The sequence below is a fragment of the Mucilaginibacter sp. P25 genome, assembly GCF_050859465.1.
GTDB lineage: Bacteria > Bacteroidota > Bacteroidia > Sphingobacteriales > Sphingobacteriaceae > Mucilaginibacter > Mucilaginibacter gossypii.
Genome location: NZ_CP193937.1, coordinates 4,540,111 through 4,655,453, shown reverse-complemented (window position 1 = coordinate 4,655,453; position 115,343 = coordinate 4,540,111). Strand labels below are relative to the sequence as shown.

Annotated in this window: 116 protein-coding genes, 7 pseudogenes and 1 riboswitch (2 of these 124 only partly in view); of the genes and pseudogenes, 66 read left to right on the top strand and 57 right to left on the bottom strand. The window is 41.8% G+C overall.

Annotation, left to right across the window (positions count from 1 at the left end; translation table 11 throughout):
- From ACRQ5D_RS23505 to ACRQ5D_RS23460, 10 genes are all read left to right on the top strand, one after another.
- Positions 1 to 492: the 3' portion of a hypothetical protein gene (locus tag ACRQ5D_RS23505; RefSeq protein ID WP_432326791.1), read on the top strand. 27 nt of this gene lie to the left of the window's left edge; 492 of the gene's 519 nt are visible here — the last part of the coding sequence; its start codon lies beyond the left edge, outside the window; the stop codon is at positions 490 to 492.
- 93 nt (positions 493 to 585) lie between these two features.
- Entirely contained in the window at positions 586 to 1,779 is a 1,194-nt protein-coding gene (gene mqnE / locus ACRQ5D_RS23500) for an aminofutalosine synthase MqnE (RefSeq protein WP_091164589.1), read from the top strand.
- A gap of 104 nt (positions 1,780 to 1,883) precedes the next feature.
- Positions 1,884 to 2,510, top strand: coding sequence for a histidine phosphatase family protein (locus ACRQ5D_RS23495; protein WP_091164592.1), 627 nt, complete (start codon positions 1,884 to 1,886; stop codon positions 2,508 to 2,510).
- Between the two features lie 13 nt (positions 2,511 to 2,523).
- Entirely contained in the window at positions 2,524 to 3,267 is a 744-nt protein-coding gene (locus ACRQ5D_RS23490) for a menaquinone biosynthetic enzyme MqnA/MqnD family protein (RefSeq protein ID WP_091164984.1), read from the top strand.
- A gap of 149 nt (positions 3,268 to 3,416) precedes the next feature.
- Entirely contained in the window at positions 3,417 to 4,229 is an 813-nt protein-coding gene (locus ACRQ5D_RS23485; protein WP_091164595.1) for an SDR family oxidoreductase, read from the top strand.
- 225 nt (positions 4,230 to 4,454) lie between these two features.
- On the top strand, positions 4,455 to 4,931 hold the full coding sequence (locus ACRQ5D_RS23480; protein ID WP_091164597.1) for a hypothetical protein: 477 nt from the start codon (positions 4,455 to 4,457) through the stop codon (positions 4,929 to 4,931).
- A gap of 150 nt (positions 4,932 to 5,081) precedes the next feature.
- Positions 5,082 to 5,849: a trehalose-6-phosphate synthase gene (locus ACRQ5D_RS23475; RefSeq protein ID WP_431200572.1), complete on the top strand. Its 768-nt coding sequence runs from the start codon at positions 5,082 to 5,084 to the stop codon at positions 5,847 to 5,849.
- Positions 5,794 to 7,290 carry a trehalose-phosphatase gene (gene otsB / locus ACRQ5D_RS23470; protein WP_431200571.1) on the top strand — a complete coding sequence of 499 codons (1,497 nt, stop codon included), beginning with the start codon at positions 5,794 to 5,796 and terminating at the stop codon, positions 7,288 to 7,290. The genes ACRQ5D_RS23475 and otsB overlap by 56 nt, the downstream gene beginning before the upstream one ends.
- An 87-nt stretch (positions 7,291 to 7,377) precedes the next feature.
- Positions 7,378 to 8,226 carry an N-acyl homoserine lactonase family protein gene (locus tag ACRQ5D_RS23465; RefSeq protein WP_091164603.1) on the top strand — a complete coding sequence of 283 codons (849 nt, stop codon included), beginning with the start codon at positions 7,378 to 7,380 and terminating at the stop codon, positions 8,224 to 8,226.
- Between the two features lie 183 nt (positions 8,227 to 8,409).
- Positions 8,410 to 8,625, top strand: a complete 216-nt coding sequence (locus tag ACRQ5D_RS23460; protein ID WP_091164606.1) for a hypothetical protein — start codon at positions 8,410 to 8,412, stop codon at positions 8,623 to 8,625.
- A gap of 100 nt (positions 8,626 to 8,725) precedes the next feature.
- Here ACRQ5D_RS23460 and ACRQ5D_RS23455 read toward each other — a convergent pair whose 3' ends face one another.
- Entirely contained in the window at positions 8,726 to 10,510 is a 1,785-nt protein-coding gene (locus tag ACRQ5D_RS23455; RefSeq protein ID WP_091164610.1) for a glycoside hydrolase family 15 protein, read from the bottom strand.
- A 145-nt stretch (positions 10,511 to 10,655) separates the two neighbouring features.
- Here ACRQ5D_RS23455 and ACRQ5D_RS23450 point away from each other — a divergent pair, with 145 nt between their 5' ends.
- The 17 genes from ACRQ5D_RS23450 to ACRQ5D_RS23370 all read left to right on the top strand — a co-directional run bounded on the left by ACRQ5D_RS23450 (position 10,656) and on the right by ACRQ5D_RS23370 (position 27,488).
- A complete protein-coding gene (locus ACRQ5D_RS23450; RefSeq protein ID WP_091164988.1) occupies positions 10,656 to 11,291 on the top strand; it encodes a peroxiredoxin in 636 nt (211 codons plus the stop codon).
- Between the two features lie 138 nt (positions 11,292 to 11,429).
- A complete protein-coding gene (locus tag ACRQ5D_RS23445; protein ID WP_090525558.1) occupies positions 11,430 to 11,627 on the top strand; it encodes a cold-shock protein in 198 nt (65 codons plus the stop codon).
- A 126-nt stretch (positions 11,628 to 11,753) separates the two neighbouring features.
- Complete coding sequence (locus ACRQ5D_RS23440) at positions 11,754 to 12,986, top strand: MFS transporter (protein ID WP_091164614.1); 1,233 nt, start codon at positions 11,754 to 11,756, stop codon at positions 12,984 to 12,986.
- Positions 12,987 to 13,268: 282 nt separating this feature from the next.
- Positions 13,269 to 14,183 carry an oxygen-dependent coproporphyrinogen oxidase gene (hemF, locus tag ACRQ5D_RS23435; RefSeq protein WP_091164615.1) on the top strand — a complete coding sequence of 305 codons (915 nt, stop codon included), beginning with the start codon at positions 13,269 to 13,271 and terminating at the stop codon, positions 14,181 to 14,183.
- A 23-nt stretch (positions 14,184 to 14,206) separates the two neighbouring features.
- Complete coding sequence (locus ACRQ5D_RS23430) at positions 14,207 to 14,605, top strand: hypothetical protein (RefSeq protein ID WP_091164618.1); 399 nt, start codon at positions 14,207 to 14,209, stop codon at positions 14,603 to 14,605.
- A gap of 161 nt (positions 14,606 to 14,766) precedes the next feature.
- The gene (gene gyrA / locus ACRQ5D_RS23425) at positions 14,767 to 17,358 is read left to right on the top strand and encodes a DNA gyrase subunit A (protein ID WP_091164620.1); all 2,592 of its coding nucleotides are present in this window, start codon (positions 14,767 to 14,769) and stop codon (positions 17,356 to 17,358) included.
- 5 nt (positions 17,359 to 17,363) lie between these two features.
- Entirely contained in the window at positions 17,364 to 18,482 is a 1,119-nt protein-coding gene (locus ACRQ5D_RS23420; RefSeq protein WP_091164626.1) for a tetratricopeptide repeat protein, read from the top strand.
- Positions 18,483 to 18,487: 5 nt separating this feature from the next.
- Entirely contained in the window at positions 18,488 to 19,750 is a 1,263-nt protein-coding gene (locus ACRQ5D_RS23415; RefSeq protein WP_091164631.1) for a tetratricopeptide repeat protein, read from the top strand.
- Positions 19,751 to 20,175: 425 nt separating this feature from the next.
- Positions 20,176 to 21,036 (top strand): glycosyltransferase family 2 protein, encoded by an 861-nt coding sequence (locus ACRQ5D_RS23410; RefSeq protein ID WP_091164634.1) that lies wholly within the window; start codon positions 20,176 to 20,178, stop codon positions 21,034 to 21,036.
- Positions 21,037 to 21,384: 348 nt separating this feature from the next.
- The gene (locus tag ACRQ5D_RS23405) at positions 21,385 to 22,071 is read left to right on the top strand and encodes a hypothetical protein (RefSeq protein ID WP_432326784.1); all 687 of its coding nucleotides are present in this window, start codon (positions 21,385 to 21,387) and stop codon (positions 22,069 to 22,071) included.
- Between the two features lie 295 nt (positions 22,072 to 22,366).
- Positions 22,367 to 23,116: a phytanoyl-CoA dioxygenase family protein gene (locus ACRQ5D_RS23400; protein ID WP_243770767.1), complete on the top strand. Its 750-nt coding sequence runs from the start codon at positions 22,367 to 22,369 to the stop codon at positions 23,114 to 23,116.
- A gap of 108 nt (positions 23,117 to 23,224) precedes the next feature.
- Positions 23,225 to 24,019, top strand: a complete 795-nt coding sequence (locus tag ACRQ5D_RS23395) for an SDR family NAD(P)-dependent oxidoreductase (protein ID WP_091164639.1) — start codon at positions 23,225 to 23,227, stop codon at positions 24,017 to 24,019.
- Positions 24,020 to 24,464: 445 nt separating this feature from the next.
- Entirely contained in the window at positions 24,465 to 24,941 is a 477-nt protein-coding gene (locus ACRQ5D_RS23390) for a DUF4442 domain-containing protein (RefSeq protein WP_091164644.1), read from the top strand.
- 56 nt (positions 24,942 to 24,997) lie between these two features.
- Entirely contained in the window at positions 24,998 to 25,408 is a 411-nt protein-coding gene (locus ACRQ5D_RS23385) for a GNAT family N-acetyltransferase (RefSeq protein WP_431200851.1), read from the top strand.
- 13 nt (positions 25,409 to 25,421) lie between these two features.
- Positions 25,422 to 25,712, top strand: coding sequence for an AlbA family DNA-binding domain-containing protein (locus ACRQ5D_RS23380; RefSeq protein WP_431200564.1), 291 nt, complete (start codon positions 25,422 to 25,424; stop codon positions 25,710 to 25,712).
- A gap of 104 nt (positions 25,713 to 25,816) precedes the next feature.
- Positions 25,817 to 26,053, top strand: coding sequence for a hypothetical protein (locus ACRQ5D_RS23375; RefSeq protein WP_431200563.1), 237 nt, complete (start codon positions 25,817 to 25,819; stop codon positions 26,051 to 26,053).
- Positions 26,054 to 26,105: 52 nt separating this feature from the next.
- Entirely contained in the window at positions 26,106 to 27,488 is a 1,383-nt protein-coding gene (locus tag ACRQ5D_RS23370) for an MATE family efflux transporter (protein ID WP_091164653.1), read from the top strand.
- On the opposite strand, the gene ACRQ5D_RS23365 is transcribed toward ACRQ5D_RS23370, so the two are convergent.
- The 7 genes from ACRQ5D_RS23365 to ACRQ5D_RS23335 are packed head-to-tail and all read right to left on the bottom strand — an operon-like array spanning position 27,485 to position 32,292.
- Positions 27,485 to 28,387, bottom strand: a complete 903-nt coding sequence (locus ACRQ5D_RS23365) for a histone deacetylase family protein (protein ID WP_091164656.1) — start codon at positions 28,385 to 28,387, stop codon at positions 27,485 to 27,487. The genes ACRQ5D_RS23370 and ACRQ5D_RS23365 overlap by 4 nt on opposite strands.
- 5 nt (positions 28,388 to 28,392) lie before the next feature.
- On the bottom strand, positions 28,393 to 28,854 hold the full coding sequence (locus ACRQ5D_RS23360) for a bestrophin family ion channel (protein ID WP_432326780.1): 462 nt from the start codon (positions 28,852 to 28,854) through the stop codon (positions 28,393 to 28,395).
- Between the two features lie 8 nt (positions 28,855 to 28,862).
- On the bottom strand, positions 28,863 to 29,246 hold the full coding sequence (locus ACRQ5D_RS23355) for a bestrophin family ion channel (RefSeq protein WP_432326778.1): 384 nt from the start codon (positions 29,244 to 29,246) through the stop codon (positions 28,863 to 28,865).
- A gap of 14 nt (positions 29,247 to 29,260) precedes the next feature.
- Positions 29,261 to 30,544, bottom strand: coding sequence for a kynureninase (gene kynU / locus ACRQ5D_RS23350; protein WP_091164662.1), 1,284 nt, complete (start codon positions 30,542 to 30,544; stop codon positions 29,261 to 29,263).
- Positions 30,545 to 30,569: 25 nt separating this feature from the next.
- Entirely contained in the window at positions 30,570 to 31,169 is a 600-nt protein-coding gene (locus ACRQ5D_RS23345; protein ID WP_431200562.1) for a DNA-3-methyladenine glycosylase, read from the bottom strand.
- On the bottom strand, positions 31,166 to 31,816 hold the full coding sequence (locus ACRQ5D_RS23340; protein ID WP_091164673.1) for an alpha/beta hydrolase: 651 nt from the start codon (positions 31,814 to 31,816) through the stop codon (positions 31,166 to 31,168). Before ACRQ5D_RS23340 ends, ACRQ5D_RS23345 begins: the two co-directional genes overlap by 4 nt.
- On the bottom strand, positions 31,816 to 32,292 hold the full coding sequence (locus tag ACRQ5D_RS23335; RefSeq protein ID WP_091164677.1) for a GAF domain-containing protein: 477 nt from the start codon (positions 32,290 to 32,292) through the stop codon (positions 31,816 to 31,818). The genes ACRQ5D_RS23340 and ACRQ5D_RS23335 overlap by 1 nt, the downstream gene beginning before the upstream one ends.
- A 23-nt stretch (positions 32,293 to 32,315) precedes the next feature.
- On the opposite strand from ACRQ5D_RS23335, the gene ACRQ5D_RS23330 reads away from it, so the two are divergent.
- From ACRQ5D_RS23330 to ACRQ5D_RS23320, 3 genes are read left to right on the top strand one after another with little or no spacing between them, the layout of a single operon-like run.
- Positions 32,316 to 32,633, top strand: a complete 318-nt coding sequence (locus ACRQ5D_RS23330) for a hypothetical protein (RefSeq protein ID WP_432326775.1) — start codon at positions 32,316 to 32,318, stop codon at positions 32,631 to 32,633.
- Positions 32,575 to 33,069, top strand: a complete 495-nt coding sequence (locus ACRQ5D_RS23325) for a DUF3291 domain-containing protein (protein ID WP_432326773.1) — start codon at positions 32,575 to 32,577, stop codon at positions 33,067 to 33,069. Before ACRQ5D_RS23330 ends, ACRQ5D_RS23325 begins: the two co-directional genes overlap by 59 nt.
- A 7-nt stretch (positions 33,070 to 33,076) precedes the next feature.
- Positions 33,077 to 33,325: a hypothetical protein gene (locus ACRQ5D_RS23320; protein WP_091164687.1), complete on the top strand. Its 249-nt coding sequence runs from the start codon at positions 33,077 to 33,079 to the stop codon at positions 33,323 to 33,325.
- A 226-nt stretch (positions 33,326 to 33,551) separates the two neighbouring features.
- Here ACRQ5D_RS23320 and ACRQ5D_RS23315 read toward each other — a convergent pair whose 3' ends face one another.
- The 5 genes from ACRQ5D_RS23315 to ACRQ5D_RS23295 form a co-directional block, all read right to left on the bottom strand.
- Entirely contained in the window at positions 33,552 to 34,265 is a 714-nt protein-coding gene (locus ACRQ5D_RS23315) for a diphthine--ammonia ligase (protein ID WP_091164690.1), read from the bottom strand.
- A gap of 55 nt (positions 34,266 to 34,320) precedes the next feature.
- The gene (locus ACRQ5D_RS23310) at positions 34,321 to 35,007 is read right to left on the bottom strand and encodes an SIR2 family NAD-dependent protein deacylase (protein WP_091164694.1); all 687 of its coding nucleotides are present in this window, start codon (positions 35,005 to 35,007) and stop codon (positions 34,321 to 34,323) included.
- 85 nt (positions 35,008 to 35,092) lie between these two features.
- A complete protein-coding gene (locus ACRQ5D_RS23305) occupies positions 35,093 to 35,665 on the bottom strand; it encodes a DUF6580 family putative transport protein (protein WP_091164698.1) in 573 nt (190 codons plus the stop codon).
- A gap of 51 nt (positions 35,666 to 35,716) precedes the next feature.
- On the bottom strand, positions 35,717 to 37,165 hold the full coding sequence (locus ACRQ5D_RS23300; protein ID WP_431200561.1) for a TonB-dependent receptor plug domain-containing protein: 1,449 nt from the start codon (positions 37,163 to 37,165) through the stop codon (positions 35,717 to 35,719).
- Complete coding sequence (locus ACRQ5D_RS23295; RefSeq protein ID WP_432326770.1) at positions 37,162 to 37,641, bottom strand: TonB-dependent receptor; 480 nt, start codon at positions 37,639 to 37,641, stop codon at positions 37,162 to 37,164. The genes ACRQ5D_RS23300 and ACRQ5D_RS23295 overlap by 4 nt, the downstream gene beginning before the upstream one ends.
- 146 nt (positions 37,642 to 37,787) lie before the next feature.
- Positions 37,788 to 37,980, bottom strand: a riboswitch (cobalamin riboswitch).
- Here ACRQ5D_RS23295 and ACRQ5D_RS23290 point away from each other — a divergent pair.
- The 4 genes from ACRQ5D_RS23290 (at position 37,954) to ACRQ5D_RS23275 (ending at position 39,944) form a co-directional block, all read left to right on the top strand.
- Positions 37,954 to 39,144, top strand: coding sequence for a serine hydrolase (locus ACRQ5D_RS23290; RefSeq protein WP_432326768.1), 1,191 nt, complete (start codon positions 37,954 to 37,956; stop codon positions 39,142 to 39,144). Its footprint overlaps the riboswitch before it by 27 nt.
- 65 nt (positions 39,145 to 39,209) lie before the next feature.
- Entirely contained in the window at positions 39,210 to 39,503 is a 294-nt protein-coding gene (locus ACRQ5D_RS23285) for a hypothetical protein (RefSeq protein WP_432326766.1), read from the top strand.
- Positions 39,496 to 39,633 (top strand): SRPBCC family protein, encoded by a 138-nt coding sequence (locus ACRQ5D_RS23280; protein WP_432326764.1) that lies wholly within the window; start codon positions 39,496 to 39,498, stop codon positions 39,631 to 39,633. The genes ACRQ5D_RS23285 and ACRQ5D_RS23280 overlap by 8 nt, the downstream gene beginning before the upstream one ends.
- A gap of 47 nt (positions 39,634 to 39,680) precedes the next feature.
- Complete coding sequence (locus ACRQ5D_RS23275) at positions 39,681 to 39,944, top strand: hypothetical protein (RefSeq protein WP_432326763.1); 264 nt, start codon at positions 39,681 to 39,683, stop codon at positions 39,942 to 39,944.
- Between the two features lie 275 nt (positions 39,945 to 40,219).
- Here the strand turns inward: ACRQ5D_RS23275 and ACRQ5D_RS23270 are convergent, their stop codons facing one another.
- The 6 genes and pseudogenes from ACRQ5D_RS23270 to ACRQ5D_RS23245 form a co-directional block, all read right to left on the bottom strand.
- A complete protein-coding gene (locus ACRQ5D_RS23270) occupies positions 40,220 to 41,107 on the bottom strand; it encodes an acyltransferase family protein (RefSeq protein ID WP_432326761.1) in 888 nt (295 codons plus the stop codon).
- Positions 41,108 to 41,165: 58 nt separating this feature from the next.
- Positions 41,166 to 41,510, bottom strand: a complete 345-nt coding sequence (gene rplT / locus ACRQ5D_RS23265) for a 50S ribosomal protein L20 (protein WP_022829871.1) — start codon at positions 41,508 to 41,510, stop codon at positions 41,166 to 41,168.
- An 81-nt stretch (positions 41,511 to 41,591) separates the two neighbouring features.
- Complete coding sequence (rpmI, locus tag ACRQ5D_RS23260) at positions 41,592 to 41,792, bottom strand: 50S ribosomal protein L35 (protein WP_090525627.1); 201 nt, start codon at positions 41,790 to 41,792, stop codon at positions 41,592 to 41,594.
- An 81-nt stretch (positions 41,793 to 41,873) separates the two neighbouring features.
- Positions 41,874 to 42,439, bottom strand: a pseudogene (infC, locus tag ACRQ5D_RS23255) (translation initiation factor IF-3).
- 1 nt (position 42,440) lies between these two features.
- Positions 42,441 to 44,366 (bottom strand): threonine--tRNA ligase, encoded by a 1,926-nt coding sequence (thrS, locus tag ACRQ5D_RS23250; RefSeq protein WP_091164716.1) that lies wholly within the window; start codon positions 44,364 to 44,366, stop codon positions 42,441 to 42,443.
- 230 nt (positions 44,367 to 44,596) lie between these two features.
- A complete protein-coding gene (locus ACRQ5D_RS23245; RefSeq protein WP_176844411.1) occupies positions 44,597 to 47,200 on the bottom strand; it encodes a M1 family metallopeptidase in 2,604 nt (867 codons plus the stop codon).
- A 217-nt stretch (positions 47,201 to 47,417) separates the two neighbouring features.
- Between ACRQ5D_RS23245 and ACRQ5D_RS23240 the strand changes: the two genes are divergently transcribed.
- The 7 genes and pseudogenes from ACRQ5D_RS23240 (at position 47,418) to rseP (ending at position 54,190) form a co-directional block, all read left to right on the top strand.
- Positions 47,418 to 48,368: a glycosyltransferase family 2 protein gene (locus ACRQ5D_RS23240; protein WP_091164720.1), complete on the top strand. Its 951-nt coding sequence runs from the start codon at positions 47,418 to 47,420 to the stop codon at positions 48,366 to 48,368.
- 97 nt (positions 48,369 to 48,465) lie between these two features.
- A pseudogene (locus ACRQ5D_RS23235) lies at positions 48,466 to 49,433 on the top strand (glycosyltransferase).
- A 5-nt stretch (positions 49,434 to 49,438) separates the two neighbouring features.
- Positions 49,439 to 49,924 carry a hypothetical protein gene (locus ACRQ5D_RS23230; protein WP_432326758.1) on the top strand — a complete coding sequence of 162 codons (486 nt, stop codon included), beginning with the start codon at positions 49,439 to 49,441 and terminating at the stop codon, positions 49,922 to 49,924.
- Positions 49,925 to 50,004: 80 nt separating this feature from the next.
- Positions 50,005 to 50,139, top strand: a complete 135-nt coding sequence (locus tag ACRQ5D_RS23225) for a hypothetical protein (RefSeq protein WP_432326756.1) — start codon at positions 50,005 to 50,007, stop codon at positions 50,137 to 50,139.
- Positions 50,140 to 50,141: 2 nt separating this feature from the next.
- Positions 50,142 to 51,642: pseudogene (locus ACRQ5D_RS23220) on the top strand (GH3 auxin-responsive promoter family protein).
- A 6-nt stretch (positions 51,643 to 51,648) separates the two neighbouring features.
- The gene (locus tag ACRQ5D_RS23215) at positions 51,649 to 52,836 is read left to right on the top strand and encodes a 1-deoxy-D-xylulose-5-phosphate reductoisomerase (protein ID WP_091164735.1); all 1,188 of its coding nucleotides are present in this window, start codon (positions 51,649 to 51,651) and stop codon (positions 52,834 to 52,836) included.
- A 19-nt stretch (positions 52,837 to 52,855) separates the two neighbouring features.
- Positions 52,856 to 54,190, top strand: a complete 1,335-nt coding sequence (gene rseP / locus ACRQ5D_RS23210; protein ID WP_431200557.1) for an RIP metalloprotease RseP — start codon at positions 52,856 to 52,858, stop codon at positions 54,188 to 54,190.
- A 175-nt stretch (positions 54,191 to 54,365) separates the two neighbouring features.
- Here rseP and ACRQ5D_RS23205 read toward each other — a convergent pair whose 3' ends face one another.
- The 7 genes from ACRQ5D_RS23205 to ACRQ5D_RS23175 all read right to left on the bottom strand — a co-directional run bounded on the left by ACRQ5D_RS23205 (position 54,366) and on the right by ACRQ5D_RS23175 (position 59,974).
- A complete protein-coding gene (locus ACRQ5D_RS23205) occupies positions 54,366 to 54,881 on the bottom strand; it encodes a DUF4199 domain-containing protein (protein WP_431200850.1) in 516 nt (171 codons plus the stop codon).
- Positions 54,882 to 55,408: 527 nt separating this feature from the next.
- Complete coding sequence (locus ACRQ5D_RS23200) at positions 55,409 to 55,960, bottom strand: DUF4199 domain-containing protein (protein ID WP_432326754.1); 552 nt, start codon at positions 55,958 to 55,960, stop codon at positions 55,409 to 55,411.
- 9 nt (positions 55,961 to 55,969) lie between these two features.
- Positions 55,970 to 56,638, bottom strand: coding sequence for a hypothetical protein (locus tag ACRQ5D_RS23195; protein WP_091164758.1), 669 nt, complete (start codon positions 56,636 to 56,638; stop codon positions 55,970 to 55,972).
- A 7-nt stretch (positions 56,639 to 56,645) separates the two neighbouring features.
- Positions 56,646 to 57,896 carry a dihydroorotase gene (locus tag ACRQ5D_RS23190; protein WP_091164761.1) on the bottom strand — a complete coding sequence of 417 codons (1,251 nt, stop codon included), beginning with the start codon at positions 57,894 to 57,896 and terminating at the stop codon, positions 56,646 to 56,648.
- A 32-nt stretch (positions 57,897 to 57,928) separates the two neighbouring features.
- Complete coding sequence (locus tag ACRQ5D_RS23185) at positions 57,929 to 58,420, bottom strand: hypothetical protein (protein WP_431200556.1); 492 nt, start codon at positions 58,418 to 58,420, stop codon at positions 57,929 to 57,931.
- Positions 58,421 to 58,475: 55 nt separating this feature from the next.
- On the bottom strand, positions 58,476 to 59,366 hold the full coding sequence (locus tag ACRQ5D_RS23180; protein ID WP_432326751.1) for a hypothetical protein: 891 nt from the start codon (positions 59,364 to 59,366) through the stop codon (positions 58,476 to 58,478).
- Positions 59,363 to 59,974 (bottom strand): BatA domain-containing protein, encoded by a 612-nt coding sequence (locus ACRQ5D_RS23175; RefSeq protein WP_432326750.1) that lies wholly within the window; start codon positions 59,972 to 59,974, stop codon positions 59,363 to 59,365. Before ACRQ5D_RS23175 ends, ACRQ5D_RS23180 begins: the two co-directional genes overlap by 4 nt.
- Positions 59,975 to 60,049: 75 nt before the next feature.
- On the opposite strand from ACRQ5D_RS23175, the gene ACRQ5D_RS23170 reads away from it, so the two are divergent.
- From ACRQ5D_RS23170 to ACRQ5D_RS23145, 6 genes are all read left to right on the top strand, one after another.
- The gene (locus ACRQ5D_RS23170; protein WP_091164767.1) at positions 60,050 to 60,652 is read left to right on the top strand and encodes a CDP-alcohol phosphatidyltransferase family protein; all 603 of its coding nucleotides are present in this window, start codon (positions 60,050 to 60,052) and stop codon (positions 60,650 to 60,652) included.
- A gap of 110 nt (positions 60,653 to 60,762) precedes the next feature.
- The gene (locus ACRQ5D_RS23165) at positions 60,763 to 61,758 is read left to right on the top strand and encodes an aldo/keto reductase (protein ID WP_091164768.1); all 996 of its coding nucleotides are present in this window, start codon (positions 60,763 to 60,765) and stop codon (positions 61,756 to 61,758) included.
- Positions 61,759 to 61,784: 26 nt separating this feature from the next.
- Positions 61,785 to 62,960: a dipeptidase gene (locus tag ACRQ5D_RS23160; protein ID WP_091164769.1), complete on the top strand. Its 1,176-nt coding sequence runs from the start codon at positions 61,785 to 61,787 to the stop codon at positions 62,958 to 62,960.
- A gap of 73 nt (positions 62,961 to 63,033) precedes the next feature.
- Entirely contained in the window at positions 63,034 to 63,990 is a 957-nt protein-coding gene (trxB, locus tag ACRQ5D_RS23155; RefSeq protein WP_090526227.1) for a thioredoxin-disulfide reductase, read from the top strand.
- Between the two features lie 321 nt (positions 63,991 to 64,311).
- A complete protein-coding gene (locus ACRQ5D_RS23150; RefSeq protein ID WP_091164770.1) occupies positions 64,312 to 66,615 on the top strand; it encodes a family 20 glycosylhydrolase in 2,304 nt (767 codons plus the stop codon).
- Between the two features lie 16 nt (positions 66,616 to 66,631).
- Positions 66,632 to 67,375 carry a hypothetical protein gene (locus tag ACRQ5D_RS23145; protein ID WP_091164771.1) on the top strand — a complete coding sequence of 248 codons (744 nt, stop codon included), beginning with the start codon at positions 66,632 to 66,634 and terminating at the stop codon, positions 67,373 to 67,375.
- A gap of 121 nt (positions 67,376 to 67,496) precedes the next feature.
- Here ACRQ5D_RS23145 and ACRQ5D_RS23140 read toward each other — a convergent pair whose 3' ends face one another.
- The gene (locus tag ACRQ5D_RS23140) at positions 67,497 to 69,125 is read right to left on the bottom strand and encodes an acyl-CoA carboxylase subunit beta (protein ID WP_091164775.1); all 1,629 of its coding nucleotides are present in this window, start codon (positions 69,123 to 69,125) and stop codon (positions 67,497 to 67,499) included.
- Positions 69,126 to 69,312: 187 nt separating this feature from the next.
- The gene (locus tag ACRQ5D_RS23135; protein WP_091164777.1) at positions 69,313 to 69,897 is read right to left on the bottom strand and encodes a TIGR00730 family Rossman fold protein; all 585 of its coding nucleotides are present in this window, start codon (positions 69,895 to 69,897) and stop codon (positions 69,313 to 69,315) included.
- A gap of 97 nt (positions 69,898 to 69,994) precedes the next feature.
- Between ACRQ5D_RS23135 and ACRQ5D_RS23130 the strand changes: the two genes are divergently transcribed.
- Positions 69,995 to 70,363: a hypothetical protein gene (locus ACRQ5D_RS23130; protein WP_431200547.1), complete on the top strand. Its 369-nt coding sequence runs from the start codon at positions 69,995 to 69,997 to the stop codon at positions 70,361 to 70,363.
- Positions 70,364 to 70,470: 107 nt separating this feature from the next.
- Positions 70,471 to 70,773 (top strand): hypothetical protein, encoded by a 303-nt coding sequence (locus ACRQ5D_RS23125; RefSeq protein WP_432326746.1) that lies wholly within the window; start codon positions 70,471 to 70,473, stop codon positions 70,771 to 70,773.
- Between the two features lie 77 nt (positions 70,774 to 70,850).
- On the opposite strand, the gene guaB is transcribed toward ACRQ5D_RS23125, so the two are convergent.
- The 3 genes from guaB to ACRQ5D_RS23110 form a co-directional block, all read right to left on the bottom strand.
- A complete protein-coding gene (gene guaB / locus ACRQ5D_RS23120) occupies positions 70,851 to 72,323 on the bottom strand; it encodes an IMP dehydrogenase (protein WP_129570165.1) in 1,473 nt (490 codons plus the stop codon).
- 278 nt (positions 72,324 to 72,601) lie between these two features.
- Entirely contained in the window at positions 72,602 to 73,879 is a 1,278-nt protein-coding gene (locus ACRQ5D_RS23115) for a M16 family metallopeptidase (protein ID WP_091164785.1), read from the bottom strand.
- A 103-nt stretch (positions 73,880 to 73,982) separates the two neighbouring features.
- Positions 73,983 to 75,221 carry a M16 family metallopeptidase gene (locus ACRQ5D_RS23110; protein ID WP_091164789.1) on the bottom strand — a complete coding sequence of 413 codons (1,239 nt, stop codon included), beginning with the start codon at positions 75,219 to 75,221 and terminating at the stop codon, positions 73,983 to 73,985.
- Positions 75,222 to 75,344: 123 nt separating this feature from the next.
- Between ACRQ5D_RS23110 and ACRQ5D_RS23105 the strand changes: the two genes are divergently transcribed.
- Complete coding sequence (locus ACRQ5D_RS23105; protein WP_431200545.1) at positions 75,345 to 75,878, top strand: hypothetical protein; 534 nt, start codon at positions 75,345 to 75,347, stop codon at positions 75,876 to 75,878.
- 147 nt (positions 75,879 to 76,025) lie between these two features.
- On the opposite strand, the gene ACRQ5D_RS23100 is transcribed toward ACRQ5D_RS23105, so the two are convergent.
- From ACRQ5D_RS23100 to gpmA, 5 genes are all read right to left on the bottom strand, one after another.
- Positions 76,026 to 76,388 carry a phosphoribosylpyrophosphate synthetase gene (locus tag ACRQ5D_RS23100; protein WP_218134381.1) on the bottom strand — a complete coding sequence of 121 codons (363 nt, stop codon included), beginning with the start codon at positions 76,386 to 76,388 and terminating at the stop codon, positions 76,026 to 76,028.
- Positions 76,389 to 76,569: 181 nt separating this feature from the next.
- Positions 76,570 to 78,180, bottom strand: a complete 1,611-nt coding sequence (locus ACRQ5D_RS23095) for a hypothetical protein (protein ID WP_218134382.1) — start codon at positions 78,178 to 78,180, stop codon at positions 76,570 to 76,572.
- A gap of 239 nt (positions 78,181 to 78,419) precedes the next feature.
- Positions 78,420 to 78,695, bottom strand: coding sequence for a hypothetical protein (locus tag ACRQ5D_RS23090; protein ID WP_431200543.1), 276 nt, complete (start codon positions 78,693 to 78,695; stop codon positions 78,420 to 78,422).
- Positions 78,652 to 78,903, bottom strand: coding sequence for a hypothetical protein (locus ACRQ5D_RS23085; protein ID WP_431200542.1), 252 nt, complete (start codon positions 78,901 to 78,903; stop codon positions 78,652 to 78,654). Before ACRQ5D_RS23085 ends, ACRQ5D_RS23090 begins: the two co-directional genes overlap by 44 nt.
- Before the next feature lie 89 nt (positions 78,904 to 78,992).
- Positions 78,993 to 79,682: a 2,3-diphosphoglycerate-dependent phosphoglycerate mutase gene (gene gpmA, locus ACRQ5D_RS23080; protein ID WP_091164799.1), complete on the bottom strand. Its 690-nt coding sequence runs from the start codon at positions 79,680 to 79,682 to the stop codon at positions 78,993 to 78,995.
- 104 nt (positions 79,683 to 79,786) lie between these two features.
- Here gpmA and ACRQ5D_RS23075 point away from each other — a divergent pair, with 104 nt between their 5' ends.
- Genes ACRQ5D_RS23075 through ACRQ5D_RS23060 form a run of 4 tightly spaced genes read left to right on the top strand, consistent with a single transcriptional unit; the run spans position 79,787 to position 81,618 of the window.
- Positions 79,787 to 80,377, top strand: coding sequence for an acetate uptake transporter (locus tag ACRQ5D_RS23075; protein ID WP_091164801.1), 591 nt, complete (start codon positions 79,787 to 79,789; stop codon positions 80,375 to 80,377).
- 23 nt (positions 80,378 to 80,400) lie between these two features.
- Complete coding sequence (locus ACRQ5D_RS23070) at positions 80,401 to 80,685, top strand: SRPBCC domain-containing protein (protein WP_431200541.1); 285 nt, start codon at positions 80,401 to 80,403, stop codon at positions 80,683 to 80,685.
- A complete protein-coding gene (locus ACRQ5D_RS23065) occupies positions 80,634 to 80,783 on the top strand; it encodes a hypothetical protein (protein WP_431200849.1) in 150 nt (49 codons plus the stop codon). Before ACRQ5D_RS23070 ends, ACRQ5D_RS23065 begins: the two co-directional genes overlap by 52 nt.
- Positions 80,784 to 80,841: 58 nt before the next feature.
- Positions 80,842 to 81,618 (top strand): HAD-IIA family hydrolase, encoded by a 777-nt coding sequence (locus tag ACRQ5D_RS23060; protein ID WP_091164815.1) that lies wholly within the window; start codon positions 80,842 to 80,844, stop codon positions 81,616 to 81,618.
- A gap of 110 nt (positions 81,619 to 81,728) precedes the next feature.
- Here ACRQ5D_RS23060 and ACRQ5D_RS23055 read toward each other — a convergent pair whose 3' ends face one another.
- Positions 81,729 to 82,085, bottom strand: coding sequence for a response regulator (locus tag ACRQ5D_RS23055; protein ID WP_091164818.1), 357 nt, complete (start codon positions 82,083 to 82,085; stop codon positions 81,729 to 81,731).
- A gap of 126 nt (positions 82,086 to 82,211) precedes the next feature.
- Between ACRQ5D_RS23055 and ACRQ5D_RS23050 the strand changes: the two genes are divergently transcribed.
- Both ACRQ5D_RS23050 and ACRQ5D_RS23045 read left to right on the top strand, forming a co-directional pair.
- On the top strand, positions 82,212 to 83,366 hold the full coding sequence (locus ACRQ5D_RS23050) for a serine hydrolase domain-containing protein (protein ID WP_091164821.1): 1,155 nt from the start codon (positions 82,212 to 82,214) through the stop codon (positions 83,364 to 83,366).
- Positions 83,367 to 83,384: 18 nt separating this feature from the next.
- Positions 83,385 to 83,807: an acyl-CoA thioesterase gene (locus tag ACRQ5D_RS23045; protein ID WP_091164824.1), complete on the top strand. Its 423-nt coding sequence runs from the start codon at positions 83,385 to 83,387 to the stop codon at positions 83,805 to 83,807.
- A 2-nt stretch (positions 83,808 to 83,809) separates the two neighbouring features.
- On the opposite strand, the gene xerD is transcribed toward ACRQ5D_RS23045, so the two are convergent.
- Positions 83,810 to 84,709 carry a site-specific tyrosine recombinase XerD gene (gene xerD / locus ACRQ5D_RS23040; RefSeq protein ID WP_091164825.1) on the bottom strand — a complete coding sequence of 300 codons (900 nt, stop codon included), beginning with the start codon at positions 84,707 to 84,709 and terminating at the stop codon, positions 83,810 to 83,812.
- A gap of 40 nt (positions 84,710 to 84,749) precedes the next feature.
- Here xerD and aroQ point away from each other — a divergent pair, with 40 nt between their 5' ends.
- Entirely contained in the window at positions 84,750 to 85,169 is a 420-nt protein-coding gene (gene aroQ / locus ACRQ5D_RS23035; RefSeq protein WP_091164826.1) for a type II 3-dehydroquinate dehydratase, read from the top strand.
- 79 nt (positions 85,170 to 85,248) lie between these two features.
- Positions 85,249 to 87,792, top strand: coding sequence for a mechanosensitive ion channel family protein (locus tag ACRQ5D_RS23030; RefSeq protein ID WP_091164827.1), 2,544 nt, complete (start codon positions 85,249 to 85,251; stop codon positions 87,790 to 87,792).
- On the opposite strand, the pseudogene ACRQ5D_RS23025 reads toward ACRQ5D_RS23030, so the two are convergent.
- Positions 87,764 to 88,800 (bottom strand): annotated as a pseudogene (locus ACRQ5D_RS23025) (glycosyltransferase family 2 protein). The gene ACRQ5D_RS23030 and the pseudogene ACRQ5D_RS23025 sit on opposite strands and share 29 nt — an antisense overlap.
- The gene (locus tag ACRQ5D_RS23020) at positions 88,797 to 89,681 is read right to left on the bottom strand and encodes a lysophospholipid acyltransferase family protein (protein ID WP_091164833.1); all 885 of its coding nucleotides are present in this window, start codon (positions 89,679 to 89,681) and stop codon (positions 88,797 to 88,799) included. The pseudogene ACRQ5D_RS23025 and the gene ACRQ5D_RS23020 overlap by 4 nt, the downstream one beginning before the upstream one ends.
- A gap of 14 nt (positions 89,682 to 89,695) precedes the next feature.
- On the opposite strand from ACRQ5D_RS23020, the gene ACRQ5D_RS23015 reads away from it, so the two are divergent.
- From ACRQ5D_RS23015 to corA, 3 genes are read left to right on the top strand one after another with little or no spacing between them, the layout of a single operon-like run.
- On the top strand, positions 89,696 to 90,265 hold the full coding sequence (locus ACRQ5D_RS23015) for a WbqC family protein (RefSeq protein WP_431200538.1): 570 nt from the start codon (positions 89,696 to 89,698) through the stop codon (positions 90,263 to 90,265).
- Entirely contained in the window at positions 90,214 to 90,327 is a 114-nt protein-coding gene (locus tag ACRQ5D_RS23010; RefSeq protein WP_431200537.1) for a WbqC family protein, read from the top strand. Before ACRQ5D_RS23015 ends, ACRQ5D_RS23010 begins: the two co-directional genes overlap by 52 nt.
- Complete coding sequence (corA, locus tag ACRQ5D_RS23005; protein ID WP_091164835.1) at positions 90,328 to 91,452, top strand: magnesium/cobalt transporter CorA; 1,125 nt, start codon at positions 90,328 to 90,330, stop codon at positions 91,450 to 91,452.
- 46 nt (positions 91,453 to 91,498) lie between these two features.
- Here corA and ACRQ5D_RS23000 read toward each other — a convergent pair whose 3' ends face one another.
- A complete protein-coding gene (locus tag ACRQ5D_RS23000) occupies positions 91,499 to 91,762 on the bottom strand; it encodes a DUF3820 family protein (protein ID WP_091164837.1) in 264 nt (87 codons plus the stop codon).
- A 37-nt stretch (positions 91,763 to 91,799) separates the two neighbouring features.
- Positions 91,800 to 92,570, bottom strand: coding sequence for an MBL fold metallo-hydrolase (locus ACRQ5D_RS22995; RefSeq protein ID WP_431200536.1), 771 nt, complete (start codon positions 92,568 to 92,570; stop codon positions 91,800 to 91,802).
- Positions 92,571 to 92,897: 327 nt separating this feature from the next.
- Between ACRQ5D_RS22995 and ACRQ5D_RS22990 the strand changes: the two genes are divergently transcribed.
- Entirely contained in the window at positions 92,898 to 93,137 is a 240-nt protein-coding gene (locus ACRQ5D_RS22990; RefSeq protein WP_091164845.1) for a hypothetical protein, read from the top strand.
- A gap of 51 nt (positions 93,138 to 93,188) precedes the next feature.
- On the opposite strand, the gene ACRQ5D_RS22985 is transcribed toward ACRQ5D_RS22990, so the two are convergent.
- From ACRQ5D_RS22985 to ACRQ5D_RS22945, 9 genes and pseudogenes are all read right to left on the bottom strand, one after another.
- Complete coding sequence (locus tag ACRQ5D_RS22985; RefSeq protein ID WP_432326737.1) at positions 93,189 to 93,758, bottom strand: MFS transporter; 570 nt, start codon at positions 93,756 to 93,758, stop codon at positions 93,189 to 93,191.
- Positions 93,704 to 94,497, bottom strand: a pseudogene (locus tag ACRQ5D_RS22980) (MFS transporter). The gene ACRQ5D_RS22985 and the pseudogene ACRQ5D_RS22980 overlap by 55 nt, the downstream one beginning before the upstream one ends.
- Positions 94,498 to 94,516: 19 nt before the next feature.
- Positions 94,517 to 95,179 (bottom strand): bifunctional 4-hydroxy-2-oxoglutarate aldolase/2-dehydro-3-deoxy-phosphogluconate aldolase, encoded by a 663-nt coding sequence (locus ACRQ5D_RS22975; RefSeq protein ID WP_091164848.1) that lies wholly within the window; start codon positions 95,177 to 95,179, stop codon positions 94,517 to 94,519.
- Positions 95,176 to 95,490: a PfkB family carbohydrate kinase gene (locus tag ACRQ5D_RS22970; protein ID WP_432326735.1), complete on the bottom strand. Its 315-nt coding sequence runs from the start codon at positions 95,488 to 95,490 to the stop codon at positions 95,176 to 95,178. Before ACRQ5D_RS22970 ends, ACRQ5D_RS22975 begins: the two co-directional genes overlap by 4 nt.
- 7 nt (positions 95,491 to 95,497) lie before the next feature.
- Positions 95,498 to 96,208, bottom strand: a complete 711-nt coding sequence (locus ACRQ5D_RS22965; RefSeq protein ID WP_432326733.1) for a PfkB family carbohydrate kinase — start codon at positions 96,206 to 96,208, stop codon at positions 95,498 to 95,500.
- Positions 96,209 to 97,609 (bottom strand): glucuronate isomerase, encoded by a 1,401-nt coding sequence (uxaC, locus tag ACRQ5D_RS22960; protein ID WP_091164850.1) that lies wholly within the window; start codon positions 97,607 to 97,609, stop codon positions 96,209 to 96,211.
- A 209-nt stretch (positions 97,610 to 97,818) separates the two neighbouring features.
- The gene (locus tag ACRQ5D_RS22955; protein WP_091164853.1) at positions 97,819 to 99,525 is read right to left on the bottom strand and encodes a sodium/sugar symporter; all 1,707 of its coding nucleotides are present in this window, start codon (positions 99,523 to 99,525) and stop codon (positions 97,819 to 97,821) included.
- A 48-nt stretch (positions 99,526 to 99,573) separates the two neighbouring features.
- The gene (gene xylA / locus ACRQ5D_RS22950; protein ID WP_091164857.1) at positions 99,574 to 100,899 is read right to left on the bottom strand and encodes a xylose isomerase; all 1,326 of its coding nucleotides are present in this window, start codon (positions 100,897 to 100,899) and stop codon (positions 99,574 to 99,576) included.
- A gap of 111 nt (positions 100,900 to 101,010) precedes the next feature.
- Positions 101,011 to 102,486, bottom strand: coding sequence for a xylulokinase (locus ACRQ5D_RS22945; protein WP_091164861.1), 1,476 nt, complete (start codon positions 102,484 to 102,486; stop codon positions 101,011 to 101,013).
- Between the two features lie 130 nt (positions 102,487 to 102,616).
- On the opposite strand from ACRQ5D_RS22945, the gene ACRQ5D_RS22940 reads away from it, so the two are divergent.
- From ACRQ5D_RS22940 to ACRQ5D_RS22925, 4 genes and pseudogenes are all read left to right on the top strand, one after another.
- A complete protein-coding gene (locus tag ACRQ5D_RS22940; RefSeq protein WP_091164875.1) occupies positions 102,617 to 103,654 on the top strand; it encodes a LacI family DNA-binding transcriptional regulator in 1,038 nt (345 codons plus the stop codon).
- Positions 103,655 to 103,938: 284 nt separating this feature from the next.
- A pseudogene (locus tag ACRQ5D_RS22935) lies at positions 103,939 to 105,260 on the top strand (cytochrome ubiquinol oxidase subunit I).
- Positions 105,257 to 106,270: a cytochrome d ubiquinol oxidase subunit II gene (locus ACRQ5D_RS22930; protein WP_369596622.1), complete on the top strand. Its 1,014-nt coding sequence runs from the start codon at positions 105,257 to 105,259 to the stop codon at positions 106,268 to 106,270. Before ACRQ5D_RS22935 ends, ACRQ5D_RS22930 begins: the two are co-directional and overlap by 4 nt.
- A 117-nt stretch (positions 106,271 to 106,387) precedes the next feature.
- Positions 106,388 to 107,416 carry a GntR family transcriptional regulator gene (locus tag ACRQ5D_RS22925; RefSeq protein WP_091164877.1) on the top strand — a complete coding sequence of 343 codons (1,029 nt, stop codon included), beginning with the start codon at positions 106,388 to 106,390 and terminating at the stop codon, positions 107,414 to 107,416.
- Between the two features lie 106 nt (positions 107,417 to 107,522).
- Here ACRQ5D_RS22925 and ACRQ5D_RS22920 read toward each other — a convergent pair whose 3' ends face one another.
- The 6 genes and pseudogenes from ACRQ5D_RS22920 to ACRQ5D_RS22895 form a co-directional block, all read right to left on the bottom strand.
- Positions 107,523 to 108,884 carry a 3-keto-disaccharide hydrolase gene (locus ACRQ5D_RS22920; RefSeq protein WP_091164879.1) on the bottom strand — a complete coding sequence of 454 codons (1,362 nt, stop codon included), beginning with the start codon at positions 108,882 to 108,884 and terminating at the stop codon, positions 107,523 to 107,525.
- 135 nt (positions 108,885 to 109,019) lie between these two features.
- The gene (locus ACRQ5D_RS22915) at positions 109,020 to 110,351 is read right to left on the bottom strand and encodes a Gfo/Idh/MocA family protein (RefSeq protein ID WP_091164881.1); all 1,332 of its coding nucleotides are present in this window, start codon (positions 110,349 to 110,351) and stop codon (positions 109,020 to 109,022) included.
- Between the two features lie 285 nt (positions 110,352 to 110,636).
- Complete coding sequence (locus ACRQ5D_RS22910) at positions 110,637 to 111,455, bottom strand: peptidoglycan-binding domain-containing protein (RefSeq protein ID WP_091164883.1); 819 nt, start codon at positions 111,453 to 111,455, stop codon at positions 110,637 to 110,639.
- 165 nt (positions 111,456 to 111,620) lie between these two features.
- Complete coding sequence (locus ACRQ5D_RS22905; RefSeq protein WP_091164884.1) at positions 111,621 to 112,652, bottom strand: aldo/keto reductase; 1,032 nt, start codon at positions 112,650 to 112,652, stop codon at positions 111,621 to 111,623.
- A 642-nt stretch (positions 112,653 to 113,294) separates the two neighbouring features.
- Complete coding sequence (locus ACRQ5D_RS22900; RefSeq protein WP_176844412.1) at positions 113,295 to 114,215, bottom strand: NAD(P)/FAD-dependent oxidoreductase; 921 nt, start codon at positions 114,213 to 114,215, stop codon at positions 113,295 to 113,297.
- 96 nt (positions 114,216 to 114,311) lie between these two features.
- Positions 114,312 to 115,343: pseudogene (locus ACRQ5D_RS22895) on the bottom strand (efflux RND transporter permease subunit) (it continues 494 nt past the right edge of the window).

Sequence of the window (115,343 nt, the reverse complement as noted above, 5' to 3'; positions counted from 1 at the left end):
GTTATTATTGGGCTATCTGCCTGTAAAAAAGATGCTAATGATACCGCTTATGACAAAAGCTATAAAGCATGGCAAAACTTTAAGGCCGAAAGCAAAAATTCATACACTTATACTGTTAACGCCGGTTCAGTTTTCGGTTATGGTTCTGAAACGGAGATTACTGTTCAAAATGGGGTTGTTACAGCGAGGGATTTTTTATCGTATGTTTTGGAATATAAAACTGCAAATATACCCCCTGTTAAAACTATCAGGGAACAATGGCATGAGGATAAAACTTCGTTAAAACAGCACAGTTCAGGTGCTGCATCAATAACCCTCGACCAAGTTTACCAGAAAGCAAAGAACGAATGGCTATCTGCAGATAAGAAAAAGAATACCATTTATTTTGAAACCAATAATAATGGCATGATATCAAGAGCCAGTTATGTACCTAATGGTTGCCAGGATGATTGCGCGATAGGCATCTCCATAAGCGAGATCAAGGCTCTGTAACTTTAATGTAATTTACCGTGAAATTTGGCCGATATGTGTCATAACGCATATTACTTTTGTGCTTTTTAGTACCTTTGACCAAATTTTTAATTGATGCATAATTCAGATAATTTACAGTTTTTACTTAACGATCCGAATTTATCTGCTGATTTAAAGCATATTGCTCAAAAAGTTCTTGACAAACAACGCATCACTTTTGATGAAGGCGTTTTGCTTTATGAGCAGGGCGAACTTGGCTATCTTGGCACTTTGGCTAATTACATCCGCGAGGAACGCCACGGCGATAAAACTTATTTCAACCGTAATTTTCATATTGAGCCCACCAACCTTTGCGTTTACGACTGCAAATTTTGTTCATACTCGCGACTGCTGAAACAAAAGGCGGAAGGGTGGGAGTACACCATGGATGAAATGTTCAACATGGTTACCAAATATGATGGCGAACCGGTTACCGAGGTTCACATTGTAGGTGGTGTGCTGCCGCAATATGATGTGCCTTTTTACCAGGAACTTTTCGCCCGCATCCGCGCGCATCGCCCGGAATTGCATATTAAGGCATTAACCCCGGTTGAATATCACTACATCTTTAAAAAAGCCAAAATTGATTACGCCACAGGCATGCGCCTGATGCAGGAAGCAGGCCTGGATTCAATCCCCGGCGGTGGCGCTGAAATTTTTGATCCCGAAATAAGGGACCAGATCTCGAAAGATAAATGTACTGCCGATCAGTGGTTGGCTATTCATGAAGAATGGCACAAGCTTGGCGGCCGTTCAAACGCTACCATGCTTTACGGGCATATTGAAGCATATAAACACCGTGTCGACCACATGGAGCGTTTACGCCAGTTGCAGGACAAAACAGGCGGTTTCCAGACATTCATTCCGCTTAAGTTCCGTAATAAGGATAACCAGATGTCGCACGTGCCCGAGGTTTCAGTGATTGAAGACTTGCGAAACTACGCCGTAGCCCGCATCTACCTGGATAACTTTGATCATATTAAAGCTTACTGGGCTATGATCAGCCGTACTACCGCGCAACTTTCGCTTAATTTTGGCGTAGATGATATTGATGGAACATTAGATGATACCACCAAAATCTACTCAATGGCCGGCGCCGAAGAGCAGCATCCCGGCATGAGCACCAAACAAGTAGTAGAATTAATTAAACATGTGGGCCGCCAGCCTATTGAACGTGACACATTATATAACGTAGTAACGGATTATACCAACTTTGTGTTCGGCGACGAACCGAAACCGCAGTATTACAAATTACCGGTAATTAATTAAGCTTTTTAAGCTGAAAGCCGAAAGCTTAAAGCAAAGCAATAAATTTAGCATAGATAAAAGCAAAAAGCTTTAAGCCTTCGGCTTTCAGCTTTGGGCTCAAGAAAATGGTACAAAAAACTTTATATATAGTACGCCACGGCCAAACTGAGTATAACAAACTTGGTATTATACAGGGCCGCGGTGTGGATACCGATTTAAATGACGAAGGTCGTAAACAGGCCTGTCAGTTTTTTGAGGCTTATAAAACCGTTCCGTTTAATAAAATTTACATATCGGCGTTAAAACGTACCCAACAAAGCATTCAGCCTTTTATCGACCTCGGGATACCTTATGAAAAGCTTTCGGGACTGGATGAGCTGGCCTGGGGCATTCACGAAGGCCAGTCGCCAACTATCGATAATAAGGCCGCTTTCCTGCAGATTATGCGTGATTGGCTGGATGGCAAGCTCGACAGTAAATTTGAAGGGGGCGAAAGTCCGCTTGAGGTTGAGGTGCGTCAGCGTGAGGCCATGGAGGTGATTATGAGCCACCCCGAAGAAAAAACGGTGCTTATATGTATGCATGGCCGTGCTTTGCGCCTTTTGCTTTGTATCCTTACCGGTAAACCCTTATCCGAAATGGATAACTTTCCGCACCAAAACCTGGTATTATATAAGGTAACCTACAATGGCGAAAGGTTCGAAATTATCGACTTTAACAATGCCGAACATCTCAAACATTCCGAAGAATAGAAATAGCGAATTTGTGAACAAGATTAGAATATCAGCAGTAAGCTACACTAATACCAAACCCTTTTTATACGGCATTCAACATACCGACATTATTAATAAAATCGACCTGAGCCTTGATATCCCGTCAGATTGTGCCCAAAAGCTTATCGACGACGTGGTTGATATCGGTCTGATCCCGGTTGCTGCAGCACTGAGTTTGCCGCAATGGGAAATTGTTTCTGATTACTGCATTGGTGCCGTAGGCGCGGTAAACTCCGTTTTTATTTTCAGCAATAGTGATATTAAGGACGTAACTACTATTCAACTCGATCCGCAGTCGCGCTCCTCAAATAATCTTGCCCGCGTGCTGCTGAAAAACCACTGGTTGGTAAACCCCAAACAGTTAAGTAATGCGCCGGATTATGCTCAATCTGTAGATGAGAAAACTGCCTTTGTACAAATAGGCGACCGTACCTTCGGTAAAAAGCAGCAATACAAATATGTTTACGACCTGTCCGAAGAATGGCAAAAAATGACCGGCCTGCCATTCACCTTTGCAGCCTGGATAGCTAATAAACCTATCCCTCAGGATTTTATGGACGAGTTTAATGAGTCACTAAAATACGGTCTTGATCATCGCGAAGATCTGTTTAAACAACTACCCATGCGTGATGACTTTGACCTGGTCGACTACCTGATGGTTAAAATAGATTATGATTTAACAGCGGATAAAAAGAAGGCCCTGTACCTGTTTCATGATTATATAAAGGCGTTGTAATCTCTGAACCTGGATTTGGGTGGATTTTTAGGATTACAGGATCAGAATTGTTTGGTTATGTAATCCAATAATCACATAAATCCCGGTTCTGGCAAAAACAATTCCCTTCTCAATTCCATTGCTTATCTTAAACACAAAAACGTTTATCTATGAGCAATACTCCCCAACTATTAAAAGGACAAGCTGCCCTCGTAACCGGCGCCGATAGCGGCATTGGCAAAGGTGTCGCATTAGCTATGGCCGCTGCCGGAGCCAAATTACTGATTAATTATGCCCATAATAAAGCAGCCGCTGATGATGTTATAAGCCAAATCAAGGCCTCAGGCGGCGAGGCATTTGCATTTCAGGCCGATGTAAGCCATGAGGACGAAGTAAAAACCATGTTTGCCGAAATATTTAAGCAATATGGCACTATTGACATTTTGGTAAACAATGCCGGTTTGCAAAAAGATGCCAGATTTGTTGATATGACGCTCGACGATTGGAATAAAGTGATCAGCATTAACTTAACCGGTCAGTTTCTTTGTGCCAGGGAGGCTGCTAAAGAGTTTATAAAACGCGGTGTTGTTGAAGGCGGAAGCAAAGCTGCGGGCAAAATTATCTGTATGAGCAGCGTGCACGAAGTAATTCCCTGGGCGGGCCATGTAAACTATGCGGCCAGCAAAGGAGGTATTATGATGTTTATGAAAAGCATAGCACAGGAACTCGCTCCGCATAAGATCAGGGTGAATGGGATAGGGCCGGGTGCTATACAAACACCTATTAATAAGGAAGCCTGGGAAACCTCGGAAGCGCTGGATAAATTATTGACGCTCATCCCTTACAACCGGATAGGCCAGCCGGCTGACATCGGAAAACTGGCAGTTTGGCTGGCTTCAGATGATTCGGATTACATTACCGGGGTCACAATTTTTGCAGATGGGGGCATGACTTTGTACCCGGGCTTTGCAGATAATGGCTAAATGACATTTTCATGACAACATAAATCGGTTTAGCAAAGAAAAAACGCCATTAATTGGCGTTTTTTCTTTTAGATATTGTAAAATATACACTAAGGTTATTGATAAAATTTAAATTTTATGACTATAAAAGGCTATAATTATTAAATATTCATAAAAGTTCAAGAAAATTTTAAATATTGACAAGTGTAGCGTATTTTTGTTGCAGGATTTAAAATTTAAACGAACATGAAAAAGATATTTTTAACAATAGCAACTGCAGCCTTATTTACCGTTAACGCTTTCGCTGATGGTGGCAAAAAATCAGATGGTGGTACCAACGTTTCTTACGTAGCATTACACGGCTTTACTGCTGACTTCGCTGAAGCTACCAACGTTAACTGGACTGTAACCAAAAACGTTCAAAAAGCTACTTTCACTGTTGATGGCGTTCAAAAAACTGCTTTCTACAACCTGCAAGGTGAATTTTTAGGTACAACTCAACGTGTTGACAACAAAGCTATCCCTGCAAAAGCCCTTCAACAAATCAACAGCGATTACAAAGGTTACGAAGTAGGCGAAGTTATCGTTTACCAGGCTAACACTTCAATCAATGACGCCATCGAGCCAACTTCATATTTTGTTGACTTGAAAAACGACAAACACGAAGTTTTGGTAAGGATTACTCAACAAGCTAACATCGAGTTTTTCCAACAAGTAAAATAACTCCGAAAAATTATAACAATGGAAAGCCGTCCCGAATATCGGGACGGCTTTTTTTATGATTATAAATCACACTTTTATGTCATAAAGCGTCTTTTCATAAAACAAAAAGGGTGTTTTCGTCTTTTAAATATTAATTAATATTTACTTCATATGTCGAAAACAATAATTGTATCAAACCGTTTGCCTGTTAAAATTTCCAAAACTGATGGTGCATACCATTCATCACCAAGCGAGGGAGGATTAGCTACCGGTTTAGGTTCAATATATAAACAGGGCGATAACGTATGGATAGGCTGGCCCGGAATAGAAATTGCGGAGCAGGAAGATAAAGACCAGGTTACAAAAGAACTAAAAGAGTTAAGCCTTATCCCTGTTTTTTTAGATCAGGAAGAGATCAACCAATACTACGAAGGTTTCAGCAACGAGGTTTTATGGCCCGTTTTTCATTACTATGCATCAACGTATGCAGCATACAAACAATCAAACTGGGATTACTATAAAGCGGTAAACAAAAAGTTCAGGGATATGATCCTGAGCATTGCCGGGCCCGGCGACGTGATCTGGATCCACGATTACCAGTTGCTATTGTTACCCGCTTTGGTTAGGCAGGAACTGCCGGATGTTTCCATCGGCTTTTTCCTGCACATTCCTTTCCCTTCAAATGAAATGTTCAGGTTGATCCCGTGGCGTTCGGAACTGCTGGATGGAATGCTTGGCGCCGATCTGATCGGTTTACATACATTTGATGATGTGCGCCACTTTTTAGGTGCGGCTACACGTCTGCTGCCGGTAACATCCAGTGCCAATATCATCAGCAATGGCGAGCGCTCGGTTGTTATCGAGTCGTTCCCAATGGGTATCGATGAAAAAAGGTATCTCGTCGTTACCGCTGCAGGAGGATGTAAAACAGCAGATTGAGCTTATTAGAGAGAATTTCCAGAACAAAAAGCTCATCCTTTCTATAGACAGGCTTGATTACAGCAAGGGGATTCTGCAAAGGCTGGAAGCTTTTCAGCTGCTGCTTGAACAATGCCCGGAGTGTATTGAGCACATTACGCTTTACATGATTGTAGTTCCATCCCGGGATACGGTACCGCAATACGCTCATCTTCGGGATGAAATAGATAAAAAAGTAGGGAAGATCAATGCGTTGTATCGCACTATGGACTGGAGCCCGGTGCACTATTACTATCGCTCATTCCCCATTGAAACCTTGTCGGCACTTTATTATTCGGCCGATGTTTGTTTGGTTACACCCATGCGCGACGGCATGAACCTGGTAAGTAAAGAGTATGTCGCCAGTCGGATAAATAATGATGGTGTGTTGATTATGAGTGAAATGGCAGGATCATCTAAAGAACTTATAGACGCTATAATTGTTAACCCCAATAATACCGGGGAAGTTTGCCGGGCCATTTTACAGGCTATCAATATGCCGCTTGAAGAACAGCGCCGGCGCATGATCCCGATGAGGCAGCTTGTAGCAAAGTTCAATACATCGCATTGGGTTAAAATTTTTATGGACAGGCTGAAAGAAGTAAAACTCATGCAGCGCTCCATGCAGGCCAGACACGTAAGTAACACTACCGAACAAAGCATTATTAACCGTTATGTGAAAACTAAAAAGCGGATTATCTTTTTGGATTATGACGGCACGCTGGTGAATTTTAAATCAAATATCGATCAGGCCTCTCCCGATAAGGAGTTATACAATATTATCAATAAACTCGCAGAAGATCCTGCAAATCAATTGGTTTTGATAAGCGGGCGAAAACATGAAAACCTTGATGGATGGTTTAAGGAAAACGACATCTATCTTATTGCCGAACATGGTTCATGGTTTAAGCAACCCGGCACTTTATGGCATAAAATAAGCGGGCTAACCGATCAATGGAAGCATGATATTTATCCGATATTGGAAACCTATGTTGACCGTACACCAGGCTCGTTCATTGAAGAGAAAACATACTCATTAGTTTGGCATTACCGTAAAGCCCAGGCAGGGCTTGGCGAACTAAGGGCTAATGAGTTGATGAATAATCTTAAATATCTTGCAAGCGATAAAGGGTTACAGTTACTGGCAGGGGACAAGGTGCTGGAAGTGAAGAATATGGATATAAATAAGGGTAAAGCCGCTTTAACACTTACCGAAGGCCGTGATTATGATTTCATTATAGCTTTCGGCGATGATTATACCGACGAAGATATCTTTAAAGCACTGCCCGAAAGTGCTATTACCATTAAAGTTGGCAGTAATCTTTCGGCAGCTAAGTTTTACCTGCGAAACCCATCGGAGGTTAGGAAATTGCTGACCAGTTTTGCTAAGTATACGCCGGTTGAGGAACCGGCAGACAAGTAGGGTTGAATAGTTTAATTTAAAATTTATTATGTCTGCGGTTTAGCTGCGGGCATTTTTTATATTCGGTTCGCGATAATGTGACCTTTTATGAAAAAAATCAGCCTGCTTGTTTTTGCATTAATGCTTAGTTGCCATATTATTTATGCGCAAACCCCGGTTTACAAAATTTATGCGGTAAAGTTCGCCGAATCGGGATATCCATTTAAAGTGAGCGATTGGGCATTGAACGGCCCCAAAAATGAGCCCGTTAAAATTGATTTTATGGTATGGCTTATCAAAGGTAGCAACGGCAAAAACATTTTGGTTGATGCCGGCTTTTTGCGCGATATTGAAGATGCCAAAGAATTTAAACTTAAAACCTATCAACGCCCTGACTCGGCGCTTTTAAAGCTTGGTGTAAAGCCCCAGGATATAACCGATATTATTTTAAGCCACCCTCACTGGGATCATATAGATGGTTTAAGCCTTTTCCCGAAAGCTAAGGTTTGGATGCAAAAGCTGGATTATGAGTTTTTTGCAGGCGCAGCATGGCAAAAAGCAGGAGAGGCAGGTGGTTATGCTAAGCGCGATGTTATCAATACCGTTAATTTAAATTTGGCAGGCAGGCTCAAACTGATAGACGGCGACAATAAAGAGATCATTAAAGGTATAAAAGTTTATACAGGTTCAAAGCATACCTGCAATTCGCAATATGTACTGGTGCAAACCGGGAAAAACAGGGTAGTATTAGCATCTGATAATATCTGGATCTATTATAGCCTTGAGCATTTAGTGCCACCTTCGCAAGGTGGTACGCTTGATCCCCAGGGCTATGTAAAGGCAATGAAACGAATGAAAACGCTCGCCAGTGATGTTAAATTTATAATCCCGGGGCATGATGGCAGGCAGTTAGAGTTCTTTCCAAAAGTTGCGGATGGGGTAGTGGAGATCAGGTAATTATTTAGGTGAATAGCGAATTACTTAATCCAGACTTACGAAGTTTTCGCCGTTGTTGGTGTTGTCACCAACAATTTTATGCTCAAATTTTTTTGCTGTATTGTAAATAGTGGTTATAAAAGCGAGTGGATGAAGAAGTTGTTGGTGACAACACCAACAACGGCATAAGAAGGGAAAAACAGGGTGGTATTAGCATCTGATAATATCTGGATCTATTATAGCCTTGAGCATTTAGTGCCACCTTCGCAAGGTGGTACGCTTGATCCGGTGGGCTATGTCAAGGCAATGAAACGGATGAAAACGCTTGCCAGCGATGTTAAATTTATCATTCCCGGGCATGATGGCAAGCAGCTTGAGATTTTCCCAAAAGTTGTAGATGGGGTGGTGGAGATCAGGTAATTATTTAGGTGAACAGCGAATTGGTTAATCCAGACTTACGAAGTTTCTAAAAACTTCGTAAGTCTTACCTGCTGCCAATTTATGCAAGAGAAGATTAATCCTACAAAAATATCGGCCTGTCCAATTTCATGGCAATCCGGTACGCTGCATTCATCAAACCCACATGGCTATATGCCTGGGGGAAATTACCCCACTGGCTTCCGTCGCGCTCGTCGACATCCTCGCTAAAGAGCAACAGGTGATTGGAGTATTGCAGCAGGTTGCCAAACTCGCGCTGGGCATCATCCAAACGGCCAACAGCAGCCAGCGCTTCTACATACCAAAATGCACAGATCAGGAAAGTAGTTTTAGGCTTACCAAAATCGTCGGTATATAAATACCTGTAAAATAATCCATTAGGAGTCTTTAGCTCTTTTTCTAATGCAACTAAATGATCCTTCGCTTTCTGCGAATTTGGGTCAAGATAGTTCATCATAATCAATTGCAAAGTGCTGGCGTCAAGGTTACTGCTCCCGGCCGAGTTGGTGTAAACCTTGCGCGCAGGATCATAGCAGCTCTCGATATGCGCGGCTGCACGTTCTTTAAGAGAAATGGCCTTATCTATCAATTCCTGGTTTTGGATGGTACGCGCCATTTTTTCGGCAGCAGATGCACCTGCCCATTGAAACAGGTTACTGTAACAATGGATGTTGGCCATATTCCTGAACTCCCAGATCCCTGCATCTTTTTCGTCGATAGTATGTTCTATTTTGCTTAACAAAAACTCCACCCAGTGTACGGAGTCTTTTCGTTCCGAAAAAACAAAGCGGTGATCGGTGTATAATGGGAGCAGGGAGATCAATACCTGGCCGTAGATGTCATTCTGAATGTGCTCAGATGCCTGGTTACCAATGCGTACCGGCTGGTTGCCCATATAGCCTGCTAAATCAGTTAAAATATGCTCTACAAGGTCTTTTTTACCGGTAATGCCATAAAGCGGCTGATAACGTTCCATTTCCGAAAAGGTGATATCAGTAACATAGCCAAAATACTTCTCCATCTCCTCAAAATGGCCAATGTGGTTTAGCGCGGTTATTACGTAATAAGTATCGCGCAGCCAGCAATAACGATAATCCCAGTTACGGCCGCTTCCCGGCGATTCGGGCAGGCTTGTGGTGCTTGCGGCGATAATGGCACCGGTATCCTCATACTGGTGTATTTTAAGGGCCAAAGCAGAGCGGATTACAAAGGGCTGAAAATAAGTAGCAATTGACGAGTGTTTGATCCATGTACGCCAGTATTGCACGGTTTCGGCCAAAAACCGATCAGCTGTGCTGACGAGCGGCGCTTCAAGCGGTTCGCCGTAGGTCATGGCCAGGTACTTGGCTTCATTGAGTACAAAAGCCTGTCCATCAAAAACATAACTTATGGGGATATTGGTGGTAAGGCGGATGTTTTCTTCGCCGCCCAGATATTGGATATGATTGCTACCACGGTTTACACTCAACTTAACAGCACCATATACAGATACTGGGGCGCACTTTACAATGATGCGCGGTGAGCCCTCAATAACCTCAATTTTCCTGATCAGCATTAATGGTTTATAATAACGCTGATGCTGGTAAAACCTTGGTGCAAAATCGGTTATGCGATATTTACCGCCGCTTGCAGGGCATATTTCAGTAATTAAAATATTGGTATTTTCCAGGTAATGTTGATTGGTAGTGTATTCCCCTTCCGGACGGATCGAGAATTCGCCGCCCTTATCTTTATCAAGCAGGCCGCCAAAAATAAAGGTACTGTCGAACCGGGGCCAGCACAGCCAGTCGACATTGGTGTTTTTATTAATATGGGCTAAAAAGGCGCAATTGCCAATTATACCGGTATCATAGGTGTGTTTACTCATAGATAGCTGTTATTAATTTCAAACTTCAACAACACAGCCTTTGTAATGTTGGCGTAAATAATGCGATTATTTAAAGTTTGTTTGCATTTGTTTATGAATGTATAGTAACTTAGTCGTATTAAATTACCATCAAAAATCTATCATCATGAGTTTAAGACTGGGCGATAAAGCGCCAAACTTCAAAGCAAAAACATCAGAAGGCGAAATTGACTTTTACGAATATTTAGGGGATAGCTGGGGCGTGCTATTCTCGCACCCTGGCGATTATACACCTGTATGTACCACTGAACTTGGCAAAACTGCCGCGTTAAAAGATGAGTTCACTAAACGCAATGTTAAAGTATTGGCGCTTAGTGTTGACTCGGTTGAATCGCACCACGGCTGGATCCAGGACATTAACGAAACACAGGGTGTTGAAGTTAACTTTCCGATCATTGCCGATGAAGACCGCAAAATTTCTGAAGCTTATGACATGATCCACCCCAATGCCTCAGTAAATGCCACAGTGCGTTCATTGTTTATTATTGGCCCTGATAAAACTGTTAAGCTTATTATCACTTACCCCGCATCAACCGGCCGTAATTTCCAGGAAATTTTAAGGGTTATTGACTCATTGCAGTTAACCGCCAATTATAGTGTGGCAACGCCTGCCGACTGGAAAGAAGGGGAGGACGTGGTGGTAGTGCCGGCAATTAAAACTGAAGATATCTCTGCCAAATTTCCAAAGGGTTTTACCCTGGTTAAGCCCTATTTGCGCCTGACACCACAACCAAATAAATAATTTTATTTGGTTTATTTAATAATTTTATATATTTGAGGGAAGCAGGGTATCTATTCCTTCTGAACCAATAAGCCTATTTGTTTTCAGTTTGGTTTTAGTTGATCTTAACACGAATTTTTTATTACGATTATTATAATTATGAAAACTGGAAAAGTAAAATGGTTTAACACACAAAAAGGCTACGGCTTTATTATTACCGAAGAAGGTAAGGATCTTTTTGTACACTTTAAAGACGTGCAAGGCGGTGTAAATGCAATTAAGGATAATGACAGCGTCACGTACGATGTGGAAGAAGGAAGAAAAGGATTACAGGCAGTAAACGTTAAAAAAGCATAAAATATATAAAATTATTGAGCAAAACTTACTTACAAAACCTCTGTTATGACAGGGGTTTTTTTGTGCCGATTTTTTTGTTTTTATCTTCATAAATCACCTACATTAGCCAACCAATTTTTACACGCTATGACCGATGTTACCAACGCCAAAGCCACAAGGAACGCTGTTTTCTTAGTACTTGTTGCTTCCCTGGGCTATTTTGTTGATATATATGATCTTTTGGTTTTTTCTATAGTACGCATCCCCAGCCTTAAAGATATCGGCTTAAATGCACAGGAAATAACTGATAAAGGTCAGTTCATTATTAGCATCCAGATGTTTGGGCTGTTGCTTGGCGGTATCATATGGGGCATTGTCGGTGATAAAATGGGCCGTATTAAGGTGCTTTTTGGTTCGATATTACTTTACTCGATAGCCAATTTTGCCAATGGCCTTGTTCATGATGTAAATACTTATGCCATAGTAAGGTTTATCGCAGGTTTGGGGCTTGCAGGAGAACTTGGTGCCGGTATTACCCTGGTTAGCGAAACATTAAGCAAGGAAAACCGGGGTTACGGAACTATGATGGTAGCTGTTATTGGCTTGTTTGGCGCTACCGCTGCTTATGCCGTAGCTAAATTTGGCTGGCGTAATGCTTACTTTGTAGGCGGCGGCTTAGGGATTTTATTATTGCTTCTTCGTGTTGGTACTTTTGAATCGGGCATGTTTAAGAATGTTGAGAACAGCGATGTATCCAAAGGCAACATGCTCATGTTGTTTACCAACTGGGAACGTTTAAAAAAATACCTGTTTTGCATCCTGATAGGCGCGCCGCTCTGGTACGTAGTGGGTGTATTGATCAGTTTTTCGGATAAGTTTGGTGCTGCTTTAGGGGCTAAAACCCTGATCAAACCGGGCGACGGCATTTTTTACAGCTACATTGGCATCGCCATTGGTGATATTGTGGCCGGCTTATTGGCTCAGGTTACCAAATCGCGCAAACTAACGATGGCTGTATTTCTGGTTATATCATTAATTAGTGTACACTTTTATTTAAGCAGCTACGACATTACTCCAGAAAAATTTGCTGTATTAAGCTTTTTTATGGGTTGTACAGTAGGTTATTGGGCAACGTTTGTTACCATTGCGTCCGAGCAATTCGGCACCAACATCCGTTCAACAGTTACCACTACTGTACCCAACTTTGTGCGCGGCTCACTGATCCCGATAACTATAGCATTTAATGCTTTCAATGCAAAGTATGGGTATATCAAATCGGGATATATCATGATGGGGATACTTACTGCTGTAGCCCTGTTATCCTTAAGCCAGTTAAAGGAAACCTTCGGCAAGGATTTGAATTACGTAGAGATAAGCTAAAATCGGCCAGGTGTTCAATTTTTAAAAAACGGGTGTTCAAAAATGTTCCGTTTAGCCTGAAGCTAAAAACACAAGTATTGACTATCAGTTATTTATGTTTTCAGCAGTAAAATAATGAACATATAAACTGTTGATTATAAGTTGTTTACTTTTTACCGGGCGTTTACACCTAAAAAAGTTGAACACTTTCCATTATTGGCTGTAAATTCGGGTAGCTATGAGTGCCCGCATTGAAAAAAGGCGTTCCGCTGCAATTCCCAAAATTCATTACTTTTACAGCCTATGATCAGCAAAGAACAAATAGCCGAAGATTATAAACAAATACAGGATGAAATCTGCACCGCACTTGAGCAATTAGATGGCGCCGCAAAATTTGAGGAGGAGATTTGGGAGCGCGAAGGCGGGGGCGGGGGCCGTACCCGGGTTATCCAGAACGGCAACATCCTTGAAAAGGGCGGGGTTAACTTTTCGGCGGTTCACGGTCATTTGCCCGATACCATGAAACGGGCCCTGCAGGTTGAGCAGGATGATTTTTTTGCTACCGGTGTATCAATCGTGATCCACCCCAATCACCCGCTGGTACCTATTATCCACATGAATATCCGGTACTTTGAAATGCCATCAACCATGGGCGACAGCCAGAAACCGGTTCGCTGGTTTGGCGGAGGTATTGATTTAACCCCTCACTACGTCATCGAAGATGATGCCCGTTTTTTCCATGGCGGACTAAAAGCTGCGTGTGATCAATATTATGCCGATTTTTATCCCCGTTTTAAAAAATGGGCTGATGATTACTTTTTCATCAAACACCGTAATGAAACCCGTGGAATAGGCGGCATATTTTACGACAGGCTTACCGCTAATGATGAGTTAAGTTGGGAAGATATCTTTGAGTTTTCAAAATCTGTTGGCCGCTCTTTTGCACCCTTATATACTGAGTTGGTTAACCGAAATCGCGATAAATCATTTACCGAAGCGCAACAGCTTTTCCAATACCAGCGCCGCAGCCGTTATGCAGAATTTAACCTGGTTTATGATGCCGGCACCAAATTCGGGCTGGAAACCAATGGCCGGATTGAATCAATATTAATGAGCCTGCCGCCTACGGCCAAATGGGTTTATGACTATCATCCGGTAACTGGCAGCGAAGAGGAAAAAACACTATCTTTATTAAAAAAAGGCATTAACTGGGTATAGGCTTTTAGCTAATAACATCACCAATGAAAAGATCTATTGTGCCGGTAATCGGTATTTTACTGTTATGTGCTTTCCGTTTTGATGACAGTCCACTGAGAGGTGTATGGGAGTATCGCGGCGGTATAATTAACGGCAAACTTGATGCAGCCCCAACAGCTTATAAACTACAACGGGATTACGACAACGAGCATTACAAAGCGAGGGTTATAGAAGAAGGGGAGAACACCCAGGTATATGAAAAAGGCGATTACCAGTTAAAAGCTGACACCTGCTTTGAAACCCAAACCTATTGTATGCAGGAGTCAAAACTGCTTAATAAAACCATAAAATACAACTACATAATCAGTAACGATACACTTAAACTGCTTTCGGTTTTACCTAATGGCAACAAGGTTGAAGATTACTGGGTAAAGGTAAAATAAACCTGTATTAAAGTAACAAAATTGTTAACCCGGGGCAATATGTTCCCCCGGTTTATTGTTACTAAGTTGGCGCAATCCCAAGTATTTTTTTAACTTCGCAGGTCGTTGAAAAATCAATTTTAACACGCAATTATAAGAGAAGGTTCTACAAATAATTAAAAATGGCTGAAGGAACAGAAAACGATAATTCACACGCAGAAGACAGGATAATTTCGATAAATATTGATGAGGAAATGCGATCGGCGTACATTGATTATTCAATGTCGGTGATTGTTTCCAGGGCGCTGCCCGATGTCCGCGATGGACTGAAACCGGTACACAGGCGCGTACTTTACGGTATGCTTGACCTGGGTTTAACCAATAACAAACCCTATAAAAAGTCTGCCCGTATTGTGGGTGAGGTGATGGGTAAGTATCACCCGCACGGTGATAAATCGGTGTACGACACTATGGTACGTATGGCTCAGGAGTGGAGCTTACGCTACTTACTGGTTGAAGGCCAGGGTAACTACGGTTCGGTTGACGGTGACGAACCTGCGGCAATGCGTTATACAGAAGCACGCTTACAAAAGCTTGCGGAAGAGATGCTTGCTGATATCAACAAAGACACCATTGATTTCCAATTAAACTTTGACGACTCGCTACAGGAACCAACCGTACTGCCATCCAAATTTCCCAATCTGCTGGTTAACGGCGCTTCGGGTATTGCCGTAGGTATGGCTACCAATATGGCGCCGCACAACCTATCGGAAGTTATCGATGCAACTATGGCTTTAATTGATAACCGCCAGATCGAGGTTGCCGAGTTAATGAAATATGTAAAAGGCCCAGATTTCCCTACAGGCGGTATTATTTACGGGTACGACGGCCCTCGCGAAGCGCTTGAAACAGGCCGCGGCAGGGTTGTGATCCGCGCACGTGCGGAGATTGAAACCTATAATGGCGAACGTGAACGCATCATTGTTAGCGAAATACCTTACCAGGTAAATAAAGCTTTGATGATTGAGCGTACTGCCGAACTGGTTAACGAAAAGAAACTGGAAGGTATTTCGGCTATTCGTGACGAATCTAGCCGTGAAGGGATCCGCATCGTTTATGAGATCAAACGTGACGCCAATGCAGCTATTGTATTAAACAACCTGTTTAAATATACGGCCCTCCAAACATCGTTTAGTGTAAACAACATCGCGCTGGTTAATGGCCGGCCAATGCTGCTTAACCTAAAAGACCTGATCCATCACTTTGTTGAGCACCGTCATGAGGTTGTGGTACGCCGCACCAAATTTGAGCTTAATGAGGCTGAAAAACGCGCGCACATCCTTGAAGGCTTATTGATCGCTTTAGATCACCTTGATGAAGTTATCCGTCTGATCCGCGCTTCACAAACTCCTGATGAAGCAAGGGAAGGCTTGATGAGCAGCTTTGGTTTAACTGATATCCAGGCACGTGCTATCCTTGACATGACCTTAAGGAGGTTAACAGGACTTGAGCGTGACAAGATCAAAGATGAATATGCTGCTTTAATGAAACTCATTGAACACTTAAAAAACATCCTGAGCGACGAAGGTTTAAGGATGCAGATCATTAAGGATGAGTTATTGGAAGTTAAGGAAAAATATGGCGATGAGCGCCGTACCGAGATGGTTCATTCATCTGCAGAAATGCAAACTGAAGACTTTATCGAAGATGAGGATGTAGTAATAACCATCTCGCGCGAAGGCTATATCAAACGCACCCCGCTGACTGAATACCGCAGGCAAAGCAGGGGAGGTAAAGGCGCTATTGGCAGCAACAGCCGTGATGAGGATTTCATTGAGCACCTGCTTATTGCCTCAAACCACAACTATATGCTCTTCTTTACCGAATCGGGACAATGTTTCTGGCTCCGGGTGTTTGAAATACCGGAAGGCACACGTACCTCAAAAGGCCGCGCTATCCAGAATATTATCAATATTCCGAAAGAAGAGAATATCAAGGCCTACATTAAACTGATTTCGCTTAAAGATCAGAACTACCTTGAAAATAACTTCATCATTATGTGTACCAAGAAGGGTACCATCAAGAAAACCTCACTCGAGGCTTATTCACGTCCACGTTCAAACGGTATCAATGCCATCAACATTAACGAAGGCGATTCATTACTTGAGGCAAGTTTAACAAGTGGCAGCAGCGAAATTGTGATGGCACTTAAATCTGGCCGTGCTATCCGTTTCAACGAGTCGACAGTAAGGCCTATGGGACGTACAGCTACCGGTGTTCGTGGTATTACGCTTGATGACGAGAACGATGAGGTAGTTGGCATGATTGCAATTGATGACTCGGAAACAACAGTATTGGTGGTATCAGAAAAGGGATACGGTAAACGTACCGACATTGAAGACTATCGTGTTACAAACCGTGGTGGTAAAGGTGTAAAAACATTAAATATTACTGAAAAAACCGGAAACCTTGTTGCCATAAAAGGTGTTACAGATAAGGAAGACCTGATGATCATTAACAAGTCAGGTATTATTATCCGCATAGCTGTAAGCGAATTAAGAGTGATGGGCCGCGCCACACAGGGAGTAAGGCTGATAACGCTTAAAAACAATGATGAGATAGCTTCAGTAGCCAAAATTGAGCATGATGAGGACGAGGAAGTAAAAGAAGGTGATGAAAATGCAGAAGGCTCTGATACCACAGCCGAAAATACAGGCGACGGTGATACAGCTGAAAATGGTGCAGAACCATCGACTGACGATAAAACAGAATAATAAATATGCACTACCGCAAGATCATTTTATCGGTTTTAATTACAAGCTTTACTACAACTTTTGCCTTCGCACAAAAAGAGGCTCTGAAAGTTGTAGTAAATAACCTGGCTTTTTATAAACAGAAAAACGACCTGAAATATTTGGCCGCGGCCAAAAAATCTGCAGATAGTTTGATCATTACCAAGTCGGACACGGCTGATATTGAAAAAAACCTTTATCGGGCTATTGTAAATTCAAGCATCCTGTATATCGATTCGTTAAACAAACTCGGGATGCCCGCAGATATGCTTGACAAAACAACCAAACTGGTTGATCGGCTATCGGGTATGAACAAAATTTTCAAATACCAGTCAGAACTTGATTATACCAGGCGCTGCCTGGCAAACGTTTATATCCGGAAGGGGTTTGATGCGGTAAATAATTCAGATTTCACCAATGCTAAAACTTCGTTTGAAAACGCGAAAAAGTATGCGCCGGCGATGAATCAGATCAATACCTATATCGCTTTCGCAAACAATAAAGCCGGTAATTTGCAGGATGCCGCTGTGTATTATAGCAATATGCTAAGGGTTGACAGTGCACGTACTGAATATATTGAAACAGCATCAAATATCTATAAATCATTGGGGGATACGGCCAAGGCCTTACAGATTCTTCAAAAAGGGAGGAAAATCTTACCTAATGACAGATTTTTATTACTTGATGAAGCCAATATCTATAACAACAAAAAAAATTACAAAGCCTTAGAGCCCCTAATTGGCCCTCTGCTTGATATTAATGCAAATAACGCCGATATTGCATTTGTTGCTGCTAATTGCTACGATCATTTAGATAAATTTGATCAGGCAGAATCTCTTTACTTACACGCCATTGAACTAAGCGGAACATATTTTGATCCGGTATTTAACTTGGGGTTATTATATTTAAAGCAAAGCACAACTTCGAAAGGGGAGAGGAGCATCCAGGACCTGGGGCGGGCTATTCAATGGCTTGAAAAGGCCAATGAAATATCACCGAATAATGTAAACAGCCTGCAGGCTTTGCAGTTGGCATACGCAAAAACCAATAACCAGGATCAGTTAGACAAAATAAACAATAAACTAAAACAGTTAACCAATCAATAATAATCATGAAAATCAAACTTTTGATGGCGGGCCTGTTAGGCTTGGTTTCAGCAACAGCTTTTGCACAAAAAGGCGAGTTAAATACCGCAAAAGAAGAATATGAAAAATATTCGGGCTTAAGGGGCCAGCCGGCAATGGCAGCAATGGCAGGCAAAAGCCTCACTACCGCAAAAGAATCAATTGACAAAGCTTCAGCCAATGAAAAAACCGCTACTTTGCCGCTTACTTACGCTGTAAAAGGTTCAATTTATTCAGCGTTAGCTGTTCAGGATACTGTACCTGCTACTTCATTACCATTGTTTACCACAGCCGAGGAAGCCTTGAAAAAAGCTAAAGAAGCTGACACCAAAGGCGAAAATAAAAAAATGATTGATGAGGCATACTTAAACCTGGCTCAATATCAATTGACTAAAGGTGTAAAAGAATATTCGTCAGGTAAATATGACCTTGCTTACAAATCATTTGATTTTTACCGTACCGTATTGCCTGAAGATACCAATGCCATTTATTACACCGGTCTTGCAGCTGCAAACGGAAAAAATTATCCGGCGGCGATTTCAAACTACAGTAAACTGGTAACTACAAAATATTCAAAAAATGCCGGGGTTTACCTTGATCTTTCTTCATTATATCTCGCCAGCAAAGATACTGCAGGAGCTCTCAAAGCAGTATCTGAGGGTGTAACTAAATATCCTACAAACAGCGACCTGCGTAAACGCGAAATCGAAATTAGCCTGCAAACAGGAAAAGAAAAAGAAGTTACAGATAAGATCCAGGCAGCTTTAGCCAATGATCCTAAAAACAAAACTTTGTATTACTATGCAGGGTTAACTTATTCACAAACAGCCGATAATTACGCAAAAGAAGCGGGTGCAACTAAAGATGCTGCTGCAAAAGCGAAACTGCAAGCCTCAAAAGCAGAGGCTTATGTTAAAGCTGGCGAAATGTATAAGAAAGCTTTAGAAATTGATCCTAATTATTTTGAAGCTAATTTAAACTACGGCTATGTAATACTTAACCCAGCCATTGACGCTTATAATGCTGCTAATAAATTGCCTGCTAACAAACAAAAAGAATACGATGCTGCTATTGCCAAAGCTAAAGCTCAGTTTGAACAAGCGAAACCATATTTGGTAAAAGCTGTTGAACTTCAGCCAAAATCGATTGACGCATTACAAAATTTAAGAACCTATTATTTAGGTGTTAAAGATGATGCGAATGCCTCAAAATTAAAAGCCCAGATTGATGCTTTACCAGCCAATCAATAATTAGATAAAACAATATAAAAAGGAAGGGTCTTGAAAAAGACCTTTCCTTTTTATATTGTTATTTAACATAATGTTAATTATGGGAATTATTTATAGAGCGATTTTTAAGATCTGGAGTACCCAAACTTATGCCGAATTGCACGGATGCACAACTGATATTTACAGCCATTCACATGAATGTAAACTAAATGAAAAGTAGTTTACAATTTGAGAGTCAATAAGCCGCTGCAAGCTGCTATTGGGTGCGGAATAAATATATTTGACATAGCAAAAATGCTGTATTAGCCGGCTCGGAATTATTCATTTTTTTGATCGAACTCAATTGAAAATTAAAGCTATTTAACACAATAGACTTTTTCGGTTAAATAATGTGAGTCATATGGCGAAGCATTGCACGACCTCCAAAAATAAATTTTACTCTTTATATGATAACAGATCAGAACTTGATGGTTAGCGTTTGCTGTACAACTTATAATCATAAAGATTTTATTAGTCAGGCTATCGAAAGTTTCCTGATGCAGGAAACTAATTTTAGGTACGAGATTGTTGTTGGCGATGATTATTCAACCGACGGCACAACTGAAATATTGAGATCATACAAAGAAAAATACCCGGATAAAATCAAGATAATTTACCCGGAAAAAAACCGCGGTGCTCATTTAAATACAATTAATACCATCAAAGCATGTGAAGGAAAATATATTGCTCTTTGTGACGGAGATGACTTTTGGACAAGTCCACAAAAGTTGCAAAAGCAAGTCAATTTCCTGGAAAATAACCCGGAATATATTATTTGCTGCCACTACACAAGGGTAATTGATATCAACAATAATACCCTGAATATCGAGCCAAATCCTGTGCCGCTTGAGTATACTTATCAAGATTTATTAGTTGGCAGGCAGGTAGAAACTAAAACAGCAACTGTTGTTTATCATAACATTCCTGAAGTACATGAATTATTTCAGGAGCCATGGTATACGAGTTGCTATGCAGCCGATAAATTCTTTAAAATCTTCGCCACATTCAACACCGGGCGCAAAGTATATGTAATGCCTGAGGTTATGAGCTGCTATCGCAATCATGTTGGCGGCATTTGGAGCATGATAAGGAATGATGCCCGGATGGAAATGGTTATCAGTGATTTTAATCTCATCATCAGGCGTTTTCGCTATCGCGGAATGCAAAAGAAAATGCTGCTGATGTTGTATCTTAAAAGATATATACTATTTGAATTAGGCCGGTTTCGGTTACGTAAGGCTTTTGATACTGTAAAATACCTGCTTTAAACTTTATTCCAGTTTTTCCTTCCTGCTGTATTGTGATCAACCTGTACCCAACCGAGGTACGTGGATAAGTATTTTCATTTTTTTGAGGCATAAACTGCTTCGTATTATTGACTAACAAGCACCCCATGCCCTACCCTCGGGCATATAATCAATAATTAGATACGTAATTAAAACCACTTATGAGCTATCGAAGTTTCACCATACGTAATAGAAAAGATTGGGACGAGATATATAAACCGGTCATATGCGCACGAGGGATTTCATACCTGGTATTATCACTCTTTAAATAACGAAGGCGAGCCGCTTTTATTTGTTTATGAAGAAGATGCAGTTTTTATAGCATTACCTGTGATCAAGAGGAAAATTGAAGGTTCCGAATACTTCGATATGACTTGTGTGTATGGTTATTCAGGGCCTCTATCCAACATCTCCCTTGAAAACTTGCCAACCGCAATAACTACAAAATTTAAGGTTGCATTTACAGGTTTTATGAAAGAAGAATTGGCCATTTGTATCTTTTCAAGATTACATCCGTTCCTCAATCAGCACCATTTGTTGGAGAATATTGGAGGTATTAAAGATAACGGCACAACGCTGTACGTTGATCTTTCAATGTCTGAAGAAGAACAACGGAATGGCTATGACAAAAGACTTGGTCGGCAGATAAGAAGCCTGCGAAAAATGGGCTTTGTTATTAAAGAGGCAGATACAATTCAGGAAATTGAACATTTTGCGGAAATGTATTATAAAAATATGGATAGGCTCCATGCCTCATCTAATTATTATTTTGATGTTCAGCATTTCATCAACCTTCTTAATGAAGAGTACATGAAAAACAAACTTATTTTAATATACAATGGGCCTAACCTTATGTGCGGAGCGCTCATTTTATTGTCTGATAACATTGTTCGGAATCATCTTTCGGCCACGTCGCCAGATTATCTGAGTATCTCTCCGAGTAAATTATTAACAGATGAAATAAGCATGATTGGAAGAAGATTAGGAAAAAGATCTTTCACCTTGGGGGCGGCGTAGGTGGAAAGGAAGACTCACTTTTTAATTTCAAAAAGCTTTTCTCCAACTTACAGGTAAAAGATCGGATCTGGTGCTATATCAATGATGAGCCTGCATATAACGAGCTTGTTTTAAAATCGGGCGTGGATCCCAATCCTGAAATTAAATTCTTTCCATTATATCGTCATCCTAACAGAAAAGCACAGTCAACTACCTCTGAACCAGAAACCACCACAATTGAAAACCTTAATTAATTACAGAAATGAAAAATAAGTTTAACTATTCCGATGCTGACCTTGCCGTATTCGACCGGGTAATGGATGAATATGGATGGATTATATATGAAAATGCTCTGGACAATGAATTCATTGACGAAATAACAGATTCATTGATACCTGCATACGATATCAGGCGTAAAATTCAAATTGCAAATGGCATAGGCGATAACATGAATGGAACGTTACACCACCTTGTTGAACGGGAAAGATTTTCACTAAAGTTTCTTGAACGAAAATATTGTGCAGATCAGATAATGCATTTCTTAAAAGGAAATTACATTATAAATTCGCTGGGCGCGGTCATCAATTTAAAAGATGAAAAACCATATGTTCAAAACATCCATCGGGATATAAGAAGTTTTACCGGCGATTTTAAAGTAATGATTCAAATGATGATAATATTAGATGATTTTACTCTTGAAAACGGATCAACTTATTTTCTGTCAGGCTCGCATAAAAGCGATGAAAAACCGGAAAGTGATTTCTTTTACAAAAATGCAGATCGTGCCAATACAAAAAGAGGCAGCATTATCTTGTTTGACTCCAATTTGTGGCATGCGGCTGGTAAAAATTATACTGATGCAACAAGGCGGACATTAACCATGGCTTTTACTAAGCCCTTTTTTAAACAACAGCTTGATTATCCAAGATTTTTGGGATATGAATTTGGCGAAGGATTAAGTGATGACCTTAGGCAAGTTTTGGGTTATAAATCCCGGGTGCCGGAAAACTTAAACGAATATTATCAGCCTGTTGAAAAAAGAATGTACCAGCCCGGTCAGGGCTAAATTCAAAATTTGGCATCTATTGTCAATGCTATTTAATCTTTGATTTTAAAATCTGCCTTAAACTAACAACAAGGCTACACTTGTGTTATTAAAACAAAAATTTAAATCATGGATCTTAAACTTAATGATAAAACAGCTCTTGTAACCGGATCAACAGCCGGAATTGGCTATGCTATTGCAAAATCATTAGCCAACGAGGGCGCCACGGTATATGTAAATGGCCGAAACCAAACCAAGGTTGACGAAGTTGTAAAAAAGCTGATTACCGAAACCGGTAACCATAAAATTAAAGGCATTGCTGCTGATTTTTCAAATATTGCGCAAGTTGGAGCGCTAACAGCGCAACTGCCGGAAGTTGATATTTTGGTAAACAACGTAGGCATTTTTGAACCTAAACCATTTACCGAAATTACTGATGCCGACTGGCTGAAGTTTTTTGAGGTCAATGTACTAAGCGGGGTAAGGTTGTCAAGAGCCTATTTTGATAAAATGATCAGTAAAAATTGGGGCCGTATTATATTTATCTCCAGTGAATCTGCATATCAGATCCCCGAAGAAATGATCCATTATGGTACAACCAAAACTGCTCAAATTGCAGTTGCACGTGGTTTGGCTGAACTTACTAAAAGCACAGGTGTCACTGTAAATACTGTTTTGCCCGGGCCAACTTTATCTGAAGGTGTGGGCGATTTTATTGAGGCTTTGGCGAAAGATCAGGGTTTGAGTAATACTGAGGTAGAAAAAGATTTTTTTACTAATGTGCGTGGCACTTCATTAATAAAACGCTTTATTACTACAGAGGAAATTGCAAACATGGTTACCTATATTGCCAGTCCGCTATCGGCAGCAACTAATGGCGCAACTTTACGCGCTGATGGCGGGGTTATAAAAACAGCATTCTAAAACTTAAGGGAAAACGCATAAAAAATCCCGGCCAGGTATTACGCCTGACCGGGATTTTTTATGCGTTTTAAATTTCTAATGTTTTGTAGTGTCTTTTTTGCTCGTGTCGGTCTTAGCTGTGTCAGTAGCCGCCGGTGCAGGTGCACTTTGACTTGTTGAATCCATTTTTGTACTGTCAGAGCCATCGCCTGCTTTTTTCCGAGCTACAGCTGGTTGCAATAGCGCCGATCATTGCCGCGACAAGTGCAAAACTTAAAAATTGCTTTTTCATAGTTATTTGCTTTTGATTAAATGATCAATTTATGATGAACCATACTATTAACGAAGCTTTAACCGTATTGTTTACCGGTAATTCTGGATTTTATTATCTTTTTATTTTTAAACATACGCCTGTTTGATTCACATTTGCCACTTATTGTTTAATTTTTTCTGATCTTTAAGCGCTATGGTGGTATCCGAAGGATTATTAAAGTGGGTAATGCGCTTCTACCCTCCTCTCCTTTTCCAGCGTATCTGGGTAGTTAAATTCAGCAAAGGCTATCGCGGTGTAAAGGTAAAAGTCAGGAAGAGTTTTCTTAATAAAAACTACAATAACTCAATTTTTGGCGGCACGCTTTTCTCGGCCGCAGATCCCTTTTACCCTATCCTGTTTTATCAAATATTTAGCCATAAAGGTTATAAACTTACTGTTTGGTCGAAATCGGCAACGGTAAAATACGCAAGGCCGGCAGCAACAAATTTATTTTTTGATATCGAGCTATCAGACAGTGATATAGCCGAAGCAGAGCATGTTTTAAATACAGCTGGGAAATTTATTCGCTCGTTCCCTATTGACATTTACAATAAAGATGGCGAAATATGCGTATCCCTCATGATTGAGGTATATGTTCGAAACTTAAACTTTACTGATACTACAATATAACTTATACTGATGACTGTAATTATGAATGACGAAGCGTTTGAAAAAAAGGCTTCAAAATCTCAACCGATAAAAACCTACTTAACGTTGATGTTATTTATGATTATCTGAATAATGAATCGTACTGGGCAAAAGGCATCCCGCGTCAAAAATTAGCCAGGGCAATTGAAAACTCCATGTGTTTTGGTATCTATCTCAAGAATGAGCAGGTGGGTTTTGCGCGCGTTGTTTCTGATAATGCTACGTTTGCCTATATCTGCGACGTATTTATTTTACCCGGCTACCGAGGCATAGGCCTTTCCAAATGGCTGGTACAAACCATTGTCAAGCATCCCGACCTGAAAGGCTTAAGAAGGTGGTCTTTAGCTACAAAGGACGCACACAACTTATACAGCCAGTTTGGCTTTTCACCCATCTCACGCCCTGAAACTTGGATGGAAATTTTTACACCATATATTAAGCCCCAATAATAATCGAAAGGCTATGAACAAAACAAACGTTAAGAAGCTGATTTTTGAAGGTGAAGGCGTTACTGTCGATTTTAAAAAAACGATAACCAGTTGCGAAAAAATAGCCCGGACAATGGTATCATTCGCTAACAACAAAGGTGGTAAATTACTTATTGGGGTTACTGATGACGGCACAATAAAAGGTGTAAAATCAGACGATGAGGAAAGGTACATGATAACAAAGGCAGCTCATTTTTTTCGAGGCCGGCGCTTGAACCTGTTTTTGAAGAGGTATATTTTGATGATAAACTGGTACTCGTTGTAGAGATAACCTCAAGCGAGCTAAAGCCTCATTATGCTCTCGCCGAGGATGGTAAATGGTGGGCTTACGTACGCGTTAAAGATAAAAGCGTATTAGCCAGTAAAATTGTGCTGGAAGTTTTAAAACGTTCGTCAAATGATCAGGGTGTTTTAATTGAGTATTCTGAAAACGAAAGTACCTTGCTTGGCCATTTGGAAAAAGCTGGCCGCATTACCATAAAAGAATGCAGTGAACTGCTTAAAGTTGGGCGCCGGCGTGCTCAGAATGTACTTGTTGACCTGATATTATCAGGCCTGATCAAAATCAACACAACCGAAAAGGAAGAATATTATACAGCCTGCTGACTTTTGTGTGTACCCGAATGGTTACTTTTACGCTCCTGTTGTCTGAGTAATTATGAGAGCCGTTTACCAAAAATACAAACCTTATTATCTTGAAAGCCTTAAGTTGGCTATCCCGGTAATTATATCAAACGTAGGGCATACGCTCGTTCAAATGTCTGATACCATCATTGTGGGGCATTTTGCGGGCACTGTTTCTTTGGCCGCGGTATCAACCGTAAACAGTCTGTTCATGGTTCCGCTGGTGATTGGTATGGGGATATCTTATGGTTTAACGCCACTTATCGCCCAAAATAATGGCCGAAAAAATCATAAAGAATGCGGTCTGTTATTATCCAATAGTTTATTCCTGAATATGCTGAGCGGAATTATCCTGTTTTGCGGAATTTACTTTGGCACCATGTTACTTATCGGCCATCTTGACCAGTCGCCAGCGGTTGTAAAAGAGGCTAAGCCATATTTATTTTTGCTTAGCTTGTCCCTAATACCCCTGCTTATTTTTAATACGTTTAAGCAATTTGCAGAAGGGTTGGGTTTCACCAAGCAAGCTATGATGATATCTATATGGGGTAACCTTATTAATATTTTGTTCGGGATAATTTTTGTTAAGGGCCTGTTTGGCATCCAACCAATGGGTATCAGAAGTGTTGGCTACAGTACACTGATTGATCGTTGCTTAATGGCAACTGTTATGGGTATCTATGTTTTCCGTTCAAAAAATTTTAAAACTTATTTAACAGATTTTGCCATTAAGAATATCGATAGGCTTCGAGGTATCCAGATCATGAAAATCGGTGCGCCTGTGGCAATGCAGTACACATTTGAGATCAGCGCCTTTGGCGGCGCTGCATTATTGGTTGGCACCATCGGCGTAGTTGCGCAGGCTGCACACCAGGTTACTATAACTATGGCATCCATGACTTATATGATGGCAAGCGGCATTGGTGCGGCTGCAGCAATTAAATCGGGTAACTATTTTGGTGTAAGCGATCATCGTAATTTAAGGCTTGCGGCTATATCCAATTATCACATTGTATTGCTTTTCATGACGTTTACAGCGGTAGTATTTGCTTTAGGCAGGCATCTTTTACCATGGATTATTACTTCGGATAAAGAAGTAATAACTATTGCATCACAGTTACTTATAATTGCAGCATTTTTCCAGCTGTTTGATGGCGCACAGGTTGTTGGGCTTGGTGTACTAAGGGGCATGGGCGATGTAAATATCCCAACCGTTATTACTTTTCTGGCGTACTGGATAATTGGTTTGCCTGTTGGTTACCTGCTTGGTATTAAATTAAACCTTGGGGTTTATGGGGTTTGGTATGGCCTTGTGCTGGGCCTCGGGACTGCCTCGGTACTTTTATTTGCACGGTTTAACCTGCTTAGCAAAAGCCGTAAGCAAAAGCCGGTAATACCAGTAATAGCAAAGGATTAAAAATAGAGGTCGATAGCCGCCTTGAACGTATTACAGTGCGCTTCTACAATATCTTTAATTTGTGGTGAATACCCTCCTCCCATACTTACCTGCACCGGGACATTGTGTTTGATGCATTGTTCAAAAACAAACTGATCGCGGGCTTTACATGCGTCTTTACTTAATGCAAGCTTACCCAGCTTATCAGTAGCCAAAATATCAACACCGGAAAGGTAAAAGATAAAATCGGGCTTATGTTGCTCAACCAATCGCGGCAGCGTTGTTTTAAGTATGTCGAGAAACTCGCCATCACTTACGCCGTCTTGTAAAGGGATATCCAGATCAGAGTACTCCTTTCTGTATGGGAAATTGTTAGCCCCATGCATTGAGAAAGTGAATACCCTGAACTCATTTTTAAAGATCTCAGCTGTGCCGTTGCCTTGATGCACATCTAAATCAATTATTAAAATAGATGTAGCTAATTTATTGTCCAATAAATAATTAGCTGCAATAGCTTGGTCATTTAACAAGCAGAAACCTTCGCCCCAGTTACTGCCTGCATGATGTGTACCGCCTGCAACATTGAACGCGACACCATCGTCAAAAGCGTACCGGCAGCCATCAATTGTGCCTTTTGCTATCCTGATCTCCCGTTCAACCAATTGCGCCGATAAAGGAAAACCCGTGCGGCGTTGTTCCTTCGGTGAAAGCGTGAGGTCTCGAAGCTGGTGCCAGTAATTTTCATCATGGGTACGGGTAATGATATTTTCTTCCAGCAGCCCCGGCGAAAACAGATTATTCCTGCCTATCACGCCTTCATATAATAACTGGCCCGGGATCAGTTCATACTTCAGCATAGGAAAGCGATGCCCTTCGGGCAGCGGATGGGCATATATCGGATCGTAAGCTATTTTGAGCATACCTTCTATCCTATCAACTCTCCAACATGTTTTTGAATATTGTCGCAAATGCTATCCAACGGTAAATCATTAGCATCCCGACCAAAAGGATCCTCAATTTCTTCAGCTAATAACTCAATACTCGCAAAAACAAAAAGTACAAAGCAGATTATCGGAATAATAAAATATTTGAGATCAAAGGCCCAGGTAAACGGCAGGGTCATGATATACGTAAAAATAAATTTCTTGATAAAAACATTATACGAAAACGGAATAGGCGTTTTCTTAATTCGTTCACATGCACCGCAAATATCTGTAAAAGAAGTAATTTCAGCTGTTATGCTAAACAACTGCTCCGGGTTGATAGCGCCTTCTTTATTTAACCTGTAAATGTTTTTAATCATTTCAGAAGCTACCTGGTTGGGTACATGTTTTTGTGCATCGACACTGATGAACGACTGCTCCTCCGGAATATATTCATCTCGCAAATGATCTCTCAGGGCCCTTGCATAACGGGGAATAGCGTAATTGAAAAAGCCAGTTCATCTTCACCAATAAGGTGTTTTAATTTAATAGCGAGATTGCGGCTATTGTTAACCAGGCTTCCCCAGATCTTACGCCCTTCCCACCAGCGGTCATAAGCAGAGTTGATACGAAATGCCAGTAATAAGGAGAATACAAAACCTATTGTTTGATGAATAAAAATTACCTTCTTAAGTATGCTTGTATCGGGTAGCTGCCAGAAATCAATCAGGAAATAAGTAACAACACCTGCATATGCACCTACGGCAAGCATAAGTGGAAATAACTCGCGCAGCGTTTCGGCCTTGTTTATTTTAAAAATGAATGAAAACCACTCTTTGGGATTGTAATAAACCATATAACTCTGAAAATTTAAACAGCTTTTAATGCATCAGCCATCAACCTGGCTGCTTGGTAAACATCCTCAAATGTATTGTAAAGCGGTACAGGGCTCAGGCGGATCACGTCCGGTTCGCGCCAGTCTCCTATTACGCCATTTTGCGCAAGGTAGTTGAAAATAGCTTTGGCATTTCGTTTACATACCACCGAAAGCTGGCAGCCGCGGGCAACTGGATCGGCGGGTGTGATGATCTTATAGATCACTTCACCCTGCTCTTTATTAATGCCCTGAATCAAAAACTCCAAATATCCCGTTAAATGAATGCTTTTTTGACGAAGGGTATCTAACCCGCCCGCATCATCAAAAATAGCCATAGAAGCTTTAAATAAAGCGAGGAGCGGAATTGGACTGGTGCTTATCTGCCAGCCGGCTGCCCCAACTTCCGGGTCAAAGCCCGGGGCCATCAAAAACTGCTTATCACGACGATATCCCCACCAACCCGCAAATCTGTTCAATTCCTTATCGGCAAAATGTTTTTCATGCACAAAAATGCCGCTTATACCGCCCGGTCCGGAGTTCATGTATTTGTACGAACACCAGCAGGCAAAATCAGCGCCCCAATCGTGCAACTGCAAGGGAACATTCCCCGCAGCATGGGCCAGGTCAAAACCGGCATAGGCGCCTGCGGCGTGGGTAGCATCCGTAATTGCTTTCAGATCAAAAAACTGCCCGGTGTAGTAATTGATCCCACCAAACAACACTAAAGCAAGCTCTTCTTTATTTTCATCGATAGTTTTGAGGATATCTTCGGTACGTAATGTAACTTCCCCGTCCCGCGGGAAAATCTCAATTATTGTATCCTTAGGATCGAGACCGTGGAATCTCACCTGGCTTTCCATTGCATATTGATCAGAAGGGAAAGCCCCTCCCTCCATGAGAATTTTAAAACGCTTATTATCTGGTTTATAAAAACTTACCATCAATAAATGAAGATTTACTGTAAGTGAGTTCATTATGGTAACTTCATTTTCCTGCGCGCCTACAAGGCCGGCAATTGAGCCGGTAATAGATTTGTGATAATCAAGCCAGGGATCATCTCCCTGAAACCAACCTTCAACAGCAAGGTTTTTCCAGGTGTTTAATTGATCGGCTAAATATTGTTGCGCGGAAACCGGTTGCAAGCCAAGCGAGTTACCGCAAAGGTAAACCGCGTCTTCACCATTGTGCTGGGGAATTAAAAAACGACTTCGGAAATTTTTTAATGAATCCTGCTCATCCTGCCGCCGGGCAAACGCCAGATCGTTTTGATAGTTCATTCGCCAATAATACAAAATAGGAAGCTTATTTGTTGGGCTTGCTCACGTAAATATTGCCTTTTACATAGAAACGATAAGGCAGCAAGGCATCTTCAGCAGCGTAAGCCACTCCTATTCGTGGGCCGGTTTTTATCTGATTATCCGGAAAGTGAAGGCCTCGGTCTTCAAGCCAGATCGTATCGCCCTGCAAACTAAACGCATTGATAATGCGCGAAATGCCTAAAGCTCTGGCTACCGAACCGGGCCCGGCAGTTATGGTTGGCTTAAGAACCGGCATGTTGCGCCGTACCTGCATTGCTTCAATTCCTTCGGTAGGCTGAATAGCCCGGATAAGAATTGCCTGCGGATGCCCATCGCTTGAGGTAACGATATTAAACATTTCATGAATACCATAACAGAGATAAACATATGCAATCCCCCTGCATGAACATGGTTTTAGTCCGGGGGTAAGTCGATTACCAAAAGCGTGAGAAGCTTTATCTATTACACCGTTATAAGCTTCTGTTTCAACAATATATCCTCCTGTTGTTATACCATCAATGCAAGTAAATAAATACTTACCTAACAGATCTTTACTGATACTTACAACATCGTTACCCAGGTAATAACTTTCAGGTATTTTCATTTTTTCAGGATCCCCTTCAATAATTTGTTAATCTCTTTTGCCTTGTCAAAGATCATGATATGTGTACCTCCTTTAACAATGGTGGCGTTTTTTATTCTTTTGTAATCAAACACCAAATCCATATCACCGGTGATGTGATAGAGGTTTGGCGGGATAACTTCGTTCTTCCAGTGTAAAATGGCATACATAGCCCATTTCATAAATACCGGCGATGATCTTTTGAGCATATTGCTAAATAACCAGGCATCCTCCTGACTCATGTGACCAAACAAAGGTTTGATCATAAAACCCATCAAATTAAATACTTTTCGCGGGACAAGTTTGTAAACAGGCAGCGCGTGAAAGAGTTTAAAATACCATGGCGCCTCATCACTGGTTTTAATACTGGAAATCAAAATAACCTTTTCGGCAGGGATGAGCTTCGCTATTTCAACAGCGACAATCCCGCCTAAGGAGTTGCCGATCAGTACTGAGTTTGATTTAATATTGTATTGATAAATAAGCTTTTGTGAGTATGAAGTTAAAGTATCAACAAAAGCCGGTTCTATCCAGTCTACCGTAATTACCTCATGCTCATCACTGAGGTTAATATTGTTGTAAACACGCGTATCAGCACCGAGACCGGCAATAAGATAGATCCTGCTCATTAAAAATTAATAAGCTTTACTATTTGTTCAAGATATTGCGCATCGGTTTCATTAAACTGATCAAGTAATTCGCTATCCACATCCAGCACTGCTACAACTTCGTTATCTTTAAATACCGGCACTACAATTTCCGAGCGGGAAAGTGAGCTACAGGCAATATGCCCAGGAAATGCATCAACATCCGGCACAATCAAAGTTTTAGCCTGCTGCCAAGCGGTACCGCAAACACCTTTCCCCAAGCCAATACGGGTACACGCAACCGGCCCTTGAAATGGCCCTAAAACCAATTCGTTTTCTTTAACCAGGTAAAAACCTACCCAAAACCATTTAAACTGCTCTTTTAAGGCTGCCGCTACGTTTGCCATATTAGCAACGAGGTCAGGTTCGCCATAAAGTAACGCTTCTACTTGAGGGACAAGTGTTGCGTATTGCTCTGCTTTATCGGTCGATGTATTTATTGTTAGATCTTCTGCCATGATGTAAAAGTAAGGATGCCACGTTGAAACTAAATAAGGCAAATATCATATTTAATCTTTTATTTAGCATTTACATGATAGTTAGCCTTACTATAATCCGCTACCGCAAACTGTTTGTTCCTTTTGCCCTGTTGGCTATGGCTATTCATCGCCTTCCCCTATTGATGCAAAAAGGATGCAGTTTTTACAAACTTCTTGGCTCTGGAAAAAACGGAACATTTGACCTTGAACCCGACTGGCAACAATGGGGCTTGTTGGCTTGCTGGGATAGCAGGGAAAATTTTGACGCATTTTATAACAGGTCGTCTCGTCCCATCCTGGTGGAAGCTGTTAGGTACTGAAAGCTGGACTATGATTTGTCAGCCCCTGCAAAGCCACGGGAGTTGGGATGGAAAAGAGCCATTCGGCAAGCCCGATGCAAGCGACATTAATGGCCCAGTCGCCGTACTCACACGCGCAACAATCAAACTTAGCAGGTTAAAGAATTTCTGGGCTAATGTAGATACCGTTGCAAACATAATGACATCCGCTCCCGGATATATAAATTCATTTGGCGTTGGCGAAGCTCCGGTATACAGACAAGCTACATTTTCTGTTTGGGAAAGCCTGGAACACGTCAAAGCTTTTGCATATAAAAGCCCCGAACATGCCGAAGTAATTAAAAAGACAAGAAGCGAAGGCTGGTATAGCGAAGAGCTTTTTGCGCGGTTTAAACCAATCGCGAGCTTTGGCACCATTTACGGAAAAGATCCGCTGAACGGTTTATTGAATAAATAAAACAGACATGAGAATTATTGCAGAACTTCCCCATCCCGATTTTAAAATCTCTATCCTGAATATGAACAATAAGTTTATTGTAAAGGTAGAGCAGGGTTCCCTTGAGCAGAGTTACAAGATCCCGGAAATGGATTTAACCGAGGGGGTTAACAGTGTTTTTGAGTTGCTTGATGAAGAGTTTTTAAAAAAGATAGCTGCCCGATTTATCGACATGCGTAACGATTATAAAGACGCTTATTTTAGATACAACTATTGAAATAAGGTCATTAATACTGTTGATAATCAGATTTTTACAAACAAGTATTATTCTAAACAGAATTTAATTTGGCAAAATAAAGTCTTTTTAAATTATGCTTGTCTTTATTTCACACCATATATAAATAATATATTTAATAAAACAAACTTAATATATTGATAATTAATATTTTATAATATAAAACAAAATTTTATTCTGCGTTGATTTTAATGGAATAAATGAAAGGTCAAGCCAATAACAGGTCGCAATACCAAAAACCGGAAGGTTTGGTATCGGTAGCAGAAACGCAGGAATCATTGGCGTTTTTCGGCGCGGCGTATTCCTTAAAAATTTTCACACCTGTTTTGTATTCAATTGGGTTTTTAAATATTGGCCCTTTAAAAGTGAAGGTGTGGAACTCCCCGTTTTCGCCGCAAACGTCAACATCGTCAGGCAACGCATCAATTAACTCGCGGCTGATCTCTTTACCAACAATGCGTTCCAAACGTTGCTGGGTACAGGCTATCACAGTTCCGAAACCGAGGTTCAAAAATTCATTTATCAATTCGGAGGTATCCCTTTTCCATAAGGGGTAAATACCTCTGAGCCCAACCTCGCTTAACCGTGCATCGCGGTAATCTTTTAGGTCCTGCAAAAATATATCTCCAAAAACGGAATGGGTTACACCTTCATTTTTAAACCGGTTTAAATGGTATCGCATTACATCGTCATATTCCTGCATGCCCGGCATTTCGGGCAGGCGGATCTGATATAATGGAATGCCGATAGCTTCTGCTTGTTTAGTCAGTAATTCCGTCCTTACACCATGCATGGAAATCCTGTCGGCTGCATCATTGATCGTAGTTACAAGATAGGCGATTTCAAGATCCGGATTTTGCAGGCAATGATATAAAGCGAGGGCGCTGTCTTTACCGCCGCTCCAATTGAAGATACACTTCATATTTAATTATTTAATTATTTAATTATTGAATTAGAGAATTAATGAATTAATGATTTTAATCTTTCAGCAATTCATTTACGAGGGCCGGCACACCAACTGTAGCTTTTTCCTGGATTTTAATTACAGGCCCTTTAACATTTACCGAAGGGATATTGGGATCGATGATATATTTCGGCACCTCACGATCTACATAGCCGATAAGTCCTGCGGCCGGATAAACAGCAAGGGACGAACCGACAAGCATAAATACATCAGCCCCTACACATATCGCAGCTGCATGTTCTATCATTGGCACAGGCTCGCCAAACCACACTACATGTGCACGCAATTGCGAGCCTAATTCACAAAGCTCGCCCATTTTAATTTCCCAGCCGTCAATAGGGTAAGTAAGCTCGGGTTTTACGCTTGATTGCGAACGGGTAATAATACCGTGCAAATGCACCACATTAGTTGATCCAGCCCTTTCATGCAGGTCATCTATATTTTGAGTAATGATGGTTACCGTATACTTTTCTTCGAGCGCAGCAAGTGCATAGTGGGCCGCATTAGGTTTTGCTTCCAATACAGATTTACGGCGCTCGTTATAAAATTGCTGCACCCTAACCGGGTTATGTTCCCAGGCTTCGGGTGTGGCTACATCTTCAATATTGTAACCCTCCCAAAGGCCATCGCTGTCCCTGAATGTTTTTAAGCCACTTTCAGCACTGATACCAGCTCCGGTCAATATTACTATGTTTTTCATTTTGATTTAAGTAGAAAGGCTGGTTAGGCCATAAAAAAAGCGGATCGTTTTTCAACAATCCGCTTTAAATTTAAATGCTTTTATATTATAAAGCCAATTGCTTTTTGTCCTGCAAAAAAGTGTACTTATTTTTCGCCAACTCAAAGCCGCCAAAAAGTATTGCACTAAATACTAATGTACCCAATGCCATATTTTTCTCAAACGGAATTGCCTTGACCAATGACTCGCCATACCCAGCCAAAGTATGCGGATAAGCTGTACCATATAACCATGGCAGATCAGTAATTAACCAGTGAATCAAAACTGTAGCGATTGAGCCTAAAAGCACACTAACAACATTTACCCTTTCAAGCATAGTACCAACAAGTACCATGAATGCAAAGCATAGGTAAACCCAGACTGCTCCACCATACCATAAAGTTAACTTTGAAGTATACAGGTAATTGATTATGATATCGGTTGAAAACAGCGTAAGCAACACTGTTGCATAACCTTTCCACTTTGAGGTAAAATAAGCACCGCCAAATAATGCAATAGCACCTACCGGATTGAAATTACTCAATTCTTTATACTTAAATGCTAAAAGCCTGAATGCGGCAGCAACCAGGATCATCAGGATCAGGAACAGGTTGCGGTTGGTGTTATCTTTTGCGGTCATGATTTTATATATGGCGTAAAATTACTTAATAATCCGAATAATAAGCAAACGCTATTTAATTTGATACCTGGCGCCAAGCATGAAGTTGATACCGCGTGTGTTATATCCTAACCAGTCTACGTACTTAGTATCCAAAACGTTGTTCAAGTCACCAAAAACATTTAAATTTTTAGTTGCCTTGTATTCCAGATGCAAATCTACCAGGTTATAATGTTTCAACGTGATCACACGTGAAGGATAAGTTGAAAAATCCTGATCGGTACGGCTACCTGTATATTTGTAGTTAACGCCTACCTCGAAATCACTTAAAACATCATAGCTGATATTGGCCCCAAAAGTGCTCTTAGGCCTGCGGTAAAGGTTACTGGTTTGAACTCCGGCTTCATCGGTAAGTTTACCTGTTACATAAGCGTAATACGCAGATGCATGTATTTTGCTGTCGCGATATTTTAACTCAGTTTCAAAGCCTTTATCTTTTTGCTCTTGACCGTTTTTATAGAAAGAAGCGTACGGCGGCTGCGATTCAGAGAAAAAGTAAATTACATCTTTAGTATTACGCTTGAAAAACTGCGTATTGAATGACAATGTATTTTTAACAATTTCCCAATCAAAACCTGCTTCGTATGATGTGGTAATCTCGGGATTTAATTTAGGATTGCCATATTGCGAAAACAACTGATATAGCGAAGGCGACCTGAACGCTGAAGCTATTGTACCGAAAACTTTAAACTGATCGGCAAGGTATAAAGATGGATTGATGGTGTAGGTAAACTTATCGCCATATTTGCTATGGTTATTGTACCTGCCGCCTAACTCCATATGAAAGATATCGTATTTAAAAAACAACGATGTATAAGCGCTGAAGATGTTATTAGCAGCATCGCCGGCTTTAATAATGCTTGGCACACCCGGATAAGCTGTCGACTCATACAAGCTGTACTGGCTTGTGTTGCTGTATTTAAAGGCCGCGCCGCTGGTAATATCAAAATACTTATTCAATTCATAATTAAACACAGCTTCGGCATTGGTTATACGTCCTGTATTTTTTGTAACCTGGTGGGTTCCGCCATTGTCAGACGGAAGGTTGGTGAAATCATTTTGAACCGTATTTTGCGACAGGTTCACGTTGAGGTTACCTTTAGGCAAAATCAGTTTTGCACCTACGCCACCAAATAAAAATGTGTTTTTATACGTGTAATCGTTATCATTAGTAAAAGCACCATAAGGCAGGTCGCCGGTGTTGTGGCTTACCTGCAGGTTTCCATTAAGAATAAATTTAGATGAGACATTTTGGCTCAGGTTCACACTGGCCGAACGTTGGTGAAAACCATCTTTCTTAAAATCGCCTTTGCCAGTGGTATCTGTAGCCGCGGCAAAGCCTTTTGAATCGGTATTTGACAGGTTAATGGCTATGCCTGTATTTTTCACCTGTCCAATTAATGAGGCCGACTCTTTAAACGTATTATAGCTGCCGCCTGTTAACTGCAAACCACCGGTCAATCCCTGTTGTTTAGCTTTTTTGTGATGATATTAATAACGCCTGCTACAGCATCAGAACCATAAAGCGTTGAACCACTTCCTTTCAAAATCTCGATATGATCTATCAAATCCACCGAAAGGGCATTAAGATCATAGCTGCCGTCTATACCGGATGCGTTATTTACCGGGAAGCCATCAACCAGGATAAGGGTATTGCCAGTTGAAGCTCCGCGTAGGAAAACCGATGTGCTGATACCGGGGGCATTATTTGCACCTGAAAAAGTTATACCGGCAACCGTATTTAATAATTGAGGTAATGATTTACCCTGCGATTTATTGATTTTATCTGCAGAGATTATTGTAACAACGCGGCCAATGTCTGACAGTTTTTTAGGCGAACGGCTTGCAGTTACTACTACCGTATTGAGTGTGCGTGTGGTATCCTGTGCATATGCTGCTGAGGTAGATAAACCAACAGCTAACAAACCGAATCCCAAAGTAATTTTAGCGTACTTTTTTCCATGTATGATTGATATGTGTAAAATAATAATGCAGCCTTAATAGCATACACGGAAATGAATAAAATGAAAACACGCCAAACGAAGAGCATTCACATTCAAGCTTCAATCCCCGAAAGCTATGAATAACATATAACGCCTTGGCAGGTCTTCTGACTTGCTCCCCTTTTGCCTGGCCTTCCCCCTGTTTACAGAAAGTGACTTTATAGATTTGGCAACGGTTATGGAACTTACAGCTGCGGGACAGTTACGGATTTACACCGTATTCCCTTTTAATTCATTAAGCAAATAATGAAACCTAAAGCGCTGCAAAAGTACAATAAGTATCCGTTAACCTCAAATTACATAACTATATTTATCATGATGAAATATCTCTGTATTTTACTGCTGATCATGAGCACACTTAACGGTTTTGCCCAACAACCCGATACCGTTTTTCTGAAGGGCTTATTACATGAACATCCTGAATTATTTTCAGGTATCCTAAACCACCCCACACAAAATGAAGTACAGATACTATACACCCGGATAGACAGGGATAGAAACAATATTCCTCACTTTACCTCATACAGTTATCGCGTTAATGCGCATCATTATTTTTATCCAGCAAGCACAGTAAAACTCCCTGCAGCCATATTTGCCCTTGAAAAGTTGAATGAGCTGAAGGTGCAAGGTTTAAACCCCAAGTCGGTGATGATTACAGATAGTTCATTTGCCGGCCAAACCAAGGTACGTGTGGACACATCATCTGCAACAGGTCTCCCATCTATTGAAAACTACATTAAAAAAATCTTACTGGTGAGCGATAACGATGCGTACAACCGCCTGTACGAATTTGTTGGCCGGGCGGAGATCAATCAAAAACTAAAAAAATATCACCTTAATAACACTCGTATTGTAGGCAGGCTGGCTATTGGCGATGCGGGAGAAAGTACCCAGCACACCAACCCTATCAATTTTTACAACGACGATAAATTGGTTTATCACAAGCCTACACTATATGATGCTTCAAACTATCCCATGAACCTGGAAAACATGCTTCAGGGCAAAGCCTACTTAGATAGCAGCGACCGGCTTGTGAATAAACCGCTTGACTTTTCTGAAAAGAACGTTTATGCCCTCGCCGATCAGCAGATGGTACTTAAAAGATTGTTATTTCCGGAAACTTTTCCTCAAAAACAACGCTTCAATTTAACTGCGGATGATATCAGGATTTTCAATAAAGTTGGCGACAGTTATGGTTATGATATTGATAATGCCTATATCGTAGATTTCAAAAATAAGGTAGAGTTTATACTCAGTGCTGTTGTACAGTCAAACGAAGATGGCGTACTGAATGATAATAAATATGAGTACGCCACTGTATGCCTGCCTTTCCTGAAAAACCTTGGCCAGGTAATATATCAATATGAGTTAAAACGTCCCAAAAAGCATCTACCCGATTTAACTAAATTTAAATTTAACTATAGTCAAAAGCAATAAAATTCACTTCGGGAAAACTTAGTAGCGCAAAGGGTGTTTTAAAAACGACAACTATTTAAAAACCTATGGCAACTACAATAGTAAAATATACCGACAACTACCCCGTGCTTTACGGCGACGACCGTATAAATCTGAATTGGCCCGAGCGTTTTACGTCTATAGCGGGAGGCATGAAACTCGGCTTTTCTGGCTTTAAAAACATTTTCAAGAACCCGTTTGCAAGCATTGTTAAGATAGGCGCAGGTGGCTACCTGTTAAACAGGGGCATCACAGGGCATTGTGAGCTTTACAAACGTATTGGTAAACTATCCACCAATCCCATAAACGTAAATATTCGTCTCGTCGTTTATTGTGAATAAACCCCGGCAAAAGGTTTATGAATTTTGGCGCAAGCTGGATAACCTGCCCCTTTTTATGAAACACCTGGAAAGTGTGGAGGTCATCGACTCTAAATATTCACACTGGGTTTTGAAGCTTCCCAAAATGTAGCTACAATCAGCTGGCATGCCGAAATTGTCCATGACGAACCTAATGAAGTGATCGGCTGGAGTTCGCTGTCTGATTCGATGATTAATAATGCGGGTAAAATTCGTTTTCAGGATACGGTTGACGGACAAGGTACCATTGTTGATGTGGTGATCAGTTATCAGCCCCCGGCAGGCGGTGTAGGCGCAGGCATAGCCAAAATACTAAACCCGGTATTCAAAAATATGGTTGATAAAGATATTCAGAACTTTAAACAGTATATGGATATCAATAACGATCCGGATGAGTTTGTTGAAGTAATTGTCGTCAAATAAAAAAATAACACCTTTACCCCAGGGCGCTCAGGTAATGCGAGCGCCTTTATATCTCACAACAATAGCATCATTTACGGGTGAATTTTGATTTGAGTTTTAGAAAACGCCGTTCATAAAGATAATACGATAATAAAGGGACAGTAATCAAACTCAATACATTGTAAGGAAATATGCTTAATAGCATTTTACTATCCCGGCCAGTAAATAACTGCTGCCATATGTATATGCCATACGATAGAATACCAATAAATGACAGAAATTTATTGTTTAACACCTTAAAAATCCAATCGTTTGCGGGTATGATATTGCTTAAAATTAAATAGCCAGTAATTACCGAAATCGCCAGGTTTACGTACAGTGATTTTAAGGTATAAAATTCTGTCAAAGTGTAATCCAAACATTAATATTATAGCCAAAATATTGCCGGCTACCTTTGTTTGTTTGAGCCAAATTACCTTCAAAGTTTCTTTGGACGCCATCAACGCAAAAAAACAGCCGACACCAATTGATTGAAACTTTATAAAATAGTGAGTAAAACCGTAAATAATGCCACGATTCAAAACGGGAACAAACTGTTGCACTGTACACAATAGCGGCAATGTGAATACAATGCTGATAATGATATAATAAAATGCAGTTCTGTTGATCTTTAAAATAAAAGGAAAAAGGAGATAAAATTGTTCTTCAACCGATAATGACCAATAGTGACTGAAGTAATAAGTGAAATCATGGCTGCGGAAATAGCTAAAATTCATTAGATATAATGCAGAGCCAAAAAATTGAATCCAGGAAATGTTTAAACTGTAGAAATGGTTTAATAAAAACACCACTCCAATATATAAGTAGGCTAAAGGAAATATTCGCAAAAAACGCCTGATATAAAATTTTTTTAGCGATAAGCCACCTGTTACTTCTTTTTCTTTTAAACATAGGCTCGTAATTAAAAAACCACTTATTACAAAGAAAATGTTTACCCCCAACCCACCATTGAATATTGTAGTATAAAAATGATTATCAGATAACTGAAGGTGGTAAAATACAACCAGGATAATTGAAATGCCGCGAAATCCATTTAAGGAGTAATAATAGTTACTGCGCAATAAGCTGGATAAGACAGGCTGTCCCTCCTTGTGTGATGTCATACCGTAAAAATAGATACTCAAATAATTAAAACAAAAAAGGCCGCAAATTGCGGCCTCTCTCATGCATTACAATGCGATATTATTTTACTGCATCAACAACTGCTTTGAAAGCGTCTGGGTTGTTCATTGCTAAGTCGGCCAATACTTTACGGTTTAAACCGATTTCTTTAGCGGCTAATTTACCCATTAACTGAGAGTAAGAAATTCCGTGCTGACGGGCACCTGCGTTAATACGTTGGATCCATAAAGCCCTGAATTCTCTCTTTTTGGTTTTACGGTCGCGATAAGCGTATTGTAAACCTTTTTCAACTGTGTTTTTTGCAATGGTGTATACCTTGCTACGTGAACCCCAATAACCTTTGGCGAGGTTCATGATCCTTTTCCTGCGTCTTCTCGACGCTACTGCGTTAACTGAACGTGGCATCTTGTGTGTTTTTTGGTAGTGAGTGCCTGCATCTCGTGTGCCGGACTTAAAACTCTAATACCTGGTTTTAAAATTTGTGAATTACTTTCCGATACAAAGCATACGTTTTACGTTACCCATGTCGGCATCAGATACTAAGCTGGTTTGACCAAGGGCACGCTTACGTTTTGTCGACATCTTAGTTAAGATGTGGCTTTTGTATGCGTTTTTTCTTGCGATTTTACCTGTTCCAGTAAGCTTAAAGCGCTTTTTAGCACTGGAATTGGTTTTCATTTTTGGCATAACTCTATTTATTTGTGTTAGATATTAACGTTTCTCAACGTTTTATTTTCAAACCCCGATCTTGAGACCGAGGTTATTTAATTACTTTTTAGCTGCCTTTGGTGCAAGGGTTAAAAACATCCTTTTTCCTTCAAGCTTTGGTAACTGCTCCACTTTACCAACTTCTTCTAATGCCTGGGCAAAGCGAAGTAGTAAGATCTCGCCTTGTTCTTTGTAAACAATTGCACGACCTTTAAAGTGTACGTAAGCCCTTACCTTTTCGCCAGCTTCCAAAAACTTAATGGCATGCTTTAATTTAAACTCAAAGTCATGGTCATCAGTGTTAGGTCCGAAACGGATTTCTTTGATAACCGTTTGCTTGGCATTGCTTTTTATCTCTTTAAGCTTTTTCTTTTGCTCGTAAATAAACTTATTGTAATCAGTTACTTTACAAACCGGCGGTACGGCATTAGGAGATATTTCAACCAAATCCAATTCCTGCTCCTGCGCTATTGCAAGGGCATCTCTTAATGAGTAAACTCCCTGCTCAACGTTATCACCTACAAGGCGAACTTCCTGAGCCCTAATGAATTGGTTTATGTTATGTTCGGCTTCTTTTTCTTAAAAGGAAGCCTTGGTCCTCTATTGAAAGGTTTGTTTAATGCCAAGTTATACTGTTATTTCTTTAATTATTTGTTCTTTAAAATCTTCTATGCTCATACTTCCCAAATCACCGGTACCGTGTTTACGTACAGAAACCAAGCCTTCGGCAGCTTCTTTTTCGCCCACAACCAGCATGTAAGGGATTTTTTTGACTTCAGCATCTCGTATCTTTCTGCCTATTTTCTCGTCCCTGAAGTCGATTAGCCCGCAAATATCGGAATCTTTTAATATATCAGAAACTTTTTTTGCATATTCTTCATATTTTTCTGATATGGGGAGTATAATGAACTGCTCGGGCGATAACCACAGCGGGAAATTACCGGCGCAATGCTCAATTAATACCGCTATAAAGCGTTCCATCGAACCAAACGGAGCCCTGTGGATCATTACCGGGCGGTGTTTTTGGTTATCGCTTCCAGTGTATTCCAGCTCAAAACGCTCGGGCAGGTTATAATCAACCTGGATAGTGCCCAATTGCCATTTACGGCCAAGGGCATCCTTCACCATAAAATCAAGCTTAGGGCCATAAAACGCAGCCTCACCTAATTCCACAACTGTAGTCAATCCTTTTTCGGCTGCAGCCTCAATGATAGCGCTTTCTGCCAGGGCCCAGTTTTCATCTGTGCCAATGTATTTTGCCCTGTTTTCAGGATCACGTAACGACACCTGCGCAGTGTAGTTTTCAAAGCCCAAAGCTTTAAATACATACAATACAAGGTCAATTACTTTTTTAAACTCATCCTTTACCTGGTCCGGACGGCAAAACAAGTGGGCATCATCCTGTGTAAAGCCACGCACACGGGTTAAACCATGCAACTCACCACTTTGCTCATAACGATACACAGTACCAAATTCAGCAAAACGAACCGGCAGATCTTTGTATGAACGCGGTTTTGTTTTATAGATCTCGCAGTGGTGAGGGCAGTTCATCGGCTTTAAGAAAAACTCCTCTCCTTCCTGCGGGGTCTTTATCGGCTGAAATGAATCAGCACCATATTTTTCGTAGTGACCTGATGTTACATACAGGTTTTTATGACCGATATGCGGAGTGATCACTTGCTCATAACCTGCCTTTACCTGTGCTTTTTGTAAAAAGTTCACAAGGCGTTCGCGCAATGCAGTTCCTTTAGGTAACCACAATGGCAAGCCCATGCCTACTTTTTCAGAAAAGGCGAACAGCTCCAGTTCCTTACCCAGTTTGCGGTGATCGCGCTTTTTAGCTTCTTCGATCATGTGCAGATATTCGGTAAGCTCGCTGGCTTTAGGGAAAGTAACGCCGTAAATACGGGTTAACTGCTTACGGGTTTCATCACCACGCCAGTATGCACCGGCAAGGCTCATCAGCTTAACCGCTTTTATAAAACCTGTGTTAGGGATGTGAGGCCCGCGGCACAAGTCGGTAAAATTACCTTGCGAATAAAAAGTAATAGCGCCATCAGGCAGGTCTTTGATCAGGTCAAGCTTGTACTCATCGCCTTTTTCTGTGAAATACTCAATAGCATCAGCCTTGCTCACCGGTTTGCGGATGTACTCCTCTTTAGTTTTAGCAAGTTCAATCATTTTATCCTCTATCTGCTTAAACTCGTCAGAAGATAAAACCTTGTCGCCAAAGTCAACATCGTAATAAAAACCTGTTTCAATAGCCGGACCGATACCAAATTTAGTACCCGGATAAAGGGCTTCCAAAGCTTCGGCCATTAAGTGGGCCGATGAATGCCAGAAAGTTGACTTGCCATCGGCATCATTCCAGGTTAATAATTTAACATGGGCATCCTGCTCAATGGGGCGACTTGCGTCCCAAACCTGGCCGTCAACTTCGGCTGCTAATACGTTACGCGCTAAGCCTTCAGAAATCGACTGGGCGATTTGCATGGAAGAGATCCCTTTGTCATACTGACGAACGGATCCATCGGGAAGTGTAATGTTAATCATCTACAACTATGATTTAAAGTTTTATAAAATTACGTTTAAACGGTCACCTACAAAGTGACCCTCATTTTGTGGGTACAAAAATAGAATTTTAAATAGCATTTAACATCAAAGCAGTTTCAAATTTTTGTTTGATAGGGATTTTCAGACTCACACCATAGAAAATAAAATGGGGCGTCTTCATTTTCATATAAATTGAAAATGAAGATGCCCCATCAGTTTATGTATTGAGCCTACTTAAAAGCCTCGTTCGACGGATTTGAATTAACAGATGTTTCTTTAACCTTAAATTCAATTGGTTGCCCAACCAGGATGGCCTTTACAGAGAACGGAATTTTAATACCTCCGTTTATTCCTTCGTAGTTACCAAACTCAACAGTCAGGTCATTTGCCCCTTCAATGGTTTGTTTAAGCTTCAGTCCTGTTTTTTGGCTGTAATAATTATGGATATGAATCTCGGTACCTATATTGATATCAACCTCGTAGGCAAGCTCGTTATTTACCACTCTTAAAATAGGCTGCAGCGTTATGTTTTGATTTATCCGTTCATAATCAAGTTCAGGAAACGGGCGGCTTTTAAGTTTGATCATTTTTTTAGCTGCATCATCAAGCTGTACATCCCTGTTAACCTGCCTTGCTTTTATGCTATCGCCATTAAGTGTTATATGCGACACAACAAGGTTATTATATGAGGGTACTATTGCTTCCTGGTAGTACTTATCAGGCATTTTATACCGGGTTACCAATTGCACATCAGCGCCTTGTATATTGCCAACTGCCGATGTTTGCAGATCGCGAATATTCTTGAGTTTGTCGGCACCGCCAATGGCATCTAAATACGCCTTGATCACAGTACTTGCAGTTGTGCCTTGTGGAATTGGAAGCCCGCTGTATGAATTATTTTCGGGGTTAACATCAGGTAAATTATGATCAGGATCGATGGTTGCATAAGCAATTTTCGAGGTCGATTTGTACGGGAAGGTCCAGGTATCGCCGCGCTGCCAGATCTCAGCCGGAAGTTTTACAATGCCGGTTTTTCCGTTCTCTTCTTTAATTGATATGGTAACCGGCAATGCCATTTCTTCCAGGTTTACAATGGTGATCATAGCACCTTTGGTGGCATCATTATCAGGATATGAAATATCCTTTATACCCTGATCAACTTTCCAGGTGGTGAAAAACCATTCGTTCCAAAACCAGCTCAGGTCCTCACCTGCGGCATTATCCATCGTATGGAAAAAATCCCAAGGAGTTGGGTGTTTAAACGCCCATCGTTTGATATAGGTTTTAAATGCATAATCAAAACGTTCTTCACCTAAGATCTGTTCTCGTAAAATAGTTAATCCTAACGCCGGTTTTTCATAAGCAGCAACTGCTAAAAAATCCTCCTGTATCACATCGGGCGTGTTCATAATAGCCTCAGCACCTGGGCTAAATAAATAAGCGGCACTTTTTTGCTGATCGGGCTTTTCATAGTATTCACCCTTGTTAAATACCTTGGTATCAACATTATTTAAAAAGGTGTTAAAACCCTCGTCCATCCAGGCGTATTTACGCTCATTTGATCCAACAATCATCGGGAACCAATTATGACCAAACTCATGATTGGTAACTTCCCACAAACCTCCGTTTTGATTATTTGAGCCACAAAATACTATACCCGGGTACTCCATCCCTCCTACTATACCGGCCACATTAGTAGCTACAGGATAAGTATATTCAAACCATTTATCACTATACAATTCAATGGCGGCTTTAACATATTCGGTTGAGCGGCCGTACGAATTATTCCCTTTAGCCTCAACTGGATAAACTGATTGTGCAAGAGCTTTTTTACCACTCGGCAAATTGATCCGCGCAGCATCCCAAATGAATGCTTTTGACGCAGCCCAGGCCACATCACGGGCGTTTTTACACATAAAATGCCAGGTAAGCGTCGGCTTTTTCGGGTAATCGTTATTACGTAAAATATCAGTCGAATCTTTGATGATAACTGTTTTATCACTCTTACGGGCTTCGGCCAAGCGGTTTATCGAGGTAGGTGATAATACTTCAGCAGGGTTAAGCAGTTCGCCCGATCCTGCTACAACCAAACTTGCAGGCGCGGTAATAGTATAATCAAAATTGCCGTACTCCAGGTAAAACTCGCTTGCACCAAGATATGGTATGGTGTTCCATCCGGTTACATCGTCGTAAACTTCCATGCGTGGGTACCACTGCGCAATTTCATAGATCCAGCCATTTTTAGTATGCTGACGGCCCATTCTGTCGGTACCATATTCGGGAATATCAAAACCATAATCTATTTTGATCTGCAATTTGCTCCCTGCCGCGCGTAACGAATCTTTAAGCTTGATCTGCATACGGGTGTCAGTGATCAGGTAATCGGCTTTCAGCGTTTTGCCTTTATTAATGATATAAACCGATTTTATTTCGGCACCCTTTGTATATGATTTATTTGCGAACCTTCCACCCGAAACATTGCTTGTAGCTTCGGCGCGTGAATCCTCTTTATAGATATTCTGATCTACCTGGAGCCATAAAAAGCCAAGCGCATCCGGGCTGTTATTAGTGTAAGTAATCAAAGTACTGCCCTCTATCCGGTGTTTAGCGGTATCAAGCGTAACATCAAGCTTATAATCGGCCCGGTTTTGCCAGTATTTTGGACCTGGAGCACCACTGGCCGTCCTGAACTCACCGCCCCTTTCAGGGTAAAATATAGGGTTAAATACTTTATGCTGATCATACTTAGGTGCTGCCTGATCTGCATTTTGTGCTTTTACTTCACCGGCATAAATGCCTAAAACCAATAACAACGCGGCTTTGTAGAATTTCATTAACTGTGTTTTAATTGTGAGGGAAAGATATTAAAATATATTTGACTTGAAACGTAATTGCTTGGTTACGTAGTATCAGGCTCATTTGTTTATAACAATTACTAGTAAACTATTTTGCTAAAATGACCGTTGATACATTGTTGCAAATCAATCCCTATTTTTTATATTTTTGCGGATGATTTACGGCACATACAGTCGTTGATCGCAGCCCTAATAAATGGATATATCAGTTGTAGTACCTCTTTACGATGAAGTAGAGTCGTTACCCGAATTAACCACATGGATTAGCCGGGTAATGGACGAAAACCGTTTTACTTACGAGATAATTTTGGTTGACGATGGCAGCAAGGACGGATCATGGGAAATGATCAGGAAACTGCAAACCGGTAATCCCTTTATCAAAGGCATTAAATTCAGGCGTAATTATGGTAAATCTGCAGCCCTTAATACAGGTTTTATTGCTGCAAAAGGCAATGTGGTGATTACCATGGACGCCGATTTGCAGGATAGCCCGGATGAGATCCCAGAACTTTACCGCCGGATAATTGAAGAGAAATATGACCTTGTTTCGGGTTGGAAAGCAAAAAGGCACGATCCGCTGAGCAAAACTATACCTACTAAACTATTCAACGCGGCAACCCGCCGTATGAGTGGCATCCATAACCTGCATGATTTTAATTGCGGTTTAAAAGCCTATCGTAATGTTGTAGTTAAAAACATTGAGATTTATGGCGAAATGCACCGTTATATCCCGGTGCTGGCGAAGTGGGCAGGTTTTACCAAAATTGGCGAACAGGTTGTTGAGCACCGCCCCCGCAAATATGGCAAAACCAAGTTTGGCTTAAGCCGGTTTATCAATGGCTTTCTCGATCTGCTTTCGATATTCTTTGTAGGTAAATTTGGCAAGCGTCCGATGCACTTTTTTGGTACGCTGGGCACATTAAGCTTTTTTACGGGTTTGGTTATGGCCATCTGGATAATTTGGGAAAAGCTTTACAATATAGCACACAATCTAAAATACAGGGATGTAACCACGAGCCCGTTATTTTATATAGCACTGGTAGCCATTATATTGGGCTCGCAATTGTTTTTAACGGGCTTTGTTGCCGAGCTTGTATCGCGCAGCGCAAGCGAACGCAATCATTACCAAATTGAGGAAACAATTTAATTAGATTTGAGATGTTAGATATGAGATTTGAGACTTTTTGAATACTTGCCTCCTGTCTCATATCTAACATCTCAAATCTCACATCTATTCTAAAAACATGTTTTTTTCCATCATCATTCCTTTATATAACCGACCGCAGGAAATAAAAGAACTGCTGGAAAGCCTCACCTTGCAAACCTATCACAATTTTGAGGTTTTGGTTATTGAAGATGGTTCTGTAAATGATGCTGAAGCCATAGTAAATACCTTTACCGATAAACTTAACCTGCGTTATTTTAAAAAACAGAATGAAGGCCAGGGTTTTGCACGTAACTTTGGTTTTGAGCGTGCCAAAGGCGATTACTTTGTAATTTTTGATTCAGACTGCCTGATCCCTCCTGCTTACCTGCAAATTGTTAATGATTCGTTAGCGGCAAATTACCTTGATGCCTACGGCGGACCCGATGGTGCACATGAATCTTTTACTCCTACACAAAAAGCCATAAGCTATTCTATGACCTCCCCTTTTACTACCGGAGGCATTCGTGGTAATAAAAAAGGTATAGGGCAGTTTCACCCGCGTAGTTTTAACATGGGTGTTTCAAGGCAGGCCTGGGAAAAAGCAGGTGGTTTTATTATTACCCGTCTTGGTGAAGATATTGAATACAGTATCAGGATCCATTCACTAGGCTTTAAAATTGGGTTGATTCCCGACGCTATTGTTTACCATAAACGGCGTACTAACTTTTACCAGTTTTATAAGCAACTGCACTTTTTGGGAGGGCCCGCATCAACATATCTAAGTTTTTTCCTCAAGAGTTAAAGCTGGTACATTTTTTTCCGGCTGCTTTTACAGTGGGTGTTATCCTTACTATTATTCTAAACCTATTTGGCTCTGTTTTAGCACCTGTAGGTAATTTTATACTGTTGATTTTCACTTTGTTAATTTTTTTCCATGCCTGGTGGAAAAATAAATCGGTAAAAATCGCATTTTTGAGCATTATAGCTGCCTTCACACAACTTATTGCCTACGGGTTAGGATTTATACAGGATTTTTGGAAGCGGAAAGTTTTAAGTAGATCATAAGCAATATGTACCACCCCTTTTCTGTAGCGGAGACCATTAAAACCGCATGGAATATTTTAAAGAAGAATTTTGCCATAATCTCGGTCTATTCGGTAGTTGCCATGATATTTGTGTTCATATCAGGCTTTGCCGTATTTTATTTTGATGATAATGCAATGGTGAGTTCTATTGGCTTTGTTGTGTTACTGGTTGAAATAACTTTCATATTCTTAGCATTTATAAAGCTGGTATTCAGATTAATGGACAAAGAATACTATGATTTTGATTTTAGCGAGATCATTCCTAAAATCAGGATGCTGGTAAGCTATCTTACGTTACTAGTACTGGTGAGTACATTAGCCGTTTTTGCAACCCACCTGGTTGAAGGTTTAAAAGAGGGTTTCGCCCAGGATTTTTTCAAATTTATTATCGGACTTGTCGTTCAGTTTTTTTTCTGTTCTATTTTCCTATTTGCACCTGTTTCATTGTTGATGACGCGTCGGGGCCGATAGAATCAGTACAACAAAGCTTTTATTTGATAAAGGGGAATTTTTTAAAATATTTCTTGATCTTCATTATAATCGAAATATTGATGCTGGTTGCAGCAATTACCGTTGTAGGGTTAATAATAGCTATTCCATTTGCTAACATAATTTTAATGGCAGCCTATCGCAAACTGGTTTATAGCCACCTTGATGTGGATGATGACCTATCTGAAACCAATTAAAAATGGGATTTAAATCTGCATTAAGTAAAGTATTTGCTGCCTTTGTTAATCGGGAATTAAATAAGGTCCGTAAAAACGCGGTTGCATTTCAGCAAAAGGCATTTACAGATCTGGTGCATGTGGCCAAAGACACCAGTTTTGGTAAAGATCATCAGTTTGAAAAGATCAACAACTACGAGGATTTTAAGCGATTGGTGCCTGTACATGACTATGAAGACCTTCGCCCCTATATCGACCGAGTGGTTAATGGCGAGGAGGATGTGCTATGGCCCGGCAAACCTGCTTATCTCGCCAAAACATCCGGTACAACATCCGGTGTAAAATATATCCCCATCTCTAAAGAAAGCATGCCAGAGCATATCAAAGCGGCACGTAATGCTTTGCTAAGCTATATCCACGAAACCGGTAACGCTGATTTTGTTGATGGCAAATTGATATTTTTGCAGGGCAGTCCCATTTTAGCCGAAAAGCATGGCATTTCAACAGGCAGGCTTTCGGGCATAGTTGCACATCATGTTCCGGCTTATCTGCAAAAAAATCGCCTGCCGAGCTATGAAACCAACTGCATAGAAGACTGGGAACAAAAAGTTGATGCCATTGTAGACAGAAACTTTTAATGAAGATATGCGCCTCATCAGCGGGATCCCTCCCTGGTGCCAGATGTATTTCGACAGGCTTTCGGCTAAAGCAGGTGGTAAAAAGATAAAAGACATTTTCCCAAACTTTAAGCTTTATGTTTACGGAGGGGTTAACTATGAGCCTTACCGCGCCCGTATTGAGGAAAGTATCGGTTTCAAGATCGATTCGATAGAAACCTACCCGGCATCCGAAGGCTTTATCGCGTTCCAGGATTCGCAAAAAGAAAAAGGCCTTTTATTATTAGTTGATTCTGGGATCTTCTACGAGTTTATCCCATCCGATGAGTATTTTAATGAAAGCCCAACCCGCATTAATATTAAAGATGTAGAGTTGAATAGAAACTACGCGCTCATCATGAACACCAGCGCTGGTTTATGGGGATATAGCATTGGCGATACGATTAAATTTATTTCAAAAGATCCGTATCGTATTGTCGTAACCGGCCGTATCAAGCACTATATATCGGCCTTTGGCGAACATGTTATAGGCGAAGAAGTGGAGCATGCATTAATGAGTGTGGCTAAAGAAGAAGGCATTGACGTAGTTGAATTTACCGTTGCACCCCAGGTTAACCCGGCAGCGGGGCAATTACCTTACCATGAATGGTTTATTGAGTTTGGTACAGCCCCTGACAATCTTCAGGCTTTCGCCATAAAAGTGGACAAAGCGTTGCAGAATAAAAATATTTACTATTTTGACCTGATTGAAGGTAACATTTTGCAACCTTTGGTGATCCAAAGCCTGCAAAAAGATGCTTTTATAAATTATATGCGTTCGGAAGGCAAGCTTGGCGGGCAAAACAAAGTACCAAGGCTATCAAACGACAGGAAGATTGCCGAAGGATTAAAGAGTTTTATAAAATAAAGATAATTGAGTAACCAGGTAAAAAACATTGCCATTCTTGGCTCAACAGGCAGCATCGGTACACAAACACTTGATGTTATAAGGTGGAACAGCAATTTATTCAGGGCGTTTTTGCTCACAGCACATTCCAATGCCGATTTGCTCATTAGCCAGGCTATTGAGTTTGTGCCGGAATATGCTATTATCTGTAATCAAAGCAAATACCAGGAAGTTAAAGAGGCTTTAGCGCATTTGCCCATAAAGGTACTTGCCGGTCACCAGGCTATCATTGATACAGTAACGCATCCCGAAATTGCGGTTGTGCTGACTGCCATGGTAGGCTTTGCAGGGCTTGAACCAACTATTGCAGCTATTAAAGCGGGTAAAGACATTGCCCTGGCCAACAAAGAAACATTGGTTGTTGCCGGCGATATCATAACCGCATTGGCGAAACAAAATGAAGTTCAGATTCTACCGGTTGATTCGGAGCACTCAGCAATATTCCAAAGTCTCGTTGGTGAGGAGTATAAGTCGATAGAAAAACTGATCATTACCGCATCGGGCGGGCCTTTCCGCGGCCGCGGTCTTGATTTCTTAGCTAACGTTACCCGCGAAGACGCGCTTAAACATCCAAACTGGGTAATGGGCGCCAAAATCACCATCGATTCAGCATCGTTAATGAACAAGGGGCTTGAAGTAATTGAAGCTAAATGGCTGTTTGATGTTGAAGCAGATCAGATTGAAGTTGTAGTTCACCCGCAATCTATTATTCACTCACTGGTGCAGTTCAGGGACGGCTCAATCAAGGCACAATTGGGTTTGCCCGATATGAAGCTGCCTATACAGTATGCCCTCACCTATCCCAACCGGATCGAAACGAATTTTAAACGTTTCAGCTTTAGCGATTACCCTAATCTTACTTTCGAAAAACCAGACATGGAAACTTTCCGTAATCTAAGCTTAGCGTATACTGCTTTAAAGCAGGGCGGTAATATGCCTTGCATCATTAACGCCGCCAATGAAATAGCTGTTGCAGGGTTTCTTGATCGTAAAATTGGCTTTTTAACCATGAGCAGTATCATTGAAGAGTGCATGCAGAAAATAAATTTCGTTGCAAACCCTACCTTAGTAGACTATTTGAATACTGACAAAGAAACACGCATCTTTGCGCAAAATTATATACAGCAATTGCCCTCAAAGGCATTACAGTTTTAATATTACATAAATATAAATAATGAGTATAGTGATCATGGTGGGCCAGCTTATACTGGGCCTTTCAATTTTGATAATCCTGCATGAACTGGGGCATTTCCTGGCGGCACGTGCCTTTGGCATCAAGGTAGAAAAATTCTACCTGTTTTTTGATGCATGGAACGTGAGCCTGTTTAAATTTACATATAAAGGCGTTGAGTATGGCATTGGCTGGTTACCGCTTGGTGGCTATGTTAAAATTGCCGGTATGATTGATGAGTCGATGGATACAGAGCAAATGGCTGGTCCACCGCAGCCGTGGGAATTTCGTTCAAAACCAGCCTGGCAACGCCTTGTTGTGATGCTTGGCGGTGTTACTGTCAATGTTATATTGGGGATCCTGATATTTTGGGTGTTAACCATGCGTTTTGGTGATAGTTATATACCTAATTCGGCAGCAAAATACGGTATTGTACCTGGCGAAGTAGGTAAAAAAATAGGCCTTCAAATAGGCGACAAGGTTGTCGCTATCAACGGTAAGCCTTTCGAGCGTTTTGATGACCTTACAAGCCCGCAAGTGCTATTGGATAACACTGTATTTACCGTATTACGCGGCACCCAAACTTTGCAGATCAGCATCCCGCGTACCATCCTAAACGATTTGAACGATCATGACATTGAAGGTTTTATCAGTCGCCTGCCCCGTGCTAAGTTCATTGTTGATTCGTTGGAGCCAGGCAGTAACGCTGTAAAAGCAGGTTTAAAAAAGGGTGACAGTATTGTGATGGCGAATAACCATGCGGTTGTATTTTGGGATGAATTACAAGCTCAGCTATCGGCCAACAAAGGCAAACAGGTCGAGTTAGGTATAAAACGTAACCATGAATTGGTTACACTTAAGGCACAGGTTACACCAGAAGGAAAGCTGGGCTTTTACCGTGCAAAAAGCGATTTCCCGGATATCAAAACTATAAAATATGGTTTCTTCGAGGCTTTCCCTATAGGGGCGCAAAGAGCATGGGGAACCTTCAGAGATAATGCCAAAGGAATCGGCAAAATTTTCAGAGGTGATGTTAACCCGGGCAAAGCAGTAAGCGGACCGGTAGCTATAGCCAACCTGTTTGGTGGTACTGTTGATTGGGTTCACTTTTGGACACTGGTAGGCTTCCTTTCGATGGTATTGGCATTAATGAACCTTTTGCCTATTCCAGCTCTTGACGGAGGCCACGCGGTATTCCTGATCATTGAAATGATTAAAGGCAAACCGTTAAGCGATAAGTTCCTTGAACGTGCGCAAATTGTAGGCTTTGTAATATTAGTTACCCTTATGGTATTTGTTTTTGGTAACGATATTGTGAAGCTGGTAATGAAGAAGTGATTTAGAGATTAGTGATTGGATGTTAGAGATTAGTTGCCTCCCAAGCATATGAAATAAGAAGGCCTTTCAACCACTGAAAGGCCTTTCTTGTATTATATGAATTTATCAATCAATTGAATAGCTGTACAAATTAGAATTAGCTTTAAGCTTTGAGCATTCTGCTTTCAGCTTGTTTTTATACCGCAGGATCAGTTGGTTTCGGATTTTCGTAATTATCGGAAATGTTGTCAAAAGGTGATCTTTCATTTTTAAATACCGCTGCTGAGATCAGACTTACTATAGCGCCGAAAATGGCGTATATAAATACCACACTTACGGTTGCTATAACCGCAAAATATTTACTCACCATACTTAAGGCATTGTCTATTTGGTCCTGCGACAGGTTTCCTTTTGCTTCCATTTGTGCGCGCGAAGCAGTTAGAGCCTTATTAACCATTTCCGGACTTAATATCGCATAATACACATAAGTGAATACCGCCACGAAAACTCCTGTAAAAATCGCATATAAAAACCCGGATAAGAAACCTTCTCCATAGGTAATATATCCGCCAAGCTGGTCTTTGTATTCTTTTTGTGTTAACAGCAAGAAAGCGATGAAGGGCAAAAAGCTGAGGTATTTAAGAGATGAGTTGGGGTCAAGGTCCAGAAACTGAAATGCGTAAGTTATAACTATTGAGGTTACCAGGTTAATTAACGCCCACTTCAGGGCTGGTTGCGACGGGCTCGCTTTTTTATTTCCATGATATAGGTTATTTAGTGTTTGGTTAAAATTAACTAATTATCCTATATCATGTATATGTTTATTTTTTTACCCAGACAAACGTATTTCAAATATTTATCGCCGATATTTTGTTGTTAAATATGCTTAAGGAAAAGGTTATTATGCAAATGAGCCATTAGATACTTGTTTTATGGTCTGAAGTAGGTTAACGCCCAAGCCGCCTCGGTACCTACAACAGGCACAACCATTCGGATGTGCTTAATTACTCCGAAAAATAAATTAGTGTTAACTCATTAAAAATTCAAAATATTGACTATCAATTATTTGCATTCGTTATATTTAAAATGTGTTAACCCGTGTTAACCCCATTTAGATGCGTTTTTCCTGGTTTTAACTCCTCAAATTTGCTATAACAAAACAGGCCTTTCAAATTTGAAAGGCCTGTTTTGTTATACAATTAATGTTTTATTCTTTAAACGGATCCTGCTGGCTCCCGTTTAAAGAAGGCTGCGAAAAATTATCGATAAAACAAACAAAAATATAATGCTTATACCTAACGACTGGATTTGCTGCCCTATGGTAACGCTTTTTCCGGTTTGAAAGCTTTTCTCCATCTCCTGAATCTTGGCGTCAGCTTCCTTCTTTTCTTCCGGTTTAGCAGTGCTTTCTTTCAGTTTATTCAAAGCGGTAACCATAGCTGTTTTAGTTTTCTGAGCCATTTGCGGTTCTATAGCGTTTGCAAATATCTGATCACGTAGTATAAATATGGTCAGGTTTGAAATGAAAAACATAATGAAAATTCCGGTGGCGGCCTGCCTCATTGTCCAATACCCGCCCACTTTGCTCCTCAGATTTATGCAAAACAAAGCAGCAATAGCTATCGGAAATATGTACGTGAAAAGTATTGCACCAACTGTTATTGCGACAGCCGATGCTACACTTACCATAAAATAAAAATAAATAATACTTACAACAGCCAATACTGCACCTAAAATCAATCCTTTGATAAGTCCTCGTATTTTTATGGTTCTTTCTAATTGTGCGCTCATTTAAGAGGGTTATTGAAAACTAACTAAAATTTCTAAAACAGCCATATCAAATTCCTTGTTGATGGCATTATCGGCAATCTCCTTTTTCTCCTCATCAGATGGATCGATATTTTGGAAAAAGCACATCATTGGGTAAAACAGTTCTTTAAGCTCTGAATCCTCAGGAAGCGTTGTTGCTACTTTACTGATCTCAGATGCCGGGCTTTCAATCAGGATTTGATTGGCAATAACCGGCTCATAAATGCGATATTCATCTTGGAACTCATCTTCATCAACCAATAAAAACTCCTTCAGGTAGTCTTCAAGTTCCGGTTCAATATCTTCGTCTTCACACTCGTTTAGATATAGTAAAAGATTAAGAAGTTCAGTACCACGGTCGAGTGTTTCTTCTTCAATGCTTTCCCACTCCGGTGTATCAAGATAATCTTCTTCCAGTTTTTTAACGTCTGCGCTAAAGAAGTTGATCATCAGCAAGTCGAAGAAGATTTCACGAAGTTCTTCTACTTGTGGGTTTTCATCAAAAACCGCATCAAGCTCATCTACTTTAGATAAAAAATCTTCGTCAGATGCAAATACGTCGCCAAACTCGTCGGTTAACTGGGTTGCATCAAAGCTGTTGTATTTTGAAAAAGCCTCAAGCGCTGCTATAAAGGCGGTTTCTATTTTTGGATCGATCATAGGTATGTTATTTAAAGATTTGTTTATTGTTGTAAGTTAACAATACTTTACCTTTTAAACGTTGCCCGATATAAGGCGAGTTTGCAGATTTAGATTTGTTGTTAGCCGCAGTGTATTCCCATTCGGCATCGGTGTCAAAAACCACGAGGTTTGCCTTTTCATCTTCAGCGATAACCGGCAGTTCAACACCAAGTATCTCGCGGGGATTAACAGCAAGTTTTTCAACTATAAGTTCAACCGGTAAACCCGCTTTTAAAGCCAGGGCGAAGGCTGTTTGTAAACCGATAATACCATACTCGGCAACTTCAAATTCCACATCTTTAAATTCAATTTCGTGTGGGGTATGCTGCGATACAATAGCATCAATAGTGCCGTCTTTTAAGCCTGTTACCAGTGCGGATACATCATCGGCAGTGCGCAACGGCGGTTTAACTTTATATAAGCTATCGAAGCCCAAAAGGGATTCATCGGTTAAAACTAAATGATGTGCAGCAACATCGCAGGTAACCTCAATACCTTTACGCTTAGCTTCACGGATCAACTCGACCGAACGCGCTGTTGATATAGTTGTAAAATGAATGCGTGATACTGTGTATTCCGCAAGATAAAGATCGCGGGCAACCATCAGTTCTTCGGCCAGTGATGGGATGCCTTTCATACCCAGCAGCGTGCTGATCTCGCCTTCGTTAACTTTTGCTTTACCTGCTATTGCTATATCTTCCGGATAAGAGAAAACCAGTGCATCAAAGCCCTGTGCGTACAGTAAAGCTCTTTCCATTAAACCGGCATCCTGTACCGGGCGACTGCCATCGGTAAAAGCCTTTGCGCCGCTTTGGTACATATCGTACATTTCTGCAAGATCTTTCCCTTCACGCTTCTGGGATATGGTACCCAGAGGATAAACATTAACCAGGTTACCTTTTGAGCGGTTTAGCAGGTATTCAACTTCCGACTTGGAATGCACCGGCGGCTGGGTATTGGGCATTAGTGCTATGCCGGTAAAACCTCCTGCCGCCGCGGCCATTGTACCTGAGCGAAGGTCTTCCTTGGTTTCAAGGCCCAACTCGCCTACGTTACAGTTAAGATCGAAAAAGCCGGGCGAAACATATTTGCCTTCGGCATCAAACAGTTCGGTATCGGCATCAATATCGTCGGCTATGCGGGTAATAACACCATTTTCAATTAAAATATCGGCAACTTGTTGATGAAAGGATGATCCGGGATCAAGAATAGTGGCTGATTTGATAAGCAAATTCATTAGCACTGCTTTATGTGTGGATTTGTATGGACCTATCCCGCCTGAATAACACCTTGTTGATCAGGCTTATAAAATCTGATTAACAATATTTCTGCAAGCAGGAAGATCAGCGCCAAAATTATACAAAGTTTCCATAATTGTGTGCCAAAATTTGATTCGGCAACAACACTTTTTAATGAGCCGTTTCCCGCTATTAATAAGGGCTTTGCATTTGGTATCAATTTTTCCAGGTCGGCTGCCGAAAAATAACTCATGTCAGATTCGGCACGGTCGTCGTTAACTGCAAGCGTCGCCAGCGTGCTGTCCTGTTTCCGGAGCGAATAAATTCCGGGTTCATTCAATTGGTCAGAAACATATAACAACGCACTTCCCTCCCGCTGCCTTGCATCCGGGATAATGCTTTGATTGCCTTTGATGAGTTTGAGCAATTGCTTTTCAGTGGTTTGTACAGGTGGTACCTCAAAATTTTCGTCGGTGCCAAGGGTGTAAAATAAGGGTTGGTCATGCCCGCTTAATAATGCCATCCTAAAAAGTATGGGTACAAACAGTGCATGCCTTTGCAGGTTACTAAAATCCTCGTTAAGGGGCACGGCACATACATAAACATTTCCTCTTCCGCTCCAGTACCCCCCAAAAAGCTTCGCCGGTAGCAAGCTTCATCAGGCTTTCCTGCTTAGCACCGCTTTTACTCAGTTGATAGTATTTTTTAACGGATGGTAAATCGGGGTTTTGAGGAAAGCTTTCAAACACGTTCTTAAAAACAGGGCTCTGCCTGTTAAGGGAAGCTACTTTTACATCCTGGGTTATTAGCTTTTCAGGATATCCGGTATTTAAGGCTAATAAAAATGACTTATAATTAGCCAGATCGGCATCGGCCGACGGAAATACAACCAGCGTCCCTCCTTTTGTCACGTACGTTCTCAACTGCTGTGCCAGTCCGGTAGCTATGGTTTTAATGTCGCTGATAATTACTATAGGGTAGCTATTAAGTGCAGTGTAATCAACGTTACCATCGGTTACACGGGATGCAGCAAAGAAAGCGTCAGATGCAAAAACAGCTTTCAGATATGGATTTGGAGCGCCTCCATCTATCAGCAGAACCGGCATTTGCTGCTTTACATTAAAACTAAAATAAAACTGGTTGTCAAATGTGACCGGATTGTCCTGCAACTTAATTTCACCGCTCTGCCATCCAGGTTTTAAGCCCGAAAATGATAAGGTATCATTTTGAACCTGGCGGGCATTGATACTGAAGCTACCGAGCGCCTTTTGCTCACCGTTAATTAATATTTTGAGGGGAATCTTTTCTTCTTTTTCTGTAGCGTAATTATGTAGGCGTACAACCAGTTTTTCACTTTCACCCGGGCGATGTACCGCACTAAGTAACCAAACCGAATCAACAGCAACATTTGGAAGGTTTCCGGCTTTAAGCTGAACAAGGTTAACGGTAATATTACTATCGACTTTCACTGGTTTATCATTTCTGTTTTTTGAAAATCAGAAATAATAAACACCGACCTAGCAGCTCCCGGTTGATTTTGCAATAGGTTTTCCTGTCTGCTGATAACCTGTTGTAAGCTCCTGCTTTGTGAACTTACTTTAACCGCATCAACTGCATCATTAAATTCATCACGGCTCAACAGTCTTTGATGTTTACCTTCAAAATCTTGCGTAAGTAATTGAAAGCGATCGTTAATGTTATAAGCCGAAGCAATTTCCTTAGCACGGCGTTTAGCTTCATCAAGTAACGACCCCTCGCGGTTAAGGGTTTCCATGGAGTAAGAATTATCCACAAAAACGCTTATCACCTGTTGTTTACCAGCATTAGCATTTTGCGCGCCGGGGATATAAGGTCGGGCAAATGCCAGTATCAGAAATAACAAAGTGAGTAAACGCGCCGCCAATATCAATCGCTCCTTCAAATTGCGACGCGAGGCCTGCCGTTCCTGCACCTCTTTCAGAAACTGTACATTACTGAAATATACCTTTTTGTATTTACGAAAATTAAATAGGTGGATCACAACCGGGATGGCCAGACTTAACAACGCGAATAAAAAAGCAGGATATAAAAAATACATATTTTATATAGATGGTTGTGCTATTTACAAATGTGGTAATTAAATTGAATTTCTGTTATCTTGCAGTACCGGAACATGAAAAAAATCCCCCTGTTATTAATTTTATCGCGAGTTTTATTTGGTATCATAATTATTGCATTAAGCTTAATACAATGCCTGTATTTCCGAAACATCATTATAATATTAATGATACTCGGCTTACTATCAGATATTTTTGATGGAATCATTGCCCGACGGCTGAACGTTTCAAGCCCCATGCTCAGACGGCTTGATTCAGGTGTCGATCAATTTTTTTGGTTGAGTATTGTGGCAGGATGTTATATCACCTGTCCACAGTTTTTTAAAGACAATCTGCTAAAGATAAGCTTGCTGGTTGCCATGGAAGCAGGATGTTATGCCATAAGCTATATCCGGTTTGGTAAAGAGGTGGCCACACACGCCATATCTTCAAAGTTTTGGACACTTGTACTGCTCGCAACTATGATTCAGGTTACAGTAAGTTGCTCTTCTGTAATTCTATTTAATATTTGTTTTTATCTGGGAATAGCTACCCGTATAGAAATAATAGGCATGCTACTTATTATAAAAGAGTGGACAAACGACATCCCAACTATTTACCATGCTTTTTTGATAAGGAATGGCAAAGAGATAACGCGCCATAAACTTTTCAATGGCTAATTGCAAGAAAACAATATGGCCTTGTCTCTTTAACTATCTTAATATCGGTCTTCCCTTTCAAATCATGTATAAATAAATATATTTGGTGCATACATCAATCTACTTAAAAAATGGAATACAGAAGATTAGGCGAAAGTAAACTAAGCGTATCGGCAATAACTTTTGGAGCATGGGCTGCAGGCGGCTGGATGTGGGGTGGCAATGACGATCAGGAAGCTATTGATGCCATGCGTGCGGCTTACGACCTTGGAATAACATCAATTGATACAGCCCCGGTTTATGGACAAGGTAAAAGCGAAGAGCTGGTGGGCCTGGCCATTAAAGGCCTACCCCGGGATAAGGTACAGATCCTGACTAAATATGGCTTGCGCTGGGACCTTGTAAAAGGTGAGTTCTTTTTCAAAAGTAAAGACAACAGCGGAAAGGATATTGATGTGTATCGATATGCCGGTAAAGACAGCATTATAGCCGAGTGTGAAAATAGTCTCAAACGTCTCGGTACCGATTATATCGACCTGTACCAAATTCATTGGTCGGACAAAACTACGCCTATTGACGAAACTATGGAGGCCATTTTACGTCTGCAAGAACAGGGTAAAATTCGCGAAGCAGGTGTTTGTAATTATAATTTGAGTCAAATGCAAATCGCTGCCAAAACCATTAAGCTGGCGGCAAACCAGGTTCCGTTTAGCATGGTAAACCGCGCTATTGAAGATGAGTTAATCCCTTATTGCATCGAAAACAGGAAAGCAATATTAGCTTATAGTCCCCTTGAGCGTGGTTTATTGACCGGTAAAATGAAACCCGGCCAAAATTTCGGCGAAGGCGATCATCGTGCAGGCGTTAAATATTTTAAAGATCAAAACATTGAGCGTACCAATGCGTTCCTTGCCAAAATAAAACCATTGGCCGACGAAAAAGGTGCAACTTTAGGGCAATTGGTTATCCGCTGGACAATCAATCATCCAGGCATAACCGTAGCGCTGGTTGGCGCCCGTAATGCCGAACAATCAGTTGAAAATGCAAAAGCAATAAATATTCATATCAATGGAGAAGAAATGGAGTTTATCAATAACCAGTTAAGTGATTTGGTGATTGTAGATTAAGATCAAGGATTTTCCTATATTCCATTATGAAAAAATCGTTGCTACTCTTCCCTTTAATGTTGGCATTAAGATTATCTGCTCAAAATGCCCAGCAGATCCATCAAAAAGCTATTTTAATTGATACGCATAACGATGTTATTTCAAACGAGTTGATCACCGGCGCTGATTTAGGCAAACGTCAGAGCGAAGGGAATTTTGATTTAGTCCGCGCTAAAGAAGGCGGACTTGACGCACAGATCTTTTCTATCTGGTGTGGTGAAAGTTACGGTAAAGGGGCTGCCTTTGCTTTTGCAAACCGGGAGATAGATTCGTTGTACGCGCTCATCAAACGTAATCCTGATAAAATAGCTTTAGTGCGCAATACCAAAGAACTTAAAAAAGCTGTGGCCGGTAAAAAGCTGGCAGCATTGATTGGTGTTGAAGGCGGGCATATGATCGAAGACAGGATGGATTACATTGACAGTCTGGCTAAACGAGGGATGCGCTATCTTACCCTCACCTGGAATAACAGCACTTCATGGGCAACTTCGGCACGTGACGAGGTTACTAAAAAGGATAGTTTGAAGCATTTAGGACTTACCGATTATGGCAAACAAATAGTAAAGCACCTGAATGAGCTTGGTGTTATGGTTGACGTATCGCATGTGGGTGAGCGTACTTTTTATGATGTGCTGGCAACAACCACAAAGCCTGTTATCGCTTCACATAGCTGTGCTTATAGTATCGATCCATTTCGCCGCAACTTAAAGGATGACCAACTAAAGGCGCTGGCAAAAAACGGCGGTGTGGTATGCATTAATTTTTATAGTGGCTTTGTAGACAGTACCTATACACCCAAAGTGCTTAAGTTTTTGGCGCTGCATAAAACAGAGCTCGATTCATTGACCAAAGTTTATCATGACGTCGATCTGGCCAATATCAGGATAAATGCCATGTATAAAGTTGAATCTGACAAGCTCAGACCACCGCTTGAATTGCTAATTAAGCATATTGATTATATAGTAAAGCTGATAGGTGTTGATTATGTGGGTATCGGGTCGGATTTTGATGGAGCCGAATCATACCCTCTTGGTTTGGATAGCGTTGCTGATTATCCAAAAATAACCGGAGAACTATTGAAATTAGGCTACAGCCAAAAAGATATTGATAAAATATTAGGTGGAAATGTAATGCGGGTGCTTGCCGCAAATACAGGTAAATGATGTCACTTTGTTGACGATATGCGCTTTGCCTTATGCGCTTAAAATCGTAAATTCGCAACTCATTTATAATAAAATGTCTCAAGAAACTGAACACGTAAAATGCCTGATCATAGGGTCAGGTCCTGCAGGTTATACTGCAGCTATATATGCTTCCCGCGCTGATCTTAAGCCAGTTATGTATACCGGTTTACTGGCAGGCGGCCAGCTTACACAAACTACCGAAGTTGAAAATTTCCCAGGCTATCCGCAAGGCATTATGGGCCCTGAACTGATGGAGGATTTCCGCAAACAGGCTGAGCGCCTGGGTACCGAAATCCGTTTCGGATATGTTAGTTCTGTTGATTTTTCAAGCCTGCCACATAAAGTTGTAGTTGATGATGTGAAAACTATCACAGCAGATACCGTGATTATTTCAACCGGAGCTTCGGCCAAATGGCTTGGTTTAGAGTCTGAACAAAAATACAGCGGCTTTGGCGTTTCTGCCTGTGCCGTTTGCGATGGTTTCTTTTTTAAAGGCCAGGACGTAGCTATTGTTGGTGCCGGTGATACTGCAGCCGAAGAAGCTACCTACTTAGCCAAATTGGCCCGCAAGGTATATATGATCGTTCGCAGGGACGAGTTCCGTGCTTCAAAAGCGATGGTTCACCGCGTGCTGAACACACCAAACATTGAAATATTGTATAATACCGAAACCAAAGAAATTTTAGGCGATGGTCAAAGTGTTACCGGTGTTAAAGTGATCAATAACCAAACCAACGCCGAAACCGATCTTGATGTTACAGGATTCTTTGTAGCAATTGGTCACCACCCTAATACCGATATTTTTAAAGGCTGGTTACATATGGATGAAACCGGTTATATCATCACCCGTCCCGGTTCAACTGAAACCAACGTTGAGGGTGTATTTTGCGCCGGCGATGCACAAGACCATATTTATCGCCAGGCTGTAACAGCAGCCGGTACCGGCTGTATGGCCGCTATCGATGCTGAGCGCTACCTGGCTGCCAAAGAGCATGTGGTGACAGCTTAATCAAGCGATTAGAGATTGGAGGTAAGAGATTAGATGGTTTCTTACGATCATAAAAAGCGACAGGTATCCCCTATCGCTTTTTTCATTTCTGAACCGGGGTTTGGGGAGATTTTTCGGTTTACACTGCACACCGTGGTCTAACCCGAATTAGCAAACAATAAGATTCTTTTGAATTTGCTTAGCATCCTGTTAATTCGTTTCATTCCATAAATTCGAGTTCAGACAAATACTTACTGAACTAAGATTTTTACATATTAAAACTTTTTAAATTTTTTAAAAAAGTTTTATCTTACGGGCTCACACTAACCTGTTAGATAAATTATGTATAAAAAGGTTTCTTTAGTACTGCTCGCCGTGCTTGCAGTGTACACCTCCACTGCAAATGCGCAGGATGCTGATCCAAACCTGGGCATTATCCCCGCACCTGTTTCATTGAAAAAAGCTTCCGGTCAATTTATTTTGAGCCAGGAAACCACGATCCAGGCGGATACGCCCTCAAACAAAGCAGTAGTATTTTTTGAAGATTATCTTGCCAATAACCAGGCATACAACAAACCAATTGTTGTAAAAGGCAGCAAAAGCAACAACGTTATAACCCTTACTGCTGCCGGTACTGATGGTTTACCTGCCGAAGGTTACCGTTTAACTATTACTCCGCAACAAGTGATTGTTGCAGGTAAAGGAGCCGGGCTTTTTTATGGAGTGCAAACACTGCTCCAGCTAATGCCCGTAGAGCATTCGGCTACCATAAAGCTGCCTGCCGTGCAAATTGAAGATTACCCACGCTTTGGTTATAGGGGCGCGATGCTTGATGTTGGTCGCCACTTTTTTGGGGTGGAAATGGTTAAGAAATATATCGACCTCTTGGCCGCTTATAAACTGAATACCTTTCACTGGCACCTTACTGAAGATCAGGGCTGGCGGATTGAAATAAAGAAATACCCTAAGCTTACCCAAATAAGCAGTATGCGTGCACAAACGCTTATAGGTGGTTATCACGACCGTACGCCACAACAATTTGATGGGACACCGTACGGCGGCTTTTATACACAAGATCAAATACGCCAGGTAGTAAAGTATGCATCAGACAGGTTTGTTACCATAGTGCCTGAAATTGAAATGCCGGGGCACTCTAAAGCTGCGCTTGCTGCTTATCCCAAGTTAAGCTGTGACCCGTCAAAAACGTATCAACCTGCCGAAACGTGGGGCGTATTTAACGATATTTACTGCCCTAATGAAAATACCTTTGCCTTTTTACAGGACGTTTTAACAGAAGTGATGGCGCTTTTCCCGAGTAAATACATCCACATTGGCGGTGACGAAGCCCCGAAAGATGCATGGAAAAGCTCGCCATTTTGCCAGCAGCTAATTAAAAAATTGAAACTGAAAGACGAGCACGCACTGCAAAGCTATTTTATACAACGCATTGAAAAGTTTTTAAACTCAAAAGGTCGCAGCATCATTGGCTGGGACGAGATCTTAGAAGGCGGCCTTGCTCCTAATGCTACCGTTATGAGCTGGCGCGGCGAGGAAGGCGGAACAGCAGCAGCGCAGCAAAAACACGATGTGATCATGACGCCAGGAAGCAACGGTTTATACATTGACCATGGCCAGGGTAGGCCAAGCCAGGAACCTTTAAGCATCGGTGGCAACGAACCGCTTTCAAAAATCTACAGCTATAACCCCACTCCTGCTGTATTAACGCCTGATGAGCAAAAATACATTAAAGGTGTGCAGGCCAATTTGTGGACGGAATATGTGGCCACAGATGCCAAAGTGGAATTTATGCTGCTGCCGAGGTTGCTTGCATTATCAGAAATTGCCTGGTCGCCATTGGCTAATAAAAATTATGTTGATTTTGCTGATACACGCTTACCTGGTCATTTGGCATGGCTGGATAAAAATGGTTTTGATTACCACGTGCCAACAGCTATAGGTGCAAAAGATACAGTGATGATAGGAAGCAAGTTAAATGCTGTATTGAAACCATCTGTTGAAGGTGCAAAAGTTCATTATACTATTGACGGTTATACCCCACGCGAAACAGACTTGATTTATACTACCCCACTTAATTTGGATATACCCGCCGATCAATATCGCGAACTACAGACTATTGTGATCACTCCTTCGGGCAAACGGAGCAATGTTACCCGTACATTGGTTTATAATAAAGCGCCAATGGCAGCCGTTACTTATACAGGTACAGCATCGGGACTAAAGTATCAGGTTTTTCCTGGTCTTTACAGCAGTACAAACCAACTTGGCGTTATGCCTGCCGACAGCGGCGTAACCAAAACCTTTAATACGACTGATCTGCGAAAAAATAAAGGTAAATATGGTGTGATTTATACAGGATTTATTAATATTGAAACCGATGGCGTTTATGGCTTTGCAACGTCATCTGCAGGTGGTTCGGTTTTGTTAATTGATGACCAACCGGTAGTTGATAATGATGGAAAACACACCATGAATGAACAAATGGGAGCTGCGCCGTTATTAAAAGGCTACCATAAGGTAACGGTAAAATATTTTGACCAGGGAGTTGGCCCTGTATCGTTAAAAGTGTTTATTACTGCGCCTGGTAAAGCAAAAGCCGAGCTAACACCAGATACATTATACAACTAAGTTGAACCCAAAAAATATGACTAACAGGTTTTACCTTTTTGCGCTTGCGATAAGTGCATTAATGGCTGGATGCGGCGGGCAGGAAACAAAAAAGCCTGCCGCTCCTACGGCACCTAAAAAGCCGGAATTGATGGCGCCTTTCAGGTTTCACAAACTGATAGAGGTGTCTCCGGGCCAAAGCTATGACATTTTGAGCTGGGGGCGCGGCGCCGAAGAGGCCGGTTCGTTCATGATATTACATTCAGATTCGTCGGCTATAAAATACACTACGACAACCGGCGATTTGGATGGGGCTATTATTGACGTTTACAATTCGGATATGGATGTGGATGGCAATCCTGAAATCCTGATACAGGCTAAATCGAAAGATACAACCAATTACACGTCAATTTACGCCTTTGAGTTTAACGACAATAATAGTAAGGCCAATAAGCTGGATTTTCCGAAGCTGACCAGCTCGCAGCGCAAAGGTTACCGTGGTAATGATAATTTCTATATTAAGGAAGGTAAGCTGATGCGGGAGTTCTCGATATTTAACGGAACCGGCAAAGATGCCAAACCATCAGGAGCAAAACGCCAATTGGAGTATGGTTTACGGGGTAATGAATTTACCGTTAAGCAGTTGAGCAAAGATTCGACAGATGTAAAGCAACCGGACAATCAGCCTGCTAAAACTGATGAGAAAAAATCTTCGGATAAACAAAGCTCATCTTCTTCTTCAAAATCGTCTAAGAAAAAACATAAAAGACATAGAGGATAATTTAGTTTGCGTTACAAACGAGCGCAAGGCGAAACAAGTCAAAACATTAAAAGCGCCGTGATGAGCAGTTCATCATGGCGCTTTTTACTAATCTCTAACCTCCAGCCTCTAATCACTAAAATCACGTCTGTATCACCCCTACATTAAAAGCCTTTTCTATTGGTGCGTGATTAGCGGCTTCAATCCCCATTGATATTACTTTACGGGTTTCAAGCGGATCGATGATCCCGTCCACCCAAAGCCGGGCAGCGGCATAATATGGAGTTGTTTGAGAATTATATTTATCTGTTATCTGTTTCAACAATTCGGCTTCTTTTGCAGCATCTATCTCTTCGCCTTTAGCTTTGAGACTTGCTTCCTGGATCTGCAACAAGGTTTTGGCTGCTTGTCCGCCGCCCATTACCGCAATTTTGGCCGACGGCCAGGCGTAGATCAATCGTGGATCGTAGGCTTTGCCACACATGGCATAGTTTCCTGCTCCGTAGCTATTACCTACAACTATGGTGAATTTAGGTACAACGGAATTTGCTACTGCGTTCACCATTTTTGCTCCGTCTTTGATTATTCCCCCTTGCTCCGACCGGCTGCCTACCATAAAACCGGTAACATCCTGTAAAAACACCAGCGGAATTTTCTTTTGATTACAATTCATGATAAAACGGGTAGCCTTATCTGCCGAATCGGAATAGATTACCCCACCAAACTGCATTTCGCCTTTTTTTGATTTGATCACCTTGCGCTGATTAGCTACAATCCCTACGGCCCATCCGTCAATACGGCCTAAGCTGCAAATGATAGATTGTCCGTAGCCATCTTTATAGGGTTCAAATTCTGAGTTATCCAACAAACGGAGAAGAATCTCCTTCATATCATAGGCTTTTTCCCGGTTATCGGGCAGTATTCCATAAATTTCTTTTTCACTGAGTTTTGGAGCTGAGGGCTGGATCCTGTCGAAACCGGCTTTGGTATAATCGCCCGTCATACTCATGATATTGCGGATGGAATCAAGAGCGGCTTGATCATTAGGCTGTTTATAATCGGTAACGCCTGAAATTTCGCAATGAGTAGTGGCACCGCCAAGTGTTTCATTATCCACATCCTCGCCAATGGCCGATTTTACCAGATATGACCCCGCCAGGAAAACTGAACCCGTGCCTTCCACGATCATGGCCTCATCGCTCATGATAGGCAAATATGCACCTCCTGCCACGCATGAACCCATAATGGCGGCGATCTGGATAATTCCCATACTGCTCATGATAGCATTATTGCGAAAAATGCGGCCAAAGTGTTCTTTATCCGGAAAGATCTCGTCCTGCAAAGGCAGATAAACTCCTGCCGAATCGACGAGGTAAATGATAGGTAACTTGTTTTCGATGGCTATTTCCTGGGCACGGAGGTTCTTTTTTGCTGTTATCGGGAACCAGGCCCCTGCTTTTACCGTGGCGTCATTAGCCACAACAACACATTGCCTACCGGATATATATCCGATACCGCAGATAACTCCTCCGGATGGGCAGCCGCCATGTTCAGTATACATGCCGTCGGCCACAAAAGCGCCGATCTCCAGCCATGGTTTATCTTTATCAATGAGGTAAGCCACCCGCTCGCGGGCCAGCATTTTTCCTTTTTCTTTTTGTTTGGCTGCGGCTTTTTCACCACCGCCCTGATGTACTTTGTTAAGCCGGGTGTTTAGCTCATAAACAAGCTGCTTATTAATATCTTCATTTTTATTGAATTCGATATTCATAATTGGTTTTAGATAGGACAGGTAATTTAGAAAATTTCCTATCTAAAAAAGGAAATTGCAAACGGTTTTGTTTCAAAGAGGTGCAACCTTACCAGTTTGCCGTAAAAAGTTCGCATCAGGTCGTTTAATCAGCCAACTAAATCTTTCTACACATCAAGACTTTGACTCAGAACTCCAGACTTAAGACTTACGTAAGGTTTCTATCCTTAAACCATACATCATCTGGTTTGGCGTTGAAATTATCCATCAGGTTTACCAGCTCTATCGGATCGCCTGAGGTAAGAATCAGTTCGCGATTGGTTGGCTTCAGAAAACGTTGTTCAACCATTACATCCATTTGTTTAAGTAACAGATCGTAAAAGCCGTTGACGTTGAGCAAGCCGATAGGATGGTTATGCAAACCCAACTGCAGCCAGGTTAGCACCTCAAAAAACTCCTCAAGAGTGCCCCATCCGCCCGGAAGCGTAATGATGCCTTCACTAAGATCGTTCATCATTTGTTTACGCTGATGCATATTTTCTACAATGTGCAACTCGGTTAAACCTGTATGTCCTACTTCTTTATCCATCAAAAACTGCGGGATTATACCGATAGCTTTACCTCCCCTGCTTAACACAGCATCGGCCATCAAACCCATAACGCCAACTTTACCGCCGCCAAACACAAGTGTAATGTTACGGCTTACCATAACCTCTGCCAATAATTCGATGGCTTGTTTTAATGCAGGATCGCCATTGAAATTGGCACCGCAGAATACACAGATAGATTTCATGCTCAATGATAGCAAAATTTGTTCAATGGCCTATTAAGGTTTTGTTACCTGTTGATTGTATGTAATCCAATATTTATATATTTAGAAAAATTATCACATGAAAAAACCTATCTTAACCATTATCACGTTTTTTATTGTTGCAGTGCAGGCATTCGCACAAAACATCACAACTCCTAATGTTGAGCAAAAAGACGATCAATCAACAATCATCAAAAAAATAGAAACCAATAGTCAGTATACTATTGTGACCTTTGAAAACTATGCCTACCAGGATAATGCGTGGCTACAGCTCAATAAAGAGATCTTTATTCAAACTGATTTAAGCAACGCACATTATGAGTATGTTAAGTCGGAAAACATAGCCATGGTACCCAATAAAAATGTATTAAAAAAGGCTGGTGATAAGCTTGAGTTTAAGGTATATTTTAAAAAATACCTTCTGCTGCAAAATCCATTGACATCATAGAGCATGCCGGGTTAAGCAGGTCGGGAATTAACTATTTTAATTTTTATAATGTTAGTTTAACTGAGCAAGCTGCTGCAACCAAGCATGTCAAGGTAACCGATGTTGTATTGCTTCCGCCACCACCTGTAGCCACGGATACAGCCTCAACAGGACTATTTAATGGAAGCCCCTCTAATGACATGCAAAACGCGATGAATTCTATGGGACCGATGTACGCATCGATGGCAAAATCAGTGCTTGACGCTCAACTCGCTTACTTTAAGCAGCCCGGCAAAATAGCCGAAATAGCTAAATTAAATAAAGATTATTTTGATGCACTTGTTAAAGTGGGGTTCAATTACGAACAGGCGTTAAAGATCATCACCGCGAACGGTTTAATTTCAAAATCATCATCAGTGACCGGCCAATAGGTTATTATCAAAAACAAAAGCGGCTGAAAGATAGAGGATCTTTCAGCCGCCTTATTTTATGCAGTTTATATTAAGAATTACCTGCTTGTATAGTTAGGCGCTTCTTTAGTGATAGTAATATCATGCGGATGACTTTCGCGCATACCAGCAGCGGTGATCCTCACAAATTTGGCACGTTGGAGGTCTTCGATATTGGCAGCACCGCAATAGTGCATGCCGGCACGTAAACCACCGATGTACTGGAAAATCACTTCGGCCATGCTGCCTTTAAACGGCACCCGACCAACAATTCCTTCCGGTACCAGTTTTGTAACCACATCGGTTTCATCCTGAAAATAGCGGTCTTTTGAGCCTTTGGCCATCGCCTCAACCGAACCCATACCACGGTATGATTTAAATTTACGGCCTTCATAGATAATAGTTTCGCCGGGCGACTCTTCAACACCTGCAAATAATGAACCTGCCATGATTGAGCTTGCACCGGCGGCAATAGCTTTAACGATATCTCCGGTTTGTTTAATACCGCCATCGGCAATTACCGGAACGCCACGGCCTTCAAGTGCCTTGGCGCACTCATATACCGCGTATAACTGTGGTACACCCACACCTGCAATGATACGGGTTGTACAAATCGAGCCTGGGCCAATACCTACTTTAACCGCATCAGCCCCGGCATCAGCCAGTGCGATAGCAGCATCGCCCGTTGCAATGTTACCGGCAATTACCTGCAGGTTAGGATAGAGTTTTTTAACTGCCTTAACCATATCAATAACTCCTTTTGAATGGCCATGAGCTGTATCAACCGTAATTACGTCAACACCGGCATTAACCAGGGCGGTTACCCGGTCAATGTTATCGGCGGCTACACCAACGGCTGCACCAACACGTAAACGACCGTATTCGTCTTTACAAGCGTTCGGGAAGTTTTTAACTTTCTGAATATCTTTATAAGTAATGAGGCCCACCAGTTTCCCATCTTTATTCACAACCGGTAGTTTCTCAATTTTATTGCTTTGCAGTATGTTAGCAGCATCCACAAGGGTGGTACCTGCAGGTGCGGTGATCAGGTTGGTTTTGGTCATTACTTCGCTCACGGGAACGCTCATATCTTTTTGGAAGCGAAGATCACGATTGGTGATAATGCCTTTCAGATTATGATCTGCATCGATAACCGGGATACCACCAATGCTAAATTCCCTCATGATCTGGAAAGCATCTGCAAGCAGGGCGTCTTCCAGTAAAGTTACCGGGTCTTGGATCATACCGCTTTCTGAGCGTTTAACCTTGCGTACCTCGTCGGCCTGTGCCTGTATGGTCATGTTTTTGTGTAACATACCTATACCACCTGCCTGCGCAATGGCTATAGCCAGCTCAGCCTCGGTAACCGTATCCATGGCGGCCGAGATAATAGGAATGTTTAACCGGATGCTTTTAGTTAAGTAAGTGCCGGTATTCACTTCGCGTGGTAAAACTTCTGAATAAGCCGGGAGTAGTAAAACGTCGTCGTAAGTTAATCCTTCGGCAACAAATTTTGATGGGTCTAACTGCATAGCAAATAATTATTTTGGAGTTATTATTTGCCGGGCAAAGGTAATAAAATATTTCGGAATTCGGAATTTCGCTTTTCTATTTATTTAAAATTGCCTTAAGATGATAATTCGGGATTGGCATTTTGAATGTTCGATTTCGGATTTATTTTATTTTTACTACTCAAATCCATTCAAGAATTTGGGAGTCTCGCTTTCTGATTCGCCGTTAAACAAATCAAAAAGCGAATTTCCGAATCAAAGTAATCCGAAATCGAACATCCCAATTCCGAAATCAAAAATTAATATTTCCCTACAATCACTTTATAAAACTGATCGAAGTTGAAATAAGTATTAGCCAGTTGGATCAGCTTATCTGAAGTTATGTTTTTTACGGTCACCGTATACCTGTCATAATAATCGTAATCCAAACCTGCAAAATAGATGGTTTTGAACTTATCAGCATGCGAAAATACATTTTCCAAACTTCCTAATAATGAGCCTAACATGTAATTGCGCACCAGGGAAAGTTCCTCTTCCGGTACCAGTTCGGTTTTCAACAGGTTCATTTCTTTTTCAATCTCGGCAACCGCCGACTTACAAACATCTGCACCAACCTCTGTCGCTATAAAGAATGATCCGCCCTGCTTAAATGACGCCAGCCCCGATCCTATACCATAGGTATACCCCTTATCCTCGCGGATATTAGCCATTAACCGCGATCCAAAATAACCACCGAATACTGTATTTAAAACCTGTAACGCCTGGAAGTCTTCATGCGAACGGTTGATGATAGGCGTACCTATCCGGATAGCCGATTGCAAAGCTTCCGGTTTCTCTGTAAAATAAAACAGGTCGGCGGCGGCTTTAATATCGGGCTGAATTGTAACCGCCGGGATTGGGCTGTTTTCCCAATCTTTATCAAATGTATCGGTAAGCAATGTTAGCATTTCCGGCTCAATCTTACCCGCTATAACGATAGTGCAATTGGAAGGCTGGTACATTTTTTTGTAATGTGCCAGCATATCATCATGCTGCAGGGTTTGATAGTCGGTCATCTCAGCAGCATATCCAAAAATGGTAGTTCCATAAACAGCCCTGTTAAATGCTCTGCGGGCCACCACATCATTTTTTTGCAGACTAACCTGCAATTTTTGTTGTTGGTTGCGCTTAAAGGTTTCCAGTTCCTTCTCCGGAAAAATGGAATTATTCAGGATATCGGCAATAACCGGTAAAGTATGGTGCAGGTGTTTATTTAAGCTATACAGTGTTACCTGCGAGTTTTCGTATCCATAGTCAACCTGTAAAAAGGCGCCGTAAAAGTCAATTTTGTCGGCAATCTGTGCAGCAGTTAAAGTTGTAGTGCCATCAGTAAGCATGGAGTTTACGGCCATGTTAAGCAATGGTTTCGCCGGATCAAAGCTCAGGTTACCAAAGACCCACTCAATGCGCACAAGCTCCTGGTCGCCGGAGTTAAAGCAAAAAATGTTGCAGCCATTGCTTAGTTTCTTGTGCTCTGGCCTAATCAGATTAATATTATCGATAGCCCTGAATTCGGGGGCTAATTTTCTGTTGATCATATGTATATTGTTTGACCTTGATTTGTGTGATTTAAAGATTTCCTGATTCAAACGGTGTCCATACATCAAGGCAATCCTAAAATCCTTTTAATCATGGTTTCTTTTATTTCTCAGCCAAATAAATAAGTGTTGATGAATTATCTTTTCTGAACAGTTTATTGGCTTGTGCTTTTACCTGGGCAGCGTTTACAGCAAGATATTTTGCTGTTTCATGGTTGATCAGGTCAGCATCACCCAGCAATTCAAATGAGGCCAGGTTCATGGCCTTATCCAATAGCGACATTTCGGAAAAAATCATGGTTGACTCGGTTTTGTTCTGAACTTTAGTAAGTTCATCTGCCGGGATTTCCTCAGCTTTTATTTTTTCCAGTTCCTCCCATAATGCAGTCTCCGCCTGTTCAATGCTGATGCCATCGAGCGGTTTGCCTTCTAACACAAACATGCCTTTATCCAAACTGCCGGTAATATAGGCATGCACCTCGCTAAAAATCTGTTTTTCCTTAATCAGCGATTTATATAACCGTGACGAATTGCCGCGCGAAAGAATATCCGAAAGCAGCTCTACCACATAGTAATCTTGATCTGTGCGGGCCCCCATCTGAAAAGCGATATACACATCATTGAGTGGTACTTTGGCGGTAACCGTTTCGCGGCGGGCTTCCTGCTGTTCAGGTTCCTGGGGAAGGCTGCGGTGATATCTTTCGCCGGCCGGGATCGGAGCAAACCATTTTTCGGAGAGCTCTTTTACCTGTTCAGTTGTTACGTTACCCCCTACTACCATAATGGCGTTTTGTGGGTTATAATGTTTTTTGAAGAACGCTTTTACGTCTTCGATTTGTGCATCCTCGATATGTTTGATGGTTTTGCCGATAGTCGCCCAACGATAAGGGTGTTTTTTGTAAACCAACGGACGAAGCTTTAACCAAACATCTCCGTAAGGCTGATTTAAGTACCGCTGTTTAAACTCTTCTATAACTACGTTACGCTGCACCTCAAGGCTTTTTTCGCTAAAAGCAAGGCTCAGCATCCGGTCACTCTCCAACCAAAATGCGGTTTCCAGGTTAGCCGATGGCAGAGTGATATAATAGTTGGTGATATCGTTGCTGGTAAAGGCATTATTTTCACCTCCTACCCTTTGCAGTGGTTCGTCATAAACAGGGATATTGACTGATCCGCCAAACATGAGGTGCTCAAACAAATGGGCAAAGCCGGTTTGTTCGGAATCTTCATCGCGTGCACCAACATCATATAAAATGTTAAGCACCGCCATTGGCGTTGTATTATCTTCATGCACAATAACCCTAAGGCCATTGTCAAGTGTGAATCGGTTGAATTTAACCATGTATCTCTTAAATTTTTAATACGGATAGCAAATGTATAACTTTTGATGACATTGAAAGTGAATGCCAAAAATGAACAAGTGTTTTAGGTTAGGCACCGGTATTTTTTTACTTTTAGGCTACCAATGACCCGCGACGAACTTACCCAAAAAATAGCGAATACCATAGGCAAACTCAAAGTGCTTGAATTAAGCCGTATTTTGACTGAACAACAGTTTGATTTGCGCGACCTGATAGAGATTACCTTTCATGCTGATAAACCCCTCGGGTTCCGTGCGGCGTGGCTCCTGGAAAACATGTTTTTAAAAGACCCTGAGGTTTTTACCAATAATCTTGAATATTTGATTGAACGGCTACCACAGGTTACCAATCCAGGCTGCCAAAGGCATTATGCTAAAATATTGATGTACGCCACCGAGGAAAAAGAACAATCGCCGGTAAAACAAAAACTGAACAGCATCGATCTTGAACCAGCGGTTGAGCAGCTTTTTGGCTGGATGATAGATCCAAAAGTTAAAATAGCGGTGAAAGTATTTGCTGGTTGGGCTTTGTTTAATTTGCGGCACCGTTACCCCTGGGTGGCCGATGAGCTACCGGCCCAGCTTGAATTTTTAATGCGTAATGGTACCGCGGCTATCCAGTCGGCAGGAAAAAAATGATGAAGGAACTGAGACCTAAGCCTCTCTAATCACCGAAGGGAAGACTTCTAAAGTCTGCTATTGTATTAAAAGCTAAAAGCCGCCAACAAATATCCCGCTGTCCCTACAGAAATATTTGTCACCGACTTTTAACTTAAGATTTTTGACTCAAGGCTTTCGACTTACATACGCCGTTGGCCTGTCGTCGCCGTGCAGGTTATGACTCACCTGGCCATGATGCAATTTGGCAGCTAACGCGGATGAGCTATCATCGGCATAAGTACCATAAGCATTTACCAGCACTCCTTTTAAGTTATATTTTGATGATGATACAGCGTATACTATCGACATATCCGATGGATTACTTGGACCTTCAAAGCGATAAAACTCATCAATCTCAAAATCATCGGCAGTCATCCTGATATCTTTTTCTTTATCATCAATAGTATCGCCATCAAGGCTAAGGTTGGCCGTATATCCCCTCTTCATGAGGTCATTAGTGGCATCCACTAAGGTTTCATAATTTTTCATGGTGATGTTTTTGTATAGGTAAAACAGAAGATGAGTTCATTGATCACCTTCATATAATATATAACTGCAAAAGCAACTAACTTGTTTGAAGCGGGGTAATAAAAAAGTCCGGCTGCCACGGGCAACCGGACTTAAGCTAACAAATGAAAATTCTCCCGTTCGGGGAAAGGTTATTCTATGCTTACTGAGCTTTGGCCAGCCAGAATGAAGCATTTAAATGAAATGACGAATGCGAGGTATATCCTGACGGAGCATCACCCGACCAACCATTAAACAGGTTATCGCCTGTATCACCTGTGCCGTCATCGGCGTCCGAGCTGTCGCCGATCCAAACAACACGGCCGCTTCCATAGGTTGCCAATAATGCCATAGCGTTGGCATTGCCACCATTGGTAGCGCTGTTACGCCAGAATAAGCCCTGTACGGTTGAGTTGTTGGCCGGGAACAAGGTTGCTGTAGAACCATCGTAGAAAGCCATTTTTGAAGCAGTACCTGCCGCACCATTCAGCACTTTTTGCGCATCGGCATTGGAACCGGTATAAACGTTGGTTGACGGGCTTTCGTTGATATCAACATAATTTACAAAAAAGCCGAAAGGGTTGTTGTTATTGATGCCATTGTTGGTCATCAAGTCATTCCAAACCCTTGGCGAATCATAACCATCACCATCGCGGTCTGAAGGATTGTAGCCATTAGCATCAGTACCAGCAGTTGTGGCCGCGGTATGGTCTGCTATCATGAATAAACCACCACCATTAGCTACAAAGTTCATCAAAGCAGTTTTCTCGGCGGCAGTAAATAAGCGGTTAGGTTCGCAAACAACAAATACATCGTAATTGCTCAAATCCTGGGCTCCACCACCACCATAAGTGATTGCAGTACCTACAGGTAACGATTCAACCAGTTCGCCGCGTTTTACCAATTCTACCGCCCATGCTGAAAGAGCGCCTTTCCAATAAGTTTCGGTAGTAGATGAAGTGATACCTGTGTATGAAGGAGTAGGAACGCGTTGTGCTTTGGTTTCGGTAGTGGTTCCGCCTGTGTAAATAGCAACCTGTTCAGTGCCATCGGCATCTATTTGCCAGTCGGCACTGCCCGCGTTTTCAAGGTGACTTGCATCAAACAGGAATTTTTTGCCTGTAAGTACAGTACCCCCGCCTGTACCGCCGCCGCCGTTATCATTAACGGTGATATCATCAATATTGATACGGTTGGTGCCGCCAGATAATTTACGGATCTCTAAACGTACATTACCGGTTTGTGTAACAGTAAAAGTTGATATAGTAAGAGTTGTGGTAGTAGTAATTGCCGAACCGGATTGTGTCCAGGACGAACCTCCGTTAACAGAATAAAACAATCCCCATGTGCTTGGAGTATCGCCGCCGTAGGTAGCGCTTTTGATGGTAACCGTGCTGATGCCCGTGGTAACGTCAAACAGCATAGTAATTTTACCGGTGTTGCGGATCCGGGCACTCCATGAGCCCGCTTTTTGGTCGGCAGAGAGATTGCCGATCAGGGCATCATACATATTCCATGAATTGCCAGACAGGGTAACATTGTCGCCGCTCGATGAACCGGTTGGCGATACATCATAAGCAGTTTTGGGACTGGTTGCGCCAACTTCAAAACCCTGTGTTAAGGATACAGCTAAGGTTTTAATTGTTTTTGTACTGGTTGCAGTTTGGTCGGCAGCTTTCAATGCAGGCATCTGGCCGTTTTTTTGACAGCTTGCCAACATGCCTGTAGCGGCAGCAGCCAATACCCACATACGTAGATTAGTAAGTTTTAGCATAATGATTTTTCAGGTTTTAATGTATAAGTTAATAATGTTAAATTATACGGTAAAACCGTACAAAGGTTAATTCGTAATCATTGCTATTTCATTAACTTATTGTTAAGTAAACCTATTGAAGCTTCTTACATTTATATAAGTGTTCCATTTTCAGAAGTGGAACGGCTAACATATGGCTCGAAAATAAAAAAAGCGTCCAAAAAAGGTCGCTCTTTTAATACATTAAATTTGTTCAACTTTTACCTGGCAAAATAAGCTCCTATCCTTTTGGCAAAAGCTACGGTTAGTATGCCGATAAATATTTTCGCCCCTGCCGATATTACACTGCTTTGTTCATTAACATTGGCAAGCGTATACAAGTGGTATAAAAAATCGGGTATGGTGCCAACCAACAATAACCCTCCTATTATTACCAGGGATATCTCGTAGATGACTTTGCGCTCTGCAAAAAGTTTCGCGTTTTCCTGATAGTCACTTTCGTTGGTGATCCAGCGGGTGATTTTTTGTACCGGCAATTAACAACACCGCTAATACGATCAGGAAAATAAAGTTTAAACCATTTACCAGCAAAAGGTTTCCCTGATCGGCAGGCTGCTGTTCGAGAGAGGAACCCGCATGGTTACTGATAAAGGTGATCAGGCCGGGAAGTTTAGAGATATCGGCCACCAGCAGGTATATGCCCAGTACTTTAATGGCGACTTCATAAATGTCGGATTTTTTCATTCGTCTTAATTAGGGATTAATTGGTTTATGGCTTACAAGATAAACAATTGTGCTACATAAAAAAGAGAAATGAAGATCCGGAGGGTAAATTATTCAAGGTAATAATGCCTGATCCTGTTTAAATCCCCATCAAGTTCATAAACCCAGGGGGTGGCGGTAGGGATTTCCAACGCAGTCACTTCCTCATCATTTAAATTATCTATATATTTTATAAGCGAACGCAGGCTGTTACCATGTGCCACTACAATGACCTTTTGATTGCGGCGCAAGGCCCTGACAATTCTTTCGTTCCAGAAAGGCAATACCCTGTCCATAGTTTCGCTCAGGTTTTCGGTCAGCGGGAGCTCACGCTCGGTCAGATCTTTGTACCTAAGATCATGCCCCGGGTAGCGCGCATCATCTTTGGTTATAGCAGGCGGGTGTTCATTGGGGTCGCGCCGCCATTTTAATACCTGCTCTTCGCCGTACCGGGCAATGGTTTCGTCTTTATTTAACCCTTGTAAGGCACCATAAAAGCGTTCGTTCAACCGCCATGATTTTTCAACGGGGATCCATAGGTGGTCGAGCTCCTCCAGTATGTAATGCAATGTTTTGATTGATCGCTTTAAATAGGATGTAAAGCCAATATCAAAATTATAGCCATTCTTATTAAGGATTTTTCCGGCGCGATGAGCCTGTTCGTAACCTTTGTCTGACAGGTCGACATCTTCCCAGCCTGTAAATCTGTTTTCCTGGTTCCAGATACTCTCACCGTGGCGTATTAGTACTAATTTTTGCATAGGTACTTAGTTAACGCAAAAGTAGGTTAAGGGTTGTGAAAAACTTGCTTAATATTTATAAATCAATTAGCTTGCGGTACAAACCAAATAAACTAAAACCTATTATGATCCCTACTACACCAGTACCGGTGAAAGATGGCATTGCCAATCCCGCACCGCTTGGCCTTTGTGCTTTCGGAATGACTACTGTTTTGCTAAACATCCACAACGCCGGCTTTTTTGAAATGAACACCATGATTTTAGCCATGGGTATATTTTACGGTGGGCTTGCACAAGTTATCGCCGGTGTTATCGAAGCTAAAAAGAACAACACCTTCGGGCTGACAGCATTCACTTCGTACGGATTTTTCTGGCTTTCATTAGTGAGCCTGTTGGTAATGCCCAAGTTTGGCTGGGGAGCTGCGCCATCTGAAGGCGCCATGATCGCATACTTAAGCATCTGGGGTGTGTTTACCCTGCTGTTGTTTTTTGGAACATTGAGGCTTAACCGTGCGCTGCAATTTGTTTTTGCATCGTTAACTATATTATTTTTCCTGTTAGTGGCTGGTGATGTCACCGGCAATGCAGGCATTAAACACCTGGCTGGTTATGAAGGTATTATTTGTGGGGCATCGGCTATCTACACCGGTATCGCTAATGTTTTGAATGAGATTTACGGAAAAACCGTTTTGCCGATTGGCCCGGTGAAGGTTTAAATTATTTGAGCTAAATTGCGCGGGTGAAAGATTATAAAAAATATTACAGCATACCGGCCACTCCCGAAGAGATTTACATGGCCATCACCAACCCGGTTACCATTGAATTGTGGACTGGCGAAGTCGCCGAAATGTCGACAGAGCCCGGTACGGAATTTTCTATGTGGGATGGTAGTATCGTAGGTAAAAACATCGAATTTGAACCCAATAAAAGGTGGTTCAGCAATGGTATTTTGAAGGACAAAGCGATAATTCTATCGTTACCATCAAATTACATGCTGATAAGCAAGGCACTTCGGCCGAGTTAAGGCACACTAACATTCCCGATGATGATTATAATGATATTGTTGACGGTTGGAACGAGAGTTACTTTGGCGGCCTGATCGACTTTTTTGAGGGAGCTTAACACGTCGGGTATTCAACATCACCTCTTTAATAAAACAAAACATTTATAATTTATACGCATGAAACAAGGTCTTTTAATTGATATGGATGGTGTAATTTACAGCGGCGAAGAACTGATACAGGGCGCTGATAAATTCATCAAACACCTTATTGATAATGATATACCATTTGCTTTTATGACCAACAACAGCCAGCGCACCAGCCTGGAGGTAGTACGGAAACTTAAAAGATTGGGAATAACTGTAGAAACAAAACATATTTATACAAGCGCCATGGCTACCGGGAAATTCCTGGGCGATCAAAGCCCCAATGGTACCGCTTTTGTGCTGGGTGAGGGTGGTTTGTTGAGCAGTTTGCACGAAAACGGGATCACACTTGTTGATTCCGACCCGGAATTTGTTGTTTTAGGCGAAGGCCGCAACTTTACATTGGAAATGGTGCAGCGTGCGGTCGACATGATCCTGGCAGGCGCCAAGTTTATAACCACAAACAGGGACCCATCTCCTAAAAAACCGGGCTGGAACAATTTAGGTATCGCAGCTACAACAGCCATGATAGAGGAAGCTACCGGCCGCAAAGCTTTTGTAACCGGCAAACCAAGCCCGGTAATGATGCGCTCGGCAAGAAAATTCCTTGGGCTTGAAACGGCCGAAACGACTGTTATTGGCGATACTATGGAAACTGATATTCAGGGAGGTGTACAAATGGGCTATAAAACTATCCTTGTACTATCAGGCATTTCCAGCAAAGATCAATTGAGCCATTATGCCTTTAAACCTGATATGATAGCAAGCTCGGTTGATAAAATAGTTTTTCCGCTTAAATGGTGGTCATAAGATAATTCTGCAAGCCTGTTTAAAAGCGGACGATCATTTTTACTGGTCGTCCGTTTTTTGTTTTTGACTACATGAGTAAATTAAATCATTTGGAGTTTTGCAACAAGTTATTAAGCCATAACCCTTGTCAAAACATCCACCAGTTCCTGAATTTCGAAAGGCTTGCCAATATAGGCATCTGCTTCTCCAATTGCTGCTTTTTGTTTAATTGCAGGGTTGGCAGAAATCAACACAACAGGAATTTCCCGGGTTACGGGCTTCGATTTAAATAAAATACAAATTATATGGCCGCTAATAATCGGCAGGTTTTCATCAAGTAAAAAACAATCAGGCTGTAAGGCCACCATTTCTTCCAAAGTGGTGAAAGCCTTAAATCCAGACACCCGAAAACCCTCATTTTCGAGCAGCAGCGTGGTAGATTCAAGGATATCAGGTTCGTCTTCTATTAATACAATGTGTTTGCTCATAAATTATCCTTCTTCTACGAAAGTACTCCCCTAGTAGTTGGGTGGCCGCGAAAGTATGATAAAATCTGTAACCATCTAGTTAATGCTTGCGTCTCAATAAAAACACACATCATACTTTACCTAACAGTGAAAAATCACATACAATACTTATACCATAAATACACTGAGTTATTTATTCTCATCTGCTTAATTTCATTTGGGTTCTGCGGTATTTCAGAAGCCCAAATAGTAACTCCGGCAGGAAAACTTATCAGCAATGCCATGATAGACACATTTCTGCAAAAACAGATCGACTCATTGCAGCTTCCCGGATTATCAATAGCATTTATCAGTAAAGGCAAAATCGTTTATCACCGTGCTTTAGGAGTAACAGATATTAAAACAAAAACCCCAATAGACGAACAGTCGATTTTTGAAGCGGCTTCGCTCTCCAAGCCTGTATTTACCTATTGGGTTATGAAATTGGTTGACCGGGGCATATTAAATATGGATACCCCTTTGTATAAATATCTTCCCTATCCTGATATTGCACAGGATGAGAGATATAAGCTAATCACCGCCCGGATGGTGCTTTCTCACCAATCCGGTTTTCCAAACTGGCGTTTCTTCACTGCCGATTCCTCTTTACACGTGAAACAAGGTGACCTTTATTTGAATTTTAAGCCAGGTACAGCATTCAATTATTCGGGCGAGGGGTTTCTTTACCTGGGCAAAGTGGTAGCGCATTTGCTTAACTGTTCATTGCAAAATATGGAGCCACTGTTTGAACGTGAAGTTGCTATCCCACTACACATGCCCCATAGTTCATACACTGCCAATCCCTATATTTTGAAACATAAGGTCAGAGGACATCACGATGGGCACATAGATCCTGCTAACGGATTAAACTGGCCTATAATTCCATCCATCAGCATTGATTCAAACACTTTCAATCCTGCAGCTTCCCTGCACACCAACGCTTTAGATTATGCCGCATTCCTCATAGCCCTGATGAATGACCAAGGACTAAGTACCAATAGTATCCATGAAATGTTCCGGCAGCAATTAACCGTGCCCCTTCCCGAAGATTTCCGCAAAGCAGGCTATTCAGCCTGGGGATTGGGCATAGCAATAGCGCAAATTCCATCAGGTGCAATTTACTTACACTCAGGCAATAATGGCAATTTTCAATCAGCTTTCATGATGGATAAGGCCCGGCAGTCCGGCTATGTATTTTTTACCAATTGCGATCACGGGAACACTTTTAATGAGAAACTGGAGGCTTTCCTTTCGCTTAAATAGGTTTACTATATTTGCTGCATGGATACACCACTCCAACTTTCCACTTTTGAATCTGAGTTTCGCGTACGCCCCGATGATATCGACATGTTTCAGCACGTACATAACAGCAAATATTTTGATTATGTACTGGCTGCGCGTTACGAACAGATGGAGCGTTGCTATGGAATGGCGATGGAAAAATTTATGGAACGCGGCTTCGGCTGGGTGGTACGTACCGCCCATGTGGATTATAAACGTGCTTTAACCATGGGCGATTACTTTATTGTGAAAACCGGTATTGAAAGTATTGACGACAAAGGCTGCCGTGTAAAGTTTATCATCACCAATAAAGCCACTAAAAAGATCTGCTGCGATGGTTGGTTTGATTATGTGATGATTGACATGGCTACCGGACGCGGTGCAAAGATCCCTCAGGATGTAATTGATCAGTACCTGATCTGACCTTAACTGCGCGGATGGAATTGGCTGATGGTGCTTTTTAAATACTCCCTGTCTAAATGGGTATAGATCTCTGTTGTGGTGATGCTTTCATGTCCCAGCATCTCCTGTACTGCCCGTAAATCGGCGCCACCTTCAACCAGGTGTGTGGCAAAGGAATGCCGAAAGGTATGTGGACTTATCTTTTTCTTCAATCCGATGATTTCAGCCAACCCTTTGATGGTTAAAAAAATAATCTGCCGGCTTAACCTTGTGCCGCGCCTGTTCAGGAAAACATAATCCTCCTCACCTCTTTTTATTGGGTTATGTACCCTTACATTTTCTATCCAGATCTTCAGCGCTTTTATAGCTTCGCTGCCTATAGGCACTAATCGCTCTTTGTTGCCTTTACCGGTTACCTTTATAAATTCAATGTCAAGGTACAGGTTAGACAGTTTCAGTTCGGTAAGCTCGGATACACGCAGGCCTGATCCGTACAGGGTTTCCAGGATGGCTTTGTTACGCATGCCTTCAGGTTTGGAAAGGTCTAAGGCAGCTATAATTTTGTTGATCTCTTCATAGCTCAATGTATCCGGCAGTTTACGCCTGATCTTGGGCGATTCGAGCAGTTCTGACGGATCTGATTTAATGATATCCTCCATCAGCAGGTATTTAAAAAACGCTTTGATCCCCGAGAGGATCCTGGCTTGAGATGACGGGATCACCCCCAGTTCATTTATCCAGTTAATGAACCCGCGTAAATCAGTTAAAGTAATTAATTCTGGCTTTAATTTAGCTGTCTGTGAATCTGAATATTGATATAACTTTTCTATATCTCTGCTGTAAGCTTCGATGGAGTTGTCGGATAGCGACTTCTCTAATTTTAAATATGCCTGGAAACCTTTTATCGCCGAACGCCAATCCAATTGATTTTAGTTTTGATGATTTATAGCTAAGTTTGAACTAATGAAGATACAAATTATAAACGGTCCCAATTTGAACCTGTTAGGCGTTCGCGAAAAATCAATTTATGGCGATGCCAGTTTTGAAACCTACCTTGAAACTTTGCGCCAACGCTATGCAAACATCACCATTGATTATTATCAAAGCAACATTGAGGGCGAAATTATAAATAAACTGCATGAAATTGGGTTTAGTTACGATGGTATTGTGATGAATGCCGGGGCGTATACCCACACTTCTATTGCCATTGCCGATGCTATTGCTGCAATAAACACACCGGTTATAGAGGTGCATATCTCCAACGTACACAAGCGCGAGGAGTTCAGGCATAAATCAATGATAGCGGCCAGTTGTCGTGGCGTAATTGCAGGTTTCGGGATGGATAGCTATCGCCTGGCCATTGAAAATCTGTCGTTTAAATAATATTAAAATATTTTTTCGTTTTGATAAAACGCTTTTGGTGTAAAAGCGTTAAAACATTGCTTTCAGCTTATTGTTCCAGATGCTTAAAATATTCAGGGTTGCCGCGCTAAGTTTGCTTTTTGTTACGCTGTTATTCAGTGTTGATGCATTTGCCCAAGCCAAAAAGAAAAGATCAAAATCGGTAAGAGACTCGCTCCGCGCCTCTATCCTTTCGCGCGATTCGATGATGCGCGCGCTCAAACGCTCGGATACATCGGTAAACAACCTGCTGCAAAAGGTTGAATATTATACATCTGCCTTTAACCAGATCAAAAGCAACCTGTCAAAAAAGTTAGATACGGCAGAGATCAGCACTAAGCTACCATCATTTGAAAGGCGGATTACGCTCATCAAATCGCTTATTGATAATGATAAATCGAGCACGTTAAGGTACCTTTATACCATCAGGGATGTGCTTACCCGCAGTGATGACCAACTTGACCTTTGGCAGGAACAGCTTGCAGATATCAATAGTAAACTTGTTCAAAATCAAAACGATTTGGACGCCATATCGCGCGATAGCGTTTTAAAAATCCTGCCTGCTGATAGCTCACTGGCTACTACCTATCTCATCCAAAAAATAGCAATCGACAGCAAATATCACCGCCTGGATACTACCAATAAAAAGGTAATGGTGAAAGTAGGCCTGCTGCAAAACCGCACCTCAGCTGTTTATATTTCGATACTTGACCTCAAAGACCAGATTGATACCAAGATCAGGGATTTCAGCATTAGGGCGATGTCCCAGGAGTATAGCAACATATGGAACATGAATGCTGATGAAGGCAATGATTTCGGTACAGCCACAAAGGCTACTGCCGATATGAACGCTAAGCTTTTTAACTTTTTCATTGGCAGGGATATTCTGATCCATCTCGGGGGTTTAGTGGTGTTATTAGTATTTTTCGCCTGGGTCCGCGCCAGTCGCCGCAGGATCATGCGTGATAACGATACGCCCGAAAGTGTGTTTAGCCAGGCCAATTACGTTGTGAATTATCCGTTTGTATCCTCAATTGTTTTAACTTTTACGTTGCTGCCAAACGTTTATGATCACCCACCGGTAATTGTATTGGAGATGTTTTTATTGGTGCTGATGATTGCCCTGCTTTACCTCATAAAAAAGGCATGCCCTGCAACCATGTTCCGTTACATGCTGCAGTTATTTTGTATCACTATTATTTACAGCCTGAGCAATCTTTATATCCAGGTTACCAATATCGACAGGGTAGTTATTTTGATTTTAGGCCTCGCTGCATCGGTAATAAGTTTCAGGTTTTTATCAGAAGTGCGCAAGGCCACGGCTGATTACCTGCCTTATACCGGCTTTATATTGAAGGTTTTCATATTTCTGCAAGGGGCATCTTTTTTATGCAATGTTTTCGGCAGGGTAAGTTTGGCTAAGATCATTGGTGTAAGTGTGGTGTATAACCTTTGGCTTGCCCTGGCTTTGTATTATATGGTGCACATCATTATGGAAGCCTTGTTCCTGCAACTGGAAGCCGGTAAAAAGAGCAATAACCTTACTTCTTTTATCGATTATAAATTGATGCAAAATAAGTTCAGGAGTGTGCTGAGCATATTGGCTACCTTGTTGTGGCTGGTAATGCTTACCCAAAACCTGAACGTTGAAGATACCGTATTTGATTACCTGGGTGATTTTCTGACCAAAAACCGCAGCATCGGGGGTACCAATACCCAGTTCACGTTTCAAAGCGTAATCATATTTGTGGCCGTGATCTGGCTGTCATCCATCGCGTCAAAGATCATCAGTTACCTTTATGATATTGCTGCCAAACACGCCAACGATATCGACGTAGCCAAGAAAAAGAACCGCACCTCTACCCTGCTTATCCGCATCGGCGTAATTGCTTTAGGCTTTTTCCTGGCCGTTGCTGCTTCGGGTGTGCCTATTGATAAGATTACCATCATCATCAGTGCCTTTGGTATTGGTATTGGTTTTGGCTTACAGAATATCGTAAACAACCTGGTATCGGGTTTGATACTGGCTTTCGAGAAACCTATCCAGGTTGGTGATATCATTGAGGTTGATAACCGGTCGGGCACTATAATGGATATCGGTATCCGGGCCAGTAAAATAGCCACTTCCGATGGCGCCGAGGTAATCGTTCCTAACGGTGACCTGATTTCGCACCATGTAATTAATTGGACGCTAAGTAATAACAATCGCCGCGTAGAGCTAATAGTAGGAGTAGCATATGGATCTGATATCGAAAAAGTTAAGAATATATTATTAAACTTATTGATGAGCCATGATGATATCATGGCTCAACCCGCGCCGTCTGTGTTCCTGCACAACCTCAACGAAAGCTCGGTTGATTTCAGGCTATTCTTTTGGGCTGCAGATATCTCCACATGGCTTTCATTGAAAAGCCGCGTGCTTGCCGATATCTATGATGCTTTTGCTAAAGAAGGTATCGAAATACCGTTCCGCCAGCAGGATGTACGGGTGATATGGCCTAAGGGTTTGCCACCTATTAAAGTAGAAGCGCCGGGAATAAGGGAAGCTGAAGAAACAGAACAGGATACAAACGATACTAAAGCTCCGAAGGATCAAGATCAGTAAAATGAGTTTTCTTTTTCACAAAGAAATCCCAAACTATACTGCCTCTGTATATGCCTTTTGTGTTTTGTACCGCGTTGCCTTTCGCCTTTTGCCTTTCGCCTTTACCCTTCTTAAAGAGGCTTAACACAAAGCTTTGATGTGCCCTGCTTACTGCCCAGGCATCTTTGCGTTTACCTTCCATCAAAAACCTGAACAAGGCCAGTAGATCCATTATAAAGCGGATGCTGATCACCCAAAACGTCCGCCAAAATGGAAGGTTCTTTTTTATAAGCAGCAGGTTATTCCTGAAATTGAGATAAGTCTTAAACGGATTTTCGGCATTTAATGTACCGCCGCCAACGTGATATATGGTTGATTGCGCGCAATACATTACTTTATAGCCCATGTTTTTTAAGCGCCAGCAAAGGTCAATCTCTTCCATATGGGCAAAAAAGCTTTCATCAAAGCCGCCGGCTTCATCCCAAATGCTTTTTTTGATAAACAAAGAAGCTCCCGATGCCCAGAATACCTCACCTGATTGCTCATATTGACCGTTATCCTTTTCCAGCTCGTAAAAGATTCTACCGCGGCAAAAGGGATAGCCGTGCTTATCAATAAAGCCACCGGCAGCGCCGGCATGTTCAAAATATTCTTTTTGTGCGTATGACCGGATCTTGGGAGCAGCAGCAGCGATTAAACTATCTCTTTCCATTAATTCGATAACAGGTTCAATCCAGCCTGGAACAACCTCAACGTCGGAGTTAAGCAGGATATAATAATCGGCATCAACCTGGGCCAGCACCCGGTTATACCCCCTGTAAAGCCGTAGTTTTTATCATTTTGGATAATCCTTACCGATGGATAGTTTGCGCGCATAAACGCTACTGAATCATCCGAAGAAGCGTTATCCCCCATAACGATATCCAGGTTAGGATACGTTGAGGATAATACCGAAGGAAGAAATTGTTTAAGGTACTTTGCGCCGTTCCAGTTTAAAATAACTACAGCAACTTTAGGTGTATGGGTCATCTATGTAAATCCTCCGGCTTAAATTTCCATCTCCGGTGCGACCATAGCCAATATTGCGGTTCCCTCCTGATCATCCCCTCAAGATATTTAACATGCATATCTGTTATTTCGTGTTCGGCAGTTTCTTTTGGTGTTTCGGTAAGCGGGATTAGCGTATATTCATAATATCCGCGTTTTACCCTTTTCATGTCGTAAAAAACAACAGCTGCGTCAATTGTTTTGGCAATTTTTTCGATACCCAAAAATACCGCAGTAGGCTGGTTTAAAAAATTGGTGAAATAGTTTACCTCATGCATCACGGGAGTTTGATCGCCTACGAGCACACTTACAGTAAGTTCTTTACGGTATTCAATCATTTTACGCAATGTTTGCTTCATGGCAACCGGCTGCCCACCAAACCTAGAACGGATCTTGATGAAAAAATCATCAAACGTTTTGTTAGACAAGTTTTTGTAAATGATCATGAACCTTTTATCGGTAACAAAGTTGAAATTGAGGGCGGCCATTTCCCAGTTGCAGTAATGGCCGGCAACTGCAATAATACTTTTACCTTTAGCAAAGTATTCAAACACCAAATCGGAGTTGGTAGCCACTACCCTTTTCTGGATCTGTTTTTCTGATACGGTGATCATTTTAATGGTTTCCACTATCAGGTCGGCCAGGTAGCGATAATACTTTCGTTCAATATCATGACGTTCCTGATCTGTTTTTTCGGGAAACGAATTGCGGAGGTTTTGCTGCACCACATCGCGGCGATAATGAACAATGTGGTAGATAATAACGAAAGAAATATCAGATAAAATGTATAAAAACCAAAAGGGCAGCAGCGATATCAGGTATAAAATTAATATGCCAAACTTAGTAAAGCCCTTTTTTATCATTATTTTAGCCAATTTTGAGCACAAACATAAAATATATGATTGAAAAAGGCGCTGTGTTACCTATGTTTTATCTTCCACCGGTCGACTATTTTGTACAGTTAAATATGTACAAGCCTGATATACTGATAGAAAGAGAAGAGCATTTCCCCAAACAAACTTATCGCAACCGGGCTAATATCTACTCGCCCGATGGGGTACTGGCATTGGTGGTGCCGGTAATAAAAGGTTCAAAAAACCATACTAAAGTTAAAGATGTAAAAATCAGCTACGATTTTATGTGGCAGCGCCTGCACTGGCAAAGCTTGCAGGCCTGTTATCGCCGTTCGGCTTATTTTGAATTTTATGAAGATGATTTAGCGCCTTTTTATGAAAAACAAATCACCTATTTGTTTGATTATAATCAGGAGCTTTTGAACCTGCTGCTCAAGCTTACTAAAATAAAAACAGAACTAAATTATACGGATGAATACCAGGCCGAATATCCTAACCTGCACGATTTTCGGTTTTCTATTCATCCTAAAAAGAAAGCGAAATGCAGCAGAAACCATATTTCCAGGTATTTGAAGACCGACGGGGCTTTATGAAAAACCTGAGTATTATTGACCTGCTGTTTAACCAGGGCCCGCAAACCATAAACTATTTGTAGATGAATGGCAACTTTAAACGCCTGCGCCTTAAAAAACACAAACACGCAGGAAATGTAGGTGACAGACCGGGTACTATCAGGGTAGCCGATGATGCACTGAAACCCATTATATCCGTTTACTCATATAATAAAGATGAGTTGGTAACCTGTGAGGGAAAGGATATCAAAACAGCATTAAAACAGCTCAATAAATGTGACAATCATACCCATTGGATCAAGATTAATGGGTTAGGCGATGCCTCGCTGATTGAGCAAATTGGTGAGCATTGCAGTATAAATGCCCTGGTTTTGGAGGATATTGCCAATACGCACCAGCGCCCCAAATTTGATGAATACGAGGATTATGCCTTTTGTACCAGCCGCATCGTTCAATTTAACAAGGATAACGAGATCATTAACTGCCAGTTTTCGGCTATCATAAAAGATAATATCATCATTAGTTTTGAGGAGGATCACACCGAGCGCTTTGACGCCGTAAAAGCCCGTTTGAAAGCCGGAAAGGGTGCTATCCGTACCGCGGGACCCGGATATATGTGTTATGCGCTTACTGACACTATAATTGATACCTACTTTGTGCTGCTTGCCGAAATTGGCGATCATTTGGATGCCCTTGAAGATAAGCTTTACCTGAGCGCCGATAAAACCATCATGTTTAATGCCCAGCAGCTAAAACGTACGCTCATTGTTGTACGCCGTGCCAGCTGGCCCGAGCGGGATAAGATCAATGACATGATCAGGTCTGAAAGTCCGCTGATAACGTCGGAAGTTAAATTGTTTTTACGCGACGCTTACGACCATTGCATCCAGGCTATGGATCTCATTGAAAATTATAAGGAGGTAACATCAAGCATCATCGATCTGTACCTATCCATGGTAAGTAACCGCATGAACGAGATCATGAAGGTGCTTACCATTATTTCGGTGATTTTCATTCCGCTTACTTTTATTGCGGGCATTTACGGCATGAATTTTTCGCGCCAGGATGATAAAGGCCATATCCTTCCGGATAACATGCCCGAATTGTACTGGCACCATGGTTACATTTATGCTATCGTGTTTATGTTTTTGATAGCCTTAATACAGGTGTTTGTATTTTGGAAAAAGGGTTGGTTTAACAGGCTATAAGCTCCCCGCCCCCTAAAGGGGAGAAAAAAGGAGTTATTGAACAAGCTTACAAAGCACCCCCTTTACGGGGCCGGGCGGCTTGAACTTGTTTCTTTACCATATACAGGATCTCACCCAGCCCATTTGTTTTGATCTCAAATGTGGTTGAAAGCAACATCCCCATTTTATCTTTACTAAAACCCTTGCCCGCCATCCATTCCAGGTATGATACCGGGATATCGGCTATAATAGTGCCTTTATATTTACCGTAAGGCATTTTGGTTTGTACAATATCAATGAGGATCTTTGGATCTGGCTTTAAATTTTCCACGCGGTAAAGGTAAGCACAAACCGATGGGATTCTGCTCCTATTCCTGCAATCCTTTTATAATAAAAAATGTTGCGAGTGCAGCTGCGACGCCAACTGTTGCTTTTAAAATACTGCTGCTTATATAAGGCGGGATATAGGTCACGCCCATTTCATCGGCAACAGCCGGATGCCCCACATAGCGGCCTTTTACAGGTATTGCTACCTGCTCAAAGTTATCGGCCAGTTCATGTAATTGATCATGCAGCTCACGGCCGCGCATTACGGGGCCATGACCTGCCGCTACTGTGCGTGGTTCAAGCGCGGCAAGCCTTCGTACTGATTGGGCAGCAGCTTCCCAGTCGGTAGTGAAATACCTCGGCGGGCCGGTTAACTTTTTAAGCGAACTAAATGAATAGAAAGCTGATTCGGCCTTGGTAGTTGAAAACGCATCCCCGGCTATTAAGGTCGAATTTATTGGCAAAAACAGCGAAATATGGCCCGGCGTATGTCCCGGTGTGTGAATGATCTTCCATTCGGGCAGTTCTGGAATCCCTTCCTCCATATCGATGGTTTTTACTTTAGTACCGAGGTTAATGGGGGATGTTGGGAAAAATACCGACAGTAAGCTCATCAGCCCGTCGGTCAGTGATGGATCAGCCGGCGGATATGATGACAGGCCTGTTAGGTAAGGCAATTCAAGTGCGTGGGCATAAACAGGTACATTCCAAATCTCCAAAAGTTCTGCCAATCCTCCCGAGTGGTCGGCATGTCCATGTGTGAGCACAATAGCGGCAGGCCTGGTTCCCGGGCCAAAAAGCTCTTCGGCCATGGCAATGATTTTTTTGCCGAACCTTTTAAGCCCGTATCAACCAAAACCCAGCCTTTGGCAGCACCGGGACGGTTGGCGATCATGTAAACATTAACAAATAATAGTTTAGTTCCCCATACCCTTTGCGATACCTGGAAATATTTTGTACTGAGCCTTCTGTTCATGGTTTATAATTATTAACAAAACGTAACTCTTGTATTAAAAGTTTTAGCTGCTTAAATTTAAACACAATTTTATCAGTCTAAAACAAATAACATGGCCTTCGGCTTAACACCAGCGCAAACAGAAACTGCCAGAACTATGTTAGGTTAGTAAACTATAAACACTATGAAACAACAATTTGATGCCACGCTTACGGGGACCGATAGCATTATTGAAGGTACAGCGCAACAGGTGACCTGGGCCGGTTATGCCAATGCATATGAGTTTAAATCGATAGATGGCACACTACATTTAGTAATTGTCAAAGACCAGGATGGCGAATGGATCAGGATTGATGGTACAGAGCCTTACCTTTCGAGCTGGATTGATGAACTGGCCGAACAGGCAGTAAGCCACTCTTTATAAAAAAGGAAGCCGGATCATTTGCCCCGGCTTCCTTCGTTATATTTCATATGATTAATCCAATTCAATTGGTTTCATTTTAGGCACCAGGAAATGCATAATGAGCCAGGCTAAAATGTAAGCGCTTCCGCAAACAAAGAACATAATATAATAGGCTATCTCAATTTTACCGATTGACCGGTAATACACAAACAGGTTTTTTTGCACGGCAAGCGACAGGAATACACCACCGATAGAACCGAACATGCCACCTAAGCCCGTTACCGAACCAATAGTGCGTTTTGGGAACATATCCGAAACTGTGGTGAATATATTAGCGCTCCATGCTTGGTGCGCCGATGCTGCTATCCCTATCACTATAACAGCAAGCCACATATTAACACCACCCAGAATTTGCGCAAATATGATTGGTATTACCGCCAGTGCGTAGATAAACATAGATGTTTTACGGGCTTTAAATACAGGCCAATCCTTTTTAATAAGGTTCATAGGCAACCAACCGCCGCCAACACTCCCAAAGGTAGACATGGTATAAACCAACGCAACGGGAATGGCTATTTCTGTGCCCTTTAAATGATACTGGCTTTCCAAAAATCGGGGAGCCAGAACAGGTAAAACCACCATATAGGGTCGGTAAGGAATTTACCTATAACAAATGCCCACGTTTGCTTAAACGAAAGCAGCTTGCCCCAAGATATTTTCTTTTGCTCAACTGGCTGTAAAGCTTCAGTTTGACTGTCATGATCACTGTTGATGTAATCAAGCTCGGCTTTTGATACCTTGCTATGCTTTGAAGGTGCGCGATAAATTACCTGCCATAATACAAGCCATATAAAACCGATTGAGCCGGTTATGATAAATGCCCAGCGCCATCCCCAGGCAGCTGCTATAAACGGAACCGTTAAAGGGGCAACTATAGCACCTATATTTGCACCAGAGTTAAATATCCCCGTAGCAAATGCACGTTCTTTTTAGGAAACCACTCGGCCACTGTTTTAATGGCTGCAGGAAAATTTCCCGCTTCACTAAGACCCAATGCAGAACGCACTACGCCGAAACCAAAGGTGCCGCCAACAAAAGCGTGGCACACCGCCGAAATACTCCATAGTAGTGTTGAAAGGAAATAGCCGAGTTTGGTGCCTATCTTATCGATGATCCGTCCGGCAGCCAGCAAACCTATTGAATAAGCTATTTTAAAAGCAATCTCAATATTGGCATAATCGCCATCATTCCACTTAAACTCCTTGGTAAGGTCTGATTTAAGCAAACTGATTACCGCCCGGTCAAGGTAATTAACGGTTGTTGCGAAAAACACCAGCGAGCAGATCACCCAGCGGTAGTTTCCAACTTTTTCTTCTCTCATTATAATTTAGGTTAACTGGCTATTTAATGGTTTGTACTATTTCAAGCAGCTTCAGGGTATCGTTATACAGTTTATCGTACTCCTGGTTTTCCAGTACGCTTTTGCTGATTAGTTTACTGCCCATGCCCACGGCGCATACCCCTGCTTTAAACCAGGTACTGATGCTGTCATGGTTCAAATCAACCCCACCTGTTGGCATGAACAACTGACCGGCAAACAAATCCCTGATTGAGGATACAAACTCAGGCCCCAGTATATTGGCCGGGAATATTTTTATCAGCGCAGCCGCGTTTTGTTGAGCTGTGTAAATTTCGGTTGGTGTCATACAGCCAGGAATCCATAACAAGTTGTGCTGCGCTGCCAGTTTGCCAACCTCGGGATTAACAATCGGTGATACGATAAAATCAGCTCCGGCAGCAATAAAAGCTTCAGCTTCCTGAACACTTTTGATGGTACCGATACCTAATTCCAGGCCCGGCATTTCGCCGTTTGCAAGGGCTTGTTTTAAAACCTTGAAGTTTTCGAGGGCGGCTGCACCGCGGTTGGTATATTCAAATACCCTAATGCCAGCTTTATAAAGCGTGCGGGTTATTTGCAGGCTTACTTCCGGGTCTTTATAAAAGAACAGCGGTAATGTACCCTGCTTTAATATCGCGTCAAGTACTATATCTTTTTTACTCATTGTTTCATTGTGTTATAAATTTGATCAACTCTTTTGGTGGTCGCATCGCCTTCAATAAATAGCTTCTCGAATGCGGCTGCCGTTGCAAAGTCCAGCAATTGCTGCGGATCTTGCTTGTTATAAAAGCCGTAAATAAGCCCGGCCATAAAGCAATCGCCGCTGCCAACTTTGTCAACCACGGTTTCGGTAGTATAGGTTGGGGAGTGATAAAAGCGGTTACCTGTATAAAGCGAAGTATAATATTCAACGCCTTTGCCTGCATCAAAGCGGAAGGTATTGGCAACAGCCCGGCAGCGCGGGTAGGCATCCATGATCCTTTCAGACAGAATAAAGCCCTTCTTTCAGGTAAATACTTTGCTGGCCCGATTCATGCATATCTGGCGTAACGGGAATACCAAGCATGGTTTCTTCGGCCCAAACATTACCCATAATGATATCGGCATATTGTACCAGTTTCGGCATGATCTCTACCGGCTTTTTACCGTACTGCCATAATTTGGGGCGATAATTAAGATCGACAGATATGGTGATATGTTTTTTGCTTGCTGCTTGTAAAACTTCTTCGCAAACATCGGCTGCAAGCTGATTCAAGGCCGGACAAATCGCACTGAAATGAAACCAGCTTACACCTTCCAAAACAACATCCCAGTTAACCATACCCGGTTTGAGGTCGGCAAAGGACGAGCCTGCACGGTCATATACAATGGCATTGTTCTTTACATCCTTACCACGGGTAAGATAATAAAGACCTATTCTGTTACCACTATGATGTATTGCTGATGTGTCGATACTTTTGCTTTCCAGGTAACTGATAATCTGTTCGGATAAGGCATTATCAGGCAAAGCGGTAAAATATTTTATTGGCTGCTCCCAAAGGGCTAAAGCATTGGCTACGTTAAGCTCGGCACCACCCATAAAAAATGGCAGCTTGTTGCTTTTTAACCATTGCCCTTCGCCGTCCGGGCACATGCGTAATAATAATTCGCCGAACGACAGGATGCTTCCCTTTGTATTTTCTATATTGCTCATTTAAAAATTGAAATAGTTTTTGGCGTTAAAATAGCAAATATCGCTCACGATCTTTCCTGTCCATTCAATATCGTTTGGTAATTCGCCGTTTTCAATGTCGTCACCCAACAAGTTACAAAGCAACCTGCGGAAATACTCATGCCTCGGGAATGACATAAAGCTCCTCGAATCGGTAAGCATCCCAACCAAACGGCTCAGCAGGCCCATGTTTGATAAAGCGTTTAATTGCTTGATCATGCCATCTTTTTGATCCAAAAACCACCAGGCCGATCCAAACTGCATTTTGCCGGCTACCGAACCGTCGTTATAGTTGCCCACCATAGTAGCAAACAACTCGTTATCGGCAGGGTTAAGGTTATAAATAATGGTTTTGGCTAACTGGTTAGTGGTATCCAATCTGTTCAGGAATTTGGATAATGCCCTGCCTTGTGCAAAATCGCCTATAGAATCCCAGCCGGTATCAGGCCCCAGATTGGTTAAAGCACGCGCATTGTTATTACGCAATGCACCAAGGTGGAATTGTTGTACCCAGCCTTTTTCATGATCCCAAATGGCAAAGTAATACAACATGGCCGATTTAAATTTCAGGATTTCCAAAGGCAACAACACTTCGCTGTTCCTTATTTTGGTAAAGATGGTAGCTATCTCTGCGTCGGTATAATCTTCGGCATAAATTTGCTCCAGTCCGTGATCTGATAATTTGCAGCCGTTTTCGGCGAAGTAATCGTGTCTTGCTTTTAAGGCCGAAAGATATTCATCAATGTTAGATATGGATACATTTGCCACTGATTCCAGTTGGTCAATGTATTTGTTGAGCCCGGCAATGTCATCGGCGTTCATAGCTTTATCGGGGCGGTAGGCCGGCAATACTTTCACGCTGTATCCATCCTGTTTCAGTTTCTGATGATGGCTAAGGTTATCCAACGGATCATCAGTAGTACCCACAACCTCTACATTTTTACTTTTTAAAATATTACGGATGCTGAACTCCGGCGATTGCAGTTTTTCGTTGCACTGGGCATATATTTTTTGTGCCGACGCTGGCGAAAGCAATTCATTTATGCCAAAATAACGCTGCAATTCAAGGTGTGTCCAATGGTATAGCGGGTTTCTCAAAGTGTAAGGAACCGTAGCAGCCCATTGCATAAACTTTTCTTCGTCGGTTTTATTACCTGTGATATAGGCTTCATTAACACCATTTGCCCGCATAGCGCGCCATTTGTAATGATCGCCATAAAGCCAGATCTGGGTTATGTTTTTAAAATTGATATCATCAGCAATCTGATCTGGCGGCAGGTGGCAATGATAATCAATAATGGGCTGATGGCTGGCGAACTCATGATATAAGCGCTGCGCCGTTTTTGTTTGAAGTAAAAAATCCTGATCTAAAAAATTCTTCATTGGTTATTGACAGATATATACCGGAGTTAGCGGTATAGTAGTTTATACTTGTAAGCGGCAAATTACACATCATACGGGCAAGTTGGAAGTAATAAGCCTAAACAATCCACGCAAACGTTTTCGTTGAGACGTAAAAACAACTACTATGAAGCAAAAAGGCGATGAGGTTATCACCCCATCGCCTTTTTTATCTATTGGTGAAATTTCTGCTACCAGAAAATCGAGTACAATGCAACCACAATACCTGTTACAATTAAGGCGCCTGCTAAAAATCCTCTCGAAGTTTTAAACATTGAGCCATCAATTTCGAGGCCGTTTGTTGTAACGCCCCTGGCCTGGTCAATTTTTGAAATAATGTACATACCGATAACGCACAGGATAAATACAAAACCCATACGGTCAAGGAAAGGGATTTCATATAACTTCGTTACTTTATCATCCTGCAAGGCTAATTTTGAGAAGCCATACGGCGACAGGAAGCTCAGGTCAATAAACTTTGGACAAAGTTTAAAGAAACATGAGAAAATGAAACCGCCAATAGTTGCAAATAAAGCCGCATTTGAAGTAGCTTTTTTCCAGAAGAAACCAAGGATAAACATGGCAAAGATACCCGGAGACACGAAGCCCGTATATTCCTGGATATACTGGAAGCCCTGCTTACCTTCGCCCATTAATGCTTTACCAATAAGCTCAGATAACAGGATACCTAACAATAAGGCAACAAGCACCGAGATTTTACCCAGGTTAACCAGTTTCTTATCGGTAGCTTCAGGATTGATTGCTTTTTTGTAAATATCCAACGTAAAGATGGTAGCGATACTGTTTGCTTTACCCGCTAACGACGCTACAATAGCAGCCGTTAACGCAGCGAATGAAAGGCCTTTTAAGCCGCTTGGCAATAAGTTTAATAATGATGGATACGCTTTGTTAGGATCCAAAACTCCGGATGAACTCGCCATTTCCTGGTGGAACATACCTTTTTGATATAAAAGGTATGCCGCAATACCAGGCAGCACCACAATAACAGGCATCAGCAACTTAAGGAAAGCTGCAAACAGGATACCGCCACGGGCGGTTTTAAGGTTTGCGCCCAAAGCTCTTTGGGTAATATACTGGTTACAGCCCCAATAGTTAAGGTTAGTGATCCACATGCCGCCTATCAGAACAGATAAACCAGGCAGATCCATGTAATTTGGATTATCCTTTTTAAAGATCATATGGAAGTGATCCGTAGCTTCGCTATGCAGGATCTTGAAACCATTGAGCAAGCCTGTTGTACCTTCTTTTTCGCTTAACAAAGTAAGTGCAAGGTAAGATGCCATTAAACCACCCAATATCAATACCGCTACCTGGATTACGTCGGTATAGCCGATAACCTTCATACCGCCCAGTGTAATAACTGCCGAGAATATGGCCAACAGCCAGATACACAAGTGAATATCAAGACCTGAAATACCGCTGACAGCTAATGCACCGAGGTAAAGGATTGACATTAAGTTAACCACAATGTACAGCAACAGCCAAAATATGGCCATGATCATGGCTACTGTTCCGTTATACCGCTGATGCAGGAACTGCGGCATGGTAAAGATCTTATTTTTAAGATATACCGGGATAAAGAAAACCGCCACAATGATGAGGGTGATAGCGGCCATCCACTCGTAAGTAGATATGGCTAAGCCCATTTTAAACGCAGACCCACTTGTACCTATAAATTGTTCGGCAGAGATATTTGAGGCGATGAGCGATGCTCCGATAGCCCACCAGGTTAACGACCCTTCGGCCAAAAAATAGTCTTTTGAGGTGGCATCGGCGTTGTGTTTACGCTTATACACCCACCAGCCGTAACTGGCAACAATTATAAAGTAGATAAAGAAAACAGCATAATCGCCATTTGAAAGGGTTTTGAGGTTCATTGTTTTGGTTTGTCTTTGGGTTTAATATGTATGATTGACAATTATAAACTATATATATCGATTTATCAAATTTTCGATGTATTCTTGTTTACCGCTTGTCACTTTAGGTTCGCCGTTAGCTATCGCATAGTTACGCAAATCTTCCAAAGAAACCTTACCCTCTTCAAAATCTTTCCCGGTGCCGGCATCAAATGACGCATACCTGTCGGTACGTAATTTTTTGTATTCTGATTTTTGCAGGATATTATCAGCTGTTACCAATGCCCTTGCAAAAAGGTCCATACCACCAATGTGTGCATAAAACAAATCAGCAGGATCAGTAGAGTTACGGCGGATCTTGGCATCAAAGTTAATACCACCACCCTGGAAGCCGCCTGCTTCAAGAATAATCAGCATACATTCTGTCACTTCATTGATATCATTCGGGAACTGGTCTGTATCCCAGCCATTCTGTGAATCACCGCGGTTAGCATCTATCGAACCTAATAAACCCGAATCGGCAGCTACCTGAAGCTCATGTTGGAAAGTGTGGCCTGCTAAAGTAGCGTGGTTAACTTCAAGGTTCAGTTTAAAATCATTGATCAGGTCGTATTTCTGCAAGAAGCCCAGTACGGTTGCTGCATCATAATCATACTGGTGCTTGGTTGGCTCACATGGTTTAGGCTCGATGAAGAAAGTGCCTTTAAAGCCTTGTTTGCGCGCGTAATCTTTAGACGCGTGTAAAAACCGAGCTAAATGCTCCTGCTCGCGTTTCATATTGGTGTTGAGCAGACTCATGTAACCTTCGCGACCACCCCAGAAAACATAGTTTTCGCCACCTAATGCAATAGTTGCATCCATAGCAGCCTTAACCTGCGCACCGGCATGCGCCAATACATGAAAATCGGGGTTGGTTGATGCTCCGTTCATATAACGTTTGTGGCTGAACAGGTTCGCAGTACCCCAAAGCAGTTTTACCCCGCTGGCAGCCTGTTTTTGTTTGGCATAATCAACCAAAGCCTGCAAACGACGATCATTTTCGGCAACATCATTGCCATAGTCAACCACGTCAACGTCGTGGAAACAGTAGTAAGGCAGGTTCATTTTGGTCAAGAACTCAAACGCTGCATCCATTTTGTCTTTAGCGCGCTCAACAGCGTCAGCTTTTTCATCCCATGGGAAAACGTGCGTAGCACCGCCAAACGGATCGGCACCGTTACCGCAGAACGAATGCCAGTAAGCACCTGCAAAACGTAAATGGTCTTTCATTGTTTTGCCTGCCACCACCCTGTCCGCGTCATACCAGCGAAACGCCAGCGGGTTGTCTGATTCAAGACCTTCAAATTTTATCTGGCCTATTTCTTTGAAAAATTCTTTTTCGCCTGTTACTATCATTTTAATTATTGAATTAGTGAGTTATTGAATTAGTGATTTTTTTATTGGGCAATTGTTTAATTATTTATTTGGATACACGGGCAACACCTTTCGCCTTTAACCTTTTCCCTTTCACCTCAGTTTCGCTTCTAAAAGGGCTTTCCACTCCTGGTAAACGGGCTCAAACTGGTCGGTTGTTGGTTCAACCAGTTTAATGGCTTTGATATTGCTGAATGCCTCGGCCGGTGATTTGAAGATGCCTGCGCCTATACCTGCGCCTAAGGCAGCGCCTACACTTCCGTCGTTATTATAGAGCTCGACAGGAACGCCTGTGGCATTTACAAAAGTTTGGGTAAACAGATCGCTCAGGAAAAGGTTGCTTTTGCCCGCACGGATCACAGTAGGGTTCATACCATTGCCGCGCATAATGTCAAAGCCATAACGAAACGACGAGGCTATCCCCTCCTGCACAGCCCTGAAAATATGTGCCGGTGTATGCAGGTTAAGGTCGATATTTTGAAAATGCGCGCCTACCTGCTTATTATTTAACATACGCTCGGCACCATTGCCAAAAGGCAGTACCTGTAGGCCTTCGCTGCCCAAAGGGGCTTTTTCAGCTTCGGCATTCATTTGGTTATAGCTATAGCCCGTACCGAACGTGTTTTTTACCCAGCGATATAAGCTTCCGGTTCCGTTAATACAAAGCAACACACCAAGTCTTTTCTGTTCGGTGGCATAATTAACGTGTGCGAAGGTGTTAATGCGCGATTGTTGATCATAAACCAATTGATCGTTTACTCCATATATAACGCCCGATGTGCCAGCAGTAGCAGCTACTTCGCCGGGATTTAGTACATTTAACGATAAGGCATTGTTGGGCTGATCTCCTGATTTATAGGTAACAGGAATGCCTGCTTTTAAATTCAGTTTTTCGGCGACTGATGCCTGCAAACTTCCGTGCGATGAAAATACAGGATTAATAACCGGAAACAGGCTTTCGTCAAAACCAAAATAATTGATGATCTCTTTGGAGATGCCATTGGTTTTGAAATCAAAAAACACCCCTTCAGATAATGCCGATACAGATGTGGTGATCTCGCCGGTAAGCTTCATGGCGATATAATCACCAGGCAGCATGATCTTATCTATTTTACTGTAGATCTCCGGTTCGTTCTCTTTTACCCAGGCCAGTTTTGAGGCCGTAAAGTTGCCCGGCGAATTGAGTAGATGAGATAAGCAATGTTCTTCGCCAATTGTAGCAAAAGCTTTATCGCCAATTTCAACGGCGCGGCTATCGCACCATATAATACTATCACGAAGTACGTTTTGATTTTTATCAACAAGTACAAGGCCGTGCATTTGGTAAGCGATACCAATGGCAGCTATATCTTTTGAGTTGTAACCTCCCTTAGCATGACAGCGCTCCAATGCTTTGTGCGCCTGCTCCCACCACATTGAGGGAGATTGTTCGGCCCAGCCGGGATGCAAGGCTTTAATTGGCGACTCCTGGTCAGGGTATTGTGCCGAAGCGATTGTATTTTGCGTTGCGGCGTCAACAACACTTACTTTTACCGACGAAGTACCTATATCGATCCCTAATAACAGCATAGCCTATTCAGATTTTTGTATGATTTTTTGGTTGTATTTATTAATTGGTAACTTAACGCAACGAAAATAAAGAAATAAATAAAAATTGCAATCGATTGCGTAAAATATTTTTTCCAATTTGCACGCTATAATGAAGAAAGTTAAACGCACCACCATTTATGACATTGCCGCAAAGCTCGGCATAACCGCGTCTTCCGTATCAAGAGCGCTGAATAACAGTAGCCAGGTGAACGAAAAAACCAGGGAGCTGATTATCAAAACCGCCGATGAGCTCAATTATAAACGCAACACCCTTGCCTCCAACCTGCGCAAAGGACATTCAAAAACTATTGGCGTAGTGGTGCCGCGGATAAACCAGAACTTTTTCAGTAACGTGATAGCCGGCATTGAGGAAACAACCTATCAAAAAGGATATAACCTCATCATATGTCAGTCGGGCGAGGTGCATGATAAGGAAATTCAATGTGTAAATACGCTCATTAATCAGCATGTGGATTGTATAGTGATCTCGGTATCGGCCGATAGCTATGATTACCAGCACCTGCAAAATGTGCTCGACCATGGCATTCAGCTGATCCAGTTTGACCGTGTTGCTGAAGAACTGGAAACGCTTAAAGTGATCAACGACAACGAACAGGCTTCATTTGAAGCGGTATCGCACCTGATAGAAAACGGCTATAAACGTATCGCTTTACTTGAAGGCCCCCAAAATCTCAACATTTTTCGCCAGCGAAAAAACGGGTACCTAAGGGCATTAGAAACGCATAAGGTGAAAGTGATTGACGAACTGGTGGTTGAAAATGCATGGACAAAGGAGCTTGGTGCCGAAGCTACCCGTAAGCTGCTTAACCTCCCCCACCCGCCGGATGCAATATTTGCCTCTACGTCTGATTTTTCGGCCTTAGGTGTTTTGGAGGTAGCCAATGTTATGAATATCAAGGTACCTTCAGAGTTAGGTATTTGCGGTTACTCTAATGAAGCTTTTACAGAGATTACCAGTCCATCGATAACCACTATAGATCAGTTTAGCGTTTATATGGGCAAAACCATTGGCAACCTGTTTTTCCAGGAGATTGCCAACGTCGAGGTTTCGGTTAAACCCAAGATTATCAGTATTAAGCCTGAGTTGATTATAAGGGGATCGACGAAAAAGAACAGCTCGCTCTAACCCCCTCTAACTAGGGCAAGCATAAAGTGAAGGCTACTTGTGCCGCGGCTTAGCAGCACAAATAGTTTTCGTTAATAGTCGGCCCTCCATACTTGCGCCAGTAAAAAGCATTGTCGTTTCTCTCTAGCAGTGAACACTGTGTTTGTAAATTTTTACTAAATTATCCTCATTAATACAACACTCGTCGGATAGAAAACATATTTTAAATTCAATATCGATAAGCATTTAGTTACAGATTTGTTACATTAAGCTTTAATTTCAACCATTATTTAAGTGTAACACATATGGATGATTTTTTAGCGGCCAGATCCCAAATGGCCTTATCGTTAGGTTTTCATATCATATACTCCTGTATCGGCATGGTGATGCCGGTTTTTATGGCGATATCACATTATAAATGGATCAAAACCCAGGACCCGGTTTATAAAAACATCACTGTAGCCTGGAGTAAAGGCGTGGCCATATTTTTTGCCACCGGCGCGGTATCCGGCACCATGCTCTCTTTTGAGCTCGGCTTACTTTGGCCCGGCTTCATGAAACACGCCGGACCGATCTTCGGGATGCCGTTTTCGTTAGAAGGCGTCGCCTTTTTCATCGAAGCTATAGCACTTGGCTTATTCCTTTATGGCTGGAACAAATTAAATAACTGGGTACATTGGACAGCCGGGGTTATTGTCGGTATAAGCGGCGTTGCATCAGGTATCCTCGTAGTGTCAGCCAATTCCTGGATGAACAGCCCTTCCGGTTTCGATTTTGTGAACGGACAGTATATCAATATTGATCCCATAAAAGCAATGTTCAATAAAGCCTGGTTTTCAGAATCATTGCATATGATTATAGCCGCCTTTTCGGCAACAGGTTTTGCAGTGGCCGGGATCCATGCGCTCATGATCTACCGTAAAAAGAATATCGCTTTCCATACTAAGGCGTTTAAAATAGCTATCATCTTTGGGGCAGCCGCAGCTATTTTACAACCTTTCAGCGGCGACTTATCAGCCAAAAACGCAGCTAAACGCCAGCCTGCAAAACTGGCCGCAATGGAAGCTTATTTCCACACCCAGGAATACGCACCGCTGGTTATCGGTGGTATTCCTGATACCGCTGCAAAAAAGTGAATTACGGTTTAGAGATCCCCGGCCTGTTAAGCTTTTTAGTGCATGACAATTTTAAAACACAGGTAAACGGGTTGGATAAAATCCCTGTTAAAAACCAGCCGCCAGTGGCTGTTACTCATTACGCATTCCAGATTATGGTGGGTATAGGCGTTTTGATGATGCTGATGGGGGGCATTTATTTTTACGAGCTCTGGAAAAAGAAGGACCTGCTCTCTAAACCATGGTTCCTGAAAACTTTTATCTGGGCGACACCACTTGGTTTTATAGCCCTTGAAGCCGGATGGACGGTGACCGAGGTTGGCCGCCAGCCATGGATCATACAAGGTGTTATGCGTACCAGCGAGGCAGTTACGCCAATGCCAGGTATCCAATATTCGTTTTACCTGTTCAGCTTTATTTATTTTTCGCTGAGTGTAGCTGTTATATTTTTATTAAAAAGGCAAATCCAGATGGTGCCTGAATTGTATGACCGTAAAACTGCCCAGCCATGATGTTATATATTGTAATTCTTTTTCTTTTTGCGGCTATCACCCTCTACTTTTTATTGGGCGGAGCTGACTTCGGTGCTGGCATTATCGAGCTTTTTACATCAACTGACAATAAACACCGCACCCGCAATATCATGTACCAGGCTATCGGCCCAATTTGGGAGGCCAATCACATGTGGCTGATCATTACAGTGGTAGTACTTTTTGTAGGATTTCCGGTTATTTATAGTGAAATGTGCATTTACCTGCATATTCCCTTACTGGTAATGCTGCTTGGAGTAATAGCCCGGGGCACCGCATTTTCGTTCCGTAATTATGACGCCATTAAAGACGAAAAAACACAGGCATTTTATACGCATATATTCGTTTATTCAAGTTTTGTTACACCATTGTTCCTGGGTATCATTGCAGGCAGTGCCCTATCCGGGCAGATTGATCCTAAAGCCACTGATTTTCTGCACGCTTACATCTTTAGCTGGTTTAACTGGTTTTCAGTATCTGTTGGCTTTTTTACCGTGGCACTATGCGGTTTCCTTGCAGCTATTTATATAGTTGGTGAAACGGAAGATGTTGACGAAATTAAACGCTACATCCGTAAGGCAAAGATTATGAACATAGCCGCCGTGATATGTGGTGCATTGGTGTTCTTAGCTTCTCATTTTGAGCACGTTCACCTGGCCAGCTGGATTTTTGGCAACCCCGTAAGCTTAGTTTCGGTAATTGCTGCAACCATTTCATTGGTAGTGCTTTATCTGATTATATCACACCGCAGAAACAGGCAATGGATCAGGGTGCTTGCTGCCTTCCAGGTGTGTATGATATTGATATCGGTAGGGTTTTCGCGCTTCCCGAGGTTCGTTATTTTTAAGGATGGCAGTTCTATGTCTTTACTTACCGAACATGCCAATAGCAATAGTATCGATGACCTGGGGATTGGTTTATTGGTGGGTAGCTTGTTTATATTGCCGGCGCTGGGCTATTTGTATTATGCGTTTAAAAAGAAAGACCGTTGATTTTTTTGATCACGCTGATTTCGTTGATTTGATTATAATATTTATTTGCAAAGCTTAACCGTCTTTATCTGTCTTGTTTAAAAGACGAGATGTGCTGTCAAATATTACATTTGTGTTGTGAAGAATTATTTAAAGATCCTGTCAATCGACGAATATTCCATTACGCCTAAGTACCTGCAACTCTCCAATGCTATTATCAGGGCCATTGAAAGCGGGCAGATTGTAAAGGATGATATGCTCCCTTCAATCAATGATCTCAGCTATGCACTGGATACTTCCCGCAATACCATTGAGCGCGTTTATAAGGAACTGAAGGAAAAAGGCATAGTAAGCTCGGTTCCGGGAAAAGGCTTTTTTATTTCCAATACCGATTTTCAGAAGCCACTTAAGATCTTCCTACTGTTCAACAAACTCAGCGCGCACAAGAAAATTATTTATGATGCCTTTGTTGCTACTATCGACGAGCAGGCTGCTATAGATTTTTATATCTACAACAACGATTTTTACTTTTTTAAAAAGATCATTGCCGAAAGTATCCAGAGCGATTATGCCAAATACATCATTATCCCACATTTTTTAGATAATGAAACCAAGGCTCATGAAATTATCAATACCATCCCTAAAGACAAGCTGATTTTACTGGACAACCTTGTACCTGGTGTAAACGGTAAATTTGCTGCTATATATGAGAATTTTGCGACCGACGTTTATGAGGCGTTGAAGAGCATGTTGGATAGCCTCAGTAAATACCATACGCTCAAGCTGATTTTCCCCGGCAAAACCTATCACTCTAAAGAGATTATGAAGGGCTTCCTGAATTTTTGCAGGCAGTATGCTTTTGAATACGGTATAGTTGAAACGTTATCTACAGAAACTATACAGAAAAATACCGTATATATCAGCCTTACAGAGGACGACCTGGTTGAACTTATTAAAAAGATCATCGCCTCCGATTTAAAAGTGGCTAAGGACGTTGGCGTGATATCCTATAACGAAACGGCGCTTAAAGAGATCATTCTTGACGGCATCACTACCATCTCAACCGATTTTAAATTGATGGGCAGCAAAACTGCCGAGTTTGCGCTGAATAACTGCCACGAGCATTTCGCTGTGCCGTTTACAGTGCGATTGAGAAGCTCGTTGTAACCCCCTACCCCCTAAAGGGGGAACGATAGTTTAAAAGTAACGATGATTGAAGACTTGCGAAGTTTTAAAACTTCGCAAGTCTGGATTTTAGCATATTATGTGCTGTTTACTTCAACTCCTTAACCTTAATACTCCTGAAAAACACTTCATTGCCATGATCTTGTAGTAATAAATGCCCTTCAGCGGCTTCGCCAAAGTTTTTCCAGATTTTGTACTTACTGATTGCTACCAGGTCGCGGAAAGTTTTTGAACCGCGTTCGTATTCCAGTACTTTAACACCGTTCAGGTAGTGCTCAACATGGTTGTTTGGATATACTACCACACGACCAGTATTCCAGGCACCTATCGGGTGTACAAAACGTTCTTGTTTATTGGCTTTGATAAGGTCATACAACGAGGCTAATGTACGGTCGCCATCGCGGCCAAGTTTGGCATCGGGGTGCAGTTTATCATCAAGTACCTGGTACTCCAAGCCAATAGCCGACCCTTTGGTAACTTCAGACAGGGTGACAAAATATTTGACACCGCTATTAGCACCCGGAGTAAGCTTAAACTCAAACGACAGGTCAAAAGCGCTATAATTATCATTGGTTACGATATCGCCGCCGCCTGATTCTTCTTGTCCTGCAGATGGCAGCACGTGCATAGTGCCGTTAGCATATTCCCAGCCTTTTTCAGGAAAACCTTTGAGGGTTGCACCGCGCCAGCCGGTATTGGTTTTGCCATCATATAATAACTTCCAGCCATTTGCTTTTTCGGCCGCTGTTAAGCTGTTTGGTGTAAGGTTAACAACATACACATCCTTTGGAAAAGGGGTGGCTTTTAAATTATTGGTCTTTAGATTAATATTCTTAAAGTATACCTTTTTGCCTGCCTGTTTTTCCTCACTTACCGCATGCACCTGTAAACCTATAAAGCCTTTGCTATCGATAGTATCAACAACATCGCTTGCAGGGACACCATTTACCCATGTCTTCATTTCGTTGCCGATACATTCAATTTTAATGTGATTGTATTCGCCTACTTTAAATGCATCTTTGGCTTTAGGGTTCAGATCAAGCGGATAAAGCCAATCGCGACGGCCTTCGTCATAAATACCACCAGTCCATTTGCGTGAGGACGGGTCTATTTCAAATTGCCTGCCATAAACTTTTCCTTTGCCCTTATTACCGGCCGGGTCGTAATGGCTGCGGGTTTGCACGCCCGAATTACTCAACTCACTTTCAATTTTTGCATCCAACTCTAATATAAAATTACCGTATTCCTTTTCGGTAACTAAAAATGAATTGCCCGAGTTGAGTACAGTAGTGCCTACTATAGCGCCGTCTTCTACTTTATAATCGGCATTGCCGGCAAGCTTTTTCCAGCCTTTAAGAGTTTTACCATCAAACAGTTTGGTTTGCGCGCTTACTGGGCTATATGCCGTTGACGCCAAAAGCATAATTGCAGGGTAGATTATTTTTTTCATATTTGATATTTTCTTGTTTGATTAAAAATATGTCATTGCGAGGAACGAAGCAATGAGCTCCCTCTAAATCTCCCCCAGAAGGGGAGATTTTAAAAGTTTTTAAAGCCCTCTCCTCTGGAGAGGGTTGGGTGAGGCTTACACTTTCACTTCCCAACCCTTTTCATACTCCCTGCGCCAGAGCTTTTGAGCTTCGGGGTCATTTAAAATATGACCATTATTTGGATCGATATGCAATACACGATCAACGCGATATGAGATATTGCCTAATTGCGGCAATAGGGTTGATTTGAAACCGATCTCAATCGGGCAATTCAGTTTATCTGTTCCTCTTACCGAATCGACAAAGTTTTTCATGTGGAAGCCATCCAGTGCCTCCGTCGGGCTTACTTTGTTGGTGCCGTCGACTTTGGTGTCGTCTTTAACCTCTTTTACCAGTTTATTATCACCATCGTAAACCCGATAGCTGTTGCCACTATCATAAAACAGCGTGCCTTTATCGCCATAAAATACTACTCCCCTGCTTAATTTTTCAATATCAAAGCCGTTGCAACTGCGGCATTCCCATTCGGCGGCCGTATTATTGGGGAAATTGTAAAGGATATTTTGTGTGTCGGGTGTTTGCCAGTCGTCATTAAAATGGAAGCGGCCGCCTGTTGATACCACTTTACTCGGATAATCAACACCAAGGCCCCAGCGGATCACGTCCAACTCATGGGTACCATTATTCAGCGCCTCACCCGTGCCCCAGTTCCAAAACCAGTGCCAGTTATAATGGATCAGGTTATCCTGGTAAGGCCTTCTTGGCGCAGGGCCCTGCCATAAATCATAATTTAAATTGGCTGGCACCGGCACCTGTTTGCCTTTGCCTATGCTTGCACGATGATTGGTGTACCAGCCCTTTGCATAATAAGCACGACCGATTACCCCGTCATGCAGTTCCTTCACCATGGCCTGCACATTAGAGAATGAGCGACGCTGGCTGCCCATTTGCACCAGTCGTTTATACTTATTTGCTGCTTCAACAGCCATCTCTCCCTCGTGCGGATTATGACTGCAAGGCTTTTCTACATACACATGTTTGCCGGCCTGGCAGGCCATGATAGTTGCTGGAGCATGCCAGTGATCGGGCGGTGCAACCACTACTGCATCGAGATCCTTTATCTCCAGCATTTTGCGGATATCTGTTAATCCCTGCGGCTTTTTGCCTGTTTGCTTATAGATAGCATCAATCGTTTTAGCAACTACGTTTGCGTCAACATCGCAGATATAACCGATCTCTATATTGGGTAATTTGGCAAAGCTTTGAGCAAGGTATAGGCCCCGGCTGTTAGTGCCCATCATGCCTAATACTACTTTTTCATTAGGCGATCCTTTAAAAAATCCGGTGGCTTTTGATAGTTGCGGCGCAAGCAGGAAACTTGTACCAGCTACGGCAGTGGATTGAATAAACTTTCTACGATTGATCATATTCAAAACAGGTTAATTGGGTTGATAAGCGCGCCCCGGCGGACCGCCCCGCAAATTAGCTAAGTTTTGGAAAGGGCTAAAGCTATCCGGCCATTTTTTTATGAAGCAATTGTAATTTAACTGTTACTTAATTGAACGGAAAGCTTAAGGCTGAAAGCGAAGATCGTTAACGTGAAATAATTTTGACAAGCAAATTGGCTTTAGGCTTTCAGCCCTAAGCTTTAGCTTTTAAAGCAGAAAGCCCCTTTACAGGGGCTCCGGGAGTATTAATTTGCAAAACATGCTTTAAACGAGAGGTTGTATCGAAAACACATCGAGCTTTGAGGTTTGAAAATTACGTACACGTTTGTACACACCGTTGCCGTTGCTGCTTCCGTCGGTATTGGTATTTCCCTCAATGGTATCAAATAAATCGCCATGCACGCCAATAACAATACCTGTATGTACCCAGTCGTTGGGTGTTTTCTGAACCAGGAAAATATCGCCGGGCCTTACTACAGCAGGATTAGCCCTTACTGTTGCAACACGGCTTAACAAACCTTTATTAATGCCGGTAGTACCCACAGTATCGCAACTATAGGTTAGCGGCATAAGTGTACGAAAATCTTTTCCTAACTGGCTTGCGGCCTGGTCAATGATGGTTTGTACAAACCCCATACACCAAAACCACTCTGTTCCTTCATTATTATCCATATAGGCCCGCACCCAGGGACCGCAATTACTTTGCCCCTTAATGGTAAGTTCAAATGGTGCGTTACCTAAATGTTGAATAGCTGTATTCACAACCAATTCCCTTAAGCCGGTACCTGCTACCGGGCTTTTAAATGCTTTTATCATGGGTTGGCATAACTCACCGAAAACATTGCTGTCAACAATGCCGGTTTGCGGCAGGTTTTTTGCTTTTTGGAAATTCTTAACTGCTGTTTCGGTGCCCGGGCCAAAGCTACCGTCAATGCCTGTTGCTGTACCTGCCGAAGGATTGGTAACCGCATACAGGTTAAGCCAGCTTTGAATTTTACTTACTTCTTTTTGATTGTTTGAGGCACCGCCTTTTTGTTGGGTAGCCGATATAGCTATTTCTTTGAGGTATTGTTTTTTGATCATAAAGGAAAGGTTTAATAGTGATAAGGTTTAGATATCGTAATAATGGATATTTCATTACCTTCAAAAGCAAAGCTAAAGCAATCATTACAACTATAACAGCGTACTGTTACGGGATTTAACAGGAAAGCTTACGTAGTTTTACGTAAGCTTTCCTGTTAGTGATTTTTAATATTGTATCGGCAACGGCACCAGCTTTAAATTCTGGCGCTGGTGCCAGTATGGATATATTGGGTCTACCTCGCTGGCGGCATCCAATTTTTTTACCTGCTCAACTGTCAAATTCCATCCTATTGCGCCGAGGTTTTGCTTAAGTTGCTCTTCGTTACGTGCGCCAATTACCAGGTTGGCAATAGTAGGCCTTTGCAGTAACCAGTTCAATGCTACCTGTGCCACAGATTTACCGGTTTCTTCAGCAACTTCGTCAAGCGCGTCAACAATATTGTATAAATGATCAAAATTTGTAGCCGGGCCATGGGCGCCGCCCTGCACGGTCCTCGAGTTTTCGGGGATTGGCTCTCCCCTCCTGAATTTGCCGCTTAGCTGGCCGGATGATAGCGGGCTCCAAACAATAGTGCTTACCTTCTGATCAATACCTAATGGCATCAGTTCCCATTCAAACTCGCGGTTAAGCAACGAATAATATGCCTGATGGGCTACATAACGGCTCCACCCATATCTTTCAGACACCGACAGTGATTTCATTAAATGCCAGCCCGAAAAATTGGAGCAGGCTATATAACGCACTTTACCGCTGGTAACCAAATCATCAAGTGCCCTTAATGTTTCTTCAACCGGGGTGTTCGCATCAAAGCCGTGCATATGATAAATATCTATTCTATCGGTATTTAAACGACGAAGACTGTCTTCGGCCGATTTGATCAGGTGATAGCGAGACGAACCATAATCATTAACGCCCTGCCCCATAGTAAACGTGGCTTTGGTTGAAATCAGCACTTCATTGCGGATGCCTTCCAGGGCCTTACCTAATATTTCTTCAGAAATGCCATGCGAATAAACGTTTGCGGTATCAAATAAGTTAACACCTGCATCAAGGCAAATATTTATTAGCTTCTTTGCCTCGTCAACCTGGGTATTGCCCCATGCTTTAAAAAACTCATTACCACCGCCAAATGTGGCCGTGCCGAAACTTAATACCGGCACCCTTAAACCGGATGCGCCTAATTGTCTGTATTCCATAGTTTAATGTTTTATGATGTAGCAGGCGGTAGCCTGTATTACAAATTTATGCGGAATGGTTGCTGGCAGGGATTTTTGCAAATCATAAGTTTGTCATTTATGGCCACGTGGCTGGAATTATTTTTAATTGCCAATGAAAATCGCCAGCCTATTTCCCCAAAATTACAGGCTTTTGGCCTACTCCAATTACATAAACCAACCGGCCATTGTCCATCTCTTTCGGATTTTTGTCACTATAACCTCTGGGTGATCTGGACCGCCTGTCCATATTAGTTCAGCTTCCAAAAAAGGATTTTTTGGAAGCTTTTGCCGCATTCACCCCGCCAAATATTATTCAATTAGGATAAAAGGCGCTTTAAATGAATCATTTAGGGAGATTTCTGTTTTTAAATAAACCAATCAACTAACGGACTGATCCAATCCGTACCTATTTCGCGCCAAAATAAAAAACACTTAGACTATCCTTGCTAAAAGTTTCTTAACGAATAACCTTCCTGAAATTACCGTTCTGATAACATTCATCTTATAAAAAAATTCGCCGCAAAGCCGCCGACCGGAAAATAACGGATTTGGCACAAGCCTCTATCGTATAACTAACCTTACCGTGTTGGGACACGCCAAACCGCATGTTAAATGCAACTTTTATTGCCATCTTAAAAATTCTTCTTCTATCATTGCATTATTTAATAATACTTCTGTTATATTCCCTGTTGATATAGCATATGATACAGCACGAAGAGGATTGGTATTGTCTCCACAAGCGAATATATTATCTACTGTTGTTTTCTGAAATGCATCTACTTTGATAAGTCCCTGTTCTGTCAATTCACAGCCCAATAATTCGGGAATTTTACAATGTTGTTCAAAAGGAGTTCTTGAATAGATAACTTTTAATTGAAAAGTGGAATTGTCTGAAAAAATTATTTCTTCAACTACTCCGTCTTTGTGTTTCAATGAGGTAATTTCCTTTTCAACTATTGAAATATTGTGTCTTTTGATTTCATCGGTTTGCTCTTGTGTCAATTCCGACTTTCCATTGGTAAATATGGTTAAATCATTTTTCCAGTTACGAATGAGTTGAGCCAAATGAAATGCAGCATATCCACTTACCAAAATCTCTGTTTTTTGATTCTTTACTTCATATCCGTGGCAATAGGGACAATGAAGTACTGTAATTCCCCAACATTCGGAAAATCCCTTAATGTTTGGCATGATGTCTTTTAAGCCTGTTGCAAAAACGAGTTTTTTAGCTGAAAATATTTTCCCTGATTGAGTTGAAATCTCAAAGCCTTTATCGGTTTTTGTTCTGCTAACGGCAAGGTCAGTTAAGAATTTTACTGTGTCGTATTTCAACACTTGTTTTTTTGCTTTTTCCGCAATAGCACTGGGTTTTTCTTCGTCTTGCGTAATGAAGTTGTGTGAATGAGGCGTTTGTCGGTTACAAGGCAAACCGCTGTCAATGATTAAAACATTTCTTAATGCTCTTCCCAAAGACATTGCTACTGAAAATCCTGCATAGCTTCCGCCAACTATGATTACGTCAAAACTTTTGTTATCTGCCATTTTGTTAAAATTTGAAAATGCTGTTAATGGAAAAGTTAATGCTAAAAAGCCCCTCTTGTTTAATTAGTTCTCATCTTGATGTTTTTTTCGTTTCAGTCAATTGTTTTTGGATGTGTCGCTTTCCAAATATGGCGGAATCAATTTATACATCACCGGCGTTACGATCCTTGAAAGTATGGTAGAACTGATCAACCCGCCAATTAATACAATCGCTAACGGTGCTATCAAAGGATTAGGATTCAGCGCAATCGGAAGTAAGCCGAAAATGGCGGTGATCGAAGTCAATACCACCGGAAGAAAACGGGTTTCGCCGGCCAAATTGATGGCCTCATCAATGCTGTGTCCTTCCAGACGTAGCTGGTTGGTAAAATCAACCAACAAAAGTGAGTTTTTAACCTGTATGCCTGACAGACCTATAAAACCAATAATGGATACCATTGACATTGGGTTGCCTGTCAGCAGTAACAGTACCACGCCACCAAGTATGCCTAAAGGTATGATCGACAGAACGATAATGATCCCTTTAAATGTTTTAAATTGTAACAGCAGCACGCCGACAAAGAGAAATGTGCTCAGTATGATCACAGACAGGAAGTTGCCGCCCAAAGCATCGCCTTCCGATTCCGCTTCTCCGGATAACTTGTAATAATAGCCCGGCGGCATTTTTAATTTATTCAGTTCAGGAACAACCTCTTTCAGGATATCATTGGCCAAGACATGCTCTTTGGTTAAGGAAGTAACTTTTACAAAGCGCGATTTATTGAAATGGTTGATCGCCGTTGGCGACGTTTCAAACGAGATAGTAGCAATCTGGTTAACCAGCACCGGGGTGCCCTGTATATTATTTACGTACAGATTCTTCAGGGCGTCCAGGTTCGAGAACTTATTCCTGGGCAGGGTGATCACCACATTCCGCGAATCGCCCCTGTCGTCGATATAGTCACCCACGTTTAGTCCCGCCACAGCCATTCTTACTACTTTATCCACGTCACTGGTAAGCACACCTAAGGTACGGGCCTTCTCTTTGTCAATTTTTATTTTAACGTCTGACTTATAGGTATTCAATTCGTTGTTGATATAAAAAGTGCCCGGATTTTTTTCAGGACCTCCTCCACTTTAAAGGAAAGC

Bases quoted from the DNA above. Each gene is read 5' to 3' on its own strand.
- mqnE (WP_091164589.1), top strand. From the start codon at position 586: ATGCATAATTCAGATAATTTACAGTTTTTACTTAACGATCCGAATTTA.
- ACRQ5D_RS23495 (WP_091164592.1), top strand. From the start codon at position 1,884: ATGGTACAAAAAACTTTATATATAGTACGCCACGGCCAAACTGAGTAT.
- ACRQ5D_RS23485 (WP_091164595.1), top strand. From the start codon at position 3,417: ATGAGCAATACTCCCCAACTATTAAAAGGACAAGCTGCCCTCGTAACC.
- ACRQ5D_RS23480 (WP_091164597.1), top strand. From the start codon at position 4,455: ATGAAAAAGATATTTTTAACAATAGCAACTGCAGCCTTATTTACCGTT.
- ACRQ5D_RS23475 (WP_431200572.1), top strand. From the start codon at position 5,082: ATGTCGAAAACAATAATTGTATCAAACCGTTTGCCTGTTAAAATTTCC.
- otsB (WP_431200571.1), top strand. From the start codon at position 5,794: ATGAAAAAAGGTATCTCGTCGTTACCGCTGCAGGAGGATGTAAAACAG.
- ACRQ5D_RS23465 (WP_091164603.1), top strand. From the start codon at position 7,378: ATGAAAAAAATCAGCCTGCTTGTTTTTGCATTAATGCTTAGTTGCCAT.
- ACRQ5D_RS23455 (WP_091164610.1), bottom strand. From the start codon at position 10,510: ATGAGTAAACACACCTATGATACCGGTATAATTGGCAATTGCGCCTTT.
- ACRQ5D_RS23450 (WP_091164988.1), top strand. From the start codon at position 10,656: ATGAGTTTAAGACTGGGCGATAAAGCGCCAAACTTCAAAGCAAAAACA.
- ACRQ5D_RS23445 (WP_090525558.1), top strand. From the start codon at position 11,430: ATGAAAACTGGAAAAGTAAAATGGTTTAACACACAAAAAGGCTACGGC.
- ACRQ5D_RS23440 (WP_091164614.1), top strand. From the start codon at position 11,754: ATGACCGATGTTACCAACGCCAAAGCCACAAGGAACGCTGTTTTCTTA.
- hemF (WP_091164615.1), top strand. From the start codon at position 13,269: ATGATCAGCAAAGAACAAATAGCCGAAGATTATAAACAAATACAGGAT.
- ACRQ5D_RS23430 (WP_091164618.1), top strand. From the start codon at position 14,207: ATGAAAAGATCTATTGTGCCGGTAATCGGTATTTTACTGTTATGTGCT.
- gyrA (WP_091164620.1), top strand. From the start codon at position 14,767: ATGGCTGAAGGAACAGAAAACGATAATTCACACGCAGAAGACAGGATA.
- ACRQ5D_RS23420 (WP_091164626.1), top strand. From the start codon at position 17,364: ATGCACTACCGCAAGATCATTTTATCGGTTTTAATTACAAGCTTTACT.
- ACRQ5D_RS23415 (WP_091164631.1), top strand. From the start codon at position 18,488: ATGAAAATCAAACTTTTGATGGCGGGCCTGTTAGGCTTGGTTTCAGCA.
- ACRQ5D_RS23410 (WP_091164634.1), top strand. From the start codon at position 20,176: ATGATAACAGATCAGAACTTGATGGTTAGCGTTTGCTGTACAACTTAT.
- ACRQ5D_RS23400 (WP_243770767.1), top strand. From the start codon at position 22,367: ATGGATGAATATGGATGGATTATATATGAAAATGCTCTGGACAATGAA.
- ACRQ5D_RS23395 (WP_091164639.1), top strand. From the start codon at position 23,225: ATGGATCTTAAACTTAATGATAAAACAGCTCTTGTAACCGGATCAACA.
- ACRQ5D_RS23390 (WP_091164644.1), top strand. From the start codon at position 24,465: ATGGTGGTATCCGAAGGATTATTAAAGTGGGTAATGCGCTTCTACCCT.
- ACRQ5D_RS23380 (WP_431200564.1), top strand. From the start codon at position 25,422: ATGAACAAAACAAACGTTAAGAAGCTGATTTTTGAAGGTGAAGGCGTT.
- ACRQ5D_RS23370 (WP_091164653.1), top strand. From the start codon at position 26,106: ATGAGAGCCGTTTACCAAAAATACAAACCTTATTATCTTGAAAGCCTT.
- ACRQ5D_RS23365 (WP_091164656.1), bottom strand. From the start codon at position 28,387: ATGCTCAAAATAGCTTACGATCCGATATATGCCCATCCGCTGCCCGAA.
- ACRQ5D_RS23355 (WP_432326778.1), bottom strand. From the start codon at position 29,246: ATGGTTTATTACAATCCCAAAGAGTGGTTTTCATTCATTTTTAAAATA.
- kynU (WP_091164662.1), bottom strand. From the start codon at position 30,544: ATGAACTATCAAAACGATCTGGCGTTTGCCCGGCGGCAGGATGAGCAG.
- ACRQ5D_RS23345 (WP_431200562.1), bottom strand. From the start codon at position 31,169: ATGAAAATACCTGAAAGTTATTACCTGGGTAACGATGTTGTAAGTATC.
- ACRQ5D_RS23340 (WP_091164673.1), bottom strand. From the start codon at position 31,816: ATGAGCAGGATCTATCTTATTGCCGGTCTCGGTGCTGATACGCGTGTT.
- ACRQ5D_RS23335 (WP_091164677.1), bottom strand. From the start codon at position 32,292: ATGGCAGAAGATCTAACAATAAATACATCGACCGATAAAGCAGAGCAA.
- ACRQ5D_RS23320 (WP_091164687.1), top strand. From the start codon at position 33,077: ATGAGAATTATTGCAGAACTTCCCCATCCCGATTTTAAAATCTCTATC.
- ACRQ5D_RS23315 (WP_091164690.1), bottom strand. From the start codon at position 34,265: ATGAAGTGTATCTTCAATTGGAGCGGCGGTAAAGACAGCGCCCTCGCT.
- ACRQ5D_RS23310 (WP_091164694.1), bottom strand. From the start codon at position 35,007: ATGAAAAACATAGTAATATTGACCGGAGCTGGTATCAGTGCTGAAAGT.
- ACRQ5D_RS23305 (WP_091164698.1), bottom strand. From the start codon at position 35,665: ATGACCGCAAAAGATAACACCAACCGCAACCTGTTCCTGATCCTGATG.
- ACRQ5D_RS23290 (WP_432326768.1), top strand. From the start codon at position 37,954: ATGAAACCTAAAGCGCTGCAAAAGTACAATAAGTATCCGTTAACCTCA.
- ACRQ5D_RS23285 (WP_432326766.1), top strand. From the start codon at position 39,210: ATGGCAACTACAATAGTAAAATATACCGACAACTACCCCGTGCTTTAC.
- rplT (WP_022829871.1), bottom strand. From the start codon at position 41,510: ATGCCACGTTCAGTTAACGCAGTAGCGTCGAGAAGACGCAGGAAAAGG.
- rpmI (WP_090525627.1), bottom strand. From the start codon at position 41,792: ATGCCAAAAATGAAAACCAATTCCAGTGCTAAAAAGCGCTTTAAGCTT.
- thrS (WP_091164716.1), bottom strand. From the start codon at position 44,366: ATGATTAACATTACACTTCCCGATGGATCCGTTCGTCAGTATGACAAA.
- ACRQ5D_RS23245 (WP_176844411.1), bottom strand. From the start codon at position 47,200: ATGAAATTCTACAAAGCCGCGTTGTTATTGGTTTTAGGCATTTATGCC.
- ACRQ5D_RS23240 (WP_091164720.1), top strand. From the start codon at position 47,418: ATGGATATATCAGTTGTAGTACCTCTTTACGATGAAGTAGAGTCGTTA.
- ACRQ5D_RS23230 (WP_432326758.1), top strand. From the start codon at position 49,439: ATGTACCACCCCTTTTCTGTAGCGGAGACCATTAAAACCGCATGGAAT.
- ACRQ5D_RS23225 (WP_432326756.1), top strand. From the start codon at position 50,005: ATGCTGGTTGCAGCAATTACCGTTGTAGGGTTAATAATAGCTATTCCA.
- rseP (WP_431200557.1), top strand. From the start codon at position 52,856: ATGAGTATAGTGATCATGGTGGGCCAGCTTATACTGGGCCTTTCAATT.
- ACRQ5D_RS23200 (WP_432326754.1), bottom strand. From the start codon at position 55,960: ATGAGCGCACAATTAGAAAGAACCATAAAAATACGAGGACTTATCAAA.
- ACRQ5D_RS23195 (WP_091164758.1), bottom strand. From the start codon at position 56,638: ATGATCGATCCAAAAATAGAAACCGCCTTTATAGCAGCGCTTGAGGCT.
- ACRQ5D_RS23190 (WP_091164761.1), bottom strand. From the start codon at position 57,896: ATGAATTTGCTTATCAAATCAGCCACTATTCTTGATCCCGGATCATCC.
- ACRQ5D_RS23185 (WP_431200556.1), bottom strand. From the start codon at position 58,420: ATGGCATTATTAAGCGGGCATGACCAACCCTTATTTTACACCCTTGGC.
- ACRQ5D_RS23175 (WP_432326750.1), bottom strand. From the start codon at position 59,974: ATGTATTTTTTATATCCTGCTTTTTTATTCGCGTTGTTAAGTCTGGCC.
- ACRQ5D_RS23170 (WP_091164767.1), top strand. From the start codon at position 60,050: ATGAAAAAAATCCCCCTGTTATTAATTTTATCGCGAGTTTTATTTGGT.
- ACRQ5D_RS23165 (WP_091164768.1), top strand. From the start codon at position 60,763: ATGGAATACAGAAGATTAGGCGAAAGTAAACTAAGCGTATCGGCAATA.
- ACRQ5D_RS23160 (WP_091164769.1), top strand. From the start codon at position 61,785: ATGAAAAAATCGTTGCTACTCTTCCCTTTAATGTTGGCATTAAGATTA.
- trxB (WP_090526227.1), top strand. From the start codon at position 63,034: ATGTCTCAAGAAACTGAACACGTAAAATGCCTGATCATAGGGTCAGGT.
- ACRQ5D_RS23150 (WP_091164770.1), top strand. From the start codon at position 64,312: ATGTATAAAAAGGTTTCTTTAGTACTGCTCGCCGTGCTTGCAGTGTAC.
- ACRQ5D_RS23145 (WP_091164771.1), top strand. From the start codon at position 66,632: ATGACTAACAGGTTTTACCTTTTTGCGCTTGCGATAAGTGCATTAATG.
- ACRQ5D_RS23140 (WP_091164775.1), bottom strand. From the start codon at position 69,125: ATGAATATCGAATTCAATAAAAATGAAGATATTAATAAGCAGCTTGTT.
- ACRQ5D_RS23135 (WP_091164777.1), bottom strand. From the start codon at position 69,897: ATGAAATCTATCTGTGTATTCTGCGGTGCCAATTTCAATGGCGATCCT.
- ACRQ5D_RS23130 (WP_431200547.1), top strand. From the start codon at position 69,995: ATGAAAAAACCTATCTTAACCATTATCACGTTTTTTATTGTTGCAGTG.
- guaB (WP_129570165.1), bottom strand. From the start codon at position 72,323: ATGCAGTTAGACCCATCAAAATTTGTTGCCGAAGGATTAACTTACGAC.
- ACRQ5D_RS23115 (WP_091164785.1), bottom strand. From the start codon at position 73,879: ATGATCAACAGAAAATTAGCCCCCGAATTCAGGGCTATCGATAATATT.
- ACRQ5D_RS23110 (WP_091164789.1), bottom strand. From the start codon at position 75,221: ATGGTTAAATTCAACCGATTCACACTTGACAATGGCCTTAGGGTTATT.
- ACRQ5D_RS23105 (WP_431200545.1), top strand. From the start codon at position 75,345: ATGACCCGCGACGAACTTACCCAAAAAATAGCGAATACCATAGGCAAA.
- ACRQ5D_RS23100 (WP_218134381.1), bottom strand. From the start codon at position 76,388: ATGAAAAATTATGAAACCTTAGTGGATGCCACTAATGACCTCATGAAG.
- ACRQ5D_RS23095 (WP_218134382.1), bottom strand. From the start codon at position 78,180: ATGCTAAAACTTACTAATCTACGTATGTGGGTATTGGCTGCTGCCGCT.
- ACRQ5D_RS23085 (WP_431200542.1), bottom strand. From the start codon at position 78,903: ATGAAAAAATCCGACATTTATGAAGTCGCCATTAAAGTACTGGGCATA.
- gpmA (WP_091164799.1), bottom strand. From the start codon at position 79,682: ATGCAAAAATTAGTACTAATACGCCACGGTGAGAGTATCTGGAACCAG.
- ACRQ5D_RS23075 (WP_091164801.1), top strand. From the start codon at position 79,787: ATGATCCCTACTACACCAGTACCGGTGAAAGATGGCATTGCCAATCCC.
- ACRQ5D_RS23060 (WP_091164815.1), top strand. From the start codon at position 80,842: ATGAAACAAGGTCTTTTAATTGATATGGATGGTGTAATTTACAGCGGC.
- ACRQ5D_RS23055 (WP_091164818.1), bottom strand. From the start codon at position 82,085: ATGAGCAAACACATTGTATTAATAGAAGACGAACCTGATATCCTTGAA.
- ACRQ5D_RS23045 (WP_091164824.1), top strand. From the start codon at position 83,385: ATGGATACACCACTCCAACTTTCCACTTTTGAATCTGAGTTTCGCGTA.
- aroQ (WP_091164826.1), top strand. From the start codon at position 84,750: ATGAAGATACAAATTATAAACGGTCCCAATTTGAACCTGTTAGGCGTT.
- ACRQ5D_RS23030 (WP_091164827.1), top strand. From the start codon at position 85,249: ATGCTTAAAATATTCAGGGTTGCCGCGCTAAGTTTGCTTTTTGTTACG.
- ACRQ5D_RS23020 (WP_091164833.1), bottom strand. From the start codon at position 89,681: ATGATAAAAAAGGGCTTTACTAAGTTTGGCATATTAATTTTATACCTG.
- ACRQ5D_RS23010 (WP_431200537.1), top strand. From the start codon at position 90,214: ATGCAGCAGAAACCATATTTCCAGGTATTTGAAGACCGACGGGGCTTT.
- corA (WP_091164835.1), top strand. From the start codon at position 90,328: ATGAATGGCAACTTTAAACGCCTGCGCCTTAAAAAACACAAACACGCA.
- ACRQ5D_RS22995 (WP_431200536.1), bottom strand. From the start codon at position 92,570: ATGGCCGAAGAGCTTTTTGGCCCGGGAACCAGGCCTGCCGCTATTGTG.
- ACRQ5D_RS22990 (WP_091164845.1), top strand. From the start codon at position 92,898: ATGAAACAACAATTTGATGCCACGCTTACGGGGACCGATAGCATTATT.
- ACRQ5D_RS22985 (WP_432326737.1), bottom strand. From the start codon at position 93,758: ATGGTGGTTTTACCTGTTCTGGCTCCCCGATTTTTGGAAAGCCAGTAT.
- ACRQ5D_RS22975 (WP_091164848.1), bottom strand. From the start codon at position 95,179: ATGAGTAAAAAAGATATAGTACTTGACGCGATATTAAAGCAGGGTACA.
- ACRQ5D_RS22970 (WP_432326735.1), bottom strand. From the start codon at position 95,490: ATGGATGCCTACCCGCGCTGCCGGGCTGTTGCCAATACCTTCCGCTTT.
- ACRQ5D_RS22965 (WP_432326733.1), bottom strand. From the start codon at position 96,208: ATGAGCAATATAGAAAATACAAAGGGAAGCATCCTGTCGTTCGGCGAA.
- uxaC (WP_091164850.1), bottom strand. From the start codon at position 97,609: ATGAAGAATTTTTTAGATCAGGATTTTTTACTTCAAACAAAAACGGCG.
- ACRQ5D_RS22955 (WP_091164853.1), bottom strand. From the start codon at position 99,525: ATGAACCTCAAAACCCTTTCAAATGGCGATTATGCTGTTTTCTTTATC.
- xylA (WP_091164857.1), bottom strand. From the start codon at position 100,899: ATGATAGTAACAGGCGAAAAAGAATTTTTCAAAGAAATAGGCCAGATA.
- ACRQ5D_RS22945 (WP_091164861.1), bottom strand. From the start codon at position 102,486: ATGCTGTTATTAGGGATCGATATAGGTACTTCGTCGGTAAAAGTAAGT.
- ACRQ5D_RS22940 (WP_091164875.1), top strand. From the start codon at position 102,617: ATGAAGAAAGTTAAACGCACCACCATTTATGACATTGCCGCAAAGCTC.
- ACRQ5D_RS22930 (WP_369596622.1), top strand. From the start codon at position 105,257: ATGATGTTATATATTGTAATTCTTTTTCTTTTTGCGGCTATCACCCTC.
- ACRQ5D_RS22920 (WP_091164879.1), bottom strand. From the start codon at position 108,884: ATGAAAAAAATAATCTACCCTGCAATTATGCTTTTGGCGTCAACGGCA.
- ACRQ5D_RS22915 (WP_091164881.1), bottom strand. From the start codon at position 110,351: ATGATCAATCGTAGAAAGTTTATTCAATCCACTGCCGTAGCTGGTACA.
- ACRQ5D_RS22910 (WP_091164883.1), bottom strand. From the start codon at position 111,455: ATGATCAAAAAACAATACCTCAAAGAAATAGCTATATCGGCTACCCAA.
- ACRQ5D_RS22905 (WP_091164884.1), bottom strand. From the start codon at position 112,652: ATGGAATACAGACAATTAGGCGCATCCGGTTTAAGGGTGCCGGTATTA.
- ACRQ5D_RS22900 (WP_176844412.1), bottom strand. From the start codon at position 114,215: ATGGCAGATAACAAAAGTTTTGACGTAATCATAGTTGGCGGAAGCTAT.